General features: G+C 42.2%; 66 protein-coding genes, 4 tRNA genes, 3 rRNA genes and 3 pseudogenes (1 of these 76 only partly in view). 39 read left to right on the top strand and 37 right to left on the bottom strand.

Features of this window, described 5'->3' with window-relative positions; genetic code table 11:
* From hemC to AC0L4E_RS00585, 11 genes are all read left to right on the top strand, one after another.
* Window positions 1-873, top strand: partial view of a hydroxymethylbilane synthase gene (gene hemC / locus AC0L4E_RS00635; protein WP_473677555.1) — the 3' portion only. The gene continues 57 nt to the left of window position 1, outside the view; the window shows 873 of its 930 coding nt (coding positions 58-930); its start codon lies off the left edge, out of view; it ends in the stop codon at window positions 871-873.
* 17 nt (window positions 874-890) lie between these two features.
* Window positions 891-1,607, top strand: coding sequence for a uroporphyrinogen-III synthase (locus tag AC0L4E_RS00630; RefSeq protein WP_473677554.1), 717 nt, complete (start codon window positions 891-893; stop codon window positions 1,605-1,607).
* Between the two features lie 132 nt (window positions 1,608-1,739).
* On the top strand, window positions 1,740-2,990 hold the full coding sequence (locus AC0L4E_RS00625) for a uroporphyrinogen-III C-methyltransferase (RefSeq protein WP_473677553.1): 1,251 nt from the start codon (window positions 1,740-1,742) through the stop codon (window positions 2,988-2,990).
* Window positions 2,987-4,159 carry a heme biosynthesis HemY N-terminal domain-containing protein gene (locus AC0L4E_RS00620; protein WP_473677552.1) on the top strand — a complete coding sequence of 391 codons (1,173 nt, stop codon included), beginning with the start codon at window positions 2,987-2,989 and terminating at the stop codon, window positions 4,157-4,159. The genes AC0L4E_RS00625 and AC0L4E_RS00620 overlap by 4 nt, the downstream gene beginning before the upstream one ends.
* Window positions 4,160-4,554: 395 nt before the next feature.
* Window positions 4,555-19,281 (top strand): Ig-like domain-containing protein, encoded by a 14,727-nt coding sequence (locus AC0L4E_RS00615; RefSeq protein WP_473677551.1) that lies wholly within the window; start codon window positions 4,555-4,557, stop codon window positions 19,279-19,281.
* A gap of 89 nt (window positions 19,282-19,370) precedes the next feature.
* Entirely contained in the window at window positions 19,371-21,551 is a 2,181-nt protein-coding gene (locus tag AC0L4E_RS00610) for a type I secretion system permease/ATPase (RefSeq protein WP_473677550.1), read from the top strand.
* Window positions 21,544-22,926 (top strand): HlyD family type I secretion periplasmic adaptor subunit, encoded by a 1,383-nt coding sequence (locus AC0L4E_RS00605; protein ID WP_473677549.1) that lies wholly within the window; start codon window positions 21,544-21,546, stop codon window positions 22,924-22,926. The genes AC0L4E_RS00610 and AC0L4E_RS00605 overlap by 8 nt, the downstream gene beginning before the upstream one ends.
* A 75-nt stretch (window positions 22,927-23,001) precedes the next feature.
* Window positions 23,002-24,372 carry a TolC family outer membrane protein gene (locus AC0L4E_RS00600; protein WP_473681442.1) on the top strand — a complete coding sequence of 457 codons (1,371 nt, stop codon included), beginning with the start codon at window positions 23,002-23,004 and terminating at the stop codon, window positions 24,370-24,372.
* Window positions 24,372-24,968 carry an OmpA family protein gene (locus tag AC0L4E_RS00595; RefSeq protein ID WP_473677548.1) on the top strand — a complete coding sequence of 199 codons (597 nt, stop codon included), beginning with the start codon at window positions 24,372-24,374 and terminating at the stop codon, window positions 24,966-24,968. The genes AC0L4E_RS00600 and AC0L4E_RS00595 overlap by 1 nt, the downstream gene beginning before the upstream one ends.
* A gap of 25 nt (window positions 24,969-24,993) precedes the next feature.
* On the top strand, window positions 24,994-25,704 hold the full coding sequence (locus tag AC0L4E_RS00590) for a transglutaminase-like cysteine peptidase (RefSeq protein ID WP_473677547.1): 711 nt from the start codon (window positions 24,994-24,996) through the stop codon (window positions 25,702-25,704).
* Window positions 25,705-25,712: 8 nt separating this feature from the next.
* Window positions 25,713-27,635, top strand: coding sequence for a bifunctional diguanylate cyclase/phosphodiesterase (locus AC0L4E_RS00585; RefSeq protein WP_473677546.1), 1,923 nt, complete (start codon window positions 25,713-25,715; stop codon window positions 27,633-27,635).
* Between the two features lie 165 nt (window positions 27,636-27,800).
* On the opposite strand, the gene AC0L4E_RS00580 is transcribed toward AC0L4E_RS00585, so the two are convergent.
* The 4 genes from AC0L4E_RS00580 to AC0L4E_RS00565 all read right to left on the bottom strand — a co-directional run bounded on the left by AC0L4E_RS00580 (window position 27,801) and on the right by AC0L4E_RS00565 (window position 28,336).
* Window positions 27,801-27,877, bottom strand: a tRNA-Pro gene (locus AC0L4E_RS00580).
* A 163-nt stretch (window positions 27,878-28,040) separates the two neighbouring features.
* A tRNA-Pro gene (locus tag AC0L4E_RS00575) sits at window positions 28,041-28,117 on the bottom strand.
* Between the two features lie 30 nt (window positions 28,118-28,147).
* Window positions 28,148-28,223: transfer RNA gene (locus tag AC0L4E_RS00570), tRNA-His, on the bottom strand.
* A gap of 36 nt (window positions 28,224-28,259) precedes the next feature.
* Window positions 28,260-28,336 (bottom strand) — tRNA-Arg (locus tag AC0L4E_RS00565).
* A gap of 207 nt (window positions 28,337-28,543) precedes the next feature.
* Here AC0L4E_RS00565 and AC0L4E_RS00560 point away from each other — a divergent pair.
* Entirely contained in the window at window positions 28,544-31,201 is a 2,658-nt protein-coding gene (locus tag AC0L4E_RS00560) for a sensor domain-containing diguanylate cyclase (protein ID WP_473681440.1), read from the top strand.
* A 43-nt stretch (window positions 31,202-31,244) separates the two neighbouring features.
* Here the strand turns inward: AC0L4E_RS00560 and rep are convergent, their stop codons facing one another.
* Window positions 31,245-33,257 (bottom strand): DNA helicase Rep, encoded by a 2,013-nt coding sequence (rep, locus tag AC0L4E_RS00555; protein ID WP_220752486.1) that lies wholly within the window; start codon window positions 33,255-33,257, stop codon window positions 31,245-31,247.
* Window positions 33,258-33,485: 228 nt separating this feature from the next.
* Here rep and ubiK point away from each other — a divergent pair, with 228 nt between their 5' ends.
* Window positions 33,486-33,749, top strand: coding sequence for a ubiquinone biosynthesis accessory factor UbiK (gene ubiK, locus AC0L4E_RS00550; RefSeq protein ID WP_473681438.1), 264 nt, complete (start codon window positions 33,486-33,488; stop codon window positions 33,747-33,749).
* Window positions 33,750-33,889: 140 nt separating this feature from the next.
* Here the strand turns inward: ubiK and AC0L4E_RS00545 are convergent, their stop codons facing one another.
* The 7 genes from AC0L4E_RS00545 to ilvC all read right to left on the bottom strand — a co-directional run bounded on the left by AC0L4E_RS00545 (window position 33,890) and on the right by ilvC (window position 43,849).
* Window positions 33,890-35,044 (bottom strand): pyridoxal-phosphate-dependent aminotransferase family protein, encoded by a 1,155-nt coding sequence (locus AC0L4E_RS00545; protein WP_473677545.1) that lies wholly within the window; start codon window positions 35,042-35,044, stop codon window positions 33,890-33,892.
* Between the two features lie 279 nt (window positions 35,045-35,323).
* The gene (ilvA, locus tag AC0L4E_RS00540) at window positions 35,324-36,862 is read right to left on the bottom strand and encodes a threonine ammonia-lyase, biosynthetic (protein ID WP_473677544.1); all 1,539 of its coding nucleotides are present in this window, start codon (window positions 36,860-36,862) and stop codon (window positions 35,324-35,326) included.
* Between the two features lie 43 nt (window positions 36,863-36,905).
* A complete protein-coding gene (gene ilvD / locus AC0L4E_RS00535; protein WP_473677543.1) occupies window positions 36,906-38,765 on the bottom strand; it encodes a dihydroxy-acid dehydratase in 1,860 nt (619 codons plus the stop codon).
* Between the two features lie 117 nt (window positions 38,766-38,882).
* Window positions 38,883-39,818: a branched-chain amino acid transaminase gene (locus AC0L4E_RS00530; protein WP_473677542.1), complete on the bottom strand. Its 936-nt coding sequence runs from the start codon at window positions 39,816-39,818 to the stop codon at window positions 38,883-38,885.
* A 34-nt stretch (window positions 39,819-39,852) separates the two neighbouring features.
* Window positions 39,853-40,128 carry an acetolactate synthase 2 small subunit gene (ilvM, locus tag AC0L4E_RS00525; RefSeq protein WP_473677541.1) on the bottom strand — a complete coding sequence of 92 codons (276 nt, stop codon included), beginning with the start codon at window positions 40,126-40,128 and terminating at the stop codon, window positions 39,853-39,855.
* Window positions 40,125-41,798, bottom strand: coding sequence for an acetolactate synthase 2 catalytic subunit (gene ilvG / locus AC0L4E_RS00520; protein ID WP_473677540.1), 1,674 nt, complete (start codon window positions 41,796-41,798; stop codon window positions 40,125-40,127). The genes ilvM and ilvG overlap by 4 nt, the downstream gene beginning before the upstream one ends.
* A gap of 569 nt (window positions 41,799-42,367) precedes the next feature.
* Window positions 42,368-43,849 (bottom strand): ketol-acid reductoisomerase, encoded by a 1,482-nt coding sequence (ilvC, locus tag AC0L4E_RS00515; RefSeq protein WP_473677539.1) that lies wholly within the window; start codon window positions 43,847-43,849, stop codon window positions 42,368-42,370.
* Between the two features lie 202 nt (window positions 43,850-44,051).
* On the opposite strand from ilvC, the gene ilvY reads away from it, so the two are divergent.
* Window positions 44,052-44,924 (top strand): HTH-type transcriptional activator IlvY, encoded by an 873-nt coding sequence (gene ilvY, locus AC0L4E_RS00510; RefSeq protein ID WP_473677538.1) that lies wholly within the window; start codon window positions 44,052-44,054, stop codon window positions 44,922-44,924.
* Here ilvY and AC0L4E_RS00505 read toward each other — a convergent pair.
* A complete protein-coding gene (locus AC0L4E_RS00505) occupies window positions 44,921-45,940 on the bottom strand; it encodes an ABC transporter substrate-binding protein (protein WP_473677537.1) in 1,020 nt (339 codons plus the stop codon). The two genes, ilvY and AC0L4E_RS00505, sit on opposite strands and share 4 nt — an antisense overlap.
* A 483-nt stretch (window positions 45,941-46,423) precedes the next feature.
* Between AC0L4E_RS00505 and AC0L4E_RS00500 the strand changes: the two are divergent.
* Window positions 46,424-47,083: pseudogene (locus tag AC0L4E_RS00500) on the top strand (magnesium chelatase domain-containing protein); the annotation flags it as partial.
* A gap of 183 nt (window positions 47,084-47,266) precedes the next feature.
* On the top strand, window positions 47,267-47,530 hold the full coding sequence (locus AC0L4E_RS00495) for a thermonuclease family protein (RefSeq protein ID WP_473681436.1): 264 nt from the start codon (window positions 47,267-47,269) through the stop codon (window positions 47,528-47,530).
* A 2-nt stretch (window positions 47,531-47,532) separates the two neighbouring features.
* Here the strand turns inward: AC0L4E_RS00495 and AC0L4E_RS00490 are convergent, their stop codons facing one another.
* On the bottom strand, window positions 47,533-48,210 hold the full coding sequence (locus AC0L4E_RS00490; protein ID WP_473677536.1) for a hypothetical protein: 678 nt from the start codon (window positions 48,208-48,210) through the stop codon (window positions 47,533-47,535).
* Window positions 48,211-48,889: 679 nt separating this feature from the next.
* A complete protein-coding gene (locus AC0L4E_RS00485) occupies window positions 48,890-49,468 on the bottom strand; it encodes a recombinase family protein (RefSeq protein ID WP_473677535.1) in 579 nt (192 codons plus the stop codon).
* 246 nt (window positions 49,469-49,714) lie between these two features.
* On the opposite strand from AC0L4E_RS00485, the gene AC0L4E_RS00480 reads away from it, so the two are divergent.
* Window positions 49,715-51,613, top strand: coding sequence for an NACHT domain-containing protein (locus tag AC0L4E_RS00480; protein ID WP_473677534.1), 1,899 nt, complete (start codon window positions 49,715-49,717; stop codon window positions 51,611-51,613).
* Window positions 51,614-51,735: 122 nt separating this feature from the next.
* On the opposite strand, the gene AC0L4E_RS00475 is transcribed toward AC0L4E_RS00480, so the two are convergent.
* Window positions 51,736-53,304, bottom strand: a complete 1,569-nt coding sequence (locus tag AC0L4E_RS00475) for a recombinase family protein (RefSeq protein ID WP_473677533.1) — start codon at window positions 53,302-53,304, stop codon at window positions 51,736-51,738.
* Between the two features lie 95 nt (window positions 53,305-53,399).
* On the opposite strand from AC0L4E_RS00475, the pseudogene AC0L4E_RS00470 reads away from it, so the two are divergent.
* From AC0L4E_RS00470 to AC0L4E_RS00455, 4 genes and pseudogenes are all read left to right on the top strand, one after another.
* Window positions 53,400-54,278, top strand: a pseudogene (locus tag AC0L4E_RS00470) (YifB family Mg chelatase-like AAA ATPase); the annotation flags it as partial.
* Window positions 54,279-54,438: 160 nt separating this feature from the next.
* Window positions 54,439-55,323, top strand: coding sequence for an acyltransferase (locus AC0L4E_RS00465; protein ID WP_473677532.1), 885 nt, complete (start codon window positions 54,439-54,441; stop codon window positions 55,321-55,323).
* A 17-nt stretch (window positions 55,324-55,340) separates the two neighbouring features.
* A complete protein-coding gene (locus AC0L4E_RS00460) occupies window positions 55,341-56,273 on the top strand; it encodes an acyltransferase (protein WP_473677531.1) in 933 nt (310 codons plus the stop codon).
* Window positions 56,274-56,658: 385 nt separating this feature from the next.
* Window positions 56,659-61,134, top strand: coding sequence for an EAL domain-containing protein (locus tag AC0L4E_RS00455; protein WP_473681434.1), 4,476 nt, complete (start codon window positions 56,659-56,661; stop codon window positions 61,132-61,134).
* 161 nt (window positions 61,135-61,295) lie between these two features.
* On the opposite strand, the gene AC0L4E_RS00450 is transcribed toward AC0L4E_RS00455, so the two are convergent.
* Window positions 61,296-62,381, bottom strand: coding sequence for a branched-chain amino acid aminotransferase (locus AC0L4E_RS00450; protein WP_473677530.1), 1,086 nt, complete (start codon window positions 62,379-62,381; stop codon window positions 61,296-61,298).
* Window positions 62,382-62,742: 361 nt separating this feature from the next.
* Here AC0L4E_RS00450 and zapB point away from each other — a divergent pair, with 361 nt between their 5' ends.
* Window positions 62,743-62,943: a cell division protein ZapB gene (zapB, locus tag AC0L4E_RS00445; RefSeq protein ID WP_144211472.1), complete on the top strand. Its 201-nt coding sequence runs from the start codon at window positions 62,743-62,745 to the stop codon at window positions 62,941-62,943.
* Here the strand turns inward: zapB and AC0L4E_RS00440 are convergent.
* The 7 genes and pseudogenes from AC0L4E_RS00440 to AC0L4E_RS00410 all read right to left on the bottom strand — a co-directional run bounded on the left by AC0L4E_RS00440 (window position 62,940) and on the right by AC0L4E_RS00410 (window position 68,696).
* Window positions 62,940-63,151 (bottom strand): annotated as a pseudogene (locus tag AC0L4E_RS00440) (DUF1107 family protein). The gene zapB and the pseudogene AC0L4E_RS00440 sit on opposite strands and share 4 nt — an antisense overlap.
* A gap of 369 nt (window positions 63,152-63,520) precedes the next feature.
* Window positions 63,521-64,135 (bottom strand): thiol:disulfide interchange protein DsbA/DsbL, encoded by a 615-nt coding sequence (locus AC0L4E_RS00435; RefSeq protein WP_473677529.1) that lies wholly within the window; start codon window positions 64,133-64,135, stop codon window positions 63,521-63,523.
* A gap of 194 nt (window positions 64,136-64,329) precedes the next feature.
* Window positions 64,330-65,370: a serine/threonine protein kinase gene (locus tag AC0L4E_RS00430; protein WP_473677528.1), complete on the bottom strand. Its 1,041-nt coding sequence runs from the start codon at window positions 65,368-65,370 to the stop codon at window positions 64,330-64,332.
* Entirely contained in the window at window positions 65,363-65,716 is a 354-nt protein-coding gene (locus tag AC0L4E_RS00425; RefSeq protein ID WP_473677527.1) for a DUF3630 family protein, read from the bottom strand. Before AC0L4E_RS00425 ends, AC0L4E_RS00430 begins: the two co-directional genes overlap by 8 nt.
* A 30-nt stretch (window positions 65,717-65,746) precedes the next feature.
* Complete coding sequence (locus tag AC0L4E_RS00420; RefSeq protein ID WP_473677526.1) at window positions 65,747-67,288, bottom strand: protein adenylyltransferase SelO; 1,542 nt, start codon at window positions 67,286-67,288, stop codon at window positions 65,747-65,749.
* A 21-nt stretch (window positions 67,289-67,309) separates the two neighbouring features.
* Window positions 67,310-67,648: a hypothetical protein gene (locus AC0L4E_RS00415; protein WP_473677525.1), complete on the bottom strand. Its 339-nt coding sequence runs from the start codon at window positions 67,646-67,648 to the stop codon at window positions 67,310-67,312.
* A gap of 247 nt (window positions 67,649-67,895) precedes the next feature.
* Entirely contained in the window at window positions 67,896-68,696 is an 801-nt protein-coding gene (locus tag AC0L4E_RS00410; RefSeq protein WP_473677524.1) for a hypothetical protein, read from the bottom strand.
* Window positions 68,697-69,005: 309 nt separating this feature from the next.
* Here AC0L4E_RS00410 and AC0L4E_RS00405 point away from each other — a divergent pair, with 309 nt between their 5' ends.
* From AC0L4E_RS00405 to AC0L4E_RS00385, 5 genes are all read left to right on the top strand, one after another.
* Window positions 69,006-69,395, top strand: a complete 390-nt coding sequence (locus AC0L4E_RS00405; RefSeq protein ID WP_473677523.1) for a nitrous oxide-stimulated promoter family protein — start codon at window positions 69,006-69,008, stop codon at window positions 69,393-69,395.
* A gap of 144 nt (window positions 69,396-69,539) precedes the next feature.
* Window positions 69,540-70,376 (top strand): hypothetical protein, encoded by an 837-nt coding sequence (locus AC0L4E_RS00400; protein ID WP_473677522.1) that lies wholly within the window; start codon window positions 69,540-69,542, stop codon window positions 70,374-70,376.
* A gap of 55 nt (window positions 70,377-70,431) precedes the next feature.
* Window positions 70,432-72,495, top strand: a complete 2,064-nt coding sequence (locus AC0L4E_RS00395; protein WP_473677521.1) for a S9 family peptidase — start codon at window positions 70,432-70,434, stop codon at window positions 72,493-72,495.
* A gap of 256 nt (window positions 72,496-72,751) precedes the next feature.
* A complete protein-coding gene (locus AC0L4E_RS00390) occupies window positions 72,752-73,324 on the top strand; it encodes a YSC84-related protein (RefSeq protein WP_473677520.1) in 573 nt (190 codons plus the stop codon).
* 649 nt (window positions 73,325-73,973) lie between these two features.
* Window positions 73,974-74,096 (top strand): hypothetical protein, encoded by a 123-nt coding sequence (locus tag AC0L4E_RS00385; protein ID WP_473677519.1) that lies wholly within the window; start codon window positions 73,974-73,976, stop codon window positions 74,094-74,096.
* Here the strand turns inward: AC0L4E_RS00385 and rrf are convergent.
* The 3 genes from rrf to AC0L4E_RS00370 form a co-directional block, all read right to left on the bottom strand.
* Window positions 74,085-74,200: ribosomal RNA gene (gene rrf / locus AC0L4E_RS00380) — 5S ribosomal RNA — on the bottom strand. The two genes, AC0L4E_RS00385 and rrf, sit on opposite strands and share 12 nt — an antisense overlap.
* 207 nt (window positions 74,201-74,407) lie before the next feature.
* Window positions 74,408-77,299, bottom strand: a 23S ribosomal RNA gene (locus AC0L4E_RS00375).
* 375 nt (window positions 77,300-77,674) lie between these two features.
* Window positions 77,675-79,219, bottom strand: a 16S ribosomal RNA gene (locus AC0L4E_RS00370).
* The 16S, 23S and 5S rRNA genes sit together here, the layout of an rRNA operon.
* Before the next feature lie 1,086 nt (window positions 79,220-80,305).
* On the opposite strand from AC0L4E_RS00370, the gene katE1 reads away from it, so the two are divergent.
* Together katE1 and AC0L4E_RS00360 are read left to right on the top strand one after the other, a co-directional pair.
* A complete protein-coding gene (gene katE1 / locus AC0L4E_RS00365; protein WP_473677518.1) occupies window positions 80,306-81,781 on the top strand; it encodes a catalase KatE1 in 1,476 nt (491 codons plus the stop codon).
* A 148-nt stretch (window positions 81,782-81,929) separates the two neighbouring features.
* Complete coding sequence (locus tag AC0L4E_RS00360; protein WP_473677517.1) at window positions 81,930-82,508, top strand: ankyrin repeat domain-containing protein; 579 nt, start codon at window positions 81,930-81,932, stop codon at window positions 82,506-82,508.
* A gap of 108 nt (window positions 82,509-82,616) precedes the next feature.
* Here the strand turns inward: AC0L4E_RS00360 and AC0L4E_RS00355 are convergent, their stop codons facing one another.
* The 3 genes from AC0L4E_RS00355 to AC0L4E_RS00345 form a co-directional block, all read right to left on the bottom strand.
* Window positions 82,617-83,165: a hypothetical protein gene (locus AC0L4E_RS00355; protein WP_473681432.1), complete on the bottom strand. Its 549-nt coding sequence runs from the start codon at window positions 83,163-83,165 to the stop codon at window positions 82,617-82,619.
* Window positions 83,166-83,360: 195 nt separating this feature from the next.
* Window positions 83,361-85,745: a YgiQ family radical SAM protein gene (locus AC0L4E_RS00350; protein ID WP_473677516.1), complete on the bottom strand. Its 2,385-nt coding sequence runs from the start codon at window positions 85,743-85,745 to the stop codon at window positions 83,361-83,363.
* A gap of 214 nt (window positions 85,746-85,959) precedes the next feature.
* A complete protein-coding gene (locus AC0L4E_RS00345) occupies window positions 85,960-86,355 on the bottom strand; it encodes an MAPEG family protein (protein WP_473677515.1) in 396 nt (131 codons plus the stop codon).
* 205 nt (window positions 86,356-86,560) lie between these two features.
* Here AC0L4E_RS00345 and AC0L4E_RS00340 point away from each other — a divergent pair, with 205 nt between their 5' ends.
* Window positions 86,561-87,784 (top strand): threonine/serine exporter family protein, encoded by a 1,224-nt coding sequence (locus tag AC0L4E_RS00340; RefSeq protein WP_220752409.1) that lies wholly within the window; start codon window positions 86,561-86,563, stop codon window positions 87,782-87,784.
* A gap of 499 nt (window positions 87,785-88,283) precedes the next feature.
* Window positions 88,284-89,804, top strand: a complete 1,521-nt coding sequence (locus tag AC0L4E_RS00335) for a ShlB/FhaC/HecB family hemolysin secretion/activation protein (protein ID WP_473681430.1) — start codon at window positions 88,284-88,286, stop codon at window positions 89,802-89,804.
* 94 nt (window positions 89,805-89,898) lie between these two features.
* On the opposite strand, the gene AC0L4E_RS00330 is transcribed toward AC0L4E_RS00335, so the two are convergent.
* Together AC0L4E_RS00330 and AC0L4E_RS00325 are read right to left on the bottom strand one after the other, a co-directional pair.
* Window positions 89,899-90,330, bottom strand: coding sequence for a DUF6491 family protein (locus tag AC0L4E_RS00330; RefSeq protein ID WP_473677514.1), 432 nt, complete (start codon window positions 90,328-90,330; stop codon window positions 89,899-89,901).
* A gap of 171 nt (window positions 90,331-90,501) precedes the next feature.
* On the bottom strand, window positions 90,502-94,335 hold the full coding sequence (locus AC0L4E_RS00325) for a S8 family peptidase (RefSeq protein ID WP_473677513.1): 3,834 nt from the start codon (window positions 94,333-94,335) through the stop codon (window positions 90,502-90,504).
* 550 nt (window positions 94,336-94,885) lie between these two features.
* Between AC0L4E_RS00325 and AC0L4E_RS00320 the strand changes: the two genes are divergently transcribed.
* The 3 genes from AC0L4E_RS00320 to AC0L4E_RS00310 all read left to right on the top strand — a co-directional run bounded on the left by AC0L4E_RS00320 (window position 94,886) and on the right by AC0L4E_RS00310 (window position 103,745).
* Window positions 94,886-98,533: a S8 family serine peptidase gene (locus tag AC0L4E_RS00320; protein ID WP_473677512.1), complete on the top strand. Its 3,648-nt coding sequence runs from the start codon at window positions 94,886-94,888 to the stop codon at window positions 98,531-98,533.
* A gap of 473 nt (window positions 98,534-99,006) precedes the next feature.
* Window positions 99,007-101,082: a winged helix-turn-helix domain-containing protein gene (locus AC0L4E_RS00315; protein WP_473677511.1), complete on the top strand. Its 2,076-nt coding sequence runs from the start codon at window positions 99,007-99,009 to the stop codon at window positions 101,080-101,082.
* A gap of 203 nt (window positions 101,083-101,285) precedes the next feature.
* A complete protein-coding gene (locus AC0L4E_RS00310) occupies window positions 101,286-103,745 on the top strand; it encodes an alpha/beta hydrolase family protein (RefSeq protein ID WP_473677510.1) in 2,460 nt (819 codons plus the stop codon).
* A gap of 80 nt (window positions 103,746-103,825) precedes the next feature.
* On the opposite strand, the gene AC0L4E_RS00305 is transcribed toward AC0L4E_RS00310, so the two are convergent.
* Window positions 103,826-104,773 (bottom strand): LysR family transcriptional regulator, encoded by a 948-nt coding sequence (locus AC0L4E_RS00305; protein WP_473677509.1) that lies wholly within the window; start codon window positions 104,771-104,773, stop codon window positions 103,826-103,828.
* Between the two features lie 344 nt (window positions 104,774-105,117).
* Here AC0L4E_RS00305 and AC0L4E_RS00300 point away from each other — a divergent pair, with 344 nt between their 5' ends.
* The 3 genes from AC0L4E_RS00300 (at window position 105,118) to AC0L4E_RS00290 (ending at window position 107,578) form a co-directional block, all read left to right on the top strand.
* Window positions 105,118-105,672, top strand: a complete 555-nt coding sequence (locus AC0L4E_RS00300; RefSeq protein ID WP_473677508.1) for a carboxymuconolactone decarboxylase family protein — start codon at window positions 105,118-105,120, stop codon at window positions 105,670-105,672.
* A gap of 86 nt (window positions 105,673-105,758) precedes the next feature.
* Window positions 105,759-106,412, top strand: coding sequence for a DsbA family oxidoreductase (locus AC0L4E_RS00295; protein WP_473677507.1), 654 nt, complete (start codon window positions 105,759-105,761; stop codon window positions 106,410-106,412).
* A gap of 185 nt (window positions 106,413-106,597) precedes the next feature.
* Complete coding sequence (locus AC0L4E_RS00290) at window positions 106,598-107,578, top strand: sensor domain-containing diguanylate cyclase (RefSeq protein ID WP_473677506.1); 981 nt, start codon at window positions 106,598-106,600, stop codon at window positions 107,576-107,578.
* A gap of 119 nt (window positions 107,579-107,697) precedes the next feature.
* Here the strand turns inward: AC0L4E_RS00290 and AC0L4E_RS00285 are convergent, their stop codons facing one another.
* The 4 genes from AC0L4E_RS00285 to AC0L4E_RS00270 form a co-directional block, all read right to left on the bottom strand.
* Window positions 107,698-108,387 carry a haloacid dehalogenase type II gene (locus tag AC0L4E_RS00285; RefSeq protein ID WP_473677505.1) on the bottom strand — a complete coding sequence of 230 codons (690 nt, stop codon included), beginning with the start codon at window positions 108,385-108,387 and terminating at the stop codon, window positions 107,698-107,700.
* Window positions 108,388-108,432: 45 nt separating this feature from the next.
* Window positions 108,433-109,029: a TetR/AcrR family transcriptional regulator gene (locus AC0L4E_RS00280; RefSeq protein ID WP_473677504.1), complete on the bottom strand. Its 597-nt coding sequence runs from the start codon at window positions 109,027-109,029 to the stop codon at window positions 108,433-108,435.
* Window positions 109,030-109,287: 258 nt separating this feature from the next.
* Window positions 109,288-112,380: an efflux RND transporter permease subunit gene (locus AC0L4E_RS00275; RefSeq protein WP_473677503.1), complete on the bottom strand. Its 3,093-nt coding sequence runs from the start codon at window positions 112,378-112,380 to the stop codon at window positions 109,288-109,290.
* 3 nt (window positions 112,381-112,383) lie between these two features.
* Window positions 112,384-113,466, bottom strand: coding sequence for an efflux RND transporter periplasmic adaptor subunit (locus tag AC0L4E_RS00270; RefSeq protein ID WP_473677502.1), 1,083 nt, complete (start codon window positions 113,464-113,466; stop codon window positions 112,384-112,386).
* A gap of 230 nt (window positions 113,467-113,696) precedes the next feature.
* Here AC0L4E_RS00270 and AC0L4E_RS00265 point away from each other — a divergent pair, with 230 nt between their 5' ends.
* Both AC0L4E_RS00265 and AC0L4E_RS00260 read left to right on the top strand, forming a co-directional pair.
* Window positions 113,697-114,641 (top strand): LysR family transcriptional regulator, encoded by a 945-nt coding sequence (locus tag AC0L4E_RS00265; protein ID WP_473677501.1) that lies wholly within the window; start codon window positions 113,697-113,699, stop codon window positions 114,639-114,641.
* Window positions 114,642-114,881: 240 nt separating this feature from the next.
* Window positions 114,882-115,304, top strand: coding sequence for a hypothetical protein (locus tag AC0L4E_RS00260; RefSeq protein ID WP_473677500.1), 423 nt, complete (start codon window positions 114,882-114,884; stop codon window positions 115,302-115,304).
* Window positions 115,305-115,343 lie beyond the last annotated feature (39 nt).

The following is a 115,343-nucleotide window of genomic DNA, read 5'->3' as shown; positions in this document are numbered from 1 at the left end:
GCTGAATTCGTTAAAGCTGAGCTTGAACGTATTCATTCAGGTTTAACTGTTGAACTTCTTCCAATGAGCACTAAAGGAGATGTGATTTTAGATACACCTCTCGCTAAAGTGGGTGGCAAAGGTTTATTCGTTAAAGAACTTGAAGTTGCTATGCTTGAAGATCGCGCTGATATCGCTGTTCATTCAATGAAGGATGTACCAGTAGATTTCCCTGAAGGATTAGGTTTACAGGTTATTTGTGAACGTGAAGATCCTCGTGACGCTTTCGTATCTAACACATACAAAACGATTGAAGAGCTACCGCAAGGTGCTGTAGTAGGTACTTCTAGCTTACGTCGTCAGTGTCAAATTCGCGCTGCTCGTCCAGATCTAGTCATCAAAGACTTACGTGGTAATGTTGGTACGCGTTTAGCTAAGCTAGATAGCGGTGATTACGATGCCATTATTCTTGCAGCTGCCGGCCTAATTCGTCTTAAATTAGATGAGCGTATTGCTAGCTTCATCTCAGCAGAAGATTCACTACCAGCTAACGGTCAAGGTGCTGTAGGTATTGAATGTCGCATGAATGACGAACGTGTTAAAGCGTTACTTGCTCCACTTGAGCATTTAGAAACTCGTTACCGCGTACTAGCTGAGCGTGCGATGAACACTCGCCTTGAAGGTGGTTGTCAGGTACCAATCGGTGCTTATGCTGAAATCGAAGGTGACACATTAAGCTTACGTGGCTTAGTGGGTAACCCAGACGGTAGCCAAGTGATCGAAGGTGCTGTATCTGGCCCTAAAACTGATGCGATTGCATTAGGTGAAGCACTGGCAGATGACTTACTTAGCCGCGGCGCTAAAACAATATTAGACGCTGTTTACAACAAGTAATCAGGCAAAGTCACAATATGAAAGTCTTGCTAACGCGCCCAGAAGGGCGCAATCAAGCGATGGTGCAGCAGCTCCAAGATAAAGGTGTCGACTTTATTGTCACGCCTTTATTAGCCGTTGCTCCAACTCATTTCCCGATTGAACCTCTACAGCTTTCCCAAACTGACTGCATTATTTTTATCAGTACCAATGCGGTATATTTTGCAGCGCAGTCACTCAAAGGTCAGTTCCCCAATTGCCGCTATTATGCGGTTGGTCAAGCAACTGCTGACGCTTTAACCCAATATAATATCCACGCCGAAGTCGCTCCTGCAGACAGCCAAGACAGTGAAGGATTGTTATCACTCACTTCGTTAGCAGAGATAAAACAGCAACGGATCATGATAGTTCGAGGAGTTGGCGGCAGAGAAACCATTGCAGAACAATTAACCTTAAGACAAGCCAATGTTAACTATTGGGAAGTTTACCAAAGAGTGATGCCAAAGCTTGATGCACAAAGCGTTTGCAGCCAATGGCAAAGCGCTAAAATTGACACCATTGTCGTCACCAGTGGCGAAGTCCTTGTTAATCTAATTAATCTTGTTCCAAAAGAGTTATTTGCATGGTTGCAATCATGTCATATCATAGTGCCTAGTCACCGAGTGGAACAAAGGGCGAAAACAGCAGGATTTTGTCACGTCACCAATGCTAATGGCGCGAACACTCAAGCTGTTTTACAAGCGTTATCTCTTTAATCATTAAAGCAAAGTTCGTTATTTGCGATATTGTTTAATCCTGCCAGACTTGTACCCTATCACTCAATATTTATGTCGCGCAGTAAATGGTCGCACTAGTACATAGCCACACTAGGCACTCAAGGACAGCTCATGGAAAACAATAAGCAAGATTCAAGTCAATCAAGTACGAAGGATTCAACCGTTGAATCAGTGAATAATGAGGCTGAGTCTTCGACTGAATTAGAGCAAAGCACGACATCTAGTGCTCACAATTCCTCGAGTAAAAATCATCAGAAAACCCTGACAACGGATACCGCGAATTCAGAGAAAACTCGTTCCACCGACAGTGTCCCTGAAGTGACTCCTAAACAAAAAAGTTCATGGTGGATAAGACTTAGTATTTTATTATGTCTTATCATCGCGCTAGCAGGGATTGGTATCAGTTACCTGCTATTAATTGAGCTTGAAAGCCAAAAAGTTGAGCTACAAACTCAATACCAACAAACTCAAGCCATCAGCAATGAAGTAACAGAGGCTTTAATTGAGCCTAAAAGACGCATTGCAGAACTAGAAGTACAGCAACAAAATGACACTTTGGCTTACCAGCAACAAAATCAATTAGCAAAATCTCATCAACAATTGCAAGAACGGGTAGCCACTATTGCCCAGCGAAACCCAAACCATTGGATGGCATCAGAAGCTGAGTATTTAGTACGAATGGCAGGCCGAAAATTATGGCTTGAAAACGACCCTAAAACTGCTGCAAGTTTACTGAGCTCGGCAGATGATCGTATTGAAGCAATGAAAGACCCAGCACTATTACCGATACGCCGCGCCCTTGCTCATGATCTCGCCCAAACCAATGCCATTAAAACAACGGATGTAGCAGGTACCATCTACTCGATAGATAGTATATTAAACCAGTTAGATAGCTTGCCATTAAATCGCGCTAAGGCCCAAACAGCTGAAGACTTGGCAGAGCAACATGTGATGACGGATTCGTTAGATGATTGGCAGAGTAACCTCGCTAAAACATGGCATTCAGTTACTGATGGTTTTATCACTATTCGCAAACGTACCACGGATTTAGAACCATTACTGGCGCCAGATCAACAATGGTACTTAATCGAGAATATTCGTAATAAGCTACTGCAAGCACAGCTGGCTTTATATCAACACGATGAAGTCAATTACCGTCAATCTATTGGGTTTTCCCGTACTTGGATACAGCAATATTTTGATTTAGATGAAGCGCAAACCCAAGAGGCCATGACGGCGTTAGATGCGCTAATTACCGTTAAAATTGAGCAAGTAAAACATACCAATTTTGAGTCAACTCGATTGCTACAGCAACTCATTACCTTCGGCTCATTGGTTCCAGCAGAGGAACCGCAGCTATGATTAAAATCCTTGCTTATGTCATCATCATTCTAATTGGTTTTTGTATTAGCCCTTTTATTATTGGCAACACTGGCTATGTCTATATCGCAGCAGGTGAATACCAAATTGAAACCAGTTTAGTTTTTGGTTTACTGGGACTAGTGCTGTTTTACTGCGCTTTACAGTTACTTGAATGGTTAATTATCTTTTTACTTAATATCGTTATTAACAGTCGATACTTACCTGAAAGGTGGCGTAGAGAAGCCGCCAAGAAATATACCATGCAAGGCGCCCTCGCCCTCGCAGAAGAAGATTGGCCGAATGCAGAAAAAGCCATGGCAAAAGGTGCAGCAAAAGGCGAGCTACCAGCTTTAAACCTTTTTGCTGCCGCAAGAGCTGCTCATCACCAACGAAATACTGATGCACGTGATAAATATCTTGCTGAAGCTGCTAAAGACCCTTTAACGAAAGCAGCAGTCAATACTTCTAAAACTCGCTATTTGATCCAACAAGGTAAATTAACTGAAGCTCGCATTGAACTTGATGCCTTAAATCCAACCAGTAAAAGTAAAGCTCCTGTCCTGAAACTGGCATTAGATCTTTATCAGTTACAGCAGGACTGGCAAGCGCTGAAAATATTATTACCTGTCATTCGTAAACGTAAGATAATTTCTGAGCAAGCATCTAGTGATATTGAACACTCAACCAACACTGCCTTGCTGACAGCTGCGACAGAAATTAGCGAGCAAGAGCTTGAAAAGTGCTGGCATTGGCTTAGTAAATCAGAACGTAGTCAAGCAAAGTTGATTGCGATATACGCTCAAGGATTATGTCAATATAATCGCAAGAAGGATGCCTTAAAGCTCATAACTAAGAGTCTTAAATCCGAACCGGAATCAGATATTTTATCTAAATTGCCTTTATTAATCGACTCAGAAGATGAGGATATCCGAAAGCTATTGTATCGCTTTAAGCAGACTCATGAGCATAATGCCGAATACCACATTTGTTTAGCAAAACTAGCTCAGCAACAGCGCGATATTAAGTCAGCCAAAAATCATTGGTCTCAGGTCTGTGAAATTATGCCTAAACGTGAATATTGGTTAGCTTTGGCTCAAACTCAAGAACAACTTGGTGAAAATTCAGCTGCATTACAGAGCTATCGTAAAGCTGCAAACTCGACTGAATAGCTTCCAGTAAAGCGAATTGTTCATTTATTCAATAACCTGCCAATGGCAGGTTTTTTTATATAACTACCATGCTAAAGCCTCATTTGAAACATCCCCAAAGTAGACTAAAATTTCACATTAGTTAACCTCACAATTTCTTATTAAAACTTTAACAATTAGTAGTAATCACTGTGTTGCATTGATTTGTCACGTAAAAAGTCAAATATATTACTTTTTCATAGTCTTAACCACTATCACCACATTGGTCAAAAAATTGACTACCGATACAAATAAAGCTAAAATTGTTAAATTGCGGTTAATACCCACCACTAACCAGATAACAACGAGTAATGACATTGTGTTCATATGTTCACTAACTGTGAAACACTGTGTTGATTAGGGTTTTGGAGCTAAATATGAGTTCTGTTGTAACGACTAAAAATGGTGTTTTGACTTCGGCTAACGGTGAGATCACCCTCACAATAAATGGCCAATCCAAGAATATACTCCCAGGAAATCAAATTCCTGCAGGAGCTGAACTCCAATTTGCGAGCGATTTAGCATTTGTTGTCACTTTTGACGACGGTACTGTATTAAACGGTGACTCGTTAGATAGTGAACAATTAGATGTAAATACAACAGACGATTCTATTGCTCAATTTTCAACAGATATGACTTCTGAGGAGTTATCTGAAATTGAAGCCCTCCAAGCTTTAATTTTATCTGGCGAAGATCCTACTGAACAACTACCTGAAACTGCAGCTGGTGAAACATCAGGTAATGAAGGTGGTAGTGACTATGTTTCCCTTGCACGTGAAGGTTCTGAAACTATCGCAGCAGCAGGATTTGATACTTCATTTGAGGCAACAGAAACATTAACAGCCAGCTTATCTTTAGGTGATGAAGGCGTTAATGCATTAAATAACAACAATTTTAACATTGCTCAATTTACCGATAATTTTGTTAATGGTGTCTCGTTTACCACTTCTTCTGGTTTGTCTGGTTTTACTGGAGACTTTGGTTCTCCGGGTTCTTTCGCTTACTTACCAGGTGACACAATTACTTTTATGATCGGTGGCGTTACCATTGCCACTTTCAGTGCAGATGTTATTCAAGGTGAGATTTTATTCTTGCAAGATATTGCTGGAACCTTATTGTCAGACACCAATATGAATTACGTTGAGAATATGGCTATTTTCTTACAAGCCTTGGACAACGATCTTACTGATGGTGTTAACGATGGCATTCTCAATACTAATAGCTTAATCAATATTGATGGAAGTTACGCCACAAATATCAATATATTACTTTCAGTCCATGAAGCCTTGGCAAACTACATAGACCCTACCACTGGCCAGCCCCTTAACCTTGCCACCGCTGGTAAAGAAATGCTCTCTCAAGTACTTGCTGAACTTGGAATTATTTTTACCCGTGAAACTGAACGACAAGAGAATGAGCAAAACTTGTTTGAAACAATTGCGATGGAGCATGTTGCAGATACCATTGACGATATTGCCGGCGACAGAGCACCAGATGCCCACGATGAACGTACAGTTGATACTCTTGATGTTCCAGGTGGGTTAATTACATATAACTACAACGAATTAGATGGCCAGATTACTTTTTCGGCTAATGATTTACTTGAAGGCGCCGTTGGTCAGCAGGTGATCGATCAAAACTTATTAGTAAGTAATGTACGCCTCAGTGCAGCATTTGAAGATATTGGTACCTTGCAAGATTTAGGCGATGGCAATTATGTCATTATCTTGAATGAAGGTATAACTCAATACGATCTGGAAGGGTTAAGTATTGATTACCGCGTAGAAGATTGGACCGTCTTCAGGGATGTCACTTCTGCCACGCAAGATCAATATAAATCTCATTTATCCGCAGACATACCTGATGTTTTCGAGGATGTTGGTTTTAATCAATTCACATTAAACAGTGAACTCACCTTTGAAACTGACCAAGAGTTGTTTATTACGTTCACCAGTGAATTACTCAGTGAGCAGCTTGGCTATCCAATAGCCGAGTACGCAGATGATTATTTAGTTCCGCTTGAATACTCTAATGACGGCGGCCTCACTTGGCAGACAATGACAGTAGGTGGGTTAGATACAAGTGGCAATTTAGCAAGACCAATATTCAGTTTCAATCTTGAAGCTGGTAACAATAGTATTCTTATACGCGTCCCAATTTTTGATGATGCCTTCATTGAACCTACAGAATATTTTAATGCCGTTGTGTCAGGTGAAAATGTCTATGATGAAGAGTTAGAGTTTGCAATATTTGATAACGATGCTGAAGGAAGCGACTTACCTGTCATAGATATTGATTATGCGGTTGTTGTCGAGGGAATGGAGTTTGCCTTATTCACGTTAACCTTAAGTGAACCAAGTACGGAAACCGTCACGCTTGAATATAGCTCTGAACAATTAACCGCTTTATTCGGTGAGGATTTTATTAATGTCAGCGGTACCGTTACATTCTTGCCTGGTGAAACAACTGCATATATCACAGTGCCAATTGTCGATGATTTAATCATTGAAGATAGCCCTGAATTCGCTTTAATCAATTTATCTAACCCGATCAATGCATTACTTGGTGATACTCAAGCCACATTACGTATTTATGATAATGATTCACCTGATAACACCGCTATCTCTTTAGATATCGATCCTGTCACTGGAGATAACATACTTACTCCAGATGAAAGCACGGGTATGGTTACCATTACAGGTACCGTGACTGCAGATGCATCCATAACAACAGGTATTATCATGCTGACTATTAATGGTCAGGAATACCAAGCAATTATGCAATCTGACGGTACATTCTCCGTTGAAGTTAATGCTGCTGATCTTGTAAACGATGAAGACACAGTTATTGACGGCATTGTTTATGGATACGGAGCTGATGGGGCAAAAGGAACAGCAACAGCTAACGAAGATTATGATATTCCTACAATTGCAGTAAACGACAGCATCACTGTTGCTGAGGATACTGTGGCAGAGGGTAATGTATTATCGAATGATTCCGATACCGACGACACACTCACTGTTGTTAGTTTCGAAGTTAATGGCGAAACATACTCAGCTGGTACGTCAGTAACATTAGAAGATGGCGTGCTACTTATAGATGCTCAAGGCAATTACTCATTTACACCTAATGAAAACTGGAACGGTAACGTACCGGTGATCACATACACCACCAACACCGGCTCAACGGCGACTTTAACCATTGAAGTCACCCCAGTTGATGATGCATCGGTATTAGTGAACGATACCAACACGGTCGCCGAAGACACACCCGCCACCGGTAACGTACTGGATAATGACGGTGATGTGGATAGCGATTTAACTGTTGTCAGCTATGAAGTCGACGGTCAAACCATTGTTGCAGGCACAGAAGTGCAACTTGATGGTGGCAGCCTCATTATCAATGAAGACGGCAGCTACACTTTCACACCAAATGAAAACTGGAACGGTAACGTACCGGTGATCACATACACCACCAATACGGGCTCAACGGCAACCTTAACCATTGAAGTCACCCCAGTTGATGATGCATCGGTATTAGTGAACGATACCAACACGGTCGCCGAAGACACCCCTGCCACTGGTAACGTACTGGATAATGACGGTGATGTGGATAATACCTTAACCGTGGCCAGCTTCACTGTGGCTGGCGATGCCACCATTCATGATGCGGGCGATACCGTGTCTGTCGAAGGCGGCAGCTTGGTCTTAAATGAAAACGGCACCTATACCTTTACTCCAAATGAAAACTGGAACGGTAACGTACCGGTGATCACATACACCACCAACACTGGCTCAACGGCGACCTTAACCATTGAAGTCACCCCGGTTGATGATGCATCGGTATTAGTGAACGACACCAACACGGTCGCTGAAGACACCCCTGCCACTGGTAACGTACTGGATAATGACGGTGATGTGGATAACGATTTAACTGTTGCCAGCTATGAAGTCGACGGTCAAACCATTGTTGCAGGCACAGAAGTGCAACTTGATGGTGGCAGCCTCATTATCAATGAAGACGGCAGCTACACTTTCACACCAAATGAAAACTGGAACGGTAACGTACCGGTGATCACATACACCACCAACACCGGCTCAACGGCGACCTTAACCATTGAAGTCACCCCGGTTGATGATGCATCGGTATTAGTGAACGACACCAACACGGTCGCTGAAGACACCCCTGCCACTGGTAACGTACTGGATAATGACGGTGATGTGGATAACGATTTAACTGTTGCCAGCTATGAAGTCGACGGTCAAACCATTGTTGCAGGCACAGAAGTGCAACTTGATGGTGGCAGCCTCATTATCAATGAAGATGGAAGTTACACTTTCACACCAAATGAAAACTGGAACGGTAACGTACCGGTGATCACATACACCACCAACACCGGCTCAACGGCGACCTTAACCATTGAAGTCACCCCAGTTGATGACCCAAGCGACTTTGCAGATCAAAGCTTCAACTACGATGAGAACCAAGTTGAGGGGGCTGAAATTGCCACTGTCGACGCCACGGATTTAGATGGGATCACCAGCTTTGTCTTCACTGACACAGGCACTGACACCAGCGCCGATGGCTTCTTTAAAATCGACAGCAATGGCGTTATCACCATCACCGCAGCTGGGGTCGCTTCAGCAGCCAATGATTTTGAGAGTGCACCTAACTCTGGCGATTACCTCATCACCATGACTGATGGCGCGGGCACCACCACGAATGCCACCATCACTCTGTCTGAAAATAACCTCGATGAAGACGGTAGCTTTGCAGATCAAAGCTTCAACTACGATGAGAACCAAGTTGAGGGGGCTGAAATTGCCACTGTTGACGCCACGGATTTAGATGGGATCACCAGCTTTGTCTTCACTGACACAGGCACTGACACCAGCGCCGATGGCTTCTTTAAAATCGACAGCAATGGCGTTATCACCATCACCGCAGCTGGGGTCGCTTCAGCAGCCAATGATTTTGAGAGTGCACCTAACTCTGGCGATTACCTCATCACCATGACCGACGGCGCTGGTGCTACCACCGATGCCACCATCACCTTGTCTGAAAACAACCTCGATGAAGGTGGTAGCTTTGAAAACCAAACCTTTAATTACGATGAAAATCAGGACGCTGGCGCTACAGTCGCCACCCTTGTCGGCTCAGATGATGACGGTGTGGTTAACTACCAGTTCCAACATACGGACGGCACCTTAAGCGCCACCAGTGAAGATGGCTTCTACAGTATCAGTAGCACTGGCGTTATCACCATTACTGCTGCAGGGGTTGCCTCAGAGGTGAATGACTTTGAGCAAGGCACAAACACCGGTGACTACTTAGTCACCATGACCGACGGCGCTGGTGCTACCACCGATGCCACCATCACCTTGTCTGAAAACAACCTCGATGAAGGTGGTAGCTTTGAAAACCAAACCTTTAATTACGATGAAAATCAGGACGCTGGCGCTACAGTCGCCACCCTTGTCGGCTCAGATAATGACGGTGTGGTTAACTACCAGTTCCAACATACGGACGGCACCTTAAGCGCCACCAGTGAAGATGGCTTCTACAGTATCAGTAGCACTGGCGTTATCACCATCACTGCTGCAGGGGTTGCCTCAGAGGTGAATGACTTTGAGCAAGGCACAAACACCGGTGACTACTTAGTTACCATGACCGACGGCGCTGGTGCCACCACCGATGCCACCATCACCTTGTCTGAAAACAACCTCGATGAAGATGGTAGCTTTGCCAACCAAACCTTTAATTACGATGAAAATCAGGACGCTGGCGCTACAGTCGCCACCCTTGTCGGCTCAGATAATGACGGTGTGGTTAACTACCAGTTCCAACATACGGACGGCACCTTAAGCGCTACCAGTGAAGATGGCTTCTACAGTATCAGTAGCACTGGCGTGATCACCATTACTGCCGCGGGCGTCGCCTCAGAGGTGAATGACTTTGAGCAAGCCCCGAACTCTGGCGACTACTTAGTCACCATGACCGACGGCGCGGGCACCACCACCGATGCCACCATCACCTTGTCTGAAAACAACCTCGATGAAGATGGTAGCTTTGCTAACCAAACCTTTAATTACGATGAAAATCAGGACGCTGGCGCTACAGTCGCCACCCTTGTCGGCTCAGATAATGACGGTGTGGTTAACTACCAGTTCCAACATACGGACGGCACCTTAAGCGCCACCAGTGAAGATGGCTTCTACAGTATCAGTAGCACTGGCGTGATCACCATTACTGCCGCGGGCGTCGCCTCAGAGGTGAATGACTTTGAGCAAGCCCCGAACTCTGGCGACTACTTAGTCACCATGACCGACGGCGCTGGTGCCACCACCGATGCCACCATCACCTTGTCTGAAAACAACCTCGATGAAGACGGTAGCTTTGAAAACCAAACCTTTAATTACGATGAAAATCAGGACGCTGGCGCTACAGTCGCCACCCTTGTCGGCTCAGATGATGACGGTGTGGTTAACTACCAGTTCCAACATACGGACGGTACCTTAAGCGCCACCAGTGAAGATGGCTTCTACAGTATCAGTAGCACTGGCGTTATCACCATCACTGCTGCAGGGGTTGCCTCAGAGGTGAATGACTTTGAGCAAGGCACAAACACCGGTGACTACTTAGTTACCATGACCGACGGCGCTGGTGCTACCACCGATGCCACCATCACCTTGTCTGAAAACAACCTCGATGAAGCTGGTAGCTTTGAAAACCAAACCTTTAATTACGATGAAAATCAGGACGCTGGCGCTACAGTCGCCACCCTTGTCGGCTCAGATGATGACGGTGTGGTTAACTACCAGTTCCAACATACGGACGGCACCTTAAGCGCCACCAGTGAAGATGGCTTCTACAGTATCAGTAGCACTGGCGTTATCACCATCACTGCTGCAGGGGTTGCCTCAGAGGTGAATGACTTTGAGCAAGCCCCGAACTCTGGCGACTACTTAGTTACCATGACCGACGGCGCTGGTGCTACCACCGATGCCACCGTCACCTTGTCTGAAAACAACCTCGATGAAGCTGGTAGCTTTGAAAACCAAACCTTTAATTACGATGAAAATCAGGACGCTGGCGCTACAGTCGCCACCCTTGTCGGCTCAGATGATGACGGTGTGGTTAACTACCAGTTCCAACATACGGACGGCACCTTAAGCGCTACCAGTGAAGATGGCTTCTACAGTATCAGTAGCACTGGCGTGATCACCATTACTGCCGCGGGCGTCGCCTCAGAGGTGAATGACTTTGAGCAAGCCCCGAACTCTGGCGACTACTTAGTCACCATGACCGACGGCGCTGGTGCCACCACGAATGCCACCATCACCTTGTCTGAAAACAACCTCGATGAAGATGGTAGCTTTGCCAACCAAACCTTTAATTACGATGAAAATCAGGACGCTGGCGCTACAGTCGCCACCCTTGACGGCTCAGATGATGACGGTGTGGTTAACTACCAGTTCCAACATACGGACGGCACCTTAAGCGCTACCAGTGAAGATGGCTTCTACAGTATCAGTAGCACTGGCGTGATCACCATTACTGCCGCGGGCGTCGCCTCAGAGGTGAATGACTTTGAGCAAGCCCCGAACTCTGGCGACTACTTAGTCACCATGACCGACGGCGCTGGTGCCACCACGAATGCCACCATCACCTTGTCTGAAAACAACCTCGATGAAGATGGTAGCTTTGCCAACCAAACCTTTAATTACGATGAAAATCAGGACGCTGGCGCTACAGTCGCCACCCTTGTCGGCTCAGATAATGACGGTGTGGTTAACTACCAGTTCCAACATACGGACGGCACCTTAAGCGCCACCAGTGAAGATGGCTTCTACAGTATCAGTAGCACTGGCGTTATCACCATCACTGCTGCAGGGGTTGCCTCAGAGGTGAATGACTTTGAGCAAGCCCCGAACTCTGGCGACTACTTAGTCACCATGACCGACGGCGCGGGCACCACCACGAATGCCACCATCACCTTGTCTGAAAACAACCTCGATGAAGATGGTAGCTTTGCTAACCAAACCTTTAATTACGATGAAAATCAGGACGCTGGCGCTACAGTCGCCACCCTTGTCGGCTCAGATAATGACGGTGTGGTTAACTACCAGTTCCAACATACGGACGGCACCTTAAGCGCTACCAGTGAAGATGGCTTCTACAGTATCAGTAGCACTGGCGTGATCACCATTACTGCCGCGGGCGTCGCCTCAGAGGTGAATGACTTTGAGCAAGCCCCGAACTCTGGCGACTACTTAGTCACCATGACCGACGGCGCGGGCACCACCACCGATGCCACCATCACCTTGTCTGAAAACAACCTCGATGAAGATGGTAGCTTTGCTAACCAAACCTTTAATTACGATGAAAATCAGGATGCTGGCGCTACAGTCGCCACCCTTGTCGGCTCAGATAATGACGGTGTGGTTAACTACCAGTTCCAACATACGGACGGCACCTTAAGCGCTACCAGTGAAGATGGCTTCTACAGTATCAGTAGCACTGGCGTGATCACCATTACTGCCGCGGGCGTCGCCTCAGAGGTGAATGACTTTGAGCAAGCCCCGAACTCTGGCGACTACTTAGTTACCATGACCGACGGCGCTGGTGCTACCACCGATGCCACCATCACCTTGTCTGAAAACAACCTCGATGAAGCTGGTAGCTTTGAAAACCAAACCTTTAATTACGATGAAAATCAGGACGCTGGCGCTACAGTCGCCACCCTTGTCGGCTCAGATGATGACGGTGTGGTTAACTACCAGTTCCAACATACGGACGGTACCTTAAGCGCCACCAGTGAAGATGGCTTCTACAGTATCAGTAGCACTGGCGTTATCACCATCACTGCTGCAGGGGTTGCCTCAGAGGTGAATGACTTTGAGCAAGCCCCGAACTCTGGCGACTACTTAGTTACCATGACCGACGGCGCTGGTGCTACCACCGATGCCACCATCACCTTGTCTGAAAACAACCTCGATGAAGCTGGTAGCTTTGAAAACCAAACCTTTAATTACGATGAAAATCAGGACGCTGGCGCTACAGTCGCCACCCTTGTCGGCTCAGATGATGACGGTGTGGTTAACTACCAGTTCCAACATACGGACGGCACCTTAAGCGCCACCAGTGAAGATGGCTTCTACAGTATCAGTAGCACTGGCGTTATCACCATCACTGCTGCAGGGGTTGCCTCAGAGGTGAATGACTTTGAGCAAGCCCCGAACTCTGGCGACTACTTAGTTACCATGACCGACGGCGCTGGTGCTACCACCGATGCCACCGTCACCTTGTCTGAAAACAACCTCGATGAAGCTGGTAGCTTTGAAAACCAAACCTTTAATTACGATGAAAATCAGGACGCTGGCGCTACAGTCGCCACCCTTGTCGGCTCAGATGATGACGGTGTGGTTAACTACCAGTTCCAACATACGGACGGCACCTTAAGCGCCACCAGTGAAGATGGCTTCTACAGTATCAGTAGCACTGGCGTGATCACCATTACTGCCGCGGGCGTCGCCTCAGAGGTGAATGACTTTGAGCAAGCCCCGAACTCTGGCGACTACTTAGTCACCATGACCGACGGCGCTGGTGCCACCACGAATGCCACCATTACCTTGTCTGAAAACAACCTCGATGAAGATGGTAGCTTTGCCAACCAAACCTTTAATTACGATGAAAATCAGGACGCTGGCGCTACAGTCGCCACCCTTGTCGGCTCAGATGATGACGGTGTGGTTAACTACCAATTCCAACATACGGACGGCACCTTAAGCGCTACCAGTGAAGATGGCTTCTACAGTATCAGTAGCACTGGCGTGATCACCATTACTGCCGCGGGCGTCGCCTCAGAGGTGAATGACTTTGAGCAAGCCCCGAACTCTGGCGACTACTTAGTCACCATGACCGACGGCGCTGGTGCCACCACCGATGCCACCATCACCTTGTCTGAAAACAACCTCGATGAAGACGGTAGCTTTGAAAACCAAACCTTTAATTACGATGAAAATCAGGACGCTGGCGCTACAGTCGCCACCCTTGTCGGCTCAGATGATGACGGTGTGGTTAACTACCAGTTCCAACATACGGACGGTACCTTAAGCGCCACCAGTGAAGATGGCTTCTACAGTATCAGTAGCACTGGCGTTATCACCATCACTGCTGCAGGGGTTGCCTCAGAGGTGAATGACTTTGAGCAAGGCACAAACACCGGTGACTACTTAGTTACCATGACCGACGGCGCTGGTGCTACCACCGATGCCACCATCACCTTGTCTGAAAACAACCTCGATGAAGACGGTAGCTTTGAAAACCAAACCTTTAATTACGATGAAAATCAGGACGCTGGCGCTACAGTCGCCACCCTTGTCGGCTCAGATGATGACGGTGTGGTTAACTACCAGTTCCAACATACGGACGGCACCTTAAGCGCCACCAGTGAAGATGGCTTCTACAGTATCAGTAGCACTGGCGTTATCACCATCACTGCTGCAGGGGTTGCCTCAGAGGTGAATGACTTTGAGCAAGGCACAAACACCGGTGACTACTTAGTTACCATGACCGACGGCGCTGGTGCCACCACCGATGCCACCATCACTCTGTCTGAAAATAACCTCAATGAAGACGTTTCTATCACAGCAACAACTAACTCTCGAGTCTCTGAAGAAGGCTTGGCTGGCGGTGTAGCAGATACTACAGGTAATACTGATACAACTGATTCTGTCAATGCCAGCGGGATAATCACCATAGAAGATCTTGATAACGACATTCTTACTGTCTCTCTATCAGGCCCATCAATAGCACTCATAGCTAACGGTGAAACAGTTCAATGGTCTTGGGACGCTGATACAAATACGCTAACGGGTTATATAGGCACTCCGAGTGAGAGCTCTTACCTAGAAGTTATGTCAGTAGTACTCACAGCTCCAGCAGGAAACTCTTCAGGGGATTGGAGTTACGATGTCACGCTTTTAGCTCCTGTAACACATCCAGATGGAACAACAGAAGATAACTTGTCTGTAAACTTTGGGGTTAATGTTGATGATGGCAACGGAAGTACAACAAATGGCAACTTTAATGTTGTTATTGAAGATGATGCACCTGAAGCGAATGTAGACGATCTAACAACCACCAACTCTATTGGAACTAGCTTTGGTCAGATTGATGTTCAAGGCGCTGACACCGATTATTCAGCTGATTTAACAGGAAACGTAACAGGTTGGAGCAATGTAGCAGGTTCAGAAAATTACTTTGCTGATTCTGGTATTACGACTGGTGGCGAAACTATTTACTATTATGTAGATCCTGAAAACCCTGATGTGTTAATTGCTTACACCAGTGATACTTCTTCTGAATATGGTTCAGTAGGAGCAAATCAATCTCTGGTATTTACGTTAACTGTTGATCCCAACTCTGGTGAATATGAACTAGATTTGAAACAACCGATAACAGAAGTGATCACAACCAATGCGAATTTAACTGGCAATATCCCTGGCGGTAACGATGAAGACTTATTTATCTTGCTTCAAGGTGAAGTAGTCGGTGAAGTTGGTGCAGATGATGTGGTTAAGTGCTCGATAACCGCAACAGGTCCTAATGGTGAAGTTGAGAATGTAAATACCAGTCCAAATGGTATCGGAATCGGATCAGGAAAAGATATAAGTGCAGGTGAAACACTGATATTAACGTTTAGCGAGCCGGTTACTAATAATTTAACATTAACGCTTAGTAATAATAATGGCAGTAATTATGCTGGCTCAGCCACTTTCTTTGTTTCAGGTTTTGATTCTAATGGTGTTTCAATCCAAGAAACATTTATAGGAAGTAGCACAGACTTTGCAACTTTCTTACTAGGTTCTGATTTTGTTGATATCAACTTAATTGAGCTCTCAACCGCTGATGGTAATGATTTTAACCTCAAGACGATTAATACTGAAACAATTACCACAGTCACTTCAGGTTCAGATCTTGGTTTCAATGTTGATATTATCGACAGCGATGGAGACGTAGATAGTGATAACGACTTCAATATAACCCTTGACGCTCCTTCAGCTCTTTTAGCTGTAACACCTTACGCATTTGCAAGTTTGAATGAAGCAAATCTTCTTTCTAACTCCACTGATAGCGATTCTGAAACTCTATTGTTTAAAGCCGGTGATAATGAGGTAAACAACTTTAGTTTTGGCAATATTGACAATATTACTGTTTCAGATATTCGCCAACCAATAGACTGGCGACTTGAGAATGGTGTATTAATCGGCTCAATGAATGGTCGTGGAGACCTGCTGAAATTAACATTAGATTGGAACTCGATCTCCGCAGGGCAACAAGGTGCTGTCGTCCTAGATGCCGAATTACTCGGTAAGCTACCACATAACATTGATGTAGATAATTTATCAATCACTGGTATTCAAGTTATCGCTACCGATAGTTCAGGTCAGTCGGTTGAATCCAGTGTAACCATGAATATTGCTGATCATAACTTTGCACCAGAATTCCTATCTGGCTCAGATACGGATATTTCAGCTGCCAATCAAGATGTTTATAATTTCTCATTCAGTGCTAGTAACTTAGACTCGGGAACCCTTGTGGGCTCAGTCACCGCCCATGATATTGATTTGGAAGGAACTCTTCATTACAGCTTTGCAGATGGTTCTCAAGATAATGGACTGTTTACTATCAATGCAGCAACTGGAGAAATTACACTAAATCAAGATATTGATACCGGTGGCACAACTAACCATATACTAAATGTGTTAGTGACTGATGAAAGTAATCTTACCGATTCAGCAGTTGTTAATATTGAACTAACCAATACCAATGAGGCACCAGTTGCCACCGATGATTATTTTGGCGTTGGATTATATAGTCAATATTTCAGCTACAGTGATCCTTCTGATGGCGGTAATTTATCCAATGTAAATCAAGTCCGTAGATTTATTAATAACAATGAAGCAGACGCTACATTTATTGCAACCACACTGAATTACGCATTGGGTAATGGCAATCTAGGAACAGGTACGAGTCTCCAAGAATTCCTTGGTGACGATGCGGCTAGTTTAAGTACAGATCCTGATGATAGCTCTGATGCCATACTGCACATGCAAGGCTTTATAGAACTAGATGCCGGAAGGTATGGTTTAAAAGTCACTGCTGATGATGGTTATTCTGTTGTCATTGATGGTGTCGTTGTTGCAGAAGTATCACGCAATCAATCATCTAGCACTCGCTACCCAGGCGAGAACGGACATATTTACTTTGATATTACAGATCCTGGAGCTCATTCAATAGAAATAATCTATTGGGACCAAGGTGGCGCCTATCAACTAGATATTGAACTTGGTGAATTTAATGATGCAAACCAACAAATCGGTAGCTATACACCTTTAGGTGATCAAGTTATTACCAATGAAGTAACAGTACTAGAAGATACACCATATACATTTACTGCTGACTCTATCATTGCAAATGACTCTGATCCTGACGGTGATTCATTGACAATAATAAGTGTTGGTAACGCTGAAAACGGAACTGTCGCACTTGATGCAGATGGCAATGTGACCTTTACACCAACAACGGGCTACACCGGCCCTGCTAGCTATTCATATACTATACAAGATCCTGAAGGATTAACTGATACCGCAACTGTCTACTTCGATATATTACCTGATAGAGACTACAGTTATATGGACGGTAGTCACGGTGATAATGTGCTTAACGGTACTGATAACCACGACATTATTGTCAGTGACACATCTGGCATACAAATAGTGCAAGGTGAAAACTACAATATTGCCTTTATTCTGGATTCATCAGGCAGTATGGGGGCATCAACTGTAGCCACCGCTAAAGAGCAGTTAATAGAAGTATTTAAAACACTTGTAACTGCCGCTTCAGGTACGAATTCTGGAACGGTCAATATCGCGGTAATTGATTTTTCTACTTCAGCTGTCATCAGCTTAGATTTTGATATCCTTGATTTAGATATCGACGCTTTAATCAATGGTGATAATGCTGCTTGGAACGCTATTACAAATGGTGGAAGAACCGATTACGTCGACGCCTTTAACTCTGCAGTAAGTTGGTTTAACAGTGATGATGTCACTAGTAACTCTGGCAATAACCTGACTTATTTCATCACAGATGGTAAGCATAATGAACCAGGTTCACCCCAAGATGCATTTGCTCTTCTGAGTGGTTTATCCGAAGTTGAAGCTGTCGGAATAAAAGATTCTATTAATGAGCAGGATATAATTAGCTACGATACCGACGGGCAAGTTAGAACTAACATCAGTGTCGATAATCTTGCCGATGTAATACTCGGTCAAGAGTCAGCATTATTACAAGGTGCGGACCAAGCTTCTGGTGGACTAGGTAATGACATTATTTTTGGTGATTTAGTCGAATTCAGCGGTATAAACGGTCAAGGCATAACTGCACTACAAAACTTAGTAGCTCAGAAAACACAAGTCGATGCTAATGACGTGTCAGTGCAAGATATACACGCATTTATCACTGCAAACCCTTCTTATTTTGATGTCGCTAATACAGATGATGGAGCAGATAACCTTACAGGAGGAGTCGGCAATGACATCCTATTTGGCCAAGGCGGCAATGACACTCTAATTGGTGGCACAGGGGATGACACGCTTATTGGTGGGCTGGGTAGTGACACCATGACGGGTGGTGAAGGCGCTGATAACTTTGTTTGGAGCACTGGATCGCTTAATAATACAATCTCAACAGACCATGTTACTGACTTTAATCATATAGAAGATAAGCTAGATCTTAGTGATATTTTGCAAATTGACTCATTAAATGACTTATCTCAATACATAAGCTTTAGTGAAGACAGTGGCAGTACTTCTATTAACATCGATATAGATAAAGATGGGTCATTCGATCAGCAGATTGTATTAGACGGTGTTGATTTAACTGATGTTTACAACAGCAATGATGACGGTGTGATTATCAATGGATTATTGGATGATGGTGCCTTAATCGTCGATGCTACAGATGCAACACCAGCACAGAATGTCGCAGCTATAGACCCGTTAGAAAATGTACCAGATGGTAATATTATTCCTTAAATACAACAATTTGTTGACGCTTTGTAGTAATATAATAGCGTCAACCCATTGTTTTTAACATAATTATAATTACAAAGGATAAGTAATACGTGCCAGCAACCGTCTCTGATAATCAAGAGCAGTGGACTATTTCGGCCTCTCAACGTACCACGGTCGACCCATTACTTGATTGTTTAGTATTAATGACTGAACACTTTGGTTCCCCTTGCTCAAGCGATTCTCTTGCGGCAGGGTTACCTTTGACTAGCGCTGTGATCACACCAGAATTATTGCCTCAAGCAGCTTCCAGAGGTGGGTTATCTGCTAAATTAACCCGTAAAGATCTCAATCAAATATCAGAGATTTTATTGCCTTGTATTTTGTTGTTAAAAGACAAAAAAGCCTGCATTCTTCGCAGTATCGATATCGATGCTGATAAAGCAGTAATCCAACTTCCTGAAAGTGGCGGTCAGGAAACGCTAATGATAGAGGAATTAGAGACTCTCTATGTAGGTTATCTGTTTTTAATTAAACAAGAGTTTCGTGGGGATAATAGCTTTGATGTCCACATTCACGATAACACTACCCATTGGTTGCTTCAGAGTATTAAAGACTCAGCCCCTATATATCGTGATGCCTTAATCGCATCTGTCTTGGTTAACTTATTCGCTCTTGTTTCACCACTATTCATCATGAATGTCTATGACAAAGTGGTGCCCAATCTAGCCTTTGAATCTCTTTGGGTTCTAGCAATTGGTGCAGGAATAGCATATTTATTTGACTTAATTCTCCGACAATTACGAAGTTACCTCATTGATGTTGCGGGTAAAAAAGTCGATATTATTGTGTCCTCAAAATTGTTTGCTAAGGCAATCGGTATACCACTGTCCAAACGCTCACCAAGTGTCGGGGGTATGGCTCGTCAACTAAGTGAATTCGATAGTATTCGAGAAATTCTCACTTCAGCGACAATCACCACCTTAGTAGATTTACCTTTCGCATTACTTTTTGTCGCCATCATTTATATTGTCGCAGGTGACTTAGCCATTATTCCAGTTATAGGCGGCATTATTATCATTGGTTTTACTTTATATATTCAGCCAAAGCTAAAAGCTGCAATTGAAGAAAGTAATCGATTTTCTAGCCTCAAACATGGACACTTAATTGAAAGCTTAACGGCCCTTGAATCAATTAAAGCCAATGGTGCCGAAGGACTTGTTCAAAAAAGCTGGCAACAAATGATCGGCCACACAGCTAACTGGCAACTTAAGTCTAAAAAGCTGTCAAACGCTGTGAGTAATCTCGCTAATTTTATAGTTCAACTAACAGTGGTTTGTGTGGTTATTTTAGGCGTATATCGCGTCGCAGAAAATGAAATATCTATGGGCGGAATTATTGCAGCTGTAATGCTTTCAAGCCGTGCAATTTCACCTATGGCACAACTTGCCGGTTTAATCACTCGCGGAAATCAGACCGCCAGCTCTTTGCGTCAGCTTGATGAAGTCATGAACCAAGAGGAAGAGTTTGAGAATAAAGGCAACCTAGTTAGTAAGCAGCGCTTACATGGCAAAATTGATGCTGATAACGTCGCATTTAGCTTTCCTGAGGCAGAAAGGCCCGTTCTACACCCATTATCTATTCGTATCAATCCCGGTGAAAGAGTAGCAATTATTGGTCGAAATGGTTCAGGTAAAAGTACCTTGGCCAAACTACTTGTGGGGTTATACAAACCTACTCAAGGTAGTCTTCGTTATGACGGCTTAGATGCTGGGCAAATCCACCCAAGTGATTTACGCAGTAATTTTGGTTACTTACCACAAGATGTCACCTTATTTCATGGCTCAATCAAAGACAATATTTTATTCGGCACTCGTCAAGTGACTGAACATCAGCTAATACGTGCTGTACAACTATCTGGCGTAAGCATGTTTACCAATCTTGAATCGGAAGGACTTGACCAGCAAGTTGGTGAAGGTGGGCTGTCGTTAAGTCGTGGGCAACGTCAAACTGTTGCCCTCGCCCGTGCAACCCTTAACGACCCGCCGGTTTTATTAATGGATGAGCCTACAGCAAGTCTCGATGCTAGAGCAGAAAAGCAATTTATTCGCTCAATGGAACATGTCACTAAAGACCGCACTTTATTACTCATCACCCATAAGATGCATTTATTACGTTTAGTCGATCGTATTATTGTGCTTGATAGAGGTCATATCGTTGCTGATGGCCCTAAAGACAAAATTATTGATAAGCTCAATAATGGTTTACTCACAGGAGGTCGCCCTCGTGAGTAATAAATTAACAAGCCATGACTTAGACATGGTTGATGACGTTTATGGCGCAATGATGACTGATGCGCCCCGTGGACATAGTTTGATTATTTGGTCACTTGCCGCAATGGTGATTTGCTTTTTTATTTGGTCTTATTTTTCTGAATTAGATCAAGTGACATCTGGCATGGGCAAGGTTATTCCATCATCGCAGATCCAACTAATCGACAGCCTTGATGGCGGTGTGTTGCAAGAAATATATATTCAAGAAGGCATGATTGTTACTAAAGATCAGCCTTTGGTTAAAATTGACGATATTCGTTTTCGTTCTGATTTCGCCCAACAAGAACAAGAAGTCTATAGTCTACAAACTAATGTGATCCGTATGCGCACAGAACTCGATAGTATCGTGATTTCGGACATGTCATCAAACTGGCGAGAACAAGTCAAAATAACCAAACAACCTCTAATTTTTTCAGATGAAATTATTCAGCAAGAGCCTGCCTTAGTAAAAAACCAACAAGAAGAATATTCAGGTCGATTAGACAACTTAAGTAACCAACTCGAAATACTCGTTCGCCAAATCCAACAACGTCAACAAGAAACAGAAGAGCTCACCTCAAAAATTGCTACTCTGAGTAAAAGCTTCCAATTAATCTCACGAGAGCTCGAGCTAACCAAGCCTTTAGCGCAAAAAGGCATTGTGCCTGAAGTGGAATTATTAAAACTTGAGCGAACTGTCAATGATATACAAGGCGAGCTAAAAACCATGCGCCTGCTTCGTCCAAAGCTAAAAGCTTCAATGGATGAGGCTATCCTAAAACGACGTGAAGCTGTCTTTGTCTATGCGGCCGATTTGCGTGCCAGTTTAAATGAAATGCAGACTAAGCTATCAAGAATGAATCAAGCACAGATCGGTGCTTTCGATAAAATTAACAAATCCGTTATTACGTCCCCTGTTAACGGCACCATAAAAACACTACATATTAATACTCTAGGTGGTGTTGTTCAGCCTGGTGAAGAAATTATTGAGATAGTTCCATCAGAAGACCAGCTACTGATCGAAACAAAAATAACCCCTCAAGACATCGCATTCTTACACCCTGGTTTACCTGCTATTGTTAAGGTAACGGCTTACGACTTCACTCGTTATGGTGGACTGAAAGGTACGGTTGAGCATATTAGTGCTGATACAAGCCAAGATGAAGAAGGAAACAGTTTTTACACGATTCGTGTTCGAACTGCTGAATCAAATTTAGTAAAAAATGATGGCACAAAGATGCCAATTATTCCGGGAATGCTCACTTCTGTGGACGTTATTACCGGAAAAAGAACTATCCTTGAGTATATATTGAACCCGATATTACGGGCAAAAGAGACAGCACTTAGAGAGAATTAGCAAAAAACCGGGAGGGTTTTTTACATGAATATCAACATTAACCAATGCAATAAATTGAGCATATTCGCGTTGGCAATGTCTGCAACTTTTGTAACATCTACGCTGAACGCGCAGTCGTTAGAGCAGGCCGTTGCACATACTCTAGATACAAATCCAGAGATTAGAATTGCGTTTAATCGCTTTAAAGCTCGAGAAGAGCAAGTTAATCAGGCCATAGCCGGTTATATGCCAACTGTTGATTTGACAGGTGGTTATGGATGGGAGCAAACAGATAGCCCTTCAACTCGTCGTAAGAACCAACCTGGTAACGATAATTTAGATGAAGGCGTGATGGAACTAGAGCGTGGAGAAGCTGGATTTAGTATTAAACAAATGCTATTTGATGGCTTCTATACTAGCAGTGAAGTCGATCGTTACTCTTTTGAAGCCAGTTCAGAGCAATGGGCACTATTTGCAGCTGCAGAAGATATAGCACTTGAAGTTAGTAAGGTTTATGTAAATTTTATCAAAGCGGAACAACTACTCGTTTTGTCTGAAAAAAACCTAAAGAGCCATCAAGATATTTATGATCAAATCAAAGAGCGAACAGACTCAGGTCTTGGTTCTATAGCTGACTTATCTCAAATTTCAGGCCGTTTAGCACGTGCTAATGCAAACCTCATGGCAGCCAAGAATAATCTGTATGATGCCAAAGCTCAGTACATACGTATTGTTGAGCAAGATCCTGAAAATCTTGTGGTACCAGTTCCAGACATGGACTTTCTACCTAGAAACGTAGCTGAAAGTATCGTTAAAGCTCAGGATAACCATCCTATTCTAAAATCTGCCAGTAGTGATATTAAAGCGGCAGATAAGGAGCGTAGCTCCGCACAATCAAACTATTACCCTGAGTTCACATTAGAATTAAATGGTAATTGGAATAATGATGTTGACGGTGAAGACGGCTATGGTACGGGGTCTACTTTTGATCCTTACGTAAACGGCCACAGTAATGATCTTGTGGGTATGGTGCGTGTTAAATATAACTTATTTGCAGGTGGTAAAGATTTAGCCCGCGAAAAAGAAGCAGCCTACAAAATTAATGAAGCAAAAGAAATTCGTCAGCGTGCTCATCGTCAAGTTGTAGAAGGTGTACATTTATCTTGGAATGCATATGAATTGTTAGCCCCTCAAAAGCAATATATACGTCAACATGTCATTGCTTCAAAGGATACTCAAACAGCTTATTCGCAACAGTTCAATTTAGGTCAACGAAGTTTATTGGATTTACTTGATACAGAAAATGAGCTTTTCCAAGCACGTCAAGATTATCTACAAGCTGATTTTGACGAAACAATAGCAAAATATCGTGTATTAAATGCCACAGGCCAACTACTTGATTCTCTTCGAGTTACTCGTCCGGATATTTGGCAAGGTGAACGTGATTATGAAGGAGGAGTAAAATAATGAAATACATACTTTTACTACTAACTATTTCGCTAACTTTCGGCTGCTCAATGCGTGATACTGTGTCGATGGATCCTCAAACTGAACAAGAGTTTGATCTCAATGATAACGATAAAGATGGCGTCATCATGGCAAGAGAGCGATGTATTGATACTGTTAATGGAGCCGGCATTGATAACTATGGCTGCGGCACTGTGAATGAAATAAATGAGCGTCAAGAACTGAAAATTATGTTCGAAAATGACTCTGACTACATCAATAATCGTTATTACCAGCAAATTGAAAAAGTTGCAGATTTAATGAACTACTACCCTAACACTCAAGTAACTATTGAGGGACATTGTAGTAAAACAGGTTCTTATGAGCATAATTTAGCTCTATCTCAAGCGAGAGCTGATAATGTGGTCAAAGTTCTTTCTGATACATTTGGCATTGACTCCTCTCGTTTAACAGCTATCGGGTATAGTTTTGACAGACCAATTGATGCATCTAATACACCTGCAGCGAATGAGCTAAATAGACGAGTCATAGCTGAAGTAACTGGTGATGATACAAGAGCGGATATGAAATGGCATATTTACACTGTTGATCAGTAAAACTGCCATATAAAGGAGTGAGGGTTTGCAGGGAAAGGGCCGTATGTATTTAATCGGTTTTAAACGTATATACCGTTACCCTTTGCTGGCATCGGTATTTATCGTATCAGGACTTTTTGCAGCAGCCCCAGCTCAAATAGATGTACAGAAAACCATTAGTGCTCTATCAAATCAGTATGGTGAGCGCGCAGAAAAGCGAGCTAAAGCATGGTTTAAAATCGTTGACGATGCTCAAAAACTTGATGACATTGATAAACTAAAAAAAGTAAATGGCTTTTTCAATTTATTCAAGTTTGTCGATGATCATGTACTGTGGGGAGAGTCCAATTATTGGGCCTCTCCTATGGAGTTTATAGGCGTTAATGCTGGTGATTGTGAAGATTTTTCTATTGCAAAATATTTCACCTTGTTACAAGTAGGTGTGCCTGAAGATAAACTCAGAATAACCATGGTTAAAGCTACTTCGGTTAATCAATACCACATGGTGCTGGCTTACTATGAAACACCAGGCTCAGTACCATTGGTGCTAGATAACCTAGACCCTGTAATAAAGCCTGCAACCCAAAGGGGTGATTTATTACCTGTTTATAGCTTTAACGGTAAACAGTTATGGCTAAACAAAGAGAAAGGTCGAGGCGTACTTGCAGGTTCATCCTCACGTCTTGAAAAATGGAATGATTTAAAACTTAGGTTGGGTATAGACAGATTACGTCAACCCAAGCAAAAAATGGAGTAGTGGCCAAGATGACCCTTTTTCGCCAAATCTATGCGTTACTTTTTGGTTTATTTTTACTGGTAGTAACCAGCCTAGGTTACGTGCAGTTTACTGAAACACAAAGCTTTCTCATCAAGCAGATGGAGTCTGATTTAAATAACGCCAGTCATTCACTCGGTATTATGTTAGTTCCAGCTTTAGAAAGTGGTGATGATGTCGGAGCCGAAACCTTAGTAAACGTGATATTTGAAGGTGGTTATTACCAACAAATAAAACTCACTTGGCTCGTTGATGGAAAGCAGCAAGTGTGGAATAACGCGATACGAATTGAGGGGGTTCCTCAGTGGTTTATCGATTTAAATTTATTTAGCACCATCACCAAAGAAAGTGTTATCACTTCTGGTTGGCTGCAACTTGCTAAAATAGAAATAACCGCTCATCCAGGATTTGGCTATCATGAATTATGGCGGATCATATCTAATACAATCATTATATTTTCAATTCTTTTTTTACTAGCAATAGTCTGCGCACGTTTCGGCTTAAGCTATATTTTAAAACCGCTTCATACTCTATCAGAACACGCTCAACAGATTGCCAACCGCCAATTTGGTCCAGATATGCCAACACCTAAAACCAAGGAGCTCAAAGAACTTGTAGGGGCATTCAATAGCATGTCAACTCAGCTTAAGCAGGTCTTTAGTTCATTAGATGAGGAAGTATCGGCACTGCGCAAGAAAAACCTCGTAGACCAAGTTTCTGGCCTTCCTAATCGTCAATATATGGTGAGCCGTATTAATGGGTGGTTAGCCGAACCAAGTAGTGGTGCAATTTTCCTCGCTAAATTTGACTGGTTAGAAGAAGTGCACAGCAAATACGGTTATCAAGTCCGTGATGAAACCATTAAGTTACTTTCACAAAAACTCGAACATTATTTAGATGAAGTTGCGCCTTCAGTGATTGCCAGAATTGCCGCTTATGAGTTTGCATTTTTGATCACAGATATTGAACATGATCAATTAACTAAATATTTGCAAACCTTACTCAGAACCCTAAACAAAGAGATTTCAAAGGCAGGTTGTAAGCCAAATGAAGGCTTTGCTATCGGTGTTGCAGAGCGTACTGGCAATATGACTGTCAGTGACATTTTGGCTCAAGCTGATAATGCACTGCAAAAATCATTAACTGACAATAAAGTATTCCATTGGTTTGAAACCACTGAGCACCAACTGTTTAGTCGTGAACAATGGCGAGACAACTTAACTGATGCCATACAAAACAAAAAATTCCAATTTAGATGGCAACCAGTATTACTTACTCAAAATGAAGAAGTTTGCCAACGAGAGGTATATTGTCAGTTACAGGTCAATGATAAGCTCCAACACGCGGGTCAATTCATGCCGTACGTTGAACTACTCTCTTTAGGTACATTATTAGACCAATGCTTAATCGAGACCGTCATTGAAAATCGTTTATTAGAGCGTAATTACGAACCGCTAGCCATCAACTTAACGTTCCAAAGTATCAGTGATCCAGTGTTCCATACTTGGCTTCAACATCTACTTCGAAATTGTAATTTCCCAGAGCGAATATGTTTTGAAATACCTGAAGCCAGTGTTTACAGTGATTTAGAAAACTGTGAAAACCTATGTAATATCATTCGAGATAATGGCGCAAAATTTGGTATTGATCACTTTGGTAGACAGTTTGGCTCGATGAGTTACTTACAAAGCTTACGACCAAGTTACGTGAAGCTAGATCAATCCTTTGCCTATATGGAAGATGATCAGCACAATACTGAACTATGTCGAGCATTGGCAAATGTTGCTAAAGGCCTTGATATACAAGTCATTGTGACGGGCATACAGCAACAAGCACAACTTGATCGCTTTACCTCTATGCGATTAGATGCCTACCAAGGCTTTATTGCACCGCCCATTGCAATCACTTTCTAACGATTGTTCTTTAATACAGCCGCGCAATTGCGTGGCTTTTTTATGCCAGGACGTACGCCACAAAATAGCTAATGATTACAGGAGCTAATAATTGTATTGGACAAGTACAAAATGATAAATTTTAGACACAAAAAAGCCACTCATTGAGTGGCTTTTTTGTTAATGTGGTCGGTGATAGAGGATTCGAACCTCTGACCCTCTCGTCCCAAACGAGATGCGCTACCGGGCTGCGCTAATCACCGAAAATCGTTCTGATATTTGAGTCTTAAGAGAAAACTCTCTGCTCCACTCTTATAAAGAGTGAGTGACACGTTACCAAACGACGTAATTCACTAAATGTAACTTTAAATACGGTAGGCCAATTTGATAGGATCAAAATAAATCACTAATTGGAATACTAAAATTTGGTCGGTGATAGAGGATTCGAACCTCTGACCCTCTCGTCCCAAACGAGATGCGCTACCGGGCTGCGCTAATCACCGAGATATTCTATAAATAGAATTTAGATTGAATGGGGTGACTGATGGGGCTCGAACCCACGACAACCGGAATCACAATCCGGGGCTCTACCAACTGAGCTACAATCACCACTGAATTTCAATCTTGCTAACGAACGTTACCGAATGGTGCGCCCAGAAGGATTCGAACCTTCGGCCTTACCCTCCGGAGGGGTACGCTCTATCCAGCTGAGCTATGGGCGCTCGCCTTGGTTAGCGACGCACATAATAGGGATAAATCACCTTCACGTCCACCTTTGTTTATAACTTTTTTGTTTGTTTGCTCAAGTTTTGAGTAAATTGTGATGTTTTTAAGCATTTTTCATTTTAAACTGTTGATAGTTCCCTTTGTTGGCGAACTTTCATATACTCAAAGATGGATATTGACCTCAAAAGGATTAAGGGAGCATGATGGAGAAGAGGAAACTCCCTTCTGTTAGTTGTAATAACATAGAACACCTTCAAAGAAGGGTTTCAAGGTTAAGGCGACTAGCTACTAAATATAAACGTGCTGAAATCATTCAAAACGCTTTATTAGAAATTTCCAACATTGCTACCCACGTAGTGTCACTTGATGCTTTTTACCAAGGTGTGCATAACCATCTGCAAAGCCTAATTCCTGCTGATAACTTCTTTGTTGCTTCTGTCGACAATGCAACTGGTAACATCAGTCTCCCCTTTTTTGCCGATGAAAAAGATTCTCACCCTTCAGAGCTCTATCCGGATGAAGAAATATCTTCCTTATTACAACGTGGCATTACCGGATACGTTTTAAAGACTGGTGAACCACTCTTTTGTGACGAACAACGGTTTACAGAGCTTGTCGCTGAAGGGAAAATTGATGATCTTGGCTCTCCTTGCCTACAGTGGCTTGGCTTCCCTATCAAGCATAACAATATTGTCTCAGGTGTATTGGTGGTTCAAAGTTACAGTAACGACATCAGTTACGGCGAACTAGAACTAGAATTAATGGGGTTTATCTGTCACCACATTTCAGGAGTGATGGAGCGACTGCGACATAATGAAGAATTAGAAATTGCGATTGTTCAACGTACTAAAGAGCTGAGCCAAGCGTACGACAAGGTAAAGCTTGAAGTTCAAGAAAGAGTGAAAGCAGAAAAATTACAAGAATCCTTATTTCAAATAGCCGACCTTTCAGCATCAAACATTAGCGGCCAAGATTTCTACCCCCAAATCCACCAAGTCATTAGCCAATTATTACCGGCCGATAATTGTTTTATTTCGTTAGTACATAAAGCATCACAAACTTTATCATTTCCTTTTTATGTATCGCAATTAAGTGGCGAGCCACCAAAACCAAGGGCAATGCAAGATGGGTTAACTGAATTTATCTTGAAGCATCAACAGCCCAAACTATTAAGCCAACAAGACATTAAAGATATGGTTCAAGCGGGTGTGATATACGGCACCAACCCAGCTCTTAACCACACCCAAACAATGAAGCAATGGATTGGCATCCCGTTATTTATCCATGGTGAAATTGCCGGCGGTTTAACGATATATAGCCTCACAGACCAAAACTCATACGAGGCAAAAGATTTAGAACTACTCACGTTTGTTTCGCAGCATATTGCCAATGCGATTGAGCGTAAATTTGCCGTTGAGCAATTAAAACGTAGCCATGAGTTATTAGAAGATAAAGTAGAAAAACGTACAAAAGCGATTGCTGAAATGAATGACAACTTACAACGTCAAATCATGCAGCGTAAAAAAATGGAAGCCCAACTGGTATACGATGCCAAACATGACAACCTTACTGGCTTACCTAATCGCAGTTTTTTTATGGAGCGGTTGTCTCAAGCCATTAAGCATGTTCGTCGCCATCAAAATGAACAATTTTCACTGCTTTTTATCGATTTAGACGGCTTTAAACAAATCAATGACACTTTGGGGCATTTAGAAGGTGACAGGTTTCTAATTGAAACCTCTACTCGTCTTAAACTATGTATTAGAGAAAATGATACCTTAGCGCGTCTTGGAGGCGATGAGTTTGTCATTTTATTAGACTCAATCCACAATCTTAAAGATGCTGAGGACGTGTGTGAGCGAATTTTACAAACAATTTCTGAGCCATATGTTTTAGCACATCAGCAAGTCATTTCAGGAGCCAGTATTGGCGTAGCGTTTAGTTGCCTCAATGCATCTGATAATAGTGAGTCTATTCTCAGAAATGCCGATACCGCAATGTATCAAGCAAAATCTAAAGGCAAAGGCTGCTATGTTATTTTTGACAGAGAGACTGAGTATCACTTCAATCAGCGTATCGAATTAGAACAAGACTTTTTAAGTGCCTTAGAAAACGGCGACATTGTCGTCGAGTTAACCCCTATAGTGTCTTTTGCCGACTCTGATATCTTAGCTTATGAGCCTATCAGTCATTGGCAACATCCTTCTCAAGGTTTAATCCACAATAACGAGTTATCAACACTCGCGAATCAAACTCAAACCATGATGATGTTAGATGACTATATTTTTAAATATATCGACCATCATTATAAAGCGCTTGCCAGCGGGTTAGGCGATGGAATACAAATTCATATCCCACTTTCTAGTCAACATATAAAGCATAAATATGGACTCCGCAGCTTAAAGAATACCATTAAGCGCAGTCAAATCTCGGCCTCAAAGTTATGGATATTTTTTCATGAAAAGTCTTTCGTTAAAGACAGCACTCATCATATTAGTGCATTTGAATCACTAGTCGAACTCGGGGTTAATATCGGAATTAATGGCTTTGGTACCGGGTATAGCTCGCTCAGCAGTTTAAGCTTTTTACCTATTAAAGCGTTAAAGCTTGATGCTGATGTCAGCCAGCATTTAATTAATGATAAGCAACTACAACTTGCTAAAGCATATCAGTTAATTGCGACGACCCTAGGTTTTGAAATTTATGCAGAGGGTGTGAATACGCCTGAACAAAAGAAGACATTGGAAAGTTTAGGTTACCATCAAGGTCAAGGAGAAGTGTTTTCCTTAGCAAACTTAGTGCTAACTCAGCATACCGAGCAAGTCGACACGCCTAAGCTAGCGTCTGAACTAATAACCTGAGTTCACATCTCTAAATTAATAAGCTAAAAAAACGTTTACTAAACTACTTCTTAAACATATCTCTGATATTAGCGATATTGGTTTTAGCAGATTGGGCTTTCTCTTGCTCAGTTTGTTTGGGTTTACGATTTTCCCAAATCAAATCATCTTGTGGCAACTCCATCAAGAAACGGCTTGGCTCACAGCGCATAGTTTCACCAAACTGACGACGCTCACGGCACATGGTAAACCATAACTCTTTTTGCGCTCGAGTAATGCCTACATATGCTAAACGACGCTCTTCATCGACGTTATCTTCATCAATACTCGATTGATGCGGCAAGATACGTTCTTCAGTCCCCACCATAAACACGTAAGGGTACTCTAGGCCTTTAGAAGCATGAAGCGTCATCAATTGCACTTGATCGCCACCTTCGTCCTCTTGATTACGCTCCATCATGTCACGCAAAGTAAGACGAGTGACGACTTCAGGCAATGTCATCGGCTCATCTAATTCGTCACCTTCGAGCATCTCAGTTACCCAGCGATATAACTCTGAAATGTTCTTCATCCGCATTTCAGCCGCTTTGGCACTGGTACTGGTTTCATACAGATAGTCTTCGTAATTAATTTTACGAATAAGCTGTTTAATCGCATCAACTGGTTCGCCGCGGGTAGCAATCTCGCCAGTATCGACAATGAACTTGCCAAACTGATACAAAGAAGCCATAGCTGCTGGCGCTAAATGATGATTCAGTTCTGCCTGAAAAATCGCTTCAAACATCGATATATGCTTTTGGTTAGCATAATTACCTAAACGCTCTAATGTCGCAGGGCCAATGCCACGCTTAGGTAAATTCACAACTCGTAAGAAGGCATTATCGTCATCCGGGTTTACCACTAAACGTAGGTAAGCCATGATGTCTTTAATTTCAGCACGAGCGAAAAATGAGGTTCCGCCTGATAATTTATACGGGATACGGTTGGTCATCAAAGCACGTTCTAATAATCGCGACTGATGGTTACCGCGGTATAAAATCGCGTAGTCACCAAATTTGGTTTTACCCATAAACTTATGACGAACGATTTCAGCAATTACTCGCTCCGCTTCTTGTTCTTCATTGGCAGCAAATAGCACTCTTAGTGGCTCGCCATAAGCTAACTCACTGAACAGCCTTTTCTCATAAACATGGGGGTTATTGGCAATCAAGATATTTGCCGCACGTAAAATACGTTGGCTAGAGCGGTAATTTTGCTCAAGCTTAATTAAACGTAATTGTGGGAAATCTTTACCCAACAGCACTAAGTTTTGTGGTTTAGCACCACGCCAAGAGTAAATAGACTGATCGTCATCACCCACCACAGTAAATCGAGCACGGTCGCCAACCAGCAGCTTCACTAATTCATATTGACTGGTATTGGTATCTTGATACTCATCCACCAGCAGATATTGAAAACGGGTTTGCCAGCGCGTTCTGACTTCTTCGTTATTACGTAGTAGCAATGTCGGTAATAAAATAAGATCATCAAAATCTAACGCGTTATAGGCTTTCATATGCTGAGCGTAACGTTGATATAATTTGGCAAACAACTGAGTTTGCTCGTCACCGCCACGCTTTAACGCCTGATCAGGAATGACCAAATCACCTTTCCAGTTTGATATCGCACTAGCAAGGGCTTTAATTAAATCTTTATCTTCTTCAAGCTCATCTTCAGTGAGCTCTTTTAACAGCGCAAAAGTGTCTTGGTCATCAAACAATGAAAAGCCGGCTTTTAAACCCACCACTTTATGTTCTCGCTTGATGATTTCTAAACCTAGGGTATGGAATGTCGAGATCCATAAACCACGCGCTTCTTTGCGGCCCATAGACTGAGACACACGCTCTTTCATTTCACGCGCTGCTTTATTGGTAAAGGTAACCGCAGCAATATTGCGCGCCTTATAGCCACACTTTTCAACTAAGTATGCAATTTTGTTAATAATTACCCGAGTTTTACCACTGCCTGCCCCTGCTAATACTAAACAAGGTCCAGAAACATAGTGAACGGCATCATTTTGCCCAGGATTTAACTTCATGCTGTCGACTTTACCAATAACGAAAATAAATGGAGTGCGATCATACCAGAAAGCCGCGATCGACAATTAAAAATTTTACTCTTCAAAAACGATCAATACGCTTATTCAGTGCGTATTACCTTTCAAAGTGAACAAGTGCACATGCTCAATTGATAACATTGGATATGTATGACTGCTGAGGTACAATTAGGTCATAGATAAGAAACCTAATTTAATATGGAATTGATGATGATTAATCCAAAAAAACTTGAAGAAATGGCTAAGCAGCTTAGTGATAATCTTCCTAGTGGTGTAAAGCAATTTGCTGGCGAGTTTGAAGAGCGCTCAAAACAAGTATTGCAAAGCCAACTGATGAAGTTAGATGTGGTTTCTCGCGAAGAATTTGAAGTACAGCAACACGTGTTATTAAAAACCCGTGAAAAGCTAGAAGCACTGCAAGCACAAGTTGAAGCACTAGAAGCAAAGTGTTCTTCTGAAGATTGCTGCAAGTAATAACGGCAATTAAGAAATAGTTTATTTATACAGGCTGTTCAAAATTAGCCTGATAAATCGAAAACTATTCTCAAGATTTGAAAACAAGAATGGCATCCTAGGATGCCATTTTTTATTGCGTATAATTAATCAACTTGAGACTAATTAAGCACTTCATCTAATGCTCGTAAACATAAAGCCACGTTTTCACGACGAGCGGCATAGCCCATCAAGCCAATTCGCCACGCTTTACCCGCTAGAGCCCCAAGACCTGCGCCAATTTCAAGGTTATAGCTTTCAAGCAATTGCTTTCTCACTAATGCATCATCAGCCCCATCAGGAATATACACCGCATTAAGCTGTGGTAAACGGCAAGATTCATCAACCACAAAGCTTAAACCTAATTGCTCGAGACCCGCGCGCAATAATTGATGCATATCAGCATGTCGCTGCCACGCATTTTCTAATCCTTCGCTCGCTAGCAAACGAAGTGACTCATGCAGTGCATATAATGCATTCACAGGAGCGGTATGGTGGTAACTGCGCTTTGCGCCGCTATCTTTACTTCCCCAATACCCCATCACTAAAGTTTGGTCTAAAAACCAGCTTTGAACTGGTGTGGTGCGACTTTTAATCTTCTCAACGGCTTTAGCAGAAAATGACACCGGAGATATACCAGGCACACACGATAAACACTTTTGACTACCTGAATAAATCGCGTCAATTCCCCACTCATCAACACGTAGTTCAACACCACCTAGTGAAGTCACGGCATCAACGATAGAGATACAATCATGTTGTTGCGCTAATGCACATAGGCTTTTAGCATCAGACAATGCACCAGTGGATGTTTCAGCGTGCACAAATGCCAGAAATTTTGCATCTGGGTTAGCCTGTAAAGCGGCTTCAACAGCTTCGACTGAAACAGGTTCGCCCCATTCATTGTCAACTACAACAGCTGTTGCGCCGACACGCTCAACGTTTTGGCGCATACGTTCGCCAAATACGCCATTTCGGCACACGATAACTTTCTCGCCAGCTTCAACCAAATTAACAAAACAAGTTTCCATGCCCGCACTGCCTGGCGCAGATACAGCTAAAGTCATTTCATTTTCAGTTTGAAATGCATATTGAATTAGAGACTTAAGTTCATCCATCATCGCGACAAATAATGGGTCTAAATGGCCTATGGTCGGCTTTGCTTGTGCAGCGAGTACTTCAGGATACACATCTGAAGGACCTGGGCCCATGAGTGTGCGTCGTGGTGGATTAAAAGCGGTAATACTAGGTGCAGAAATTGTTGGTACAGATAACATCAAAGTCTCCTTGGCTCGAGGTCAATTTGTAATAGCTCAATGAAACCTACATTTTTCGTTGTATTTATCGCCACCGAATATCATTTCGTTTGTGGCTGTCTCGCCTTTGTAGGCTGGAACGACAATAACACACAGATAGATTAAATGGCGCTATCTGTATGAAATTTATTAGCTAAAATCTCAATTTTTTATAAGGTCATCTCGTGTACCACAGAAACAAAAATAGCTTCCTCAGGAAGCTATTTATTATCAAGCTTGATTAGATTACAGCGCGATTAACTATTTAGAACCTGAACTCAAAAACAACTGATATGCAGGGCTATTGGTTTCTTCTTGATATACAAAACCTAAATCAGTTAAAAACTTTGCAAATGCAGCCTCATCGCTAGCAGGCACTTCAAACCCTGCTAACACACGGCCAAATGCGGCGCCATGGTTACGATAATGGAATAAACTAATATTCCACTGGCTTTGTAAGGTCGTTAAAAACTTAAGTAATGCACCAGGGTGCTCAGGAAACTCAAAGCTATAAAGACGCTCATCTAATGGCTCTGGCGGTCTGCCACCGACCATATAACGAACATGCAGCTTGGCTGTTTCATCCTCTGATAGATCCTGAACCTGAAAATCTTCAGCCTCTAAGTTCGCGATAATGTCATCTAATTCAGCTTGGCCTTGGCTAATCCGAATGCCAGCAAACACTACAGCACTGTCACGACTGCTAAAGCGATAGTTGAACTCGGTCATGGCGCGCTTATTTAAGATCTGACAAAAACGTAAAAAGCTTCCTGGTTTTTCAGGCACTTTTACTGCCAATACTGCTTCTTTTTGCTCACCTAATTCACATCGTTCAGACACGTAACGAAGGCTGTGAAAATTGACATTAGCGCCACTTAAAATGGCTGCAACTCTCTCGCCTTTACCTGCTTCTTTCGGGTGCTGCTGAATATACTTTTTAAGTCCAGCAACCGACAATGCGCCAGCGGGCTCTGAAATAGCTCGTGTGTCTTCAAAAATATCTTTTACAGCTGCGCAGATTTCATCAGACGTGACCGTCACGACTTCATCAACGTAATCTTTGGCCACACGAAATGGCTCTTCGCCGATACGTTTAACCGCAACGCCATCTGCAAATAAACCGACTTGCGATAATGTCACCGGCTCACCTGCTTCCATTGCTGCTTTTAAACAAGCAGCGTCTTCAGGTTCAACCCCAACAATTTTAACTTGTGGCATCACCGCTTTGTAATAAGCAGCAATACCCGCAATCAGTCCGCCACCACCGACTGGTACAAAGACAGTGTCGATATCACGCTGCTGTTGTAGCATTTCTTGCGCAATCGTCCCCTGACCCGCAATCACGGCTTCATCATCAAAAGGGGCGATATAAGTGCGGTTCTCAGTTTCAGCTAATTGCTTCGCATGCTCATTGGCTTGATCGAATGCTTCGCCAAATAACACCACATTTCCGCCAAGGCGTTTTACCGCATCGATTTTAATTTCAGGCGTTGTCCCCGGCATCACAATCACAGCATCAATACCGCGACTGGCAGCTGACATTGCCACACCTTGGGCATGGTTGCCTGCTGAAGCACAGACTACGCCGTCTTTACATTGCTGCGGCGTTAACTGTGCCATGCGGTTATAAGCGCCGCGCAATTTAAACGAATGTACTGGCTGCATGTCTTCACGTTTAAGATAAACCTGACTACCCAAACGGGCAGACAGCTTATTTAAACTCGACAAAGGGGTTACCTTCGCCACGTCATAGACTGATGACAGCAGGGTTTTCTGTAAATATTCTTGTGCTATAGACATAAGCCTAGTTCCATCAGTTGCTGATAATTGACGTTAGAAATCATTAACCTTCAAGCTTACTGCGATCGCGAACAGCACCTTTATCGGCACTTGTCGCAAGCAAGGCATAAGCTTTCAGTGCTAACGACACATAACGCTCACGGCTAACAGGTTTCCAAGCTTGTAAACCTTTCGCTTCCATCGCCGCTTTACGCTTAGCAAGCTCAGCATCAGAAACCGCCAGTTTGATGCTACGAGAAGGAATATCAATCTCAATTTGATCGCCATTTTCAACTAAGGCAATGGTGCCACCAGCTGCGGCTTCTGGCGAAATATGACCAATAGACAAGCCAGACGTACCTCCAGAGAAACGACCATCAGTAATCAATGCACAGGCTTTACCTAAACCACGAGATTTAAGGTAAGTGGTTGGGTACAACATTTCTTGCATCCCAGGGCCACCTTTAGGGCCTTCATAACGAATAACAACCACGTCACCCGCGACCACTTCACCACCTAAAATACCGTCAACGGCATCATCTTGGCTTTCGTATATACGCGCACTACCAGTAAAGGTCAGGTTTTCTTCATCAACACCTGCGGTTTTAACGATACAGCCATTTTCAGCCACATTACCTGACAAGACAGCTAAGCCACCTTCTTGGCTAAAGGCGTTTTCGCGGGTACGAATACAGCCTTCTTGACGGTCATCATCGACACTGTCCCAGTAACAATCTTGACTAAATGCTGTTTGTGTTGGAATACCAGCAGGACCTGCACTATAAAAACGGCGCACGCTTTCATCTTGAGTTTGGGCAATATCATATTTGGCTAACACTGACTTTAAGTTGCCGCCATTATCTGCCGCGACATGGGGTACATCGGTATGCAATAAACCGGCTCTATCAAGCTCACCTAAAATGCCCATTACACCACCAGCACGATGGACATCTTCCATGTGGTATTTAGGTGTTGAAGGGGCAACTTTACATAAATGCGGCACTAGACGAGACATTCTATCGATGTCATCCATTGTGAAGTCGACTTCACCTTCTTGAGCGGCTGCGATTAAATGTAAAACGGTATTTGATGAACCGCCCATGGCGATATCAAGTGCCATGGCATTTTCGAATGACTTAAATGAGGCAACATTACGCGGTAATACACTGTAATCATCGTCACGATAATGACGTGTAGTGATATCCATGATGCGGCGACCCGCCTCTAAAAATAAATTACGACGTGCAGCATGTGTTGCGAGTAACGATCCATTACCTGGCAATGATAAGCCTAATGCTTCCGTTAAACAGTTCATTGAGTTTGCGGTGAACATGCCAGAGCATGAACCACAAGTAGGACAAGCACTACGCTCAATTTGCTTACTGTCTGCATCGCTAACATTCGTATCAGCACCAGCAACCATCGCATCGACCAAATCAAGTTTAATGATTTTATCTGAAAGCTTAGTTTTACCCGCTTCCATTGGGCCACCGGAAACAAATATCACTGGGATATTTAGTCTAAGTGCAGCCATCAACATGCCCGGAGTAATTTTGTCGCAGTTTGAAATACACACTAATGCATCGGCACAATGGGCATTAACCATGTATTCAACACTGTCGGCAATGAGTTCACGAGACGGTAAGCTGTAAAGCATGCCACCGTGACCCATTGCGATACCATCATCAACTGCGATGGTATTAAATTCTTTTGCGATACCGCCAGCTTCTTCAATTGCGCCCGCCACTAATTGACCCATGTCTTTTAAATGCACATGGCCTGGTACAAATTGAGTAAACGAGTTCGAAACAGCAATAATCGGCTTACCAAAATCCTTTTCTTTTACACCAGTTGCACGCCATAAAGCACGTGCACCTGCCATGTTACGACCTTCGGTACTGGTTGCTGAGCGTAATTTAGGCATTGTCTTTTCCTTCCTTCATCATTCCACTAATCAATAATGGAATAGGCAAATACAGTTAATTCATTTGAGTCATTTATTGCGACTCACCAATATTATGATTATTTTTGATAGCCAGCTTTATACTGACTTTTTGAGCGGCTCAAGCCAGCCCCATTTATCTTCAGTTTCACCATTAAATAAGCCAAAAAAGCTACTTTGAACTTGCTTGGTTACTGGGCCGCGTTTACCTTCTCCCACTTCAATGCGATCAACGCTTCTAACTGGCACAATTTCAGCAGCGGTTCCTGTCATGAAAATTTCGTCTGCTACGTATAAAAATTCTCGCGCCATGGCTTCTTCAATCACTTCATAGCCTAAATCTTTTGCCAGCACCATAATGGTATCTCGGGTAATCCCTTTCAAAATAGCGGCTGTGGCTGGCGGGGTATAAATTTTGTTGTTTTTCACCACAAATAAGTTGGCGCCAGCGCCTTCGCTCACTAAACCATTGGTGTCGAGTGCTATTCCTTCATCAAAGCCATTACGTTTAGCTTCTGTCGAAATTTGTAATGATGATAGGTAATTACCACCCGCTTTAGCACCCGTCGGTATCGTGTTGGGGGCAAGGCGTTGCCAAGACGTCACTGCGACATCAACACCTGCATCCATACTGTCTTCACCAAGGTAAGCGCCCCATGCAAAAGCAGCTACGACCATATCACATTGTGCGTCGATTGGCGGGGTGATCCCCATGCCAACATCACCAAGAAATATCAACGGACGGATATAGGCACTGGGTAAATTGTTACTCATCACAGAGTCATTACAGGCTTGCATCACTTGCTCAAAACTATAAGGGACATTCATGCGGTAAATTTTGGCAGAATCAAACAAACGCTGCACATGATCAGTTAACCGAAAACCAGCGGGGCCCAAATGAGTATCGTATATGCGAATGCCTTCAAATACTGAAGTGCCATAATGCATCGCATGCGTCATAACGTGTACTTTGGCATTCTGCCAAGGCATGATTTCACCATTAAACCATATGAGTTCTGATTGTGTAGCTGCCATAGTCTTTCCCTTATTGAATATTGATGAAACTGATTTAAGCACTAGCTGAAGCTGATAACTCAACCTCTGTTTGTGCTACTGAGCTTGTGATAACTTGGCAATCAAGCACATCAAATAACTTTGTTAATTGATGGGTTAGCAGTTCAATCACTCGCTCACTTTTGACATCAAAATTCACTTTCAATGTACTGTCTTCATTTACGGTCATGGTTAATTCTGTAATGGTAAAACCACGATGGCGTGTCACCCGTAATACGCGCTCAAGCACTTCTGGTTGCTGCTTTAATGTTAATTCAACTGAATGCATCATGTTTGCTTCTCCATTTGATCCATCATGTCACTATTACACGCCCCAGGTGGGACTAACGGCCATACATTAAAGGCGTCATCAATGGCTACGTGCAGCATAAAAGGCCCTGGCGTTGCTAGCATTTCATCAAGCGCGGCTTCTACTTCTTCAGCGCGATGAATCGTGCGACCAGGAATATCAAACGCAGATGCCATTAATACAAAATCAGGATTATCGGATAAATCTGTTTCGCTATAACGTTGTTCAAAAAACAGTTGTTGCCATTGCTTAACCATGCCCAACTTTTGATTATCGATAAGCAATATTTTCACTGGCAACTTACGACGTTTAATCGTAGTCAGTTCTTGTACATTCATCATGAATGAGCCATCGCCGGATACCGTCACCACGGTTGCATCTGGTCGAGCAACTTGGGCACCAATTGCGGCAGGTAAACCAAAGCCCATAGTGCCTAGACCCGCACTCGATAAGTGGTCTTCAGGACGACGGAACCACATATGTTGAGCAACCCACATTTGGTGCTGGCCCACATCGCAACTCACGACACTGTCTTCAGGTAATTTGTTGGCTAAACGACGCAACATGGCTGGGGCATAAATTAATTCACCAGGATGTTGATAGTCCCATTGATGCTCACGATATAATTCCTCTACTTCTTGTTGCCATTGGCCTAATTCAAGATTCATGCATAAAGCAGGCAACACTTGACGAAAATCAGCAGAAATAGCCACATCAGCTTGACGTAATTTATTAATTTCGGCGATATCAATATCGAGGTGTAATACTTTGGCGTTACCAGCAAATGTTGCTAAACGGCCTGTCACCCGATCATCGAAACGTGCGCCAACAACAATCAATAAATCACAAGCTTGAACCGCTAAATTTGCCGCTTTACCACCGTGCATACCTAACATGCCTAAGTAGCCTTTAGTGCCATGTTCAATAGCGCCTACCCCCTTTAGGGTTGCAACTGATGGGATACCAGTCTTATCAATAAACTGACGTAAATGATCCACTGCGCCAGCCATGCCAACCCCGCCGCCTACATATAAAATAGGCTTTTTAGCTTGTTGTAATAAATCACGTGCAGCTTCTAGAGCCGTGGCTTCTGGTGCAGGATCTTCAGTCACGGTAAGTAATGGGGTTTTATATTCAAGCTCAGCGATTTGTATGTCTTTTGGAATATCGACCAATACTGGGCCTGGGCGGCCTGAAGCCGCGATTTCAAACGCTTTATATAAAGTTGGAATTAACTCATTAATATCTGTGACCATAAAGCTGTGTTTGGTACACGACAATGACATACCTAATACATCGATTTCTTGAAAGGCATCAGTTCCAATCACAGCTGTCGATACTTGGCCTGTGATAGCCACCACTGGCACAGAGTCTAATAACGCATCAGACAAAGAGGTAATAAGGTTTGTAGCACCAGGTCCTGATGTGGCAAAGCAGACGCCTGTTTTACCGCTTGCTCTTGCATACCCCACTGCAGCAAATGCAGCACCTTGCTCATGGCGGCTTAAAAGGTGCTCAACAGGATGACCATAAAGCGCATCATAAATCGGCATAATCGCACCACCTGGATAACCAAATACAGTGGTCACCCCATGTGCGGCTAGTACTTTGATAACTGCGTCTGCACCACGCATTTTCTGCCCTGATTCCATATTGATACTCTCGTTTTGGTCTGCGTTTAAAATGTAATATTCAGTGATAAATTGAAAAGTCAGCTTTCGGATTTAAAGCCCATAAAACAAAAAACCCCCGGTCCTTTCGGAGCGGGGGTTTTTGCAAATTCTGACTATTAACTCAGTCTCGTTGCCAAACGCCACCCCCGCGGTGACTTAATAATCACGACGGTAATAATCACAATAATGAGTTGGGCAGCTTGGTTAAACATTAATAACTGAGTCCTAAAAAATATTTGTTAACTTTTCTGTTCAGTCTAGCTCCATGCCAGACTTGTTTATAATTTATCATCTATAGGAGTACCATAAAGTGATTTATAAACACAACAAAAAATCCTGTGTTGTAAAAAAATTCAGCTTCCCTGCCGAGACAATGCAAACAACAACAAAAATCTAAAGCTATGAAGGTAAGATTAAATTCACTATCGAACTTAAGTTACCCTCTTAATTTTCTATAGATTGTTTCTACTTATCATTCATTGAAAGTAGATTTGATGCCTGCCCGATAGCCTAGCTGAACAGGTACTTCACAACACAATCAACAAATATTAGCTAGCTTCAACAATACCTTTCATATCAGTCATGTAACCGCGTAACTCTGCACCAATAAACTCAACATCCGTATGACGAATCGCTTCGTTCACTTCAATTAAACGCTTATTATCAACGCTGTTTGAACCTTCTTTCAGGCCAGCGCCAAGTAACTCTGATGACATAGACTTAACGTAATCAGTGAGTAATGGCACTGCCGCATGGTTGAATAAGTAACAACCGTATTCAGCAGTATCAGAAATAACGACGTTCATTTCGTATAAACGCTTACGAGCAATGGTGTTAGCAATTAATGGCGTTTCATGAAGTGACTCGTAATAAGCTGACTCTTCAATGATGCCCGCCGCAACCATAGTATCGAATGCTAATTCCACACCGGCTTTGATCATGGCAACTAAGAAGATGCCTTTATCAAAGTAAGTTTGCTCATCGATGTATTCATCTGATTCAGGTGAGTTTTCAAACGCTGTTTCGTTTGTTTCTGCTCTCCAACGCAACAAGTTAGCATCGTCATTTGCCCAATCAGCCATCATAGTGCGAGAGAACTCACCGCTGATGATGTCATCCATGTGTTTTTCAAATAACGGCTTAAGAATCACTTTTAATTCTTCAGCAACTTCAAATGCTTTTACTTTGGCTGGGTTTGATAAACGGTCCATCATGTTAGTGATGCCGCCATGTTTAAGCGCTTCGGTAACTGTTTCCCAACCTTGTTGGATTAACTTACCTGCGTAACCTGGCTCAACACCATCAGCAACCATTTTCTCGTAACCTAAAATGGCACCCGTCTGCAACATACCGCAAAGGATAGTTTGCTCACCCATTAGGTCAGATTTAACTTCAGCAACAAAAGAAGACAATAAAACGCCAGCTCTGTCGCCACCGGTTGCACTTGCATATGCTTTAGCAATTGCTAGACCGTCACCTTTTGGATCATTCTCAGGGTGAACAGCAATCAGTGTTGGTACACCAAATCCGCGTTTGTACTCTTCACGTACTTCAGTACCAGGACACTTAGGTGCAACCATCACAACCGTGATATCAGGACGAACCTGCATACCTTCTTCAACGATATTAAAACCGTGTGAGTAAGATAATGTTGAACCTTGCTTCATTAATGGCATAACCGCATTAACAACGTTTGAATGCTGTTTATCTGGGGTTAAGTTCAATACTAAATCCGCATCTGGAATCAGTTCTTCAAACGTACCAACTTTAAAACCGTTATCGGTAGCTTGTTTCCATGAAGCACGCTTTTCAGCAATCGCTTGTGGACGTAGTGCAAAAGAAATATTTAAACCAGAGTCACGCATGTTCAAACCTTGGTTTAGGCCTTGTGCCCCACAACCTAAGATCACGATGTTCCAATCTTTAATAAAATTACAACCGTCACTAAATTCGGTACGGTCCATAAAGCGGCATTGTGCCAATTGAGCTAATTGTTGACGTAAATTCAGAGAGTTAAAATAGTTAGCCATCTGAGATACCACCTTTAATTCAGAAATTTGAGACACAACATTTTGGCAGTCTAGTTGCTCAAAAGTTGTGATTGAAATCACTATAGCGTAAGCTCGTTGTTGCTTAAAATGATATATTCGGGATGTTATATTTCATTTTATGCAACATGAAACGATTCGCTAAAATGAACGAAAAAATTGCTGATTAAATATAGGTGAGATCATGGACATTCGTGCGTTAAAACTCTACTTACACCTGTGTGATAGCCTGCATTTTGGTAAAACAGCAGAACAAACTCATGTCAGTCCATCTACCTTAAGTCGCGCCTTACAACGTCTTGAAGAAGAAGTCGGTTGTAAATTGTTTGAGCGAGATAATCGCAGCGTCAGCATCACTCATGCGGGTAACGAATTTAAACGCTTTGCCGAGCAAACATTATCTGAATGGCTCAATTTAAAAGGCCGTATTGATCCAGACCAACCTTTATTGCATGGTCGAATTAGCCTTTACTGTTCTGTCACTGCCGCTTATAGCCATTTGCCCGCTCTATTGGATAGATTTAGACGTGAACATCCATTAGTTGAAATTACCCTCAATACCGGTGATGCCGCTAATGCAGTCGATGAAATTCAGCACAATCGAGCCGATGTTGCGATAATAGCACTGCCGGACTCATTGCCACTAAGTCTGCATTTTGAAGAAATTGATCGAGTGCCTCTACACGTATACGCACCAACCATAAACTGTCACGCCCAGCAAATGGTCAATCAAACACCTATAGATTGGGCGCAGTTGCCTTTTATCGTTCCAGATCATGGCCCGGGTCGACGCCGTGCTGATAATTGGTTTAAGGCCATGGGTTTTAAACCTAATATTTATGCGCAGGTATCAGGACAGGAAGCAATCACCTCAATGGTGGCATTAGGTTGTGGGGTAAGCATCAGTCCTGAAGTGGTAGTAGAAAATAGTCCTGTTCGCGAACGCTTAGTAAAACTTGAATCGCCACAAACTATCCCGCCATTTAAGCTAGGCTGTTGTTGTAAACAAAAACGTATTCAAGAACCTATTTTAAAAGCATTTTTAGACGTTATTTAATCCAAACTAAGTTTGCAGATAGACAACACTTCTTGCTGGTAAAGGGGTTGCCATTGCTGGTTAAAAATCATAGTGAACATGTCACTGTCTACAGTGAGTTGACGATAAAACTGTTGTTCAAGGCACAAGTTAAACTGTCCATTTTGGTGATGATTTGCAATATTTAACCCAGCGACACCACCTAGTAAGAATGAGCCACCTCCCACAGTATTCACTTCTCCACTTTTGAGTAACTCATAGGAATATAAAGAAGGATTGATCGTAGAGATTTTGATGTCTTCACCTGGCTTTCTGCGGGTTTCTTTTAATGCTTTAACCACGCCAGCAGCCATTTGATCATTGCCAGTCCAAATACCATCAACGCCAGGAAAGCGTTTTAATATAAAATGGGTTTGTTCATAAGCTTTTTCTAACTGCCAATCAGCAAAAACAACCTGCTCAAGTACAATATCTAAATGCAGATTAAAGTAACCCTCCATCGCCTCTGTGCGTTGTAAAGATGTTTCTCTTACGTCATCTCCAGCTATAGCAACGACATGGGCAGGCTTAGTCGTAAAATACGGCGCAAGTGACGCCGCTGATTCGCGACCAATTTGATTATTGTCTTCAATAATTGCAGGTAACAGGTATTGCTGCCAATGGGGATCGGTTAATAGCTCAGTGCGAGTATTCGCATCAATATCATTAATCAAAAAAACGATATATACCGGTTTTTGGTAAAAGCTTTGCAGTACTTTTTTGGCGACTTGCTTGTCATTCACCATCATCAAATAATCAGGTAACTGCGGCTGGCTAGCAATCTCAACAGCTTGGTTGAGCATTAAAATACGGTCACGATTGGAATAATGTGTTTTTAATTCTATAGCATGCTTATCTGATGACGCATGCATGATGTTATTAACATTGCTCCAAAATAGTTCATGGTCGGCACCTGGGTTTAAAAACACTGCGCTCACATTCGCAAGCACCTGAGTCGATAGCAATACCAGTATAGTCGCAGCCAATAACCTCCCCATTTCAACACTCCCTATTTAACCTTGTAACTTGCTACCCTTAATCAAAAGAAGCCCTCATTATTAAGTTCTCCTAGTTAAGAGCTCTAAGTTAAAATCTCTAAGTTTAGGTCTCTTAGCATAGATATTTAATTGAAAATATTTTGATGTGGATACCGTACGAGGGTATCTAAATTAAGTACCTTAATATGACATCATTTCATTCAACCTTACTAGTAATAAGGTTAATTTTTTACAAACCAAATGTTAATAGATCAATTAAACGCATTGAGGCTCCTATGGCGGTTGATAATAGCTGCCCTCCCAAACTCACTAATTAAGGTCACTAACTAAAGCCACTCAAAAAGTGATAAATAACAGTTCTGAATCAATCACAAATTAGCACCCTAATTCTTCCAATCCTTTGCCATTCATTTTACCTGCTACACTTAACTCCGTTAAAGGAGTGAGTATTAGCTTGAATATGAAAAACAAAAGGATTTGTTTATGGCGATAGCCTGCGTAATTACCCGTGCTTGTTGCGGCGTTGAAGCCCCTAAAGTCACTGTTGAAGTCCACTTGAGTAATGGATTGCCCGCATTTAATTTAGTCGGATTACCTGAGACTTCTGTGAAAGAAGCACGGGAACGGGTCCGCAGTGCATTAATCAATGCTGGTTTTGAATTTCCTATGCAACGCATTACAGTTAATCTTGCGCCTGCAGATTTGCCTAAGCAAGGTGGCCGTTACGATTTACCCATTGCTATTGGAATCCTCGCCGCATCTGGGCAAATACCCACAGAACAATTAGCTCATTGTGAGTTCATTGGCGAACTTGCCTTATCAGGAGATGTTCGCTCTTGCATTGGTATCTTACCCGCTATAATAGCTGCAAAAAATCAGCAGCATCAACTATTCATTCCCATTGAAAACCGCCACGAGGCTGAGTTAGTTGGCTACCAGCAAACTCATTTTGTTGCGCACTTACAACACCTTGCCGCTTTCATGCATGGCCAAGCTAAGTTGCCTTTAGTTGATCAACAGCCACAATGGTTTGAAGAAACGCCATCAGGGCCGACATTGTGTTTAAGTGAAGTCATAGGCCAATACCAAGCTAAACAAGGGTTAGAAATTGCTGCAGCAGGCGGCCATAACACCTTAACCTTATGTCGCATCCATCATATACTAAAATACCATTTCTTACTTCTAGCTTTTTCACTAATCAGCTTCCATGTTCAAGCAGTTGAAAATTACGGTTCAATAGCAGTTAGTCAAGTTACAAGCATCTATGATGGTGACTCTTTCAAGGTGAATATTGATCAATGGCCTAGCATCATAGGTAGAAATATTATGATACGTATCAGAGGTATCGACACTCCTGAAATAAGAGGTCAATGCGAACAAGAAAAGCATTTAGCACGTAAAGCCAAACAGTTCACAATAATGAAGCTACGAGAATCCAAGAATGTAGTCTTGAAAAATATCCAGAGAGGAAAGTATTTTAGGATAATCGCTGACGTATACCTTGATGAACTGAGTCTTGGGGAGATGTTGATTCAGTCAAAGCATGCCAGCGTATACAGTGGAACTAGATTTGATTGGTGTTCTGTTTAGCTCTAATAACTAGGTAATGAAGCTTTATAAGCTTGAGGTAGTTTACTGTATTGGTAGTCAACAGATGGCCTAATAGTATTGTACTTAGGCTGAAACTCTTTAATAAGTTGAGCTTCTAGCCATAATCCTATGTCTCTTTTTACATTGGTAGGCGTTCCAATATCTATCAGTTCCTCTAGTATTAATTCTGGTTTGCCATTCAATTTGAAATCAGCTTCTCCCTTGTACTCTTCTCTTAAATATATATTCCAGTTAGTATTTTTTCCTTTCCTCCAAGTATCATAAGCATGACCTCCATGTCGTTTATTAAGGTTCTGTGAGGTCATTCCCAAATATGAGGTTTCGTCTTTGGAATCCACATACCTGTAAAATCGGATACGGCTTCCATCCCATTCTGCGAGCTCATTTAAGGTGCAACTTGAGCGTAGGCGATTACACTCAATACAATCAGGCCTAGTTCTTTCAGAAATAGTAGGTCCATGTCTTGAGCAGCTAATAAGTAAATGCTGAAATCCCCTAGACTTGACTAGCTTAAATTGTTCGGCTTTGGATAGTTTTAAATCTTCTGAGTAGCTAATCCCAACTAGGTTAGAGTTAATATTCAATTCACTAGATTTTTGCTGAACGATGAGCATTAGCTCGTCCATATCGTGAAACGTGTTTGTAACGGTATTAATCATAAGTAAATTCCTTTAAGTAGCGATACCATCAAGTGCACTCCTATCTGACCCTCAGAATTAATCTGATAGGCATGAGAGTATTGCGACTTAAAGAAACTGGTATCTGAGGTTGTATGAGGTGGCCGTGCATGACCATTTAGTTTGTAATTGGTTGTTTTGCTATGAAGGTTATTAATAAAACCTCTTATCTATTAGGTAATCTATTAGGTAATCTATTAGGTAATCTATTAGGTAATCTATTAGGTAATCTATTAGTTCTTTCCTATAGGGGGAGTATCAGTTTCTAGTCATTTATATCTTTAATCCTATTCTCACAATACGCTGCCTAATAGGTGTCTATTAGTTATCAATAGCCTTCTATGCTAAAGGGGGGAGAATATAGATAACCTCTCTACTTAGGGGGGACAATATAAATGCCTTCTATACTAAAGGGGGGACAATTAAGCTTGCTAAGATAAGGTGGCAGGAAAGTTCTATTAACAAAACAGGGTATCAGATAGATAGGAGCAATTTACAAATTGGATGGGTATTTGAGTCATGGCTTCTATTAACGCTATAAAGCACTTAAATGATCCTCAGAAAAGAGTTTAGCTCTAAGGCATACATTAGGCTTGGTGGCCTCATAATCGTAATATAGAACTTTTTACAGCATCCTTGCTGATAGTTATCAGTAACAATATTAAGTAACCTTTCGACCATTCCAGTAACGCTTTACAGTCGACAAGGATAGACCTGTATTCTTAACTGCATTAGTCTGTGATAACCCCTTAGCTTTAGCTTCTAAAACTTTCTCTACCGTGTCATTAGCCAGTGGTCTGCCTAGTTGTTTACCTTCTGCCTTCGCTCTTTGTAAGCCCTCATTAGTCCGCTCTCTAATCCTGTCTTTCTCGAACTCAGCAAACGCTGTCATTAATGAGAGCATTAACTTACCTTCTGGACTACTCAAGTCTGCTATTGGAAGGTCTAAAGATTGAACAGCAATTCCTTTACTGGTTAGTAGCTCAATAGTTGAGAGTACATCAATTGCGTTTCGGCCTAAGCGGTCAAGCTTTAAGACAACCAGCTTATCGCCTGCTTCTAGTTTGTTATCTACTAGGTTTTTAAATGCAGGACGTTCCATTGCCATGACTCCACCAGATATGGACTCACTAATAATTCGGTCTTGTCTAAGGTCTACAAGTCTCTCTTGAAGCTGGTGGGCTTGAGTTTCGGCATTTTGTTCAACGGTGGAGACTCGACAGTATGCAAAGGTTCTCATAATCAATCCAAAGGTATCAACAATTGGTGCCAACTATACCTACAGGTGCCAACAAGTCAATACCCTATATTGTTGAACCATGATAAAGCTCTCATTATCTGGTGTCATTTAACGATGGTTTGTTGAAACTAGCAACTCAAAGCTTTTTATCTATTACTTATTGTATTCATTTACGTTAATCTACCTTTTAATATAAGTTATTGTTCACTTCCCCATAATGCTGGCAGTTAAAACACTGAGAATACTATGTCTGAATCCACGACTGTAATTATGAAAGCCTTTGAAACTGAAACTGGAAAGTATCTTTCTGCAAAATTTTTCGGGCGAATTGAAAAAGCATTTCAAAGTCGTACAGACAGGAAAGATATCAACCAAATTTTAGATTCAATTTCCTCCATTAATGGTGAACTAGCGGATAAAATTTATTCAAAAGTTTCCGATAGGTACCTAAAATTTAGAACTTTACTATCTAGAGATGTAGACGTATTCATTGAGGATATTTACCACCCAGTCCGAGTTTGCTCCCTTGAAAAAAATGCAACAGAAGTTCCTATAGATGATAGTTCATTTGAGTTTGATAAAATAACTTGTGTTATAGGAAAGGCTGGCCAAGGCAAGACCACATTATTACGTAAACTTTTTCTAAATATTTTAAAGAATGAAGGTGATCAATTTCCATTGATAATAACCCTTAGAAACATAGATTGGACGACCCCAGAACTAACAGTTGGAAGCATAATTTCCGAAGAGTTAAACCAATTAGGCATCAGTGCACCTAAAAATGCTTGCTCTTATTTACTTCAACTAGGCAGGTTAAAAGTTTTATTTGATGGATTTGATGAAATAGAGCAAGAGCATAGAATGCTGGCACTTAATATAATTAGGCAAACATATATTACTTACGGCACTACATGCATAGTCACAACTCGACCCGGTACAGAGATTCAGTTATTCAGTGGTGATGTTAACAATTACTCATTAATGGATCTTAATATAAATGATGTTAAGAATATAATTAGCAACCATAAACTTATAAGTGAACAAGATAAAATACAACTTTTAGACGTTATCGCCAACAAACAAGACATATCTAGTATTCTTGTAACACCAATAATTACTGACATATTTATAAGTACATATAATTCTTTAGTTGCAGAGCCAACAACGATAGTCGACTTCTATGAACAGCTATTCCAAACATTAGCTTCAACACATGATCGCTTCAAAATTATGTACGAAAGAAAAGGAGTTTCGGGTTTAAATAATGCAGAGCTGTACAGGGTTTTTCAACTTGCTTCTTTTCAACTCCTTAGTTTAAAAAATGATGTGAGATTCCGAGAGTCAAACTTAGTAAAAGCGTTTCAAGATGCTACAGAAAAGTTAGGATTTGATACAAGTGATGCTCACATAGATGTAATTAACAAGACATCTTTAATAATGCAGGATGGGCAAGATTATTCATACTTGCATAAATCTATCATTGAATTTTTTTCAGCTAAGCATATCCAAAGTTTGTCAGATGATACACGAAAAGAATACTACTCTTTTATATTGTTTAACTATAGAAATTCACATGAAAATGTTCTTCGATTCCTATCTGTTCTCGATGAAGATTTATTCTTTATTCATTTCGTCGGGGAGCTAATAACTGAGGTGAAGAAAATAAGTGATATTTTTAAGTTAAACAGCCAATTGACAACTAATTCACTACTGGCAGGTCTTACATTCAACAGCGTCACCCTAATGAGAAATCAAAGAACCTTTTCATTTATGTACAATGACGAGATAGAGGGAAAGAACAAACTGTTCCTTAAATATATAATATTGCTTACTACTATTTTTGATATACCAATACCTTTAATAGACACTTCTACTTTAACAGAACTTATACAACAACGTATTACTGATGGCGTAGATGTCACAGAAGGTAGGCATCATGGGACTTACATACAAGAAAACAAACATACACAGTATCATTACAAGTTCGAGATTCATGAATTAATAGACTTAAATATGCATACAGCTGATCTAGTTCACGCAAATAGTTTAGAAAGATTTCACCTTAAATTAAACGAATTAGAGCAAAAGGTGATTAATAGAAAGAAAATTTATCAATCAAGTAATGATTTAAATCGGTTCTATTAATCCACTATGCGCCCCCTAGGGGGGGTATCTTGTGTAAATATATATATATAAAGCACACACAAATTTTTATACCAATTTGGAAGCTCTAGTCTGGCTACTTAGGTGCTACTGGCTCTGCCGAGTCATACCTTTTGTTGGGAACGAAGGCCTGACATTCGCTTTTCCCAGCCTTTCATTTTAAAGTTCATCTTAAGCCCCTTACCGTTTTTCCACTCCCAAATTCCTTTATGGAAAGTCCGTGTATGCTCTATATCGTTCATCTTAAATGAATCTAGTCCGATTGAGATATTTAATGGTATCGACCTGAAGACGCTATGTAATTCACGTCTGACTTTTAGGTCTGAAATATTCTGCACTAGAAAATCTAGTTGAGACTCCGAATCCAAAATAGGAGCTTTACTAGATGAATCAATTAACCATTCTTCTAGCTTTTTCTCTCTAGCTACTAATTCAATTAACTTTGAGTGCAAAGCTTCTGAAAGCCCTACAATGGCAATAGCATCTGTTACATTTAGTATTTGTGTCTTCACCTCATCGAGCTGCCCTTTCTTCGCATCTAATTCTATCTTTGTAACTTTAGATGGTGTTTTAATAAGGTGGTGCTGCATTTTTAAAAGGCTCACTACAATGACCTTTTCAAGTTGCCAATAATGAATATAAGGTAAATTGCAACCTCGACTATTTATCCTATTGGAACAAACTAAATAAACTTCGTGAACAGCACCTTTAGCTACATAGTTCATTGATGAACCACATAGAGAGCAAGTAGCTATCTTGGAAAATAAATTGTTCAATTTTCCCTTCTTAACCACAGCACAACCTTTATCTGATTTCAGTCTATGGTAAACAGCCCAATAAATGTCTTCGTCAATAATGGCTGGATAATAATCTTTTATCACGTCACCAACGGGCTTTCTATTACCAGCATTTCCAATATGCGGTTGGTAATGGCCTATCACTGTAGCTGTATCGACAAGATTTTTTAGAGATGTGCGAGCCCAATTTCTATCAGTTGGAGATAAAATGCCTCTATGCTGTAGCTGGGTTATTGTCGCTGTAGTACCTAAACCACTCGCCATTATCTTAAAAGCCTCTCGCACTCTATCGGCTTTCTCCTCATTAATACTAAAACCTTTTATACCTAACTTATCTGTTTTAATACTCAACCATGCAGGAATAGTGCTTGTTGAAATGATTCCTAGTTTGGCATCATCCTTTTTCTTTGCCCAAACTGATGATAGCCGTTTACTCTTTGTAGCTGACTCTTCATGTGCTCTGCTCATAATTGTTAATGAGACCATAAGCTGAAGCATGTTTAATCCGCGTTTATAAACTTGCTTATCCATTAAAGTAACTATAGTTACGCCTAAATCTACTAACTCAAGCAAAAGCCTAAGTGCCTTTTCGACTTCCATCCTGCTTAGGCGGTCTAAAGATTCGATAATTAATGTCACATTACTATCTATTTCTCCAGTTTTAACAGAGGCAATGAATCTTCCTAAAGCCCCGTCAGTAGAGTTTGAGCCTTTAAATCCAGAGACTCCAGCATCTAACAAACCATCTTCATCAAGTTCTAATCCATTTTCAATACAGTACGCTCTAGCGCCCTCAATTTGACGCCTATAGCTATCTCCTTGAGCTTGCGACGGAGTGCTAAACCGAATATAGCTGATTGCCCTATTAATGCTCATAATCAAACTCCAAACAAAAAGCCAGAAATGGCGGAGGATATTGTCACTGTTTATTTAATAATTCCAGCAACATAAACTGAATATGACACTAGCGTCACAACGTCTTATTTTTAGGCCCGCCAGGCACAGGGAAGAGCATGCTGGCTAACCGTATTATTCCTTTGTTGCCAAAGCTAAGTTACGAAGAGGCCATTGATGTCGCCGCTATTCATTCTGTTGCAGGTCTTAATATTAAACCCAATGCCTTTTTAGAAAGACCATTCAGGGCACCACACCATACATGCTCATCAATTTCACTAGTCGGCGGTGGCAGCATCCCGAAGCCCGGAGAGATATCACTTGCTCATAGAGGGGTATTATTTTTAGATGAAATAGCCGAGTTTCCCCGTAAGGTATTAGATTGCCTTCGAGAACCTATGGAGTCTGGTGAAGTCGTTATATCTCGCGCCGCAGCCAAAGTAAAATTCTCCAGTCGTTTTCAATTAATTGCCGCCATGAACCCAAGTCCTTGCGGCGATGTAGATAATGCGCGATCAACTCCCGATCAAATTCAGCGTTATTTATCACGCTTATCAGGCCCTTTTTTAGACCGATTTGATTTAACCATTGAGGTCCCTAAATTACCGGCTGGCACCCTGACACAAACCCAACAAACCACTGAAAGTAGCGACAGTATCGCCAAGCGAGTTAATCGAGCTAGAGAATTACAACTCTCCCGAGCTGGGGTACTCAATAGTGAGCTTTCCCCAACACTACTAAAACAACACTTATCTATGAGCCAAGCAGATTTAGAGTTTCTCGATCAAAGTGTTCAGCAGCTTGGACTATCTGTAAGAAGCTTTCACCGCATACAAAGAGTTGCTCGCACCATTGCTGACTTACAACAGTCTTCAACCACTGAGCGTCGTCATATTGCGCAAGCATTGGGATACCGTGCTATGGATAGATTAATGAATCGTTTAAGCCAACAGTAAAAGACTGGTGAAACCTCATCACTACAAATTCCCTGTATTTCAGCTCGATACAGATTAATTAGCATGTAATTTTTTAGTAAAAAATGCGATATTATTGTCCTGCGGATTGAGCATAAGCCTGTCACGGAGTAACATAAGCCTCCATTTACAGGAGAGCTAGATGCCGCTGTTCGCAAAAATTAAAGGATCTGTAGCATTTATTTGCTACGTCATAAATACTATCTTTTGGGTAACACCTATACTTATTTTCAGTGTATTCAAGGTGTTGCCAATTAACTTTATCCGCAAAGTTTGCAGTTATATTTTAGATAACTGCGCCAGCGCTTGGATTAGTGTTAATGGCATTATTGAAGCCATTTTGCATCCAACTAAGATTAAGTTAACGGGTGATAATCAATTCTCAGAAAAAGAATGGTACATGGTGATAGCTAATCACCAGTCTTGGGTAGATATCCTAATTTTACAGCGCGTGTTTAACCGAAAAATTCCGTTTTTAAAGTTTTTCTTAAAACAACAGCTTATTTATGTACCAATATTGGGCTTAGCTTGGTGGGCACTAGACTTCCCTTTTATGCGTCGTTACTCGACTGCACAATTGAAGAAGAATCCGAAACTAAAAGGCAAAGATACCGAAATTACTCGTAAGTCTTGTGAAAAGTTTAAGCATAAACCTGTCAGTGTAATGAATTTTGTAGAAGGAACTCGATTCCACCCAGGTAAACATCAGAAACAAGATTCGCCTTTTAAGCACTTACTCAAGCCCAAAGCTGGCGGTATGGCTTTTGCCTTAGATGCAATGGGCAGCCAAATAAACAAGTTAGTTAATGTCACCATATACTATCCAGACAAAATACCTTCTTATTGGGAGTATATTTGTAACGGTTTAGATGAAGTGCACGTGGATATTCAAATTACTGATATACCTGATGCAATGCGTGGTGACTACAGTAAAGATCGTGAGTTTAAAATTGATTTCCAAAATCAACTTAATCAACTCTGGTTAGAAAAAGACAACAAAATCAGCTCAATGGCTGAAAATAAATAATAGAGGTATTTAGCTCCATGCTAAATTTTTTACCAGGTCCAATTATCTTTTTTATCAGTACCTTTTTATTGATCCTTAATACTGTTCTATGGGCAGGATTAATCAGTATTGGCGGTATTATTAAGCTATTTATTCCCTTTGAGGCGCCGAGTAATGCGCTTCTCAGTTTAATGAATCGTTTTATGTGGGCTTGGGCAACATGTAATGGCGGCATTCTTGCCATAATCGCTAAGGTTGAATGGGATATCGAAGGCCTAGACGATCTTGATCAAAAAGGTTGGTATTTACTGATCAGTAACCATGTCAGCGGGTTTGATATTGCCGCACAAACCTACATCCTGCGAAACAACATTCCTATGCTGAAGTTTTTCTTAAAGCGTGAACTCATATTTGTGCCTTTTTTAGGTTTAGGTTGTTGGGCACTTGGCATGCCATTTATGAACCGAACCAGTCCAGCCAAGCTTAAGAAAAATCCAAAACTTAAAGGTAAAGATTTAGAAACCACGCGAAAAGCTTGCGAGAAATTTAAAAATACCCCGACCTCAATCATTAACTATGTTGAAGGAAGTCGCTTTACTGAAGACAAACGACGTCGTCAACAGTCGCCTTATCGCCACTTATTACGCCCTAAAGCTGGCGGTATTGCCTTTACCCTATCAGCAATGGGTGAACAATTTACTGGCTTACTGAATATGACACTCGCATACCCAGATGCAGATTTAGCCTCAAAAGAAGGTGTGCTTTACCAAGTAATGTCAGGACGAGTGAAAAGAATTGTCGTCAGAGTCGAGCAAATGCCTGTCCCGACTGTCGATTCTGAAGTTTATTTTTCCCAGGCAGAAACCCGCGTAGAGTTTCAGCGCTGGCTCAATCAAGTTTGGCTTGAAAAAGATCAGCAACTCGATGAGATTTTCAAAAAGTATGTTGCAGAAACAACTCACACAAAATAATTAACAATCAAGTTTAAAAACACGCTAAATAGCGTGTTTTTTTTGTTTTTAAAGCCTTAATAATTACAAATATTAACAACCAAGCAGTTATACAATATTCACCAAATTGCGAAACTGAAATCTAATTTGAAATAAAACACATAGCTACGTAATATGGAGGTTGCTGGAACTATAAATGCAGCCGATTCTTTGATTAATGCTGCTTAGTAATGAGTATTTTAGTCATACTTTACTATGATTGTTAAAATATTATTTCCAAAATCACAATATGCAACCCAGCATGACCTTTTCCCATGCTCATACTCATAACAATAGGTGCAGATTGAATTTACCTTTATCCACAACATTGAGAGCATGCTTGTTCATTTGGCTTCTTGTTAGCTCAATGCCTGTGACTGTTTTCGCCATCACTCCTCAAAATGATAATCACCTGCTGTCTTTCGAACAGTTTGAAGCTGCTAATGAGTTAAACCAAAACTCTGTGACAAAGTTATTCATGGATAAAGCGGGAATGCTATGGGTCGGCACCCAAGATGGTCTACACAGCTATAATGGCATTCAATTTGATGTATTTCTCAATGACAGTAATGACCCACAGAGTATCGCTGGTAATTACATCATCGATATACTTCAATCAAATGATGACCATTTATGGGTGGCGACATTTTCTCAAGGGTTAAGTCGATTAGATCTCACCACAGGTCAATTCACCAATTATGGAACAGAGCAAGGGCTTAATGATTTACACCTTTCAAAGTTAAGCATCATTGGTGATTCGTTATGGATAGGCACTCAATCTGGTTTATATACGCTGTCGCTCAAAACCAATAAAATCACTAAAATTAGCCTCAGTAATAACCTTAATCCTCACATTACCAGCGTGGCAAATGTGGATAACAAATACATATTTGTTGGCACCGAAAAAAGCGGCACGTTCGCTATTGATAGCAATACCATTATCCGACTCGATATTGCCTCAAATTTAAAGGTTAACAGCATCCAAACCAATAGCCTTGATGGCTCAGTTTGGTTAGCCATTGAAAATAAACTGATTCGATATGATTTAGAAACTCACGCTAAAACAGTGGTATGGGTTAATGAACAACCCACTATATTTAACGAAATTAAAGACTTTGTAATCAATAGCAGTCAACAGGTTTGGGCCATAGGCGCTAATTCCGGCTTAATTCAACTCGATAAAATCGATGGTCAATGGCGAAGCAGAATCCACAAGTATGACCCCAATAGCCCTAATTCAATTAGCGAGAACAACCTACAAAGCATTATGCTCGCCCATGACGGCACCTTATGGCTTGGCACTCGTTATTCTGGCATCAACAAGCTTAATTTGGATCAGATATATTTTAATCATATTTTTGAAATGCACCCGTCAAAACCTAAAATGGCTAATATGATCCGTGCCATTTTTCGTGATAAGCAACAACGTTTATGGATTGGCACTGAAAGCGCTGGTTTAAAAAGTTTTGATGAACAGCAAGGTCAATTTTATTACTACAACGATTTGTTTGCGAAAGCCCTTAATCTTGATGAAAATGAGCTTAACCTTACGGTGCACGCCATTAGACAAACCAAAGATGGCAACCTATGGTTCGCCACCGATCACGGCTTAGCGAAGCTCAGCACAGATCAGCAACTCACCTTTTTACCTGCATTTGATCATTTATTACCACACACTCTGAGCGTTCGCGCTTTAGCGCTAGACGATAAACAACGTCTATGGATAGGCAGCAGTAATGGTCTCTACTTCGTGCTACCCGGTGAAGGAGTTTTACATCATTATCAATTTGATTTCCAGCCTGAATATTCACCTGAAAAGCAAACGATTTTATCACTGAAATACCACAATGATAGCTTGTGGATTGGCACTATGGCGGGTTTGGTACGATTAAAGCCTGATCAGCAACAACTGACCTTTAAGTCACGACAACCAGCCGATGAATCGACCTTAAGTGATAACCGAATTAGAGATTTTATTGTCACTATTGATGAGCAATTTCTCATGGCGACTCACAGTGGCGTAGACAAAATCATTGAAACAGCAGATGGAAATATACAGTTTGAAGCGCTCAACGAGCAAATAAAAAAGCATACGATTTATGCCATTCTTGAAGATAACAACCACGACCTATGGCTCAGTTCTAACTCAGGAATAATTCGCCTAGGCTTGGGAGAAGAGCAAACCTTAATCACCTATAACGAATATGATGGCGTACAAGCCAATGAATTTAATGGTGGGGTTAAGTTTAAAGATCCCGACGGCGAACTCTGGTTTGGTGGCATCAATGGGTTAAACCAGTTTATGCCAGAAAATGTGCCAACTGTAAGACCCGATGCCAAACTCGCGCTAACAAGTTATACATTTGGCGAAGATCACCACCAATTACATGATTTAACGGCGCCACCAGAATTGCTCATGCCCTTTGAGAACAAAATTATTCGTTTTGATGTCAGTGCATTAGAGTTTAATTACCCTGGTTTACATCAGTTTAGCTACAAATTGCTCGGCCAAGATGATAAATGGATAGATCTACACCAAACTAATGAAATTACCTTTACTAGCCTTGCGCCTAAAGACTATGAATTATTGGTCCGCTACACATTAACGGATAACAATTATCAACAAGCCCCGCTTTCTATTAAATTCACTGTAGTACCGCCGTTTTACCTAAGTAAAGGCGCTTATGTCATTTATGGCATTATCATCATGTTTATCTTAACCATGATAGTGTACTTAAAACAGCTCAAGCGTGAAAAGCAACGCGAGTTTGAAATGAGTATCCGTGCATCTGAAGAACGCCTTAAATTGGCGCTTTGGGCCTCTGGCGATGGCATGTGGGACTGGAATATCCGCGAAAACAAAGTTTACCGAACTGACATGGTGCCACCGCTCATGTTAGGTAACGAAACCCAAGCATTAATTAACAATATCCACCCTGAAGATAAGAACCGTGTTTCTAAGATTCTTAATCGACATTTAGATGGTGAGATTGAGTTTTTTGAAGCTGAGTACCGAGTTGAAAAACAGCCAGGTAAATGGATTTGGCTGATTGACCGCGGCAAAGTCGTTGAATGGGATCACCAAGATAGACCAATACGAATGGCGGGAACCCATAAAGATATCACCATTCGTAAAGAAACTGAGAACGAGCTCAAACTGTCAACTCAAGTACTTCACAGTATGAATGAAGCGGTTGTGGTGGGTGAGCTCGATTATCGCGTCCGCACGGTAAACCCAGCATTTAGTCGTATCACAGGCTTCGATCATGATGCGATTGCTGGCAAACACTTTTTATATTTAGCTCACGGTAAACGCTCACGAGAGTTTTACCACAATGTTGAATTACAGCTGCTGCGTAAAAAACATTGGGCTGGTGAAATCAATATTCGCACCAAAGACAAAAAAGGCATTCTAGCTTGGCTTGAGATCAACCAAGTCATCGACACCAAAGGTGAAACCAGCCACTTTGTTGCGGTATTTACCGATATTACCTCTCGTAAAAAAGCCGAAGAAGATTTACGGATTTTAGCCAATTTTGACCCATTAACTGGTCTGCCAAACCGTACTCTATTTCAGGACAGGTTAAATCAAGCCATCACCAAAGCACATCGCTCGAAATCGATTGTGGCACTGCTATTCCTTGATTTAGACCGCTTTAAACACATTAATGACTCTATGGGTCACCATGTGGGTGATTTGCTACTAAAAGCCGTGGCATCAAGGTTGCAAAATGCTATTCGTGATGGTGATACCGTTGCCCGTTTAGGCGGCGACGAATTTACTATCATTCTTGAAGGCGTCGCTAAGCTGAAAGCAGCCACTATTATTGCCGAAAAAGTGCTTAAAGCCTTTAAAGCGCCGTTTTTACTAGAAGGCAAAAACATTACAGTATCACCATCTATTGGTATCAGCTTATTTCCAAATGATGCTAATGATACAACGTCACTGATTAAGTTCGCCGATACCGCGATGTATCACGCTAAATCTTTAGGCCGCAATAACTTCCAGTTCTACACCGAAGAGTTAAACCAATATGCTACCCGTCACGTTGAGCTGGAAGCAGGACTGAAAGAAGCGATTCAAAATAATGAGCTGTATTTGGTTTATCAGCCAAAATACGATATCAAAACCAAACGTATTCTAGGCGTCGAAGCACTGCTGCGTTGGAATAGTGCAACACTTGGATTTATCTCACCGGTCGAGTTTATTCCTCTCGCTGAAGAAACAGGCATGATTAACGCCATTGGTCATTGGGCCATTGATGAGGCCTGTAATCAGCTTGCCAGTTGGCACCAATTAGGTTTCGACGACATTTCGATTGCGGTTAACTTGTCAGCAAGGCAGCTTAAAGCCGATATTATTTCCACCATTGAAGTGGCCTTAGCGGTTTCAGGATTGCCAGCAAGCGCCTTAGAACTTGAACTGACTGAATCGATGATTATGGGTAACCCACAAGATTCTGTAAAAGTATTATCACAGCTAAAAGCCCTAGGACTTACCATTGCCATTGATGACTTTGGTACAGGCTATTCAAGCTTAAGCTACTTAAAACGCTTCCCTATCGATACCCTTAAGGTCGACCGAGAATTCGTTCGCGATATTATTGAAGATCCTGATGATGCTGCTATTACCAGTGCGATTATTACTCTCGCCCACAGTTTAGACTTAAACGTAGTGGCAGAAGGGGTAGAGACTCAAGAGCAGTTAGACTTCCTTAAAGATGAAGGTTGTGACCAAGTCCAAGGCTTCTTACTCAGCAAACCCTTAACCGCTGATGATTGCTTAGAAAAACTTAAGCAAGATAAGAGTGAAAAGAATGCCGATGTGGTCAGTGAGCAATAAACCCACATTGAATCTAACAATGAATCCAACACTGTATAGGTTAACGCTTTAAATAACAGTTAATAAAAAAGGCGATAGCTCCTAGGAACTATCGCCTTTTCTTGTACTTCAATTCTATATTAAGACCTATGAGCCATGAACTATGAGCTATGAGCTATAAGTTATGGCGCAACACGCTCAACGCGTTTAACCCAACCTTCTGGACCTTCAAGCTGACCATTTTGTAGCTCAGTAAAGATTTGGTAAATACGCTTAATGCTTGGACCGACTTCGCCGTCACCCACAGTCACAATACGCCCATCTTCAAAAATATACGAACCCACTGGCGATACAACCGCAGCAGTGCCAAAACCACCGGCTTCGACAATTTCACCAGCTTCGATATCAGCAATAAACTTATCTAGCATGATGGTCTCTTGGCGCACTTCACAACCTAAAAGATGCCCAAGTTCCAGCATTGACTGGGAAGTGATCGATTTTAAAATCGTATCAGTAAACGTTGGAATAACCACAGTGCCATCTTTTAACACGTGGAAATGGTTCATCGCGCCCACTTCTTCAATTTGCTGATTATTGGCATCAAGGTATAACACTTGCGCAGCGCCGTATTCAGCAGCCGCTTGTCCCGCACGTAATGAAGCAGCGTAGTTACCTGCAGCTTTTGAAGCTCCAGTACCACCAGACACAGCACGGTGGAATTTTTTACTAATAAGTAAACGAATAGCCTTGCTCACGCCATCAGCATAATAAGCACCACTTGGGCTTAAGATTACACAAAAGGTGAAGTTCAAACTTGGGCTAACCGATAAACGATCTTCAGTTGCAAAAATAAACGGGCGAATATACAAACAAGCGCCGTCTTGCATTGGGAACCACAAACGATCCACATCGATTAGTGCATTAATCGCTTCAAGTTGCTTATCTTCATCAAGGTTAGGGATACATAAGATATCTGCGGAGGTATTTAAGCGCTCTGCATTCTTATTTAATCTAAACGTGTAGATTTCACCGTCATCGTGCATGAAGGCTTTAGCACCTTCAAAGATTGATTGTCCGTAATGCAGTGAAATTGCACCTGGGGCGATTTCAAAAGGAGCATAAGGTTCGATACGAGGATCGCACCATTGGCCATCTCTATAGTCCATTAAAAACATATGATCAGTTCTGAGATTACCAAATCCAACATTACCTTCAGGTTGAAATTGCTCAGTACGGCGTGACGATTTTAAATTATATTTGATGTCCATTTGATACCACCTTGAAAACAGAGATTGCAGACTATGAATCATCAGTTGCAATGTCAAGCAAATGGACAATGTGGAGTAAATTTAACCGTCAATTGAAGTGCACATAAATACAAACTGCAAAAATGGCACCTAAAAAATTGAAGAGCGTTAAAAACGTAATCACTATAAATTCAGCGCTAATAGGCAAATAGCTTGGGTGATGTGGGTAAAAATAGGGGAAATAAACCAGTAGAAGATTAAAGCTTAGAAAATAGTAGTAAAAGTGGTACTTTTTTTAACCACTTAACAGATTTGTCTATTCCTTAAACCCCAGTCACTGCTAGAATCAGCATTCCATCCAGAAACTATTAGGACTCCCGATATGAGCCTTGAATTATTGTCCCAACTGGAAGCCAAAATCCAGGCTACTCTTGAAAATGCTGAGCTACTAAAAATGGAGCTTGAAGAAGAGAAGCAAAAGAATGCTCAGTTGACTGAGTCTAATCAACAACTGCAACAAGACCTAAACTCGTGGAACGACAAAGTAAACGGCCTTGTTGGTTTGCTTAATAGCGAAAGCTAAACTGCACTTGCTTCAAGATGCTGAGCTGCAAGTAGCTCATTAAGTTCTGAAACAGCCTGCTTCACTTTTGGCAGGCTTTTTTCGGCATCACAAAACGTCCTCGGTTAAACTCAATACAACCTAAATCTTTAACCCAAATGACTCCTGTCACAAAAATTCTAGCGTGTTTTACAATTAGCTTTGGTGCGTAAACTGGGAAGCGTCTCATGAGAACTCCTAAGCATGTTGTTTTGTTATTGACTCAATTTTGGACATTATAAAGCCATAAAGAGTTTCATTAAATTAAACATTATTTATCTAAATGTCTGCGAATTTACACACACTTTAAAACAACACAAAAATGACACTTGCCATTTTTTTGACGCTTTGATAGAGTAACCACGTTACTCAGGGTAAATAAAGAGCCAGTTGGCTCATCACCGTATTGTTTTAAAATGCTAAATTTTAAAACCTACGGTTTTTTTTGCTTTTTTTCAGTGATTTACTCAGAAAGTATAATGTTAAAGCCACAAAAAAGGAGCCAATAACGGCTCCTTTTAAACAACTGAATTCTCGGCAGGCTAAGTGCCAATAAAAGTTACTTATCTACTGTCGTTAAGTAGTAAGCAATATCTAATAATTCGTCGTAAGACTTGATTGAACCCGTCTCAACACGGTACTTACCGTTAACCACTAATGCTGGAACGCCAGATAACTTAGCGTTTTCAGTATCACGCTTCATTTTAGACATTTGTGCGTTCACCATGAACGAGTTAGCTGCAGCGTCGAAATCTTTACCATCAATACCATTGGCAATAAATACCATACGGATATCGTTTTGGCTGGTGAAACGTTGTTTAGAATCATGGATTGCTGTGAAAATAGCGTGTTCAATTTTCTTTTCAACATTCAACTGATGAGCGATAGCAAAAGCACGTGACATTTCAGTACCCATTTCACGGCCAATAAACTCAACGTGAGCTTGATTAAACGTGACGCCTTCTGGCAGTGTTTTTTCAATTTTTGGTACTACTGTTTTTGAAAAGTTATAACAGTGGCCACAAAAGAATGAGAAAAACTCGGTGATTTCAGGCTTAGATGTCGCTGGGCCTTCGTTAATCACGGTGTAATGCACACCTTCTTTATAATCTGCAGCAGTTGCAGCCATTGGGGCTAAAAGTAGTGCTGCTGCCATTAATAGTGCTTTTTTCATTTTGCTTCCTTTAGTGTGCAATCTTAAAAATGATTTTTTAAAACTTGCCATCTGTATTATGTCACCAGCCAAATCAGCTGATACACATAACTAAATTAGTTATTTGCTAAACCTATCATAAGTTAGGTTATCTTCGTATCTCAAGACCTTATCAAGATCATTTGTAACAATCTACAATTGAGTTGTTAATCGCCTTAGTAACCCATCAAACTTAAAGGGGCTTCATCTAATGCTGCTAACTGCTCTTTAAACGCCAATGTTTGTTGTTCCCAGTATTTGATATCACCAAACCACGGAAAGTTCATTGGAAATGCAGGATCTTGCCATCTTTTGCTTAACCAAGCGTTGTAATGCAACATTCGTAACGCTCTTAAAGGCTCTACTAGCTTGAGCTGGCGCTGATCAAAATCATAAAATTCTTGATAGCCTTCAAGCAAAACATCAAGTTGTAATAAGCGTTGTTGCCTATCGCCAGTGAGCATCATCCAGATATCTTGCACCGCTGGCCCTTGACGAGCATCATCTAAATCGACAAAGCCTGGTCCATCTGGGGTCCATAAAATATTACTGGCGTGTAAATCACCATGCAGGCGTATAGTCGGAAATGAATCCGCCAATAAAATACTTTTCGCTTTATCTAATACTTGTTCAGCCACTGTAAAAAATTGCTGGCTAATGCCGTCGGCTACTTGTCCAGACTGGCGTAAAAAAGCCAGTGCATCATCACCTAATATTTGGCTTGAAAGCGGTTCACGATACTTAAAAGGCTGTTTACTGGCATATTGATGAATACGACCAATAAAACGTCCAACCGACTCAAGTTGATCTAAATTATCGACTTCAAAAGCGCGACCACCAATCGATGGAAACAAGGTAAATTTGTAACCTTGATAATGATGTAAGGTTTTACCGTTTATAATCGATGGCACCGCAATAGGGATGTCTTCAGCCGCTAACGCCAGTGCATAATCATGCTCTTCTTGAATTTGCTCCTCACTCCAACGATGAGGGCGATAGAATTTCACCACATAGCGATTGCCGCGATCACATCTAAATTGATATACGCGGTTTTCGTAGCTATTCAGTGCTAGCAATCCCGTCTCAGGATAGACACCAAGGCTTTCAATGGCATCAAGAATTAAGTCAGGGGTTAATGCCTGATAATGAAACGAGGCGTCATGTTCGCTGGACGTTTGTATCAAATCAGATGCAGGCTCTTCAATGCGATTACTCATGAGTTCCCTTATCTGCAACAAGTGGTCGTATTAATGTCATCAAATAGCTTAGCACTTCAACATCGGCTTGAGTTTCAGTGGCTACCCAACAAATATCACCGTAAAACTCATAATTCAGCCACAACTGACTACCTTCAAAATTCAGTAACCACTGATGACGATCAGCGCCCCACTGTCGTTCACGCACTTCACAATCTAATGCTGCGGCAAAAGGCGTTGCAAATGCTTCAAACTGTTCAAAATCAATATCAGCCGTGATCAAAATACTCATGGCATCGCTATCTAACTTAGCTTCTTTGATGCTTACTGTATTGAGATTATTTTGTTCTAATGAACCTGAGTTCATACACTTCCTTAAAATCTATTAAATATTATGCTAGCTACTGCAAGACATGATCAAGCCCTGCCCCCACTGCGGCGGGCGTTCAGCATAATGCGCTTTATCAGCTTGTTCGGCATACGGGTTTGTCAGTAACTGATGTAACTCTACAAGTTTACTGTTATCACCTTCTTCAACTGCGACAATCGCTTCTTGAGCAAGGTAATTGCGTAGTATGTACTTAGGGTTAACTGCATCTCTATCAGCTTGCCACTTCTCAATATCTATCTTATCGCCAGAGCCCTTAGTGTCATTAACATTAGCAGCCACCCGTTGCTGGTAATCTTTATACCAAGTATCAAACTGAGGTCGGTCAATAATTTCATCAGCGATATTAGGTTGGTGACTGGTAATATCCAGTCGACCAAGGGCGCGGAAAGTATTGGTGTAATCAAGCATATTATGCTGCATCACAGCGCAAAATCGGCCAATTAAGTCTAAATCACCCTTATCTTGCTCGGCCTGCATTTCAGCTAATGACGAAGCACTTTTATCAACTGACAGTGCCGTTAAATCTGTTGTAGCAAAGCCCATTTTAGCGCGCATTAATAACAAGTACTGCTTCACTAACTCAGCTTGATAGGTATTGAGCGCCGCCACTAAATCATCTGACTCAATCACTGGAGTGAGTGCTTGAGCTAAACGTTGTAAATTCCAAAGTCCAATACCTGGCTGCTGGCCAAAAGCATACCGCCCTTCAGGGTCAGAATGATTGCAGATAAAGTCTTCTTTAAAGGTATCTAGAAAAGCAAAGGGCCCAAAATCAAAGCTGTCACCAAGTATCGACATATTGTCGGTGTTTAGCACACCATGGGCAAAACTAACCGCTTGCCAATGACCAATGAGAATAGCTGTGTCTTTCACCACTTGAGTAAACCAAGCTTTATAGCCTTGGGCATCTTGAGTTAAATGCGGGTAATGCTGGGAAATGGTAAAATTGAGCAGTTGAATGAGTTTATCTTTGCCGCCTTGGTCACTGTGACAAAAATACTCAAAATGGCCGAAACGAATATGGCTTTTAGCCAGCCTGACGGTTATCGCCGCGGTTTCTTGAGACTCACGCCATACTGGCAAATCTGAGCCAATAACCGCAAGAGCGCGGGTCGTCGGTACTGACAATGCCGCTAAAGCTTCGGATGCCAAAAATTCACGTACCGCTGAGCGCATCACTGCACGGCCATCACCATGGCGAGAATACGGCGTCGGCCCTGCGCCTTTTAATGCCACATCCCATGCCTGATGCTTATCTGTAAGTTTGCCTTTAAAGGCTTCTCCAAGAATGATTGAGCGGCCATCGCCTAACCGCGGCGAGTAACCACCAAACTGATGACCACTGTATACTTGCGCATAATAACTGGCGCCAGGGACAGCATGGTTAGCCGACAATTGCATTAACAATTCATCATTGGGCTTAGTTAACCCTATGAGTTTTGCGGCATCATCACTCCACGCAAGCCAATGTGGATTACTGATTGGTAAAGGGTAAACTTGCGAGTAAAACCCTTCAAGTTGCTCAAAAAAATCCTGTTTAAACTGCATTAAGCCTTTCCCTAGAACAGCCTATTTACAGATAATGACATCGTCGTCATTAACTTCACATAGCTGCTCACATTGATATCCTTTTTCAATTGCCACTGGAATCGCTGTTGCGTTTTCAAGGGCTCGATTGTCCATTTCGACATAACTTTTCCCGCTCAAGCGCAGCATGCCATCTCCCTTTAACTGACATTGCTCAAGGGTGTCATAATAGCCTGCGATATAATCTGCACTTATTGGATTTTGTGGCTTTTTGGCTTCATCAGCATAATAAAAAAGGGTCCATTCAGGCGTACGTAAACACCCTGTTAGACTGACTAAGCCTAATAAAAAAACTATTTTAATCAGCACTTTGGAATTCATAAAAACCTCTTAGTTCTTTCTTAACATCAACACGCTATTAAGATGAAAATGCTTGCCACGACCGTATGGTTTACCATCGTAAATTTAAACGCGCCCTATAATGGCAACATAAGGTGATTTGTCTATATAAATCAGCATTTTTACCAATAAAAAAAGCGAACCTGAGTCCGCTTTATATCAATCTATAGCTGATTAATTGTGAGTATACTCAATCGTAAGCTCACTCATAAGCTAGATGAGTAATCATTTAATCACCTGATTTAGATTTGGCTTTTTCAATACGTTTAATTCGACCTTCAAAACCCGTTACAGTTCCATCGCTTAATTGGTACGTCATGGCTTGCTGACAAACCGATATCGCTTTATCAAACTGTTTTGTATCGTTAAGCATAGTTGAAAGCTGCATAAAGCCTGGGCCTTTTTCATCCGCAGCCACTTTATTAACTTGCTGATACAGCTCAAAGACAGATAAATACACATCAGTTAATTGTGCGCCATACTGGCAATACTCAGATTGTTTACGTAGCTTGTAACTGTGGCCGATAATATTCAGTAAACTCTGGTGCTGAGCACTCGCATCCGCTTGATTATCATGTTTCGCCACTAAATCAGCAAATACATCACCTGCCCATGTGCCAGTTGCGGGTAAACTTAAATCTGTCTTGTTATCGGCTGGTATTTCTTCCGCTGCGACTGGTGCTGGTTGTTCAGCCAGTTCAGTTTTGGGGGCCTCAGCTTTTGGCTCTTCAACTTCAGATGCTTCAACAACTGCCGCTTTAGTCTCTTGAGCAACAACTTTCTCTTCTGGCTCTGGCTCTGGCTCTGGCTCTGGCTCTGGCTCTGGCTCTGGCTCTGGCTCTGGCACAGTATCGTCTTTATCAGACTCAGCCGCCACAACTGACTCAGCTTCCCCTTCAATAACACTGTCAGACGTTTTGGCATTATCAGCCGAGTCTGTTTGGTCTAATTCTTGTTGAGCAACATTCTGAGTTCGACGGTATAAATACACACCAAGTAGAACTAATAAAATAATGACAATAATTTTCATTGATAACACCATGCCTGTGTCATGTTTGTGTATGGTTAAATAGCCTTAAAATAATGGTCAAAGCCTATTTAAGAGAGAGTTACTTCTACGCTGCATTTTTAAGCAACACATCTAGTATTAATAAGCTATTGTATGGCAATAAATCAAGTATTTATCCCGCTTTTGTGCCATTAAACCCAATAACTGGGGATAAATTCAAATTTTGACATTTTTGTGCTTTAGCTCAAGCTTATTATCACCTAAATTGAACTCATTGTTTGAAGCTAGTTACACTAGCCATACCCGAGTAAATTACTAAGGTATTTATTAATGTCTGAACCTTCAATTCTTTCAGGTAAATTGTTATTTGAGCTCAACACAATGACAGCGATGGCTGGCATATATTGTCGTGCTCATCACCAAACAAAAGATCAGACACTTTGTGACGAATGCAAAGCACTTCTGGAGTATGCTGAAACGCGTTTAGATCGCTGCCCATACGGCCAAGATAAACCAACCTGTAATAAATGCCCTGTTCATTGCTATAAACCGCACATGAAACAAAAAGTCAGAGAGATAATGATCTATTCGGGCCCACGTATGTTGCTCCCTCACCCAATTATGTCGATTAAACATTTATTGTCTGAACGTAAACCTGCCCCTGGCAAGCCGCCCGAAGCCGCCTCAAACCGTCATATGCGAAAGCAAAAAAATACTTAGGATGCTGGTTGAAAGGGTCGCTTAAAGGTATTATCACTTAACTTTAATAAGGGGTAACTAATCGAATTCGGACCGTTTTTTTCTCAAGCTTATATCTGGCTTTCTTTACTCGGCAGTATTCATTGCTTAGGGGTAGGGTTATATGTGCGTTATATCTACGCCAATAATGATCCAGATACTACGCAAAGCAATCGCTTACTGGGCTCGTTATTCATTCTCATCGCACTATTTTTTGCCATCGGAGCTGTCACTCGCGAAAACGCCCCTATTCAAATCCATTTTATTTTGACCTTAATGGTGCCATTTTATTTCTTATTAATGCCCTTACTGTATTCCTACTGTAAAGCGAGTCTGAAAATACCTGTGTCAGATGGCAATATTGTCAAACATCTCATGCCAACATTTATATCGATGTTTTTCATTGTGATTGCAGTACTTTTTAATATAGGTTTAGACCCTACTGCATCAAAACAGCCTATTAATACTCTCTCTGAATTAAGTCATATAAATCGCGTTGCCTTAATCATGCCAGTATTCATTATGTTACAGAGTTGCTTATATTTCGGATTAATTTTCAAAACCCTCAGTAAACATAAAAAGCGTTTTAAACTCACTACACAACAAAGCTTAAAAGACATTCGCTTTCGCTGGTTACTCATTTTAACGGGTGGGATCTTACTGAATTGGGTCTTACGTATTATGATGGTATTAGTACCATTTTATTTTGGCGACTCTATTTCAGTGCTAGCCCACACCATCGCCAGATTATCCTTATTAGTCACCGTCTATGGCTTTGCTCTATATGGGTTACACCAAATAACTCGCGCCGCTTACCTTCGCGGTAATGTGAATAACAAAGCCAATATAAACGATGGTAGCAAGCCACAAAGAGCCAGTGAACAATTGCTTAATGCCGAAGAATTAAATTACCTTCAAAGCATTATGACTGATGATGCAACACCCGAAAAGCGACTCCAATAGCGACATACAATTATAAATAACCATCACTTAGATGATGAACAAGGAACGGAGCTCCATGATTATATCAACATTCACATTTCGCCATATTGGGCTGCTTGGGTTACTCGGATTATCGACTCAAGCTATCGCCAACTCTCCTCAACACAAAATCACCATTGATGACTTCTTCGATATTGGTGTCATGAAACAAGTCAGTTTTAGCCCCAATGCAAAACAAGCCATATGGGTTGAAAGCCGCTGGGACAAAGAACTTGATAAGTCCCAAGCAGATCTATGGAAAGTCGACACTAAAACCCGCCAAACACAAAGGCTGACGTTTAGTAACGAGAATGAATCAAGTCCAGTTTGGAGCCCTGATGGGCAATATATTTATTTCTTAACCAAACGCAGCGATGCCAGTGAAAAAGCACCATTCAATGGTAAAAATCAAGTTTTCAGAATGGCCAGTAACGGCAGTGACATTCAACCAATAACTAAAGAAGTGGAAGGCGTAAATGCTTTTCAGTTAAGCCAAGATGGCAAAAATCTATATTTTATTGGCAATAAGACCGTTGAAGAAACCGACCAATGGAGCGCTATGCGTAATAGCCATACGGCCCCTAATTACGGCCATGGTTCCCATGAATCTAATCCATTGCATGTGCTCGACTTAGAGCACTATAAGCAAAAGACGTTGATTGATGACGGTAAAGTAGTGTGGCAGTTTAGTGTTAATCAAGATCAATCAAAAATCGCCCGTATCACCACTGACGACAATGAACTGGTCAAACTGGAAGGTTGGTCAGACATTGATGTATATGATATAGAAAATCGCACTCATAGAGTCTTACAAGACAGCCAATGGCGACAACAAGCACCTTCCCCTTACGGCTGGTTACTTGGCTTGTCATGGCATCAAAACAATCAACAACTTGCTTTCAGAATCGATTTTGACGGTCATCCCGGTAAATTATTTATCGCCGATGTGAGTCAGAAAAAAGCCAAGATAACCGAATTAGCTCGCCCCGATAAAGTCACCTTAAATGGTGACGATGTAAGGTGGCGCCCTAACAGTAACGAAGTGTGTTTTCGCGGCGCCATCGAAGCGAAAGTAAAAATTTATTGTAGCGAATTTGAAAACGGCAAACAGCAAGATACTCGCAGTGTTATAGACGCCGATATCGTCTCTGGCACTTATGACTTTAGCCAATCAGGAAAACAACTGGCGCTCACTCATAATGGTTTAACTCACTTTAGTGACTTATTCATTGCTGATGCCAACAAACGCCGCGCTAAAATTAAACGTATAACCAATATCAATGCCCAAGTGACTGACTGGCAGTTACCGCAAATATCAATCGTAAAATGGAATGCACCAGATGGCAGCCAAGTAGAAGGTATTTTAGAACTTCCCCATGGCTACACTAAGACTCAAGGTCGACTGCCTTTGGTGGTTCAAATCCACGGCGGACCGACCTCCGCCACACCTTACGCATTACAACATCGTTCATACGGTCGTAGCACATTTACAGCTGATGGCTGGGCAATTTTATCGCCAAACTACCGTGGCTCTACTGGCTATGGCGATGAGTTCCTAACTCAACTTGTAGGCCGCGAGCACGATATTGAAGTAAAAGATATTTTGGCTGGTGTCGATCACTTAATCGAGCAAGGCATTGCTGATGGTGACAAAATGGCCGTCATGGGTTGGAGCAATGGTGGTTATCTTACCAATGCACTCATTAGCACCACCAACCGCTTTAAAGCTGCGAGCTCAGGTGCAGGTGTATTTGATCAACGTCTGCAGTGGATGCTTGAAGACACCCCCGGCCATGTCGTCAACTTTATGGAAGGCCTTCCTTGGGAGAAGCCAGAGGCGTACTCCCATGGCTCGTCGTTAACCATTGCAGATAACATCACTACCCCAACCCTTATTCACATTGGCGAGAACGATCAGCGCGTGCCAGTTGGCCATGCACAAGGGCTATATCGCGCCTTAAGGCATTACTTAAATGTGCCTGTTGAATTGATAGTCTACCCGGGAGAAGGTCACGGCCTGAGCCATTATCAGCACCGTAAAGCCAAAATGGAATGGGATAAAAAGTGGTTCGATTTTTATGTGCTAGGTATTGAAGAATAAAATATTAATGCTTAGATATTAAAGAATAAGAAATACTCTTAACTAAGCGCTAAACTCAATGCTTAAACTGCTTTAGTTGAGCTAAAACTTAAATGCGCCTAATGATCCAGCCTGAACAGTAGCTGTCATTAGGCGTTTTTATTTTGTGATTATGCCACTGGCTTTGTTATGCTGCTAACCTGAGCCGATTGTCACCTTGTGATGATTCACAGCCATTAATCAAAAAACATATTTTTATCATTCAGTAGGAGTAAATATGAAAAACATATTGTCACTGTTGTCCGTCGCCTTCATCTTAATCGGACTGACTTTTTCAACTTCAGCTCGAGCTGATAAATACTCAAAAACTGTCGAAGACTTTAGAAAAGCACCAGAAGTACAAAACTTCTTTAGTAATGCATACGGATATGCGATTTACCCAACCGTCGGTAAAGGTGGTATCGGCATCGGTGCAGCATATGGTAGTGGCCGAGTCTATAAAGGTGGCATCCACACGGGTGACTCAACGCTATCTCAATTATCAATTGGTTTTCAGTTAGGCGGCCAAGCTTACAGCGAGATTATCTTCTTCAAAAACAAAGCCGCTTATGATGACTTCACCAGCGGTACTTTTGAATTTAGCGCTCAAGCTTCAGCAGTGGCAATTACTGTAGGTGCAAATGCACAGGTTGGATCGACAGGTAACTCTGCAGCGGCAGGTAATGCAGGAAACCGCACCGCAGCAAAAGCTAATTACATGAATGGCATGGCAATTTTCACTGCAGCTAAAGGCGGATTAATGTATGAAGCAGCTATAGCAGGACAGGCTTTTAGCTTTGATGCTAAGTAAGATATCTAAAGTACAGGCAGTTAACTAGCAAAGTAACTGTCTGTACTATTACCACAAAATATTCAAAAGTTTTTTCACTGAATCCCAGACACAACAAGTTCGATATGACAGTAACAATCAACTCTAAATAAAGCGCTATTTAACGTTTTGGTGAGGATCTATCGATTATTGTAAGGACATATGGACATCGCGGGCTGCGCAATCATTGCTAAATTTATTATCTATTATTCCTGCCCTCATATTCTGGGCACAAAAGAATCAGTAACGTTTTATCTACCCTCTCAAATGAGCAATAAGCCCTTACCATCTCCTTATTTTCACATGGGCATATCGTCCACACTATCAACTGTTGATGTGCCTAACCTGCATACCTAAAACTCCTGACACAAAAAAAGCCCGTTACGTGAGTATCGGGCTCTCTGCTCTCAATTAAGAGAAATTAGACGCTTGGTGATGACCTGCTTTTATAATCTTTTAAGGGTACATGGGCATATCGACCACACTTTCAGCAGTTGATAAGTCAAAACTTGTACGTTAACTTTTTCCAGACACAAAAAAGCCCGATACGTGAGTATCGGGCTATCTGCTCTCAATTAAGAGAAATTAGGTGCTTGGTAATCACCTACTTTTATAATCCTTGTAAGGACACATGGGCATATCGACCACACTATCAGCTATCGATGTGTCTAAACCTGCAGTTTACTTTTCTTTAGGCAAAGAAAAACCCCGCTACATCGTAGCGGGGTTCGTCGTATTAGGCGCTTGGCAATGACCTACTTTCACATGGGGAGACCCCACACTATCATCGGCGCTATTGCGTTTCACTACTGAGTTCGGGATGGGATCAGGTGGTACCACAATGCTATTGTCACCAAGCAAATTTGGCTGTTAACTGCTGTCGCAATTAACTAAATTCGGAAAGCTGGTTTGTTTCTTTGAGTTCACACTTCATTAAGCGCTTTAAATTCTTCACTAAGTCTTTTGTAATAAATCTAGTTACCATCAACTCAGATACACCTACATGGATGTAGGCAGTGCCAAGAAATGATTGGACTCATTTCTGGTAAAACTTATCTGGGTTGTATGGTTAAGCCTCACGAGTCATTAGTACAGGTTAGCTCAACGCCTCACAACGCTTACACACCCTGCCTATCAACGTCCTAGTCTCGAACGGCTCTTTAGAGGAATTAAATTCCTAGGGATGACTCATCTTAGGACTCGCTTCCCGCTTAGATGCTTTCAGCGGTTATCGATTCCGAACGTAGCTACCGGGCAATGCTATTGGCATAACAACCCGAACACCAGCGGTTCGTCCACTCCGGTCCTCTCGTACTAGGAGCAGCTTCCTTCAATCATCCAACGCCCACGGCAGATAGGGACCGAACTGTCTCACGACGTTCTGAACCCAGCTCGCGTACCACTTTAAATGGCGAACAGCCATACCCTTGGGACCGACTTCAGCCCCAGGATGTGATGAGCCGACATCGAGGTGCCAAACACCGCCGTCGATATGAACTCTTGGGCGGTATCAGCCTGTTATCCCCGGAGTACCTTTTATCCGTTGAGCGATGGCCCTTCCATACAGAACCACCGGATCACTATGACCTACTTTCGTACCTGCTCGACGTGTATGTCTCGCAGTTAAGCTGGCTTATGCCATTGCACTAACCGTACGATGTCCGACCGTACTTAGCCAACCTTCGTGCTCCTCCGTTACTCTTTGGGAGGAGACCGCCCCAGTCAAACTACCCACCAGGCACTGTCCCGAACCCCGATAAGGGGCCGCGGTTAGAACATCAAAACTACAAGGGTGGTATTTCAAGATTGACTCCACTCCATCTAGCGACGAAGCTTCAAAGTCTCCCACCTATCCTACACATGTAGGTTCAATGTTCAGTGCCAAGCTATAGTAAAGGTTCACGGGGTCTTTCCGTCTAGCCGCGGGTATACGGCATCTTCACCGCAATTTCAACTTCACTGAGTCTCGGCTGGAGACAGCGTGGCCATCATTACGCCATTCGTGCAGGTCGGAACTTACCCGACAAGGAATTTCGCTACCTTAGGACCGTTATAGTTACGGCCGCCGTTTACTTGGGCTTCGATCATGAGCTTCTCCGAAGATAACCCAATCAATTAACCTTCAAGCACCGGGCAGGCGTCATACCGTATACGTCATCTTGCGATTTTGCACAGTACTGTGTTTTTGATAAACAGTTGCAGCCACCTGGTATCTGCGACTGCCAGCAGCTTAGAGAGCAAGTCTCATCACCGCCAGCAGCGTACCTTCTCCCGAAGTTACGGTACCATTTTGCCTAGTTCCTTCAGCCGAGTTCTCTCAAGCGCCTTGGTATTCTCTACCCGACCACCTGTGTCGGTTTGGGGTACGATTCCTACTAACCTGAAGCTTAGAAGATTTTCCTGGAAGCATGGCATCAACTACTTCATCCCCTTGGGGACTCGTCATCAACTCTCAGCCTAGTGTTCACCCGGATTTGCCTAAGTGAACAGCCTACAGTCTTAAACGCGGACAACCAACGCCGCGCTAGCCTAGCCTTCTCCGTCTCTCCATCGCAGTTAGCAGAAGTACGGGAATATTGACCCGTTTCCCATCGACTACGCCTTTCGGCCTCGCCTTAGGGGTCGACTCACCCTGCCCCGATTAACGTTGGACAGGAACCCTTGGTCTTTCGGCGTGGGGGTTTTTCACCCCCATTATCGTTACTCATGTCAGCATTCGCACTTCTGATACGTCCAGTGTGGGTTACCCCTTCACCTTCAACCGCTTACAGAACGCTCCTCTACCGCTTGCTCATAAGAGCAAACCCATAGCTTCGGTGTATTGCTTAGCCCCGTTAAATCTTCCGCGCAGGCCGACTCGACTAGTGAGCTATTACGCTTTCTTTAAATGATGGCTGCTTCTAAGCCAACATCCTAGCTGTCTAAGCCTTCCCACATCGTTTCCCACTTAGCAATAACTTTGGGACCTTAGCTGATGGTCTGGGTTGTTTCCCTTTTGACGACGGACGTTAGCACCCGCCGTCTGTCTCCCGAGTAGTACTCACTGGTATTCGGAGTTTGCAAAGGGTTGGTAAGTCGGGATGACCCCCTAGCCTTAACAGTGCTCTACCCCCAGTGGTATTCGCTCGAGGCGCTACCTAAATAGCTTTCGAGGAGAACCAGATATCTCCGAGTTTGATTGGCCTTTCACCCCCAGCCACAAGTCATCCGCTAATTTTTCAACATTAGTCGGTTCGGTCCTCCAGTTGATGTTACTCAACCTTCAACCTGCCCATGGCTAGATCACTCGGTTTCGGGTCTACACCTTGCAACTAAACGCGCAGTTAACACTCGGTTTCCCTACGGCTCCGCTATTCGCTTAACCTCGCTACAAAATGTAAGTCGCTGACCCATTATACAAAAGGTACGCAGTCACGGTCTCAAGAACCGCTCCCACTGCTTGTACGTACACGGTTTCAGGTTCTATTTCACTCCCCTCACAGGGGTTCTTTTCGCCTTTCCCTCACGGTACTGGTTCACTATCGGTCAGTCAGGAGTATTTAGCCTTGGAGGATGGTCCCCCCATATTCAAACAGGATGTCACGTGTCCCGCCTTACTCGATTTCATCTATGGTTAGTTTTCATGTACGGGGCTATCACCCTGTGCCGCTGTGCTTTCCAACACATTCCACTAACACCCCATAGACTTAAGGGCTAATCCCCGTTCGCTCGCCGCTACTAGGGGAATCTCGGTTGATTTCTTTTCCTCTGGGTACTTAGATGTTTCAGTTCCCCAGGTTCGCCTCATAACGCTATGTATTCACGTTATGATGACCACTTATGTGGCCGGGTTTCCCCATTCGGACATCGTTAGCTCAAATGCTTGTTACTAGCTCGCCAACGCTTTTCGCAAGTTACTACGTCCTTCATCGCCTCTGACTGCCAAGGCATCCACCGTATACGCTTAGTCACTTAACCATACAACCCAAATAAGTTTCTAAAAGAAACAAACTGTTGTTAAAGCCCATAGCCTTAACAGTCGTATCGTAACTAGCTGGTTTATTACTAATTTGCATCTCTTACGAGTACACAAATTCGCCTTAGTTTTTAGAATATTCAAGACACTTAATAAAGTGTTTTGAGAACTCAATGTATTACTGAAAAGGGATTAACTTCCCAATAATACGATTTGTAATTAATTAACATGACAGACTCATGCAATTAAATACTATCAGCTTTCCAAATTGTTAAAGAACAATGCTAACCGGCTGGCGGCGCATTTCGCTCAACTCCATCAAGGAGTAACAAGCAATCTGTGTGAACACTCAACAAACATCAAGTTAGTCGTATAGGTAAGGAGGTGATCCAGCCCCAGGTTCCCCTAGGGCTACCTTGTTACGACTTCACCCCAGTCATGAACCACACCGTGGTAAACGTCCCCCCGAAGGTTAGACTATCTACTTCTGGTGCAGCCCACTCCCATGGTGTGACGGGCGGTGTGTACAAGGCCCGGGAACGTATTCACCGTAGCATTCTGATCTACGATTACTAGCGATTCCGACTTCATGGAGTCGAGTTGCAGACTCCAATCCGGACTACGACGTACTTTGTGAGATTAGCTAGACCTTGCGGCTTTGCAACCCTCTGTATACGCCATTGTAGCACGTGTGTAGCCCTACTCGTAAGGGCCATGATGACTTGACGTCGTCCCCACCTTCCTCCGGTTTATCACCGGCAGTCTCCCTAGAGTTCCCGCCATTACGCGCTGGCAAATAAGGATAGGGGTTGCGCTCGTTGCGGGACTTAACCCAACATTTCACAACACGAGCTGACGACAGCCATGCAGCACCTGTCTCAGAGTTCCCGAAGGCACTAAGCTATCTCTAGCGAATTCTCTGGATGTCAAGAGTAGGTAAGGTTCTTCGCGTTGCATCGAATTAAACCACATGCTCCACCGCTTGTGCGGGCCCCCGTCAATTCATTTGAGTTTTAACCTTGCGGCCGTACTCCCCAGGCGGTCTACTTAATGCGTTAGCTTGGGAGCCCAGTGCTCAAGGCACCAAACTCCGAGTAGACATCGTTTACGGCGTGGACTACCAGGGTATCTAATCCTGTTTGCTCCCCACGCTTTCGTACATGAGCGTCAGTCTTTGTCCAGGGGGCCGCCTTCGCCACCGGTATTCCTTCAGATCTCTACGCATTTCACCGCTACACCTGAAATTCTACCCCCCTCTACAAGACTCTAGTTCACCAGTTCCAAATGCAATTCCCAGGTTGAGCCCGGGGATTTCACATCTGGCTTAATGAACCGCCTGCGTACGCTTTACGCCCAGTAATTCCGATTAACGCTTGGACCCCTCGTATTACCGCGGCTGCTGGCACGAAGTTAGCCGGTCCTTCTTCTGTAGGTAACGTCACAGTAATGGCGTATTAAACCACTACCTTTCCTCCCTACTGAAAGTGCTTTACAACCCTAGGGCCTTCTTCACACACGCGGCATGGCTGCATCAGGGTTTCCCCCATTGTGCAATATTCCCCACTGCTGCCTCCCGTAGGAGTCTGGGCCGTGTCTCAGTCCCAGTGTGGCTGATCATCCTCTCAGAACAGCTAGGGATCGTCGCCTTGGTAAGCCATTACCTTACCAACTAGCTAATCCCACCTAGGTTCATCCAATCGCGAAAGGCCCGAAGGTCCCCTCCTTTCCCCCGTAGGGCGTATGCGGTATTAGCAGTCGTTTCCAACTGTTATCCCCCTCGACTGGGCAGATCCCTAGGCATTACTCACCCGTCCGCCGCTCGTCAGCAAAGAAAGCAAGCTTTCTTCCTGTTACCGCTCGACTTGCATGTGTTAGGCCTGCCGCCAGCGTTCAATCTGAGCCATGATCAAACTCTTCAATTAAAGTTTTTTGATTCCGAAGAATCGGCTCAATGAATTCTGATTACATTATGCAGACTCGGAAGAATCTACATCCTGTTTGTTACATATTGCTATGAACACTCATCGTTACATTGATAATAATTTTGATTGCCACCTAAGTGACAATTTCGATTAACTCAACACCTGTGAGTGTCCACACAGATTTACTTGTTTGATTGTTAAAGAGCGTTGACCGTGTTGGTCAGGGATGCGTATTCTACGCTTTCCCTCGTTGGCGTCAAGTGTTTTTTCAAACTTCTTTTTGCCGTTAATTTGAAGTGGTTAAAACCTTCTCAAATCAACCTGACTCAGTATTTCGCTGTTGCGCTCTGCCGTGTCAGTGGATGCGCATTATAGGGAGATTATGAAACCGTGCAAGGGCTTTTTTCAATTAATTTCAGTTTTATTAAACTTAAGCATTTAGCAACAAGATACTCAGAAGTTAACCCCATAGTTATCCACAATAATGATTTTCTCACCATAAAACCTGAATTAAAATGAGCTCTAACCAGTAGCGGTCCTGTCGGTTTACTTCTTGAGAATAGTTCTATGCTCTGAGGGTTGCTGCTATTGCTGCATTACTGCTATTACCTCTACTACTTCTATTACTTCTATTACCTCTACTACTTCTATTACCTCTACTACTTCTATTACCTCTACTACTTCTATTACCTCTACTACTTCTATTACCTCTATTACTTCTATTACTTCTATTACTTCTATTACTTCTATTACCTTTATATAGAAGGCAAAAACACTATGTCAATAAAGCTCGCTTTAAATAGAGCTTGGCTAGAACTAAAACGCTCTCATAAAACTTACGCATAACGAGATGACGGCTATTCCCATTTAATTTCTAGCAGGTACTCGGTTCCATTTCCCCGATGCCTCAAATACATTCCAACAGCGCTAATTTAGCTTAACAGCATTTAACGATTCAATTAATCGATTAATACCATTATTTATAATTAACTTTTACGTTTACATTATTCACAGGCAGAAAGAGCGTGAGTTGTTAATTGAGAGAATCCCATTGATATAACAAAAAAAAGCTGTTTAATCTTATCAATGAGTTTGGCATTTAGTGTTCAAGCAGAAACATTAACCCGTGACAATGGAGCTCCTGTAGGAGATAACCAGAACTCAATCACTGCGGGCAGTAATGGCAGCGTACTTCTGCAAGATGTCCATTTGATTCAAAAATTACAACGTTTCGCTCGCGAACGAATTCCAGAGCGTGTCGTACACGCAAGAGGGACTGGTGCCCATGGTGAGTTCGTCGCCAGTACAGATTTAAGCAAGCTAACGCAAGCAGCGCCTTTTGCTGAGAAAGGTAAAACCACACCTGTTTTTGTACGTTTCTCTACTGTTGTCCATTCTAAAGGATCGCCAGAAACCTTACGTGACCCACGTGGTTTCGCGACTCGTTTCTATTCAGATCAAGGTAACTGGGATCTTGTAGGTAACAACCTACCTGTATTTTTCATCCGTGATGCAATTAAATTTCCTGACATGGTTCATTCACTAAAACCATCTCCAGTCACTAACCTTCAAGATCCTAATCGTTTCTTCGATTTCTTCAGTCATGAAAGTACAGCAACTAACATGCTAACTTGGGTTTATACCAACTTAGGTACACCTTCTAGTTACCGTAAAATGGATGGTTGGGGTGTTCATGCATACAAATTTATTAATGATGAAAACCAAGTTAACTACGTTAAATTCCATTGGGTGAGCCAACAAGGTGTTGAAGGATTAAGACCCAATGAAGTCACCGAAATGCAAGGGAAAAACTTTAATCACTTAACTGATGACCTTTACAGCGAAATTAGCAAAGGTAACTACCCTAAATGGGATTTAAAAGTAAAAATATTAAACCCAAGTGAGCTCAACAATTTCGATTACCACCCACTTGACGCAACCAAGATGTGGCTTGATGTACCAGAAACCACTGTTGGCACAATGACCCTAAACCGAGTGCCTGATAACTTTTTCCAAGAAACAGAGCAAGTGGCAATGGCGCCATCTAACTTAATTCCAGGTATTGAGCCATCGGAAGATAAGTTACTTCAAGGTCGTATTTTCTCTTATGCAGATACACAGCTTTATCGTTTGGGCGCTAATTTATCTCAGTTACCGATTAACCAAGCAAAAGTGACTGTGGCAAATCACAATCAAGAAGGCGCAGCTAATTACGCTAATACTAAGTCTGATATTAACTATCAACCAAGTAGAAACCTGCCTTTGAGTGACGATGCTCGCTATAAAGCTGTAAACACACCTTTATCAGGCACAGTGCAACAAGCCGTGATTGAAAAACAGGATAACTTCACTCAAGCAGGTGTGTTGTATAGAAGTTTAAGCAAACAAGATAAAAGTGACCTTATCACCAACTTATCAGGCGATTTAGGCAAAGTGGCAGACGCTAATGTTAAACATCAAATGCTCAGTTACTTCTATCAAGCAGATAAAGACTTTGGCGAACGTTTAACCAAAGCTGTTGACGGTAACCTGAAAGAGGTCAAAAAAAGAGCCAATATTTAAATTCTCATTGGACTGAATTAACGCTATTGGGCCAGCGTTAAATAACAGAGTAAGTCCTGCAAGACGTAATTGTGCTCTTTTCTGCCCGTTTAGAGTGCGTCTTGTAGGCCATCCCCATTATCCTTTTTTATTCGCATCGGTACTTAATATGTCGACCTCATTAAAATCTATCCCGAACTTGTTAAAAATTGGCTTTTCAGCCAGTTTTGTTATGGCTTATTTATTATTGTCTTACTCAACAGCTCAGCCTGTAGAGACTAGCAATATTGATGATATGAGCAAGACAGATGCAGCTCAATCTATTTCGGCCAGTCAAGATATTGATAAAGAAACGCAACTATTAATGGATTACTTTTTTGCAGCGGCCAGAACGGGCGATGTAGAAGTATTAACCCACTTTATTGAAGCAGGCTTTCCTATAGATCAACGTAATACCCAAAGTTACACTGCATTAATGGTGTCAGCGTACAACGGCCATCCATCAGCAACATCAGCATTGCTTGAAATGGGCGCCAATGCTTGCTTACAGGATAAGCGAGGAAATACAGCTATAATGGGCGCTGTAATTAAGGCAGAATTTACAATAATTAAGCAGTTATATAGCCATGAATGCGACGCAAACCTGACGAATAAATCAGGTATGACACTGGAGGATTTCGCGGAATATTGGGGACAAATCGATAAATTAAGCAGTGCTATTTTGGTTAACAGCCCTATTCAACAATGATGATGTCAGATGGTGTAAGAGTTATCTAATGCGGAAACTTGTCGATTGAATTGAAAGGTACAAAAAAGCCAATTAACAAAGCTAATTGGCTTTTAATACGAACTTAACTTATTCATGACCCCATGGCGTTGGTGGTAACGCAACAGGTTTGGTTAAGTCAAAGTCGACTCTAAAGTCACGATTTTCTCGTGTTAAGCGATATGTAAATGTCGTAGGCTCAATATACATGTGCCACACGTTAGTTACTGACGCCGTTAAACCATTTTCATTAAAGTTATCAATAGATTCTTGATCCACTGGGAACGATTGCTGGGTCGCAGTGCCCATATCCGCAGTATCGCCGCCGTACATTGTTACTTTATCTTCAGTACCGTCTTCATGGCGATGGTCATGCTTTAAACGCAATCCGGTATCTGTTTTAGTGATAACCCAAGTACGTGAATGATCATCACCTACATGGAAAGGAATTTTAAGCTCTGTGTCGCTACATTCACGTACATGCATAACTAATGCTTTATTGCTAAATGCTGAATCTGCTTCATTGCCAGCTGTCACTTCACCTGCAAAAGCTTTACCGCAGTAAGCTGCGATAGCATCAAAATATTGATGTTGCGGGTTTTCTTGAGGGGCATGTGCCATTGCAATAGCTGGCGCCATGCTGCTGATTACACCAGCGACCAATATTTTTTTCATTATTATTCCTTTTGGTATCGATCAATTAACTTTTACTAACAAACCACAGTAACAGTGATTGTTTAATTTAACCTGAAAAAAAACCGCCTACAAAGGCGGTTTTTTATTAAAGCTTATTTCGGTTAACTTAAGCAAAAGATAACTGCGATTAAACTGATATTATTTTGCTTTAGCTGGGCGTTGACCTTGCTTATGGTTTGAATTACCAGAAGTTTTAGCCCCAAATGGCTTTTTCTTTTGCGACCATCCAGTTTTAGATTTACCTGAACTATTGCTATTCGACGCTTTGCCATTACCTGCAGGTTTACCTTTTCCACCAGTATTACCAGTGCCATTACCTTCAGCAGCGGCTTTAGCTTTATTGGCCGTAGTCGGTTTTTTACCTGATGATTTTCTATCATCAAACTGATTACCGGAAAAACGAGTGAAAGCTTTTTTGCTGCCATCATTTTTGCCGCTATTTTTAACGGCTCCCTTGCCGTTTCGATAACCTTGACGCTCATTGCGCGACTCTGGCGGTACGATATGCTGTACGCCATTACCAATTAAATGCTCTTTGCCCATAGCAACCAGCGCTTCACGAATAAGTGGCCAACCTGCTGGATCGTGATAACGCAGCAATGCTTTATGTAAGCGACGTTGACGTCCCTTTTTAGGCACTGTGACTTCTTCACTGGTATGTTTTACGTTTTTCAACGAGTTCAGCTCAGTGTGATAAATCGTAGTGGCATTTGCCATTGGCGATGGATAGAAGTTTTGTACTTGATCGAGTTTGAATTTCTCTGACTTTAGCCACAATGCCAAATTCAACATATCTTCATCAGTCGTGCCTGGATGCGCCGAGATAAAGTAGGGGATCAGGTACTGCTTTTTACCCGCTTCTTTCGAGTAAAAATCAAATAATTCTTTGAATTTATGATAACTGCCCATACCCGGCTTCATCATCTTACTCAGAGGGCCATCTTCAGTGTGCTCTGGGGCAATTTTTAAATAGCCACCTACATGGTGCTTGGCTAATTCTTTTACATAGCGCGGATCTTCAGTGGCTAAGTCGTAACGCACACCCGAGGCGATCAATACCTTTTTAATCCCCGGTACGTCACGTGCTGCGCGGTATAAGTCAATGGTGTGTTTATGGTCTGTGCCCAAATGGCCGCAAATAGTTGGATAAACACAAGATAAACGACGACACGTAGTTTCCGCTTTTACACTGGTACAGCCTAAACGATACATGTTGGCTGTTGGGCCACCAAGATCTGAAATCACACCAGTAAAACCAGGTACTTTGTCTTGAATATCTTTAATTTCTTTGATGATTGATTCTTGCGAACGGCTTTGAATTATTCGCCCTTCATGCTCGGTAATAGAACAGAAAGAACAACCACCAAAACAACCTCGCATAATATTAATTGAGGTTTTAATCATGTCGTAGGCTGGAATGACTGCTTTACCGTAGCTTGGATGCGGCACACGCTGATACGGTAAATCAAATACTGCATCCATTTCATCAGTATTTAATGGCCATGCTGGCGGATTAACCCACACCGAGCGATTACCTTGAGCTTGAAATAGTGCTCTAGCACAACCAGGGTTTTGCTCTTGATGCAAAATACGCGAGGCATGGGCATATAAAAACTTATCGTCTGCTACCTTTTCGTAAGCCGGCAGTAATACATAAGTTTTTTCCCATGGCTTGGGTCTAGCAGGTTGCACGCTAATGGCTTTAGGTGCGTCGTTATCAAAAATCTTTTTATCAGTTGGTCCTGACAGCTTTTCACAGCCCACATCATCCGCGCCATATGGATTAGGAATAGGGTCGATTTTATGAAGTTGGTCGAGCTTGCGAGAATCCATGCCTTTCCAGCCCGGCAATGGTTCATGACGAATGACGGCTGTGCCACGAATATCGTGCAAGTCAGTCATTTTCTCACCGTTAGCAATACGATGTGCCACTTCCACCAGCGGACGCTCTGCATTACCGTAAATTAAGATATCGGCTTTGGCATCAAAAATAACACTACGACGCACTTTGTCGGACCAATAATCATAATGGGCGATACGGCGTAAGCTTGCCTCAATTCCACCAATGACGACTGGCACTTCTTTAAAGGCTTCTTTACAGCGCTGGGTGTAAACAGTAACCGCGCGATCTGGGCGTTTACCACCTTCATCATTTGGGGTGTAAGCATCGTCACTACGAATACGGCGATCAGCGGTATAGCGGTTGATCATCGAATCCATGTTGCCAGCGGTTACCCCAAAAAATAAATTTGGGCGCCCAAGTTTCATAAAGTCGTTTTTATTCGACCAATCTGGCTGACAAATAATACCCACTCGAAAGCCTTGCGCTTCAAGCATACGGCCAATAACAGCCATACCAAAGCTTGGGTGGTCTACGTATGCATCGCCGCTGACAATAATAATATCGCAGCTGTCCCAACCAAGTTGATCCATCTCTTTTCGAGACATAGGAAGAAACGGCGCCGTGCCATAGCATTCGGCCCAGTATCTTGGGTAATTAAATAACGTGGATTCAACTTGCATGAGATTTGCCTACAATAAACATCATCATTCTGGTGAATTGGACTAGTTAAAGTTTAGTCCAACTCACCCAACTTTTTTATGGAGGCGGAGTATAGCAGTTACGCCACACTAAGTGTGACTAAAAAAACAGCAAAAATAAGGTTTTTAAGCTTTTTATTTGTAACTATAACCTTATTAAAAACAATGACTTTACTTATTAGTTTTGGCTATAAGTTTATAAGCCAATAAAAAAGCCAATATTAACAACCGCTAAGCCGATGACCACTAACCAAGTCAGTAATACGCCCCATTTACGACCGAAATGTATTCCGCCCTTACCCGCAGTCAGTCCTATTGCGTGCAATAACCTAGCAACTATCCAAATGGTACCAAAACAATGCAATATGGCAGGTGATAAACCATTAAACTCCGCCAGCATGAATAAAATCAGCGCCATGGGTGCATTTTCAAGTAAGTTTTCGTGAACACGCTTTGCCAACGCTAAATCTGAATTACCACCAGTACCAATGCCGACTTTATTGATTCGACGCTGCTTTATGACTCGAATAGATAAACCTATCGCAAGTAGCGCGGTTAAGCTGGCGTAAAATCCTGAAATCATCAATGACATGTGTTGCATTTCCTTATTGTTATTTTCTGCAGTAAGCCATAAATTGACTACAATGGAGTATTCATTCTATACACATTACATCAAAATGGAATTATCACATTTTTAACATAAATTTGATGAATTGAAGGTATTCAGCCAACCCCATTTCGGTTACTATTCGCGCCAATGAACCACTACCCAAATAGACTAGAGTGATACACGCCTAATGAACGATTCCAGCTTCATTGAAAAACGCAGATTTATCATAAGATTAGGCAAAGCCCTGCATAAATTTGGAACCCCTGCATATCGACTAGAGTCGCATCTGCAAACGGTGTCATCTACCCTTGGAATCGAAGGGTATTTTTTGATTTCACCCACTTCGATGACCTTTGTGCTTCAGCACGATACTGAACAAGAATACAATCATGTTGCCCGCGTTAAACCTGGCGACTTAGATTTAGGCTCTCTTGCCCGCACTTTTGATTTAGTTGAAGAGCTCAGCACTGGCCAACGGACTCTAGCAGAATCCCTAGAACGATTAGAAGAAATCGCCAACAAGCCTAACCCCTATGGTCACGGTTTAACCTTAATGTCATTTGGTATCAGTGCTGGCGCTTTTGCCATGCTAATGGACACCAGCTGGAACGATGTTTTTTGGTCTGGCATGTTGGGCTTATTAGTTTACGGTTTGGTTTTTTGGGCTGAAAAATCTAAACGAGTAGCAGAAATGCTCGAACCCTTAGCCGCGGTTGTTTGCGCCATTTTAACCTGTGGTATTGCGGCAGGCATTGACCCCAGTATTAATATCCCTGTGGTAATTTTGTCGGGCATTATTATCTTTGTGCCAGGTTTAGCGTTAACCCTTGGGCTTGCTGAACTGGCTGCACGTGACTTAATATCCGGCACCGCGCGCATCATGGATGCGATAATGCTGCTATTTAAGCTGTATTTTGGCGCAGTACTTGGGATGACACTGGGTAAAGTGATGTTTGGTGAGTCTGTGTATATTGAGCCAGATGCTTTACCTCGCTACGCTTCTTGGGCTGCGGTGCCTCTGCTTTCAATGGCACTTGTTATCATCTTTAAAGCACGTATCAAAGATTCACCTTGGGGTATTTGCGCAGGTATTGTGGCGTATTTCTCCGCTATGCTTGGCGGCCTTTATTTAGGTGAGTCGATTGGAATTTTCGTCGGTGCATTGGCCGTTGGTATTTATTCAAATCTCTATGCTCGATGGATGAAAGCCCCTGTATCTATTGCCCTCCTACAAGGCATTGTTATCTTAGTACCGGGCAGTAAAACCTACATTGGCTTAAATGCGATGATTTCGGGTGAAACTATGCTCAATCAAGCCCATTTAGGCACGCAAGTATTCCTGATTTTCATGTCACTGATCGCAGGACTAATTTTTGCCAACGTCATTGTGCCACCAAGAAGAAGTCTATAGCTCAACGTACGATTAAATCTTTCAATATAAAAAAGGAGCCTTAGGCTCCTTTTTTATGCGCTACAACCATCATTATTGGTTTTTTTAATAAAATATCCTGCCGTTTCTTAAAATTAGCGCCATACTTAAATGAATTCAAGCATGGTAAAAGTTGCATGATAAATTGCTATTGACTCAATAGCTTAAAAACACTTTTAGCTAATGTAGTCTTGATGAATTAAATACAAATAAGCTTAATTCACGTATCGAATATAAAGCGAATTAATAATAGAACTAACAAAAAACCTAATAAGAACACTAGTAAGAGTACTAGCAAGTAGGAACGATGAATATGACCATTTGCGCTATGGTAATCATTTTCGTCGTCACAGTTATATTTCCTTCGATTGCTCAGGCAGAAGTGCCCAGCAAACAGCAAACTCCCTCAAATAAGGGGGTCATCAGTGCAATCGAATCGGCTGAAATATTGACACCGACGACCACAGATAATCAAGGTCCCATGACCGTTGATAATATCGTGGTGGTCAGTAATGCCATTTTTGATGAAACCGACCCTGATGCCTTTTTCATTCATCACTGGGCTAATTTCCTTCATATCAATACTACTGAACCCACTATTCTAGACAAACTTACTTTTGCCGAAGGTGACACAGTTACCCAAAAAACCTTTGCTGAATCCCAACGACTTTTACGTGCAGAGCCTTATTTACGAGATGCCAAAATTTACGCGTCACAAAAAGCCCCTGACTCAGATACTAATGAGCAAACAGTTGTGGTCGAAACATGGGATAACTGGTCATTACTGCCAACGTTTAGTTTAAGTTCCAGTGGCGGCGAAACTAAATACTCAGTGGGGATTAAAGAAGATAACCTGATGGGCTTAGGGATAAAAACTCGCCTTAAATACCAATCTAATGCTGACAGAACTGGGTATAAATTTGGCATTACCGCGCCACTTAAAATTATTCAACACGCCACGGTTTCGGCCAACATCTACGACAACAGTGACGGGCAAGCAACCCACCTTTATTTCAACAAACCGTTTTACTCACTGGACACTAAAGATCAGTATTTTGCTGAGTACTTAACTGATCAACGTATTGATACCCTCAGACAGAACGGAGAGGACATCAATGAGTTTGAACATAATGTTGATTATGCGGCGCTGTCCTTTGGTTGGTTACTTGATAAAACTGATGTCGACTTATCAAGGATCACTTTAGGGATAACTCACGACAAACATCAATTTGAACCAAGCGAAACCTACCCTGACAGCCCACTACCTCAAGATCGAGATTTTATCTATCCGTGGATCGGTTTTGAATACCTGCAAGATGACTACAAAGTTCTTACCAATATTCATCTGATCAACAATAATGAAGACTTCAATTTAGGTTGGCGTCATTACGGCAGAATCGGCCTTGAAACAAACGACGTTGCCGAAGGCAGTGAGCTTGGTTATCACCTTAATTTGAGCACCAGTCGAGGCTATCAACAAGGTGACAATTTAATCTTGTTTAACTTTGCAGGCCAAGCCAGCTTTAATACTACCCAAAAGGATTTTTATAATGTTAGCGCTCAAGCTGAGTACTTTTATAAAATTCACCCCAAGTGGGCTGCGTATGCCAAAACCCGCCTCGCGACCTCTAAAAATAACTACCTCGATAAACCTTTTGCCTTAGGTGACGAAACTGGCGTGCGCGGTTACCCAAATGATTATCAGTATGGTGATAATCAATGGCTGGTGACAGGTGAAGTGCGCTATTACCCCAACATTAATTTATACCAGTTAGCAGAATTAGGATGGGCGACCTTTGTGGATGTTGGGCAAGCTTTTGGTGGGCCTGACGATAATAATGAAGTCAACTCTCCCATCGGCAGTATTGGCATTGGCGCGCGAGTGTACTCATCAAAGTCAAGTTATGGCAGTGTTGGCCATATTGATTTAGCCGTGCCGTTTACTAATGGGGAAAATGTCGATGACTGGGAATGGCGTTTTCAGGTAAGAAACCGCTTTTAGCCATACAGCAAATTTATCATTAGCTTTTAACATTAGGCTTTAACGTTCAACTATTAGCAGTATGGCTTGTGGGTTGAAATAACGGTTTTATTAATTACTTTTTGGCTGAAAACGACTCAATTTTCTGACGAACTTGCTGCTCTTGCTCTTTACTTTCAATACGATAAATCTTCTTAATCTGGGTTCTTAGCTTAGGGTTTTCGTCAGTGGCTACTGAGTCAAACCCCACTGTGACCTTGCCCATTCTTGATGACACTAACAATGCTTGAGCAAACTTTAAATTACTATCAACACCATTGAGCACTAGCAGGTAAGTCTCACGAGGACGGCTATCCACAAACACTGTGCGATTATCCATAGTGCGCCAACCATCCATTCGAAAATTATCAATAGTCGTCACTTCAGTTAATTCATCAAATTGGTACAAAGCCGCTTTTTGCTTCGCAGCTTCAGAAGCGCTACAACCACTGAGTAATAAGATGAAACCAGCCGTAATCAATGTCTTCAAGGGGTTATTTAACCGCATGTCATATACCTTTTACTTGTGATGATTAGTTGTGAAGTGAAGCAAATCAGTCGTAAGACTTAATAATAACTATAACCATCAAAAGGATATATTGACTAATTAATTATTGATGACATAAAAAAAGCCGCATCAGGGAAATGATGCGGCAATTGGGAACACTTTTTTTAAATATTACTTACGGCGTCTAAAGCCAAGTAAACCAGCTAATAACACTAAAGCGCCCATTGCACCGCCACTAGAATCTGACTTAGGCTCTGGTTCTGCGGCTATCACTTCAGCCACAACTGCAATTGATGCTGTTGCTGCCACAGCTGTTTTAACTCCGTTACTCACAGTAAGCTCAAGCACAGCTGTGCCATCAACATCTACAGCCGGTAAAGTCACCTCAGTGCTTTGAGCTGATGCATCTGCAAATGTAACTACTGGGCCCGATACTTGTACCCAAGCGTAGGTCAGCTCATCATCCATATTAGGTGCTGTACTAGCTGCAGCAGAAAGTGTCACAGTCGTTGCTTCATCAGCTGTTAATGCAACTGTCGGCTCACCGTTAATTAATGCGACTGGAATACCTTCAAGCATCACTGGCGCTAAGGTTTCGGTGTTACTGATATCACCCATGGTATGCGAGACACTAAAATCAAGTTCTTGGGACATCACTAAACTTGCTGTATCCATTGCTAACACAATTGTCTGGCCCGCTTCGTTAGCAGCCTGAACCACTTCCCAAGTCACCATATCACCAACAACTTCCCCTTCATGGCTATCACTGCTAATTGCTAACCCTGTCGGCAATTGTGTCGATACAGTAATCGTTCTTTCCATATCTGTATCGTTATCAGCAAGTGCAATAGACAATGTCACCATATCACCGGTATCGGCGGTTTCAACGTCGACACTGCTTTGTGCATAGCTTGCATTACGGTATAGCTCGATTGGCATTAAGCCAATATTATCAGGAACATCAACACCGGTACCAAGTTCAAGCACGGTAGTATATAAGGTGTCTGACTTAAGCTGTTTATTCCAGTTAAGCACTAAGCCAATATCTTCATTTCCAGCAACAGCAGACTTAAAGTCAGCAGTCACGGTTTCATCGTCTTTGCCAATAATCGCTAACTCAATGGTCACATCATCTTCAACATTAGAAGGTGCAGAAGTGTCACCATAATTATGCACAGTGACATAATATGAACCCGGCTGAGGGTCATTTATTTCACATGACTCAAAGGCAGTTTCGGTAGCACTCATACATGCCAACGGATCCATTTCCATTGCATTATCTGGCTTACCGTTATAGTTATCATCACGGCCAATATACAAATCAAGATCTGGTGACGTCGTATCTTTAATTCGCACCATAATTCGTTTAGTGCTTGGTGTGATGTTTATCAGTCTTGAATAGAACTTATTACTGTCGTTATAGACATTCGTAGGCCAGTTAGATGTATCGAAATCATCACGTGGAATAATGGTTTCAATTACTTCTACTTCTGTAAGTTCAAATACGCCCACTTGAATATCACTAGAGCCAACCGTAGTAATACCAGCAATATCAGCACTGCCATTGTCTTGCCCTGTGGTAAGCATGACATTGTCAGGGAAACTGCCTGCAACAAAGGTACCTACTACTGGCATTTTTGATGTTGTCAGGGTAGCATTCTCTGGCGTTAACACTAGGTAACCCATACCATACTCAGAACCAAAGCCTTCACCAATCGCTGCAGTGATATCTAAACTGATACTTTCGCCAGCATTCAAGGTAAAGCTAGAGGGTGAAGCTGTGATCGATAACCCTGTGGTATCGGTCATATCACTTACAGTCCAAGTTGACGCTGCTGTTGCTGTGAACGTGCGAGTCCAAGAACATTCCATCATGCACTCATTCATCAATGCTGAAGGTAAGTTCATCTCTTCTGGTATGCCATCTAAACGAGGTTCAGCATTAACATATTCCTCATACGTCACGTCCATGACTAAGCCGGCATTCAGTGCATCGGCAATACGCGCACTACCCGCTCCACCAGTAAATAAGCTTGAAGGCGTTACCCCATCGTCCATAAGAGTATCAGTTTCAGCACTAAGCATTAATGCAGATTGCGCCTCTGCTGGAGTCCACTCAGGTTTTAACGCTGCAATTAAGGTGTAAGCGCCAGCAATATGCGGGCTCGCCATCGAAGTACCACTCATAAAGGTGGTTGGAGATTCAGTCTTGTCTCCTTCGTCTCGCCATGGTTGATACTCAGTATTCGCGCCATAGATTTCTACCCCTGGCGCTGAGATATGCGGCGTTAACCAGCGATTCATTATCGACTCAGGGCCTCGAGACGTAAATGAAGCAGCAATATCGGCTTTTGATGCATCACTTTCAAGTTCTGATGCATTAAAGCTGACGGTATGACCTGAACCTGAAGCTAACCAGTCAGTAAGTAAAGCACCTTGAGCTGCATCTAAATGTACTGCAGGCAGTGCATGTAAATCAGCATCAATGGTTTCAGCTCCGCCATCGACATTGATCAACACGAGTCCCGCCGCGCCACCAGCAAGTACGTTACTGCCTTTAGCAACTCGGGCAATATCACCACGCTCACACACTACGATTTTACCTGTGAAAGTATCTGCTTCAAACGGGTCTAAACATCCCGCTTGGCCGAAATCGGCTGCACTCACAACTTCACCTGTTACGCCACTGGTTGCGCCTTTACCTGTTAAGGTTTCAAGATCATAATCGCCGCCAGTAAAGGTGACTTCCTTGTCTGTGAAGCTGCGATCATGTGTATAAGCAGCCACCGTGGTTAACCAAGGTGCATTACCTGGTGAACCTACAGTTTCTGCGCCTGGGCCATCGTTACCTGCAGCAACAGCGACATGAATACCCGCTTCACGTGCGGCAAGAAAAGCAAGTGCGTCAGTATCGTTCCAAGGGTCACTCGCACCACCACCTACTGAGTAATTAATCACTTGCACACCGTTGGCAATAGCATGTTCAACAGCTAACGCTGTCACATCAGGCCAACAACCCGCATCGGCAGCACACACTTGATATGAAATGATATTGGCATGTGGAGCAACACCACTAATCTGACCAAAACTAAACTCTGCTTCTTCACCAATCGCATTGTAAACAGCCACATCTTTAACGATATTACCCGCGGTGGTTGAAGCAACATGAGAACCATGGCCATTATGGTCAATACCAATTCGGTCATCACCTTCTGGGGTGTAGTCATCTAAAATACCTTCATGAGCCCAAATACCAATTAACTTATCGTTACAGTAATGGGCTAATTCAGAGTCACTACAATGCCCCAAGTATGTCCCTTCACCCAATGGATTCACGTGGTCATAACCATCACCACCAATATCAGCAAACGACGAGCTGGTATGGTTAATACCGGTATCCATAATCGCGACAATAACACCTTCACCCATACTGCCCACGCCCGTTGCGCTGCCGTCCCAAGCACTTGGCGCTTGAATATGCGCTGGGCCTGAGTCGGTATTAAGGTGGCGTAATTCAACTTTTTGAACACGCTTTACGCCTGGGACACTTGCTAAGATTTGCGCTTCTTTTTCGCTCAGCTCAGTGCTGAAACCATTCAAGGCGATTTGATAGTCAGCCTGAATAGTCAATTGACGATTTAAGCGTGACTTAGCTTGAGCAAGGGTCTTACTGCGCTGACTATTAAGGTATTGAACATATTGTTGACTGACTGCACTGTTAACATCCAAAGTACCGCTTTTAGCCGCCTTATTGCTTGGATTGGATAAAATGCTGGTTGCTTTAAGGTTGCCTGTATCACCGTGATACGTTGCCAAAGGCTGATCATCAAGTAACACCATATACAGATTTTCAATATGACGTGGTTTGGTTGGAGAAGGCTGATTAGTGCGTTGGCCACTGTCGGAATCTAACCCTCGGGTATCAACAACATTAGCTTGTAGTGTCGGAGTTAATGCTAGCGTCAGCGCCGCTGCAATTACGCTTTTCTTATATATCAATGTCACGGAATCTTCCTCGTTCTAATTATTATGTATCTCGTCTTTTTATCTGTAGTCGTTAATAAAACGGCCTCTACAAACTGCAACTTAACGCTGCATAAACGATGTCTATAACCTTGATACTCGAAAGATTTCATCACTGGCAAATATACCGTGACTATTCGGTTTCATTTAAGCTTCAATTTTATTTCAATTACTTATTTTTCATACACTTACAAAAACAACCTATATCTATATGTATCAATGGTGCTTTATTGATTCAATTATCCGTCTTTAACAGCTTTTTATGACCAAATGACGACTAGCGTACAAATCTACCCTTTCAAAATAACAACATATCTATCTGTTTTTAAACAAAATGAAAACTTACTGAAAGAGAAAAGAAACAAAATCAACAGTCATTTGCTTGAGCTTTTGTTTGGTTTCAATGACAACCGTATATACGAGTCCTTAAGTACAAGTGTTGAGCAGAAAAATCATCTGACTTAATCAGCCGAGGAGTGTGGCGACTCAAGTGAAACAAAAACAATAAAACGATAAATTGAAGGGAAACCCTATGTCATTTAAGAAATCAAAATTAGCGACGTGTATTGCACTCGCATCCGTCATGCCGATTGCTGCCTATGCAGCAAGCCAAACAGATGCATTATCGACTTACTCAACATCTGCACAGCAAACTCAAAATGCCACCTTGTTTGTTTACTTATCTGATAAAGGTTCTTTAACTAAAGCGACCATTAATAATAAAGCCAAGTTTGCCCAAAGCTTAAAACAAGTAGAGGCCAGCCAACAAAATGTTATCAATAACATCATGGCTATCGATGGCAATATCAAAACGCTTCCAGGCTCTAAGCTGGTAGGTAACTTTATTCGCGTTCAAGCTGATAGCAGCTACATTGACGAAATTAAACAGCTTGAAGGTGTCCAAGCAGTTGTAATGCAAGCAACTCCAGTCAAAGTGCCAACCAATGCATTACGCAGTGCTTCTACAGCTAGCAATAACCCTGTTGCTGCAAGCGCACCAGCTTTATCAGATGACATGACAGCGGGTGAAGGCGTTAAAGTCGCTATTATTGGTAGTGGTGTCGATTACACCCACTCAGGTTTAGGCGGAGACGGCACTGCAGAAACTTATGATACTGCAATGGAAAATGCCATTAATGCATTTGATGGTTTCCCAACCGAAGTGGTTGTTGAAGGTATGGATTTAGCCAGTGATGCAGGTTGGGGACTCGACCCAAACCCAATTGACCAAAATATCTACTTTACCCGTGACTATGACGGCGCAACTCACAATACCGGTCATGGCACCCGTTTAGCCAGCGTGGTTCACGCATTAGCTCCAGCCGCAAAAATTGCCGCTTATAAAACAACAAACGTGTCAGATCCATATGGTTATGGTTACAGCCTAGCTTACGAAACCTCTAGTACTTTCATGATGGCATTAGAATACGCACTCGACCCAAACCAAGACGGTAGCTTTGACGACAGAGCCGATATTATTGTGGTTGACGCTTTAGGCGGCAATGCTTTTTATGCCGAACATGATGATGGTGTATCAAGCCCTGTGATTGAGGCTTACGCTATCGAAATGGCATCAGCTTTAGGCAGTTTAGTGGTGGTTAATGCAGGTGATGGTGGCGATTGGTACGAAAATAATTTCAACATGACATGGCGTGGGGCTGCGCCTAGCGCAATGACAGTTGGCGGCATGATGGCTGATGAAGAAGGCAATATGATGGTGACAGAAAGCACCCCATATGGCCCCGTCCGTGGTGCATCAGGTTACAGCAAACCCGATATGGTGAGTTACGCTAAAAACGTTGATGTAGCTGTAGTTGGCGGAGGTGACGAAATGGAAACGGCATCTAAAACCGTTATGGGTGCAGCACGGATGGCAGCCGCGGCGGCGATTTTAAAGTCTAAGCGACCTGAGCTTTCGATGGCTGAAGTCAAAGCCTTGCTGATGAACACAGCCGATAACGCGGTTATGGATCTTAATGGCAAACAAGGTGAGCTGACCTTAATTGGTAGCGGTGTTGAAAATGTCGATTCTGCTCTTGCCTCGCCAGCTGTTGCTTGGGAAAAAGGCAGCTACCAGCCTAACTTAAGTTTTGGTTTTACTGAAGGCGCTGATACTCAACGCTACATGAAAGAAGTCCAGCTGAAAAACATATCAGCTGAAACCGTCACCTATGATGTCAGCCTAGCCAGCATGGGCAAAGATGGCGATAGCGCATTAACTTGGGAATACCCAGCCAGTATTAGTGTACCTGCGGGTCAAACTGTTGTTTTCCCTGTCACTATGGTGGTGGATTTTTCAAAACTTGATAATTGGCCGATGAAAATGGGTAGCGAATTAACCATTGAAAACTGGCAAAAAATTGAGCTTTCTGGTCAGCTACAACTGATGGCTGAAGAAATACCGACTATCAATATTAACTGGCTAGCTAAACCACGTGCAACCTCTTCAATTACCCGTCACTTTGACACTTACGAAGAATTATACGGCACTGAATTTACGGCAAAGTTCAGTGAATCTGCTGGCGGTTATGCGCAGCAATTTACCAACGATAGCGATACAGAAACCACCTTTGCTGTGTTTCCAGCCATGCACCATCAAAAACACCTTCCTGTCGGCAAGGAAAACACCCAAGGTAATATGCTCAATGCGGTAGCTGGTGGGATATACGATGACGCTATGTGTCCTTCAGGTAAGAAGATGGTGGTTGCAGGCCGTTTCTTTAAGCCAAATGATGTCGGTATGGCAAATCACTTTGATAAAGGCGGGGCTGCACTTGTGTGGTGGAGTACTTATCAAGAGCAATTTGTTATCGACAATGAGTTAGATAAAGTCGTTAGCGGCCAGCCGTATGCTTGGGATGAAGCTAGCCAAATGGTTATGAGCGGCTTTGTTGAGGTCGACGAAAACGGCCAACCCCATTCATATTACATTGATTTTAAAAAAGAGTATGACTGGACAGATCATTATGCCCGTTACACAAAATCGAGCCTACCAACTTACATAACGGGTCACGGACAAAACTTTGTTTCTCAGTACTGTCTTGATGATTTATATCATGGCGACCAAATGGCAACAGTTGAAGACTTCGATCAAAACCAAGGTTGGATATTCGGTACCGATAGAGATGCACAGGCTAACCTAGGTGAACCTATTATCCTGTTTAACCCCGTCCAATACGGTAAGACAACCACGACTGAGTACTTCGACTGGTTTACTGGCGAAATGGTTGAGTCTCAAAGTAAAGGTGGTGGACTGCCATTAATATCACGACTTGTTGAAGAAGGCGAAACCAAAGACTACAGCCCAATGGTAACCTTAGCAGCAGGTGAAACTGCTGAGCTTGCGATGGCCAGCGAATGTAACTTTATGTTTGGTTTCGGTGCTGGTTGTGAAAATGACGGCATGCTTATTATGAGCCTTGAAGATAACTGGGCCATGACCTCTCCAATGGGTCAAGGTGATTACGCCTTTATTCCTCACCCTAAAGATGGCCAAAGCCATACTATGGATGAGGATGCTGAAATGGGTGAAGTCATAGCTCAAGTCGAACTTGACTCTGAAACCTTCTTTGCCAATGGCATTTACGAAGCGCAGTGGTCTGAATACTCACTTTCTTTAGCTAAAGCCATTCCTGGCGACCCTTTCACTGTATCTAACACAGGCGAAATCAGCGTAAACAATCCTGAGGTTGTGGATTATGATGCGGGTAATATGAGCTATGAACTTGAAATCATTGGTAATCAAGGACAGGTCTATACTGCTGTATCTACCGTGACTATTCATATCAATAACGTCAACGATATTGCACCAGTAATGCTAGAGGACATGCCAGCTGTCACAATGGCAGATCAGCAAGCAGCAGAAATTGATGCGTCAATGTACTTCAGCGACGCTGAAGGCGATGCACTGACCTTTAGCGCAACTGGCTTACCAGAAGGCATCACGATTGATAGCAAAACAGGTATGATCACAGGTACTGCTGCTGCAGGTACTTACGATATTGTGGTAACCGCAGATGATATGGTTAATAAAACCGAAGCAAGCTTTACTATGACCATCAATGCACCTGTCGTTGAAGCGGCTCCTGAGCCTGATAATGATGATGACGGTGGTAGCTTAGGTTTCTTAAGCTTAAGTTTACTGGCATTACTTGGCTTTAGACGCAAAATGAATAAGTAACCGAGTAAGTATCTAGGAGCTGTTGATTCAGTCTTTTGGACTCAATCTAAAGCCTGGATTTATCATTAAAATAAAATGCGCTAAGAATTAAAAATCTTAGCGCATTTTTACTGATTTTTACCAGCTAATAGATGTATTAGCTTTAGCGCCTTAAAACTGGCAATAATGTCACTAGCCAAGTAAGTATTCCCTCCCTAAAAAGATACAAATTGAAACATTAATTTAACAAATCACAAACAAGCAGTAACTACCTGAATATTATTAATAAATATTCTTACTACCTTATTTATGGGCTTATTTCAAAATTCATAGTTTGTTCACTTAATCAATAAATCGGTTATGTTAGCTATCGACTATATACCGATGCGTATAATGCATTAGTCCGATATTTCACAGGTTTAAACTACAACACACGCTATATTCAACTGAAAATATAATAATAAAAACAAAACTCAGGAGTTTATTCTGCTGCAATGATTTCACTTCCTCATCAACGATATCAACTCGGGCAATGTGTCATTAATTGCTATGACATGACCATTACAGCGCAAGACAACACAGTTGCTTTACCTGCAAAAGTGTTCGAATTTTTAAAATTGTTGATCTTACATCCCGCCCAAACCGTGACTAAAGAACAAGCCATCGAACAAGTTTGGCAGGGTAATGTCGAGGTTGGGAAACGAGGAACAGGCAACGCGATATGGCAACTAAGAAAATCATTTTCTGAACTCGGTGAGCAGCCTGAAGACTACTTTAAAACCGTCACTAAAGTCGGTTACCAATTACTTATCTCTCCAACTCCTATCACGCCAGTAACCATTAAAAGCCAACAAAAGAGTGACCATAAAAAGCCCGCTTTTATCGCGCTTACAGTGCTATTTATAAGTTGTTTAGGCTTTTTTATCAGCCAAAAAGCGACTGAATTAACCACCCCACCAACAAGAGTCAGTGTCACACCTGAAAGAATTACTAACTTTGAAGGTGTTGAAGAGCGGCCGGTTATTTCGCCTGACGGTCGATTGATGGCTTTTCAATGGCGCAAAGAAGGTGCTAAAGGACATTTGTATATCAAAGATTTACAAGATGAGTCTGCACCGTTACGACAGATATCAATGAGTCATGATACTGAAGCTGTGCCAAGCTGGTCTCCCGACGGGCAATCACTCGCCTACCTTCGAACCACCAGCGATAACCAGTGCTTTGTCCATGTAAGAGATTTAATCAGCAATCAAGACAAACAGCTCGACTCAGGGTGTGTCAGTAAAGGATATTTACATAGCCTTGAATGGTCACCAGATGGCAGCGCTTTAGCGTATTCAAAGGCCATTGATGATCGCTCTGTTATTCACCTGTATCATTTTAATCGTAATGAAGTGCAAGCTTTAACATCACCAGCCTTAGGCGAGCATGACTTAATGATGACGTGGTCAGCAGATGCTGCGCAATTGGCCGTGATGCGATCTCAAGAGAATATGATTGCAAAAATTCTACTCTACTCACTCGCAGATAACAGCGAAACCACCATTATTAGTGACGAGACCTTGGTCATCGGCTTAGATTGGGAGCACAGCAGTAATCAACTTTATTTTACCGCGCTCAGAGAAGCAGATTTCGTCATCCAACAATATAATGTTGAAACACAAGCGTTAACGAGCTTTCACCAAGATGAAACCATCAGTAGCATTACAGTAAGTGAAGCAAGCAATAGCCTGTATTATGCCCGCCATATCTCACAGGAACACATTACTCATCGCTCGCTGGTAGATGGTAGTATTATCAGGCAACTTATCTCTTCATCTCGAGACTTATACGGTCAATACTTGCCTGCCACTGATGAGCTGCTGTTTCTATCAAACCGCTCAGGTGATTGGGAGCTATGGCTGAAGCAGCAAAATGACAATATCATGCTCACCGATAATATCGGCATGGTCACCATTCCCGCGCCTTCGCCAGTTAATTCGTTATATGTCGCGCCTATCAGAACCAAAGGGCTTGAATATAATGAGTTATATTTGGGCGACACCCAAAACAAATCCTTAGCTAAAATTGAGCCAGTCAAAGGCAATGTTCGTTATGCTTCATTTTCTATCGATGGCAACAGCGTCTATTACTCGTCCTTTGTTGACGGAGATTGGGGGTTATACAATTACAATTTAGCCACCAATAAAGTTGAGTTATTACTGCAACAAAACATCAAATACGCCATTGAAGGTGATAATAATGGACTTTATTACACCTTAGATAATGTATCGGGGATCTATCACTGGAACCGACAAACGAATCAGCACGACAAAGTGAACAACAGCCTGCGAGCAAAAGATTGGGGCAGCTTTTTCTACCAAAATAACGCCTTATATTACATCGAGCGCAGTGATGAAAATGATCACATTAAAAAACTCGACTCACAAGGCATAGTAACCACCGCCTTTAAGCTACCAGCCATGAGTGTTCGTAACGAACGAAGTATTGCATCAGGTAAACAAGACAGCTTAATTGTCAGTATGCAGGGCATTAATGATGCAGATATTTACCGTATTCCACTTCAGTAAAACATGAATAATGGGCTTAATAGCCCATTAAAAATCATCATTAATGCCAATGACATCAGTCAAGCTGTGTTGACACATTCCTTTGCAAATCCTATCAATTCAAGCCATAAAATCAGGTGCATAACTACACAAGATTTGACACACTGTAGGGCTAAAATTGGGTTTAAATTCAAGCACAGAATTAATAACAACAAGGATGCCCCATGAAAGCACTGTCTCTGGTTTGCGCCAGTATCGCTTTGGCCTTTTCGGGATTTAGCCATAGCGCTGAAATCGACAATAGTCATATTCAACAATTTGGCCCCGTCGCCATTTCAACCTCACAATCATTATCAGCTGGCAGCCACAGTGATGCTCTAAGGGCTAACCTTGCCACTGCATTATCGAGCCATAATGAAATTGATATCTTTGGTAAAAGCTACCAATGGAAAGCAGCCAAAACCACATCAGAAAACGGTTGGGTTGGTTATAAAATTCAATTAAGTGCTGAGCGCTATACTCAAGGCACACTGACAGTTACTGGGCTTAATAAGCCGCAAATTTACCTTAACGGTGTATTACTTGAAGCGTCAGCTGAAGCAGAACTGGCTTTGCAAAGTGGTGACTATCAATTAATGATCCTTGCCGATGGCAGTGCTGATGAAGCCGATTTCAGCATTGATTGGCAAGGTAAGTCAGATATTGATACCCCAAGCTTTACTGCGACTAAAACCCACCGCGTTTCAGCTAAGCAGCTATTTGACTCAGAAGTCGTTACCAACCTGAATTTATCACCAAACGGTAAATACTTACTGCAAACCAAAAGCCATTACCCAGCCAACAACGATAACAAGCCTGTTAGCGTTACCGAGCTCATTAGCACATCAGATAAAGACGTACTTTATCGTTGGCAAGATAGCGCACCAGCAAGCGCTGCTTGGTCAAGTGACAGTAAGCAGTTAGCTTTTGTTGCTGATAAACAAGTTCAGCTATTAACAGTGTCAGATATCAATATTACTGTCGCAGCCACCCAAATGGAAAACGTTTCAGGCCTGCATTGGTATGGTGACAACTTACTATTTAACTGGGAAAAACCGTTTAAAGCAGACGAAAAAGCCACTAATAAACGCTTTCAAGCGTTACAAGATAGATGGAGTTACTGGCGTAACAACAGCCAAATATACTTGCTTGATACTGCCTCAGGATTTATCCGACAGCTAACTGATGGCAAGCTCAGCAGTAACTTGCTTGATAGCAATCAAGATGACAATAAATTGCTTCTGACCCGCTCACCTGTTGATTATAAAAAGCCAGCTCACGGCTTAACTCAGCTGGTTGAAGTTAATGTTAATGATCTTACTGAAAACCTGATTGGCGAATACCGCACCTTCAATAATGCCACTTACACCGACGATGGTATGTACATCATGGCAGGTCCAGACTTTATGGATGGCTTAGGGGTACAAGACCCTGAAGTGGTCGTTAATAACTATGACGGACAATTGTACTGGCGCAGTAATAAAGGCGAAGTCACTGCACTCAGCAAAGACTTCGACCCAGCCATTGGCGGCGCAGCGAAACTCAGTAATGATGATTTGATATTACGTGTGGGTGAAGGCGATAGAGGACAGCTTTATTTATTCGATTTAAGCCGTAAGAGTTATAAAAAACTCAGCACAGGCATGGATATGGTTAACCGCTTTAGTGTTGCCAGCGACTTATCAAAACCTGTCATTGCTTACGCTGGCACTTCAGCCACCGTGCCGCAAAAAGCCTACTTTATGAAGTCTGGTAAAAAGTCACTGCTATTTGATAGCCAAACAGCAAGCTACGCTGATACTCGCATCGGTGATATTCAAGATTTTGACTTTACCAACAAGCACGGCCACAACATCGATGGCCGCGTTTATCTACCTGTTGATTTTGATGCCAATAAACAATATCCAGCATTAGTTTACTATTACGGCGGCACTTCACCTGTCACTCGTAACTTCACGGGTCGTTGGCCATTCAACCTTTGGGCAGCCAAAGGCTATGTGGTGTATGTGCTACAGCCAAATGGTGCTACAGGTTACGGCCAAGCATTCAGTGGCCGTCACGTTAACGCATGGGGTGATTACAGCGCGGACGATATCATTGAAGGTACGCAAGCTTTCTTAAAAGCACATAACTTTGTTGACCCTAAACGTGTGGGTAACATGGGCGCCTCTTACGGCGGCTTCATGACTATGTATTTAGCCACTAAGACCGATATTTTTGCCGCTTCAATGGCACATGCTGGGATCAGTAATTTATCGGCTTATTGGGGTCATGGTTGGTGGGGATACGGTTACTCAGGCGTCGCCAGTAAAGGCAGTTTCCCATGGAATAACCGTGATTTATACGTTGAGCACAGCCCGCTATATAACGCTGACAAAATTAACACCCCAATGTTATTACTCCATGGTAATGCTGACACCAACGTACCTGTAGGCGAAAGTCATTACATGTATACAGCGTTAAAGATGCTCGATAAACCAGTTGAACTAATAGAGTTTAATGGCCAAGACCACCATATTAATGGTCGCCAAGCACGTTTTGATTGGTGGGATGCAACCCTTGCATGGTTCGACTTACATTTAAAAGACGAACCACAATGGTGGAACAAGCTTTATCCAGAAACCAAAGCAGTTGAGGTTAAGTAAACGGATCTCATAATAGAACCAACCTAACGAAAAAAAGCCCTGAGATATCAGGGCTTTTTTGATTCCATTTATCGCTGCTATTATTGATACAGCCGCTTATAGTCAGGTATATGCTCAACCCAGAATGGCGGCGTGCCAATATACTCTTGCACAGCCTTAATAAACTCGCTCACCAGCAAGGTTTGTTTACGATGCGGGTACACCGCATAAATGCCAGTATCCATAGTCGACAGGCCATAATTAGTTAATAGTGGCACGAGTTTCGATTTCTCGATCGGCTCTTCCAAGTTAAACAAATCTATCAAGCTATAACCTAGGCCAGATTTAATTGCATCAATAATCGAGCGCACATCACTGGACTTATAATTACCGCGCATTTTGTAAATTTTGTACTGCTCGCCATGGGGCACTTCAGTCAAACACATCTGATCTAAGCTGACATTACCGTTACTGTAAATAACCGCGGGCAATTGAATCAGCTCTTCAGGTGTTTGCGGATTGCCATGCTGCTGAATAAACTCTTCTGAAGCGACAATCGCAAAATGAGTCTTAGCAACCTTCTTGGCAATCAAATTTGACTCCGTCAGCTTACCCACTCTAAATGCCACATCGAAGTGATCCGAGATAATGTCGGTGCGTTTATCGTCAAGAGACATAGTCACTTTGACATTCGGATACTGTTTCATAAATTTAGCGATAACAGGCTGCAGATACTGCTGACCAAAATATATCGAAGATGAAATGCGGATAATGCCTTTGGGCTCTGATTGATAAGAGTCTGCAATATTCTGAATTTGAGTCAGAGTGTCCATTAAATTCTGCGTCTGCTCTAAAATCTCTTCACCAGCAGACGTTAGTGAAAATGATCGAGTTGAACGATTTAATAACTGCACGCCCAGTTCAGTCTCAAGCTTTTTAATCTGCTTAGACAACAATGAGTTATCCATGTCATGCAAAGCGGCCGCTTTAGTAAACGAGCCTTGCTGAACCACATCCATAAAAAGCGTTAATTGTTTAGTTAGTGACATGAAAATACCGTTAAAGAATCAGATTTATCACTAATCATGACTTATTTGAGTGTGATTAGGTAATAGATTTTACAAAGTGATGGGCAGAAATAGTTACAACAAAAATAATATTTAAAATCAACAACCTAAATATAAATTAAAAAAGTAATTGAACGAATGTTCAAAATAGCACTTGAACGAACGTTCAAATAGATTTATATTTTGTCCATACCAAGCGGACAACACCGCTAATTAACACAGTAGCTGCTGATTTAAACAAGCAGTGGTTTAAACAATCAGCGATGTGAACAGTCGATACTTATTGCCAATTTATTTTCTACTTTAATGACTCTCCGGAGATACACATGAGCAAATTTACGATTCACAACCTAGAAACCGTCCCTGCAGCAAGTAAAGCAATGTTAGAGCAGTCTAATAAGGCTTTTGGCATGATCCCGAATTTACATGGCGTTCTCGCTGAATCTCCAAATACATTTGAAGCTTACCAAGTACTACACAAATTATTTTCTGAATCATCATTTAATGCAGAAGAGTTAACGGTTGTATGGCAGACGATAAATGTTGAACACGGATGTACTTACTGTGTTCCAGCACATACCGCTATTGCTGGCATGATGAAGGTTGACGGTGCTCTATCAGAAGCATTAAGAAACCGTGAAGCAATGCCAACGGCAAAATTGCAGGCATTACATGACACCACTTTATTAATGGTTCGTAAGCGCGGCTTGTTATCAGATGCCGAAATGGAAGCATTCTTTGCTGCAGGTTACGGCCAACAGCAATTACTTGAAATCATCTTAGGCTTATCGCAAAAAGTGATCAGTAACTATGTTAATCACATTGCCCATACACCGACTGATGAACCTTTTGAACAGTTTGCTTGGCAAGACAACAAGTAACATAACCTTTATTCTATAAGATTGAATTGAGCCACTCATTTAGTTGGCTCTTTTCTTGTTAAAAACTCATTAAGACAAGGTATAACATGTCTAAAAAGATCAAACTCGACATCGTTTCAGACGTTGTTTGTCCATGGTGTATTGTCGGTTATAAAAGCTTACAACAAGCCATTACAGAACTGGGTATTGAAGACCAAATTGAAATTGAATGGCAACCTTTCGAACTTAATCCTGATATGCCTGCACAAGGCGAAGAGTTACGCGAACACGTTGCGCGTAAATATGGGTCTAGCAAAGAAGACAGTGATAACGCTAGAGCCAATATTACTGCTCGTGGAGCAGAATTAGGTTTTGAGTTTAATTTCGGCGACAAAATGCACATCGTCAACACTTTCGATGCCCACGTATTGTTGGACTACGCTAAACAATTCGACAAGCAAACTGAACTGAAACTAAGATTGTTTTCTGCTTACTTTACTGAACATAAAGATGTTTCTGACCGAGCAGTGCTGGCTAATGAGATAACCAGTGTTGGACTCAATGCCCCTGAAGCAATGACTTTACTCGATAATCCTGAGGTGAAAAACCGTATCAATATGGAAAAAGCTCAGTGGACTTCGGCGGGAATTTCTTCCGTACCGACAGTGGTATTTAATCGCACCAGTGCGTTAAACGGGGCTCACCCAGTAGCGTCTTATAAGCAGGTACTGACTCAGTTACTTGAAGAGTCAGCTAACTAACTTGTCACCTTATCCAACATGGCACCTGTGTTCTGCAAATCTATTGAGCGACAAAAAGCTATATAGATTTGCCTCACGGCTTATATTCAAATCCCTGTCTCATACTCTAACGCTGACTGGCAATACCTCTCATCTGAAATCTTGAACTATAATTAATTCATTGAAAAAGCATAATGGGTTTATCAATGAATAAAAAAAAACCAATATTTGATCCCAAAACATTCCTTCTTGATAACCCTAATGAGCTCATATCATTAGATAAATGGCAAAAAACGGTTAACTTACTTGCAAAGGTATTTCATGCTCCAGCCGGTTTTTTAGTTCAATTTACCCCCGATGATGGTTTTCAAGTCACTATCTCAAGTCAGCAAGATAGTAACCCTTATGCCGCTGGTATTGTCATAGAACCCGAAGCCAATATTTTCTGTCGCCGTATCGTTGAAACTGGCAATCCGCTATATGTGCCCAATGCCCCGATAGACCCTTGTTGGGATACCAACCCAGAAGTCCACAACGATGGCTTTACGTCTTATTTGGGCGTCCCCGTTTTTTGGCCTGATGGACACCCTTTCGGAACATTCTGTGTCATGGATTATAAGCAAACACAATATGAGGACAGTTACTTAGAGCTTATTGAACAATTAAAAGACATTCTTGAATCTGATCTCGCCTTAATCGATTTATACGGCCAAATGCAGCAACTGGCGATTACAGATCCTTTATCAGGCATTAATAATCGCCGTGGCTTTGAAACCTTGAGCCAGCAACGTATTGCGCTAGCCAAACGTAATCAAGCTACGTTGGGGCTTTGCTACTTAGATGTCGATAACTTTAAGCTTATTAATGACCAATATGGCCATAAAACGGGTGACGATATGATTAAGCACATTGGCACAGTATTACAGAATACAGTGCGCCAAAGTGATGTAATAGGTCGTATTGGTGGGGATGAATTTGTCGCACTGGTTATGTTAGAACATGAGTCCGATCTCGTTGCCTTTAAGCAACGTTTAGAGGTTGGTTTCAGCTGCGCGAAACGCGCGAAACATTTACCTGAATATTCAGTCTCTATTGGTAGTGTCGAAGTCGATTTACATGCCAATTTTATTGATTTACTCGATAAAGCCGATAAAGAAATGCTTAAAAATAAAAATCGAGTTGCTTAATTATATTGACGCTTCAATCACTTGCAGTTACTTACTATTATTTACTATCGGTTACTACTCGTTAATAACAACCTAGTTCTAAGCTCGCTTACGAGTTAGCTTAGAACCTATTTAACACACTAGTTAAGTACTGAATCAAGCAGCTGCAAATCAGCAACAATCACGGTAGGCTCTATTTCCCACGGGTCGAATATAGCGTCTTCAGTTCGCTTAATCCATGCAGCTTTAAACCCTGTAGCTATTGCACCTGTCACATCAAATGGATTACTGGAAATCAGCCAAGTATGACTTGCAGAGGAATGAGATTGCGTTAAAAAATAACGGTATATATCTGGGTTTGGCTTAAAGATTTTTATCTCGTCAGCGCTCACTACCCCTTCAAATAAGTCAGCGATGCCGGCTGTTTTAAGCAGTGTGTTAACCGCTTCAGTCGTGCCATTTGAAAAGGCAAACAAGTGATAACCTTTAGCTTTAAGCGCGGTTAAAGCGGGCTTTACATCATCAAAGGCAGGTAAGGTTTTATAGCACTCCATCAAGCTTTGTTTTTGCTTGGCAGATAAATCAGTTTGATAATATTGGCAGGTATATTCCAACGCTTGGCGTGTGCACTCACTAAACGGCACATAGTTTTGCATCAAGCCACGACGAAACGAATACTCTAATTGCTTTTCACGCCAACGATTTGAAAATGCTTGGGCGTTATCCCCTAGCATAGATTGCAATTCAGCCAGCACCCCATGGGTATTAATCAAGGTGCCGTAAACATCAAAAGCTAATGTTATGTCTGAGCTTACGTGCTTTTCTGTCATCTTCGTCTCTCCCTGATAAAATTTACAGATTTAAAGCGGTCTACTTTACTGACGTTTTGCCAGTGGCGGGTTACTGAATATGGCTTCAATAAAATCTTGAATAGTATTGTCATCGCTGTTGGCATGGGCATAGGTACGAATACCAATTAACTGCACTTGTAAAAAGCGCGCCAAAGCTTGTGGAGTTTGACTTGAATCTAGTTCGCCATTTTGCTGCGCTTGTGCCAATAACTTAGCAAACTCGCTTTCAACCATCACTAATGACTGCTTCGCTTCAGCCAGTAAATCTGCATTGTCATCGGTGAGTTCTGCAACCGTTTTAACCAGCATACACATCCCGCTTGGGGCTTTGGTCGTTTTGCTGCACACCGCACCTTCAATAAATAACTTTAATGCCGCTAACGATGAGTCTGTCTTTTCAATACAGATATTAAGTTGCTCTACACCTGACTTAGCATAATGCTGCAGTGCCTCTTTAAATAAGCCTTCTTTACTACCAAAGCTTGCATAGATACTACCGGGACGCATATCAATCACTTCCTGCAGATTCCGCATTGAGGTCGCATGAAAGCCTTTCTCCCAATACAAATTGGCAGCTTTTTCGATGGTATCTTCGCGATTAAATTTGGCAGGTTTACTCATGACTATCTCGATATTTTGATCTTACTGAAACGGATACAGACTCATAAATTGAGCACTCGTTCAATTATAGTTTGAGCAAGCATGTTAGTCTAGTTTTTGGGTCATAAAAAAAGCCTAACTTGAAGTTCAAGTTAGGCTGTTTATTCGATGAGATTAATCAGCTATCTGGTTTACACCCTAAAGTTCCTAGCCCAATTCCAGCACTTAAAAATAGAGCTAAAACTAGGACTAGAGTTAGGGCTAAAACTAAGACTAAAGTTAGGCATTAATTGCTGTCGTTTTACTCTGAACTGGAATACGAAATGCAATGGTATACATCACTGGCAATACAATTAACGTCATCATCGAGGCAACACCAAGGCCAAAGATGATCGTAATCGCCATCGAACCAAAAAAGGCATCACTTAATAACGGGATCATACCTAGCATGGTGGTAATCGCTGCCATTAATACTGGTCTCACGCGGCTCACCGATGAGTCCACCACGGCTTGATAAGGGTCTTTCCCCTGACCTAGTTCAATATTAATTTGATCCACCAGCACAATGCCGTTTTTGATGATCATCCCAGTTAAACTTAACAAGCCAAGCAATGCCATAAAGCTAAAGGGAGCATCGAATAACAACAAGCCAGACACTATGCCAATCAGAGCTAACGGTACGGTAAACCAAATCACTAATGGTTGCCTAACTGAGTTAAACAGTAATACCGTAATTAAAAACATCGCTAAATAACCCATAGGTAATGAGCTAAACACTGACACCTGCGCCTCAGTGGCAAGCTCATATTCGCCGCCCCATTCAAACTCATAGCCATCTGGTAAAACAATAGCTTCAATTGCTGGGCGCACTTTACGTAATACGGAATCTGCAGTTTCGTCGGTACCATTTTCAGGATCTGCGAGTACCGATAGCACACGCTTACGGTCACGGCGCATAATCAGCGGGTCTTCCCACTCAGTATCAAAACCTGACACAACCTGTGTTGCCGGTACAAAGGTGTTGTTCTCACTACTCCAAACTTGCAGTTTCCAAATACTTTCCGCATCTAAACGTTCACTGGCTGGTGCACGGGCAATTATCGGTAAAAGATGACTATTTTCACGGTAAATACCCACTTGCTTACCACTAAAATTCGTCAGCAGTGCATCATCTAAATCAGTTTTACTGATCCCTGTTTCTCTCGCTTGGGCTAATGCCAATTGTGGGCGGATCATCGGTACTTGATTTCGCCAATTATGTCTCACACCAACCGCTGTAGGTTCAGCATTGAAAATAGCTTCTGCTTGCACAGCTAACTCTCGCAGCACTTTAGGGTCTTCACCATAAAAACGTGCTTCAATTTTAGCTGCTGGCGTTGGACCATTTTCCATATATTTGAAACGATACTCAGCTTCAGGGAAGCGCTGACTCAGCTCTTTCTCAAGAATCCGCATATAGCTGTTTACTGTGCTTAAGTCGGTCATTTCAAGTAATAACTGACCGTAAGCGCTATAGCCTTTTTCTGGCACGTAAGGTAATACAAAGCGCTGTGCACCTTGACCTAATACCGTTGTCAGGTTCACTAAGCCAACGTCTTTTTCAGCTTGTTCTGCTAGTAAGTTTTGCTCAATTTTATGCAAAAACTCTTCAGTTGCTTTAACATCAGTCCCTTCTGGCATCCATACATCCACAAAAAATATCGGTGTGTTTGATGCAGGGAAGAACACATTTTTCACGCTACCAAAACCGTATAACGATGTTACTAATGCTGCCACAATCAATATCATGGTTAATGCACGAAAACGCATGGCAAAGCTTAACGTGTTGCGATATAGCTGAAATAACCAACCTTTGTAGGGGTCATCATCACTGTCATCTGCACTGACTTCGCCATCTTTAAACATCATGTTGCAGAAGAATGGCGTTAACGTCATTGCGGTAATCCAGCTAATAAATAGCGAGATCAATAACACTTGGAACAAGGACACACAAAACTCACCCGTTGCGGTATCGGATAAACCAATTGGTGCAAAGGCAATAATCGCAATAATGGTTGCGCCTAATAACGGCCACTGTGTTTGAGTCACGACTTCTTTAGCGGTTTCAAGACGAGTTTTACCGCGCTTAATACCAATCAAGATCCCTTCGGTCACCACGATGGCGTTATCCACCAGCATACCGAGCGCAATAATTAAGGCCCCAAGCGATATCAACTGCAGCTCAATATTGAGTACTTTCATCATGATAAAAGTACCTAAAATGGTCAGCAGCAGCACTGCACCAATTAATATGCCTGAGCGAACGCCCATAAATATCAGCAGTACACCAATTACGATAGCTATAGATTGAGCCAAGCTGACCAGAAAGCCTTTTACGGTTTGATCGACCATCTTGCTTTGGTCGTAAACAGTTTCAAGCATCATCCCCAGTGGAAGTTCACTGTTTAATTCAGCCATGCGCACATTGACAGCTTCACCAACTGTGACAACATTGACGCCACCAGAAAATGAAATACCAATCGATAACGCATTCTTACCATTGGCGTGATAGATGTTAGTCGGCGTTTCTTCTACGTCCTTATATACGCTGGCAATGTCACCTAGATAAATCAGTTTGGCGCTACCAGGTGGACTGATCATCAAGCGCTTCATTTCAGCAACGTTATCAAACTCACCTGTTGGGTGAATTCGAATTCGGTTATCGCCAACGCGGATACTGCCGGCATTTGAGACCACATTTTGGCTGCTGATTAAGCTATAGATGTAATCCTGATCAAGCCCTAACGCATTGAGTTTTTGCTGTGAGATTTCAACCACAACTTGCTCACTCACCGTACCTGCGATGGTGACTTTTTTAATCCCATCAACTAATACCAACTCGCGTCGTAAAAAGTCAGCGTAGTTTTGCAGTTCACGACTGCTATAACCTTCACCACTGACATTGAGCAAAATGCCGTAAACGTCACCAAAGTCATCGATCACTGTTGGCGTATAAGCACCAGGTGGCAATTCGGCAACTTTGTCATTCACTTTACGACGTACTTCATCCCATACTTGTGGTAATGCCGCGGCGTCGTAATGCTCTTTAATCTCAATTTCGATTTGCGATAAACCCGCACTGTTAATCGAAACAATATGCTTAATACCATCAAGTTGCTGTAGAGCATCTTCAAGGGGTAAAGTGACCTCTTCTTCCACTTGTTCAGGTGATGCACCAGGGTATGCCGTTACTACTAAGGCATTTTTAAGGGTGAACTCTGGAAATTCCAATTGGCCTAAGTTAAAAAATGAAAAGGTACCGCCCACTAGCAACAGTAACGCAAACATCCAGCTGATCACTTTATGAGTGATCGAATACTCTGCAAAATTCATCGTTTAAACACCTCGTTGCCAGCGTAACGGCTTAACAGCAAGGTCTTCAGACAGATACTGCACTCCAGCAACCACCACTTGATCGCCAATATTGATGCCTTTAATAATCTCGATGCCATTGGTCGTCACATTACCTATGGTTACAAGGTGCTGCTTGACCCTGCCAGTGTCCTCGCTATAAGCCCAAATGACATGCTCACCATCCACATCACGTTTCAGTACCGCGCTAGCAGGAACAATCGCCGTGATATGGTTTTTTTCAGGTGAAGACAAGTCTAAGCTCACTTCAGCGCTCATGCCTGGCAACACTGTCATAGATTGTGGACGCGGTAAGGTAAATACCACTTCGTAACTTTGGGTGCCTTGGGTTACTTGAGTTGCATGTTCTTTCAAGCTCACTGGGTAGGCTTTGTCAGGATTGTTAGCAAAATGGACTACAGGTATCACATTGGTTTGCGGGTTAAATTGGGTGACGCGATGAGTTAACGACTCAGGCACTTGGATAACCACATCGATATTGCTGTCTTTTTGCAGCACTAGAATAGCTTGATTAGCTTGTACCATTTGAAAGTTATCCATATCAATCTTGGCAATTGTGCCTGTATATGGCGCTTTCAAAACCGTGTAGCTTAATTGGTCTTGCGCATTCGCAAGATTGGCTTCTGCTGACTTAAGCTGCGCTTTTGATAAATCATATTCCGCCGCTGAAATTAACTCACGGCGCAATAACTCACCTTTTCGTTTAAAGTCTGCCGCCGCAAGCTCATGATCAGCTTCGCGGTTTAACAAGGTATTACGTGCATCACGATCATCAAGACGCGCAAGTACAGCACCCTTTTTCACTTGTTGACCTTCAAATAATGAAAGTTCAACTAAATGGCCTGATACGCGAAAAGCCAAATTAGCTTGTTTAGTCGCTGCGACTTTAGCTGGAAAAACACGTAGAGCATCTGCACTCATGTCAGTAACAGTTAATAGTTTAACTGGCCGAATTGTCGCTGGTGCCACTTCTGCTGACTCAGTTGTACAACCTGAGGTCATAAGAATGAAAAGCAAAAGTGAAAATGGCAGTAGTAAATATTTCATTGGTGAGTTTTCCGTGCTGGAACAAATAATTTGTAACTTCGATGTAAACAGTGCGCAAAGATACCAGTGAAAGTAATTTTATAAAACGGAATGATTCGGAACTAAAGGTTCCATTTATTGCAACCATATTTGCTTGCTATATACTTTCTGCTGTGAGCATAGTGATAATAGGTCAGCATAACTTGTTAAATTTAAGCGCAAGTTATATTCAATTTTAAAGAGTCATTTGCATGAAAACTGAAGATATATCCTTATTCCACAGAATCGTTGAAACAGGCAGTCTCGTTGAGGCTGCGGACATTCTAAACTTACCAAAATCCACTTTAAGTCGCCGTTTACAAGCGTTAGAAGATGAGCTTAATGTGAAGTTGTTTCACCGCCAAAGTCGTTCGATGACACTCACGGCATCTGGCAGCCATTTTTACGATAAAACCACTTCGATGATGTCTAAACTTGAGGAGACGGTTTCAGAACTCACTGATGCTAAGTCCGAAGTAAATGGCCATTTGCGTATTCTTATTTTCCCTATTCCCGAGCTTTTGCAAATTACTCAAGGGATCTTCAAATTTATGGATCTCAATCCATCTATCACGGTGGAGTTTATTGTCAGCGCCGAACCTCAGGATATGATCCGTAATAACATTGATTTGGCATTTATGCTGGAAGACTCATTTAACGAAAATGAAATGGTGGCTCGGCATATATTCAGTGAAACAGTGCACCTTTTTGCGAGTCCTGAATATTTAAAAAAGGCGGGGAGCCCAGAAGAGCCTGAAGATATTAGCGAATATAATTCTATTTTATTCCGTTACCCAAATGGACGAATTTTTAACGAGGTACCTTTTGGGCAAGACAGAACCTTATCGGTCAAAGGAAATTTATGTGTTAATAACCTTTCAGTGTGCTTAGAGGCCACTTTGGCAGGGCGTGGGATTTCAATGATGCCATTGCCATTTTGCCAAGAATATGTGGATTCTGGCGAATTGGTCATGCTGTTTAAAGACATCGAACCTTATGAAGGGAAATGCTTTTTAGTCTATCCATCACGACGCTACATCAGCCTTGCGTGCCAACGCTTTATTGATCATATGCTAGTTGAATTAGAAAATTGCTCAATCACAGGCACCTGTAATCAAGAGATTAATGTACGCGGGCCAATTAAGCCGTTAATTTAAATCACAAGCCATAGTAACCGCCTTTTTGGGGTTAAGGTTGCAACAAACACAAAGTAAGTTTGGCCTGGTAGTGTTTGACTAAATCTGATTTAATCAGTCAAGATTCAGCTTGATACTGGTAAAGCTCATAAGTTAAGTTTGAAAATAAAAGGCTTTGGATTTAAAAATTAACGAGAAAAGACACTGATATTCAAACAATTATCACTTAGCCAGCCCTGTGCTGCTAAGCCACAATCATCCATGACATGGTTTATCGTGTTATTGGTGTTGCTGTGTCAGTTTACAAGCATAAGCGCCGCATTTTCGGTTCAATATCCCCATGGCGAACACCCTTCTGGTAGCCAAGTAAACCATCATCATTTTCATCAATTAGAGAACCATGCATCAGACAATCACTCTGTCCACCAACATGCACATCAAAGTGAGTTGAGCTTTAACGCCACTGAAACTCAACAAGATATTATCGAATCTAATATCGTCTCAGCTGAAATGAATAATGGTTTAGCTGATCACGAACACAGCGGCCACTCTCATTCAGCTGCGCATCCTCCAGTAGAGTCTTTATTTATCGCTGAATTTACTCATACCAGTACTATCAATGATAATGATATTGCCTATTTAACCTTAGAGTACGCACCACCTATCCCTCCCCCACACCAATAACATCGCTGTTTAATTTAAAACCTGCGAGTCAGTTAATGT

The organism is Shewanella sp. GJ50-10, assembly GCF_055808815.1.
This window is presented reverse-complemented; position numbering and strand designations above follow the sequence as displayed.

What these genes read in the sequence shown, in the direction of transcription:
- AC0L4E_RS00630 (WP_473677554.1), top strand. Translation starts at nt 891, where the DNA reads ATGAAAGTCTTGCTAACGCGCCCAGAAGGGCGCAATCAAGCGATGGTG.
- AC0L4E_RS00625 (WP_473677553.1), top strand. Translation starts at nt 1,740, where the DNA reads ATGGAAAACAATAAGCAAGATTCAAGTCAATCAAGTACGAAGGATTCA.
- AC0L4E_RS00620 (WP_473677552.1), top strand. Translation starts at nt 2,987, where the DNA reads ATGATTAAAATCCTTGCTTATGTCATCATCATTCTAATTGGTTTTTGT.
- AC0L4E_RS00615 (WP_473677551.1), top strand. Translation starts at nt 4,555, where the DNA reads ATGAGTTCTGTTGTAACGACTAAAAATGGTGTTTTGACTTCGGCTAAC.
- AC0L4E_RS00600 (WP_473681442.1), top strand. Translation starts at nt 23,002, where the DNA reads ATGTCTGCAACTTTTGTAACATCTACGCTGAACGCGCAGTCGTTAGAG.
- AC0L4E_RS00595 (WP_473677548.1), top strand. Translation starts at nt 24,372, where the DNA reads ATGAAATACATACTTTTACTACTAACTATTTCGCTAACTTTCGGCTGC.
- AC0L4E_RS00585 (WP_473677546.1), top strand. Translation starts at nt 25,713, where the DNA reads ATGACCCTTTTTCGCCAAATCTATGCGTTACTTTTTGGTTTATTTTTA.
- AC0L4E_RS00560 (WP_473681440.1), top strand. Translation starts at nt 28,544, where the DNA reads ATGGAGAAGAGGAAACTCCCTTCTGTTAGTTGTAATAACATAGAACAC.
- rep (WP_220752486.1), bottom strand. Translation starts at nt 33,257, where the DNA reads ATGAAGTTAAATCCTGGGCAAAATGATGCCGTTCACTATGTTTCTGGA.
- ubiK (WP_473681438.1), top strand. Translation starts at nt 33,486, where the DNA reads ATGATTAATCCAAAAAAACTTGAAGAAATGGCTAAGCAGCTTAGTGAT.
- AC0L4E_RS00545 (WP_473677545.1), bottom strand. Translation starts at nt 35,044, where the DNA reads ATGTTATCTGTACCAACAATTTCTGCACCTAGTATTACCGCTTTTAAT.
- ilvA (WP_473677544.1), bottom strand. Translation starts at nt 36,862, where the DNA reads ATGTCTATAGCACAAGAATATTTACAGAAAACCCTGCTGTCATCAGTC.
- ilvD (WP_473677543.1), bottom strand. Translation starts at nt 38,765, where the DNA reads ATGCCTAAATTACGCTCAGCAACCAGTACCGAAGGTCGTAACATGGCA.
- AC0L4E_RS00530 (WP_473677542.1), bottom strand. Translation starts at nt 39,818, where the DNA reads ATGGCAGCTACACAATCAGAACTCATATGGTTTAATGGTGAAATCATG.
- ilvM (WP_473677541.1), bottom strand. Translation starts at nt 40,128, where the DNA reads ATGATGCATTCAGTTGAATTAACATTAAAGCAGCAACCAGAAGTGCTT.
- ilvG (WP_473677540.1), bottom strand. Translation starts at nt 41,798, where the DNA reads ATGGAATCAGGGCAGAAAATGCGTGGTGCAGACGCAGTTATCAAAGTA.
- ilvC (WP_473677539.1), bottom strand. Translation starts at nt 43,849, where the DNA reads ATGGCTAACTATTTTAACTCTCTGAATTTACGTCAACAATTAGCTCAA.
- ilvY (WP_473677538.1), top strand. Translation starts at nt 44,052, where the DNA reads ATGGACATTCGTGCGTTAAAACTCTACTTACACCTGTGTGATAGCCTG.
- AC0L4E_RS00505 (WP_473677537.1), bottom strand. Translation starts at nt 45,940, where the DNA reads ATGGGGAGGTTATTGGCTGCGACTATACTGGTATTGCTATCGACTCAG.
- AC0L4E_RS00495 (WP_473681436.1), top strand. Translation starts at nt 47,267, where the DNA reads ATGATACGTATCAGAGGTATCGACACTCCTGAAATAAGAGGTCAATGC.
- AC0L4E_RS00490 (WP_473677536.1), bottom strand. Translation starts at nt 48,210, where the DNA reads ATGATTAATACCGTTACAAACACGTTTCACGATATGGACGAGCTAATG.
- AC0L4E_RS00485 (WP_473677535.1), bottom strand. Translation starts at nt 49,468, where the DNA reads ATGAGAACCTTTGCATACTGTCGAGTCTCCACCGTTGAACAAAATGCC.
- AC0L4E_RS00480 (WP_473677534.1), top strand. Translation starts at nt 49,715, where the DNA reads ATGTCTGAATCCACGACTGTAATTATGAAAGCCTTTGAAACTGAAACT.
- AC0L4E_RS00475 (WP_473677533.1), bottom strand. Translation starts at nt 53,304, where the DNA reads ATGAGCATTAATAGGGCAATCAGCTATATTCGGTTTAGCACTCCGTCG.
- AC0L4E_RS00465 (WP_473677532.1), top strand. Translation starts at nt 54,439, where the DNA reads ATGCCGCTGTTCGCAAAAATTAAAGGATCTGTAGCATTTATTTGCTAC.
- AC0L4E_RS00460 (WP_473677531.1), top strand. Translation starts at nt 55,341, where the DNA reads ATGCTAAATTTTTTACCAGGTCCAATTATCTTTTTTATCAGTACCTTT.
- AC0L4E_RS00455 (WP_473681434.1), top strand. Translation starts at nt 56,659, where the DNA reads ATGCCTGTGACTGTTTTCGCCATCACTCCTCAAAATGATAATCACCTG.
- AC0L4E_RS00450 (WP_473677530.1), bottom strand. Translation starts at nt 62,381, where the DNA reads ATGGACATCAAATATAATTTAAAATCGTCACGCCGTACTGAGCAATTT.
- zapB (WP_144211472.1), top strand. Translation starts at nt 62,743, where the DNA reads ATGAGCCTTGAATTATTGTCCCAACTGGAAGCCAAAATCCAGGCTACT.
- AC0L4E_RS00435 (WP_473677529.1), bottom strand. Translation starts at nt 64,135, where the DNA reads ATGAAAAAAGCACTATTAATGGCAGCAGCACTACTTTTAGCCCCAATG.
- AC0L4E_RS00430 (WP_473677528.1), bottom strand. Translation starts at nt 65,370, where the DNA reads ATGAGTAATCGCATTGAAGAGCCTGCATCTGATTTGATACAAACGTCC.
- AC0L4E_RS00425 (WP_473677527.1), bottom strand. Translation starts at nt 65,716, where the DNA reads ATGAACTCAGGTTCATTAGAACAAAATAATCTCAATACAGTAAGCATC.
- AC0L4E_RS00420 (WP_473677526.1), bottom strand. Translation starts at nt 67,288, where the DNA reads ATGCAGTTTAAACAGGATTTTTTTGAGCAACTTGAAGGGTTTTACTCG.
- AC0L4E_RS00415 (WP_473677525.1), bottom strand. Translation starts at nt 67,648, where the DNA reads ATGAATTCCAAAGTGCTGATTAAAATAGTTTTTTTATTAGGCTTAGTC.
- AC0L4E_RS00410 (WP_473677524.1), bottom strand. Translation starts at nt 68,696, where the DNA reads ATGAAAATTATTGTCATTATTTTATTAGTTCTACTTGGTGTGTATTTA.
- AC0L4E_RS00405 (WP_473677523.1), top strand. Translation starts at nt 69,006, where the DNA reads ATGTCTGAACCTTCAATTCTTTCAGGTAAATTGTTATTTGAGCTCAAC.
- AC0L4E_RS00395 (WP_473677521.1), top strand. Translation starts at nt 70,432, where the DNA reads ATGATTATATCAACATTCACATTTCGCCATATTGGGCTGCTTGGGTTA.
- AC0L4E_RS00390 (WP_473677520.1), top strand. Translation starts at nt 72,752, where the DNA reads ATGAAAAACATATTGTCACTGTTGTCCGTCGCCTTCATCTTAATCGGA.
- AC0L4E_RS00385 (WP_473677519.1), top strand. Translation starts at nt 73,974, where the DNA reads ATGGGCATATCGACCACACTATCAGCTATCGATGTGTCTAAACCTGCA.
- katE1 (WP_473677518.1), top strand. Translation starts at nt 80,306, where the DNA reads ATGAGTTTGGCATTTAGTGTTCAAGCAGAAACATTAACCCGTGACAAT.
- AC0L4E_RS00360 (WP_473677517.1), top strand. Translation starts at nt 81,930, where the DNA reads ATGTCGACCTCATTAAAATCTATCCCGAACTTGTTAAAAATTGGCTTT.
- AC0L4E_RS00355 (WP_473681432.1), bottom strand. Translation starts at nt 83,165, where the DNA reads ATGGCGCCAGCTATTGCAATGGCACATGCCCCTCAAGAAAACCCGCAA.
- AC0L4E_RS00350 (WP_473677516.1), bottom strand. Translation starts at nt 85,745, where the DNA reads ATGCAAGTTGAATCCACGTTATTTAATTACCCAAGATACTGGGCCGAA.
- AC0L4E_RS00345 (WP_473677515.1), bottom strand. Translation starts at nt 86,355, where the DNA reads ATGTCATTGATGATTTCAGGATTTTACGCCAGCTTAACCGCGCTACTT.
- AC0L4E_RS00340 (WP_220752409.1), top strand. Translation starts at nt 86,561, where the DNA reads ATGAACGATTCCAGCTTCATTGAAAAACGCAGATTTATCATAAGATTA.
- AC0L4E_RS00335 (WP_473681430.1), top strand. Translation starts at nt 88,284, where the DNA reads ATGACCGTTGATAATATCGTGGTGGTCAGTAATGCCATTTTTGATGAA.
- AC0L4E_RS00330 (WP_473677514.1), bottom strand. Translation starts at nt 90,330, where the DNA reads ATGCGGTTAAATAACCCCTTGAAGACATTGATTACGGCTGGTTTCATC.
- AC0L4E_RS00320 (WP_473677512.1), top strand. Translation starts at nt 94,886, where the DNA reads ATGTCATTTAAGAAATCAAAATTAGCGACGTGTATTGCACTCGCATCC.
- AC0L4E_RS00315 (WP_473677511.1), top strand. Translation starts at nt 99,007, where the DNA reads ATGATTTCACTTCCTCATCAACGATATCAACTCGGGCAATGTGTCATT.
- AC0L4E_RS00310 (WP_473677510.1), top strand. Translation starts at nt 101,286, where the DNA reads ATGAAAGCACTGTCTCTGGTTTGCGCCAGTATCGCTTTGGCCTTTTCG.
- AC0L4E_RS00305 (WP_473677509.1), bottom strand. Translation starts at nt 104,773, where the DNA reads ATGTCACTAACTAAACAATTAACGCTTTTTATGGATGTGGTTCAGCAA.
- AC0L4E_RS00300 (WP_473677508.1), top strand. Translation starts at nt 105,118, where the DNA reads ATGAGCAAATTTACGATTCACAACCTAGAAACCGTCCCTGCAGCAAGT.
- AC0L4E_RS00295 (WP_473677507.1), top strand. Translation starts at nt 105,759, where the DNA reads ATGTCTAAAAAGATCAAACTCGACATCGTTTCAGACGTTGTTTGTCCA.
- AC0L4E_RS00290 (WP_473677506.1), top strand. Translation starts at nt 106,598, where the DNA reads ATGAATAAAAAAAAACCAATATTTGATCCCAAAACATTCCTTCTTGAT.
- AC0L4E_RS00285 (WP_473677505.1), bottom strand. Translation starts at nt 108,387, where the DNA reads ATGACAGAAAAGCACGTAAGCTCAGACATAACATTAGCTTTTGATGTT.
- AC0L4E_RS00280 (WP_473677504.1), bottom strand. Translation starts at nt 109,029, where the DNA reads ATGAGTAAACCTGCCAAATTTAATCGCGAAGATACCATCGAAAAAGCT.
- AC0L4E_RS00275 (WP_473677503.1), bottom strand. Translation starts at nt 112,380, where the DNA reads ATGAATTTTGCAGAGTATTCGATCACTCATAAAGTGATCAGCTGGATG.
- AC0L4E_RS00270 (WP_473677502.1), bottom strand. Translation starts at nt 113,466, where the DNA reads ATGAAATATTTACTACTGCCATTTTCACTTTTGCTTTTCATTCTTATG.
- AC0L4E_RS00265 (WP_473677501.1), top strand. Translation starts at nt 113,697, where the DNA reads ATGAAAACTGAAGATATATCCTTATTCCACAGAATCGTTGAAACAGGC.
- AC0L4E_RS00260 (WP_473677500.1), top strand. Translation starts at nt 114,882, where the DNA reads ATGACATGGTTTATCGTGTTATTGGTGTTGCTGTGTCAGTTTACAAGC.